This is a genomic window from Pseudarthrobacter sp. NS4, assembly GCF_024758005.1.
Lineage (GTDB): Bacteria > Actinomycetota > Actinomycetes > Actinomycetales > Micrococcaceae > Arthrobacter.
On record NZ_CP103288.1, the window covers coordinates 2,965,504 to 3,077,402 of the forward strand.

The 111,899-nt window shown below is 63.8% G+C and carries 117 protein-coding genes and 1 tRNA gene (2 of these 118 only partly in view); 43 read left to right on the forward strand and 75 right to left on the reverse strand.

What is annotated here, in order from left to right; translation table 11 throughout:
- The 3 genes from NXY83_RS13955 to NXY83_RS13965 all read left to right on the forward strand — a co-directional run.
- On the forward strand, window positions 1–285 hold the 3' end of the coding sequence (locus NXY83_RS13955) for an IS110 family transposase (RefSeq protein ID WP_258802807.1). The gene continues 984 nt to the left of window position 1, outside the view; only the last 285 of its 1,269 coding nucleotides appear in the window; the start codon falls outside the window, past its left edge; it ends in the stop codon at window positions 283–285.
- Window positions 286–541: 256 nt separating this feature from the next.
- The gene (locus NXY83_RS13960; RefSeq protein ID WP_258802808.1) at window positions 542–1,012 is read left to right on the forward strand and encodes a sensor histidine kinase; all 471 of its coding nucleotides are present in this window, start codon (window positions 542–544) and stop codon (window positions 1,010–1,012) included.
- Window positions 1,013–1,327: 315 nt separating this feature from the next.
- On the forward strand, window positions 1,328–1,747 hold the full coding sequence (locus tag NXY83_RS13965; RefSeq protein ID WP_258802809.1) for a hypothetical protein: 420 nt from the start codon (window positions 1,328–1,330) through the stop codon (window positions 1,745–1,747).
- A 203-nt stretch (window positions 1,748–1,950) separates the two neighbouring features.
- On the opposite strand, the gene NXY83_RS13970 is transcribed toward NXY83_RS13965, so the two are convergent.
- Both NXY83_RS13970 and NXY83_RS13975 read right to left on the reverse strand, forming a co-directional pair.
- Window positions 1,951–2,778 (reverse strand): hypothetical protein, encoded by an 828-nt coding sequence (locus tag NXY83_RS13970; protein WP_258802810.1) that lies wholly within the window; start codon window positions 2,776–2,778, stop codon window positions 1,951–1,953.
- 33 nt (window positions 2,779–2,811) lie between these two features.
- On the reverse strand, window positions 2,812–3,792 hold the full coding sequence (locus NXY83_RS13975; RefSeq protein WP_258802811.1) for a hypothetical protein: 981 nt from the start codon (window positions 3,790–3,792) through the stop codon (window positions 2,812–2,814).
- A gap of 110 nt (window positions 3,793–3,902) precedes the next feature.
- Here NXY83_RS13975 and NXY83_RS13980 point away from each other — a divergent pair, with 110 nt between their 5' ends.
- Window positions 3,903–4,067, forward strand: a complete 165-nt coding sequence (locus NXY83_RS13980; protein ID WP_258802812.1) for a hypothetical protein — start codon at window positions 3,903–3,905, stop codon at window positions 4,065–4,067.
- Window positions 4,068–4,346: 279 nt separating this feature from the next.
- Here the strand turns inward: NXY83_RS13980 and NXY83_RS13985 are convergent.
- The 4 genes from NXY83_RS13985 to galU form a co-directional block, all read right to left on the reverse strand.
- Window positions 4,347–4,419 (reverse strand) — tRNA-Ala (locus NXY83_RS13985).
- A gap of 155 nt (window positions 4,420–4,574) precedes the next feature.
- A complete protein-coding gene (locus tag NXY83_RS13990; protein WP_258802813.1) occupies window positions 4,575–5,513 on the reverse strand; it encodes a hypothetical protein in 939 nt (312 codons plus the stop codon).
- A gap of 81 nt (window positions 5,514–5,594) precedes the next feature.
- Window positions 5,595–6,215: a GNAT family N-acetyltransferase gene (locus NXY83_RS13995; RefSeq protein ID WP_258802814.1), complete on the reverse strand. Its 621-nt coding sequence runs from the start codon at window positions 6,213–6,215 to the stop codon at window positions 5,595–5,597.
- 5 nt (window positions 6,216–6,220) lie between these two features.
- Window positions 6,221–7,126: a UTP--glucose-1-phosphate uridylyltransferase GalU gene (galU, locus tag NXY83_RS14000; RefSeq protein WP_258802815.1), complete on the reverse strand. Its 906-nt coding sequence runs from the start codon at window positions 7,124–7,126 to the stop codon at window positions 6,221–6,223.
- 110 nt (window positions 7,127–7,236) lie between these two features.
- Between galU and NXY83_RS14005 the strand changes: the two genes are divergently transcribed.
- From NXY83_RS14005 to NXY83_RS14015, 3 genes are all read left to right on the forward strand, one after another.
- Complete coding sequence (locus NXY83_RS14005; protein ID WP_258802816.1) at window positions 7,237–7,857, forward strand: 5-formyltetrahydrofolate cyclo-ligase; 621 nt, start codon at window positions 7,237–7,239, stop codon at window positions 7,855–7,857.
- A 116-nt stretch (window positions 7,858–7,973) separates the two neighbouring features.
- Window positions 7,974–8,255 carry an FmdB family zinc ribbon protein gene (locus tag NXY83_RS14010; RefSeq protein WP_258802817.1) on the forward strand — a complete coding sequence of 94 codons (282 nt, stop codon included), beginning with the start codon at window positions 7,974–7,976 and terminating at the stop codon, window positions 8,253–8,255.
- A gap of 209 nt (window positions 8,256–8,464) precedes the next feature.
- Window positions 8,465–9,100, forward strand: coding sequence for an RcpC/CpaB family pilus assembly protein (locus tag NXY83_RS14015; RefSeq protein WP_258802818.1), 636 nt, complete (start codon window positions 8,465–8,467; stop codon window positions 9,098–9,100).
- Window positions 9,101–9,136: 36 nt separating this feature from the next.
- Here NXY83_RS14015 and NXY83_RS14020 read toward each other — a convergent pair whose 3' ends face one another.
- The 7 genes from NXY83_RS14020 to NXY83_RS14050 form a co-directional block, all read right to left on the reverse strand.
- Window positions 9,137–13,336 (reverse strand): DUF4011 domain-containing protein, encoded by a 4,200-nt coding sequence (locus tag NXY83_RS14020; RefSeq protein ID WP_258802819.1) that lies wholly within the window; start codon window positions 13,334–13,336, stop codon window positions 9,137–9,139.
- A gap of 129 nt (window positions 13,337–13,465) precedes the next feature.
- Window positions 13,466–15,055, reverse strand: a complete 1,590-nt coding sequence (gene guaA / locus NXY83_RS14025) for a glutamine-hydrolyzing GMP synthase (protein WP_258802820.1) — start codon at window positions 15,053–15,055, stop codon at window positions 13,466–13,468.
- A gap of 77 nt (window positions 15,056–15,132) precedes the next feature.
- The gene (locus tag NXY83_RS14030) at window positions 15,133–15,636 is read right to left on the reverse strand and encodes a DUF3817 domain-containing protein (protein WP_258802821.1); all 504 of its coding nucleotides are present in this window, start codon (window positions 15,634–15,636) and stop codon (window positions 15,133–15,135) included.
- A complete protein-coding gene (locus NXY83_RS14035; RefSeq protein WP_258802822.1) occupies window positions 15,633–16,466 on the reverse strand; it encodes an SURF1 family protein in 834 nt (277 codons plus the stop codon). The genes NXY83_RS14030 and NXY83_RS14035 overlap by 4 nt, the downstream gene beginning before the upstream one ends.
- 80 nt (window positions 16,467–16,546) lie before the next feature.
- Window positions 16,547–17,035: a PTS sugar transporter subunit IIA gene (locus NXY83_RS14040; RefSeq protein WP_258802823.1), complete on the reverse strand. Its 489-nt coding sequence runs from the start codon at window positions 17,033–17,035 to the stop codon at window positions 16,547–16,549.
- 39 nt (window positions 17,036–17,074) lie between these two features.
- Window positions 17,075–18,811, reverse strand: coding sequence for a glycerol-3-phosphate dehydrogenase/oxidase (locus NXY83_RS14045; RefSeq protein ID WP_258802824.1), 1,737 nt, complete (start codon window positions 18,809–18,811; stop codon window positions 17,075–17,077).
- Window positions 18,812–18,920: 109 nt separating this feature from the next.
- Window positions 18,921–20,057, reverse strand: a complete 1,137-nt coding sequence (locus NXY83_RS14050; RefSeq protein WP_258802825.1) for a GuaB3 family IMP dehydrogenase-related protein — start codon at window positions 20,055–20,057, stop codon at window positions 18,921–18,923.
- A gap of 50 nt (window positions 20,058–20,107) precedes the next feature.
- Here NXY83_RS14050 and NXY83_RS14055 point away from each other — a divergent pair, with 50 nt between their 5' ends.
- Window positions 20,108–20,719: a hypothetical protein gene (locus tag NXY83_RS14055; protein WP_258802826.1), complete on the forward strand. Its 612-nt coding sequence runs from the start codon at window positions 20,108–20,110 to the stop codon at window positions 20,717–20,719.
- A gap of 81 nt (window positions 20,720–20,800) precedes the next feature.
- Here the strand turns inward: NXY83_RS14055 and NXY83_RS14060 are convergent, their stop codons facing one another.
- From NXY83_RS14060 to NXY83_RS14100, 9 genes are all read right to left on the reverse strand, one after another.
- Window positions 20,801–22,660: an ABC transporter ATP-binding protein gene (locus tag NXY83_RS14060; protein WP_258802827.1), complete on the reverse strand. Its 1,860-nt coding sequence runs from the start codon at window positions 22,658–22,660 to the stop codon at window positions 20,801–20,803.
- 38 nt (window positions 22,661–22,698) lie between these two features.
- A complete protein-coding gene (locus NXY83_RS14065; RefSeq protein ID WP_258802829.1) occupies window positions 22,699–23,106 on the reverse strand; it encodes a hypothetical protein in 408 nt (135 codons plus the stop codon).
- 100 nt (window positions 23,107–23,206) lie between these two features.
- Window positions 23,207–23,563, reverse strand: coding sequence for a hypothetical protein (locus NXY83_RS14070; RefSeq protein ID WP_258802830.1), 357 nt, complete (start codon window positions 23,561–23,563; stop codon window positions 23,207–23,209).
- An 84-nt stretch (window positions 23,564–23,647) separates the two neighbouring features.
- Window positions 23,648–23,893 carry a hypothetical protein gene (locus NXY83_RS14075; RefSeq protein ID WP_258802831.1) on the reverse strand — a complete coding sequence of 82 codons (246 nt, stop codon included), beginning with the start codon at window positions 23,891–23,893 and terminating at the stop codon, window positions 23,648–23,650.
- Window positions 23,853–24,089, reverse strand: coding sequence for a hypothetical protein (locus NXY83_RS14080; protein ID WP_258802832.1), 237 nt, complete (start codon window positions 24,087–24,089; stop codon window positions 23,853–23,855). The genes NXY83_RS14075 and NXY83_RS14080 overlap by 41 nt, the downstream gene beginning before the upstream one ends.
- 418 nt (window positions 24,090–24,507) lie before the next feature.
- Window positions 24,508–26,019: an IMP dehydrogenase gene (guaB, locus tag NXY83_RS14085; RefSeq protein WP_258802833.1), complete on the reverse strand. Its 1,512-nt coding sequence runs from the start codon at window positions 26,017–26,019 to the stop codon at window positions 24,508–24,510.
- A gap of 265 nt (window positions 26,020–26,284) precedes the next feature.
- Window positions 26,285–28,354 carry an acyltransferase family protein gene (locus NXY83_RS14090; protein WP_258802834.1) on the reverse strand — a complete coding sequence of 690 codons (2,070 nt, stop codon included), beginning with the start codon at window positions 28,352–28,354 and terminating at the stop codon, window positions 26,285–26,287.
- 11 nt (window positions 28,355–28,365) lie between these two features.
- Entirely contained in the window at window positions 28,366–30,303 is a 1,938-nt protein-coding gene (locus NXY83_RS14095) for an acyltransferase family protein (RefSeq protein WP_425327185.1), read from the reverse strand.
- Window positions 30,304–30,655: 352 nt separating this feature from the next.
- Window positions 30,656–32,179, reverse strand: a complete 1,524-nt coding sequence (locus NXY83_RS14100; protein WP_258802836.1) for an ATP-dependent DNA ligase — start codon at window positions 32,177–32,179, stop codon at window positions 30,656–30,658.
- Between the two features lie 89 nt (window positions 32,180–32,268).
- On the opposite strand from NXY83_RS14100, the gene NXY83_RS14105 reads away from it, so the two are divergent.
- A complete protein-coding gene (locus NXY83_RS14105; RefSeq protein WP_258802837.1) occupies window positions 32,269–32,871 on the forward strand; it encodes a dihydrofolate reductase family protein in 603 nt (200 codons plus the stop codon).
- A 127-nt stretch (window positions 32,872–32,998) separates the two neighbouring features.
- Here the strand turns inward: NXY83_RS14105 and groL are convergent, their stop codons facing one another.
- On the reverse strand, window positions 32,999–34,609 hold the full coding sequence (gene groL, locus NXY83_RS14110) for a chaperonin GroEL (RefSeq protein ID WP_258802838.1): 1,611 nt from the start codon (window positions 34,607–34,609) through the stop codon (window positions 32,999–33,001).
- Between the two features lie 77 nt (window positions 34,610–34,686).
- Window positions 34,687–34,980 (reverse strand): co-chaperone GroES, encoded by a 294-nt coding sequence (gene groES / locus NXY83_RS14115; RefSeq protein WP_003805290.1) that lies wholly within the window; start codon window positions 34,978–34,980, stop codon window positions 34,687–34,689.
- Window positions 34,981–35,205: 225 nt separating this feature from the next.
- On the opposite strand from groES, the gene NXY83_RS14120 reads away from it, so the two are divergent.
- Window positions 35,206–36,138 (forward strand): DMT family transporter, encoded by a 933-nt coding sequence (locus NXY83_RS14120; protein ID WP_258806233.1) that lies wholly within the window; start codon window positions 35,206–35,208, stop codon window positions 36,136–36,138.
- Here the strand turns inward: NXY83_RS14120 and NXY83_RS14125 are convergent.
- Window positions 36,063–36,443 carry a hypothetical protein gene (locus tag NXY83_RS14125; protein WP_258802839.1) on the reverse strand — a complete coding sequence of 127 codons (381 nt, stop codon included), beginning with the start codon at window positions 36,441–36,443 and terminating at the stop codon, window positions 36,063–36,065. The two genes, NXY83_RS14120 and NXY83_RS14125, sit on opposite strands and share 76 nt — an antisense overlap.
- 53 nt (window positions 36,444–36,496) lie before the next feature.
- Between NXY83_RS14125 and NXY83_RS14130 the strand changes: the two genes are divergently transcribed.
- The gene (locus NXY83_RS14130; RefSeq protein ID WP_258802840.1) at window positions 36,497–37,738 is read left to right on the forward strand and encodes a class I SAM-dependent methyltransferase; all 1,242 of its coding nucleotides are present in this window, start codon (window positions 36,497–36,499) and stop codon (window positions 37,736–37,738) included.
- Window positions 37,739–37,756: 18 nt separating this feature from the next.
- Here the strand turns inward: NXY83_RS14130 and NXY83_RS14135 are convergent, their stop codons facing one another.
- Window positions 37,757–38,554 (reverse strand): shikimate 5-dehydrogenase, encoded by a 798-nt coding sequence (locus NXY83_RS14135; RefSeq protein ID WP_258806236.1) that lies wholly within the window; start codon window positions 38,552–38,554, stop codon window positions 37,757–37,759.
- Window positions 38,555–38,664: 110 nt separating this feature from the next.
- Window positions 38,665–40,098 carry a glycoside hydrolase family 3 N-terminal domain-containing protein gene (locus tag NXY83_RS14140; protein WP_309484142.1) on the reverse strand — a complete coding sequence of 478 codons (1,434 nt, stop codon included), beginning with the start codon at window positions 40,096–40,098 and terminating at the stop codon, window positions 38,665–38,667.
- A 386-nt stretch (window positions 40,099–40,484) separates the two neighbouring features.
- Here NXY83_RS14140 and NXY83_RS14145 point away from each other — a divergent pair, with 386 nt between their 5' ends.
- Window positions 40,485–41,636 (forward strand): glutamate--cysteine ligase, encoded by a 1,152-nt coding sequence (locus NXY83_RS14145; protein ID WP_258802842.1) that lies wholly within the window; start codon window positions 40,485–40,487, stop codon window positions 41,634–41,636.
- Window positions 41,637–41,657: 21 nt separating this feature from the next.
- Here the strand turns inward: NXY83_RS14145 and tsaD are convergent, their stop codons facing one another.
- From tsaD to NXY83_RS14175, 6 genes are all read right to left on the reverse strand, one after another.
- Window positions 41,658–42,788 carry a tRNA (adenosine(37)-N6)-threonylcarbamoyltransferase complex transferase subunit TsaD gene (tsaD, locus tag NXY83_RS14150; protein WP_258802843.1) on the reverse strand — a complete coding sequence of 377 codons (1,131 nt, stop codon included), beginning with the start codon at window positions 42,786–42,788 and terminating at the stop codon, window positions 41,658–41,660.
- Window positions 42,785–43,240 (reverse strand): ribosomal protein S18-alanine N-acetyltransferase, encoded by a 456-nt coding sequence (gene rimI, locus NXY83_RS14155; RefSeq protein ID WP_258806237.1) that lies wholly within the window; start codon window positions 43,238–43,240, stop codon window positions 42,785–42,787. The genes tsaD and rimI overlap by 4 nt, the downstream gene beginning before the upstream one ends.
- Window positions 43,241–43,284: 44 nt before the next feature.
- The gene (tsaB, locus tag NXY83_RS14160) at window positions 43,285–43,956 is read right to left on the reverse strand and encodes a tRNA (adenosine(37)-N6)-threonylcarbamoyltransferase complex dimerization subunit type 1 TsaB (RefSeq protein WP_258802844.1); all 672 of its coding nucleotides are present in this window, start codon (window positions 43,954–43,956) and stop codon (window positions 43,285–43,287) included.
- Window positions 43,956–44,579: a tRNA (adenosine(37)-N6)-threonylcarbamoyltransferase complex ATPase subunit type 1 TsaE gene (gene tsaE / locus NXY83_RS14165; protein ID WP_258802845.1), complete on the reverse strand. Its 624-nt coding sequence runs from the start codon at window positions 44,577–44,579 to the stop codon at window positions 43,956–43,958. Before tsaE ends, tsaB begins: the two co-directional genes overlap by 1 nt.
- Entirely contained in the window at window positions 44,576–45,796 is a 1,221-nt protein-coding gene (alr, locus tag NXY83_RS14170; RefSeq protein ID WP_258802846.1) for an alanine racemase, read from the reverse strand. The genes tsaE and alr overlap by 4 nt, the downstream gene beginning before the upstream one ends.
- Window positions 45,797–45,914: 118 nt before the next feature.
- Entirely contained in the window at window positions 45,915–47,006 is a 1,092-nt protein-coding gene (locus NXY83_RS14175; protein ID WP_258802847.1) for a carbohydrate kinase family protein, read from the reverse strand.
- A 70-nt stretch (window positions 47,007–47,076) separates the two neighbouring features.
- Between NXY83_RS14175 and NXY83_RS14180 the strand changes: the two genes are divergently transcribed.
- The 5 genes from NXY83_RS14180 to NXY83_RS14200 all read left to right on the forward strand — a co-directional run bounded on the left by NXY83_RS14180 (window position 47,077) and on the right by NXY83_RS14200 (window position 53,983).
- Window positions 47,077–48,483 carry a 6-phospho-beta-glucosidase gene (locus NXY83_RS14180; protein WP_258802848.1) on the forward strand — a complete coding sequence of 469 codons (1,407 nt, stop codon included), beginning with the start codon at window positions 47,077–47,079 and terminating at the stop codon, window positions 48,481–48,483.
- A gap of 96 nt (window positions 48,484–48,579) precedes the next feature.
- Window positions 48,580–49,845, forward strand: coding sequence for a D-inositol-3-phosphate glycosyltransferase (gene mshA / locus NXY83_RS14185; RefSeq protein ID WP_258802849.1), 1,266 nt, complete (start codon window positions 48,580–48,582; stop codon window positions 49,843–49,845).
- Window positions 49,846–49,924: 79 nt separating this feature from the next.
- Window positions 49,925–51,601, forward strand: a complete 1,677-nt coding sequence (locus NXY83_RS14190; RefSeq protein WP_258802850.1) for a formate--tetrahydrofolate ligase — start codon at window positions 49,925–49,927, stop codon at window positions 51,599–51,601.
- A gap of 151 nt (window positions 51,602–51,752) precedes the next feature.
- A complete protein-coding gene (locus NXY83_RS14195; protein WP_258802851.1) occupies window positions 51,753–52,712 on the forward strand; it encodes an endonuclease domain-containing protein in 960 nt (319 codons plus the stop codon).
- 92 nt (window positions 52,713–52,804) lie between these two features.
- Window positions 52,805–53,983 carry an IS30 family transposase gene (locus tag NXY83_RS14200; RefSeq protein WP_258802853.1) on the forward strand — a complete coding sequence of 393 codons (1,179 nt, stop codon included), beginning with the start codon at window positions 52,805–52,807 and terminating at the stop codon, window positions 53,981–53,983.
- A gap of 34 nt (window positions 53,984–54,017) precedes the next feature.
- On the opposite strand, the gene NXY83_RS14205 is transcribed toward NXY83_RS14200, so the two are convergent.
- Window positions 54,018–54,533 carry a DUF2306 domain-containing protein gene (locus NXY83_RS14205; protein ID WP_258802854.1) on the reverse strand — a complete coding sequence of 172 codons (516 nt, stop codon included), beginning with the start codon at window positions 54,531–54,533 and terminating at the stop codon, window positions 54,018–54,020.
- A 92-nt stretch (window positions 54,534–54,625) separates the two neighbouring features.
- On the opposite strand from NXY83_RS14205, the gene NXY83_RS14210 reads away from it, so the two are divergent.
- Window positions 54,626–55,264: a MerR family transcriptional regulator gene (locus NXY83_RS14210; RefSeq protein ID WP_258802855.1), complete on the forward strand. Its 639-nt coding sequence runs from the start codon at window positions 54,626–54,628 to the stop codon at window positions 55,262–55,264.
- Between the two features lie 102 nt (window positions 55,265–55,366).
- Here NXY83_RS14210 and NXY83_RS14215 read toward each other — a convergent pair whose 3' ends face one another.
- From NXY83_RS14215 to glmS, 8 genes are all read right to left on the reverse strand, one after another.
- Entirely contained in the window at window positions 55,367–56,452 is a 1,086-nt protein-coding gene (locus NXY83_RS14215; protein ID WP_258802856.1) for an inositol-3-phosphate synthase, read from the reverse strand.
- Window positions 56,453–56,613: 161 nt separating this feature from the next.
- Complete coding sequence (gene mgrA, locus NXY83_RS14220; protein ID WP_258802857.1) at window positions 56,614–57,654, reverse strand: L-glyceraldehyde 3-phosphate reductase; 1,041 nt, start codon at window positions 57,652–57,654, stop codon at window positions 56,614–56,616.
- Between the two features lie 101 nt (window positions 57,655–57,755).
- Complete coding sequence (gene treZ, locus NXY83_RS14225) at window positions 57,756–59,525, reverse strand: malto-oligosyltrehalose trehalohydrolase (RefSeq protein ID WP_258802858.1); 1,770 nt, start codon at window positions 59,523–59,525, stop codon at window positions 57,756–57,758.
- A complete protein-coding gene (treY, locus tag NXY83_RS14230) occupies window positions 59,522–61,852 on the reverse strand; it encodes a malto-oligosyltrehalose synthase (protein WP_258802859.1) in 2,331 nt (776 codons plus the stop codon). Before treY ends, treZ begins: the two co-directional genes overlap by 4 nt.
- Window positions 61,849–64,104 carry a glycogen debranching protein GlgX gene (gene glgX / locus NXY83_RS14235; RefSeq protein ID WP_258802860.1) on the reverse strand — a complete coding sequence of 752 codons (2,256 nt, stop codon included), beginning with the start codon at window positions 64,102–64,104 and terminating at the stop codon, window positions 61,849–61,851. The genes treY and glgX overlap by 4 nt, the downstream gene beginning before the upstream one ends.
- A 68-nt stretch (window positions 64,105–64,172) precedes the next feature.
- Complete coding sequence (locus NXY83_RS14240) at window positions 64,173–65,768, reverse strand: NAD(P)H-hydrate dehydratase (RefSeq protein ID WP_258802861.1); 1,596 nt, start codon at window positions 65,766–65,768, stop codon at window positions 64,173–64,175.
- A gap of 33 nt (window positions 65,769–65,801) precedes the next feature.
- Window positions 65,802–66,149 carry a holo-ACP synthase gene (locus NXY83_RS14245; protein ID WP_258802862.1) on the reverse strand — a complete coding sequence of 116 codons (348 nt, stop codon included), beginning with the start codon at window positions 66,147–66,149 and terminating at the stop codon, window positions 65,802–65,804.
- A 4-nt stretch (window positions 66,150–66,153) separates the two neighbouring features.
- A complete protein-coding gene (gene glmS / locus NXY83_RS14250; RefSeq protein WP_258802863.1) occupies window positions 66,154–68,046 on the reverse strand; it encodes a glutamine--fructose-6-phosphate transaminase (isomerizing) in 1,893 nt (630 codons plus the stop codon).
- 108 nt (window positions 68,047–68,154) lie between these two features.
- Between glmS and coaA the strand changes: the two genes are divergently transcribed.
- The 4 genes from coaA to mscL are packed head-to-tail and all read left to right on the forward strand — an operon-like array spanning window position 68,155 to window position 72,281.
- Window positions 68,155–69,150 (forward strand): type I pantothenate kinase, encoded by a 996-nt coding sequence (coaA, locus tag NXY83_RS14255; protein ID WP_258802864.1) that lies wholly within the window; start codon window positions 68,155–68,157, stop codon window positions 69,148–69,150.
- A gap of 38 nt (window positions 69,151–69,188) precedes the next feature.
- Window positions 69,189–70,022 carry a M15 family metallopeptidase gene (locus NXY83_RS14260; RefSeq protein ID WP_258802865.1) on the forward strand — a complete coding sequence of 278 codons (834 nt, stop codon included), beginning with the start codon at window positions 69,189–69,191 and terminating at the stop codon, window positions 70,020–70,022.
- A 26-nt stretch (window positions 70,023–70,048) separates the two neighbouring features.
- Window positions 70,049–71,821: a hypothetical protein gene (locus NXY83_RS14265; protein WP_258802866.1), complete on the forward strand. Its 1,773-nt coding sequence runs from the start codon at window positions 70,049–70,051 to the stop codon at window positions 71,819–71,821.
- A gap of 55 nt (window positions 71,822–71,876) precedes the next feature.
- Window positions 71,877–72,281, forward strand: coding sequence for a large conductance mechanosensitive channel protein MscL (gene mscL / locus NXY83_RS14270; RefSeq protein ID WP_258802867.1), 405 nt, complete (start codon window positions 71,877–71,879; stop codon window positions 72,279–72,281).
- Between the two features lie 63 nt (window positions 72,282–72,344).
- Here the strand turns inward: mscL and glmM are convergent, their stop codons facing one another.
- The 3 genes from glmM to rplM all read right to left on the reverse strand — a co-directional run bounded on the left by glmM (window position 72,345) and on the right by rplM (window position 74,871).
- Window positions 72,345–73,706 carry a phosphoglucosamine mutase gene (glmM, locus tag NXY83_RS14275; protein ID WP_258802868.1) on the reverse strand — a complete coding sequence of 454 codons (1,362 nt, stop codon included), beginning with the start codon at window positions 73,704–73,706 and terminating at the stop codon, window positions 72,345–72,347.
- A gap of 176 nt (window positions 73,707–73,882) precedes the next feature.
- Window positions 73,883–74,389, reverse strand: coding sequence for a 30S ribosomal protein S9 (rpsI, locus tag NXY83_RS14280; protein ID WP_050684362.1), 507 nt, complete (start codon window positions 74,387–74,389; stop codon window positions 73,883–73,885).
- Between the two features lie 38 nt (window positions 74,390–74,427).
- Entirely contained in the window at window positions 74,428–74,871 is a 444-nt protein-coding gene (gene rplM, locus NXY83_RS14285) for a 50S ribosomal protein L13 (RefSeq protein ID WP_015937805.1), read from the reverse strand.
- A 305-nt stretch (window positions 74,872–75,176) separates the two neighbouring features.
- Between rplM and NXY83_RS14290 the strand changes: the two genes are divergently transcribed.
- The 18 genes from NXY83_RS14290 (at window position 75,177) to NXY83_RS14375 (ending at window position 90,930) form a co-directional block, all read left to right on the forward strand.
- Entirely contained in the window at window positions 75,177–75,833 is a 657-nt protein-coding gene (locus NXY83_RS14290; RefSeq protein ID WP_258806239.1) for a prepilin peptidase, read from the forward strand.
- A gap of 279 nt (window positions 75,834–76,112) precedes the next feature.
- Window positions 76,113–76,310 (forward strand): Flp family type IVb pilin, encoded by a 198-nt coding sequence (locus NXY83_RS14295; RefSeq protein WP_258802869.1) that lies wholly within the window; start codon window positions 76,113–76,115, stop codon window positions 76,308–76,310.
- Between the two features lie 132 nt (window positions 76,311–76,442).
- Window positions 76,443–76,793: a TadE/TadG family type IV pilus assembly protein gene (locus NXY83_RS14300; RefSeq protein ID WP_258806241.1), complete on the forward strand. Its 351-nt coding sequence runs from the start codon at window positions 76,443–76,445 to the stop codon at window positions 76,791–76,793.
- Complete coding sequence (locus NXY83_RS14305; RefSeq protein WP_258802870.1) at window positions 76,781–77,839, forward strand: TadE/TadG family type IV pilus assembly protein; 1,059 nt, start codon at window positions 76,781–76,783, stop codon at window positions 77,837–77,839. Before NXY83_RS14300 ends, NXY83_RS14305 begins: the two co-directional genes overlap by 13 nt.
- A gap of 52 nt (window positions 77,840–77,891) precedes the next feature.
- The gene (gene cpaB, locus NXY83_RS14310) at window positions 77,892–78,674 is read left to right on the forward strand and encodes a Flp pilus assembly protein CpaB (RefSeq protein ID WP_258802871.1); all 783 of its coding nucleotides are present in this window, start codon (window positions 77,892–77,894) and stop codon (window positions 78,672–78,674) included.
- Window positions 78,674–79,873: an AAA family ATPase gene (locus tag NXY83_RS14315; protein WP_258802872.1), complete on the forward strand. Its 1,200-nt coding sequence runs from the start codon at window positions 78,674–78,676 to the stop codon at window positions 79,871–79,873. The genes cpaB (NXY83_RS14310) and NXY83_RS14315 overlap by 1 nt, the downstream gene beginning before the upstream one ends.
- Window positions 79,870–81,318: a CpaF family protein gene (locus NXY83_RS14320; protein WP_258802873.1), complete on the forward strand. Its 1,449-nt coding sequence runs from the start codon at window positions 79,870–79,872 to the stop codon at window positions 81,316–81,318. The genes NXY83_RS14315 and NXY83_RS14320 overlap by 4 nt, the downstream gene beginning before the upstream one ends.
- Window position 81,319: 1 nt before the next feature.
- Window positions 81,320–82,261 carry a type II secretion system F family protein gene (locus NXY83_RS14325; RefSeq protein WP_258802874.1) on the forward strand — a complete coding sequence of 314 codons (942 nt, stop codon included), beginning with the start codon at window positions 81,320–81,322 and terminating at the stop codon, window positions 82,259–82,261.
- Between the two features lie 10 nt (window positions 82,262–82,271).
- Complete coding sequence (locus tag NXY83_RS14330; RefSeq protein WP_258802875.1) at window positions 82,272–83,150, forward strand: type II secretion system F family protein; 879 nt, start codon at window positions 82,272–82,274, stop codon at window positions 83,148–83,150.
- Window positions 83,151–83,404: 254 nt separating this feature from the next.
- The gene (locus tag NXY83_RS14335) at window positions 83,405–83,626 is read left to right on the forward strand and encodes a Flp family type IVb pilin (protein WP_258802876.1); all 222 of its coding nucleotides are present in this window, start codon (window positions 83,405–83,407) and stop codon (window positions 83,624–83,626) included.
- Between the two features lie 108 nt (window positions 83,627–83,734).
- Window positions 83,735–84,109 carry a TadE family protein gene (locus NXY83_RS14340; RefSeq protein WP_258802877.1) on the forward strand — a complete coding sequence of 125 codons (375 nt, stop codon included), beginning with the start codon at window positions 83,735–83,737 and terminating at the stop codon, window positions 84,107–84,109.
- The gene (locus NXY83_RS14345) at window positions 84,106–85,128 is read left to right on the forward strand and encodes a Tad domain-containing protein (RefSeq protein WP_309484082.1); all 1,023 of its coding nucleotides are present in this window, start codon (window positions 84,106–84,108) and stop codon (window positions 85,126–85,128) included. The genes NXY83_RS14340 and NXY83_RS14345 overlap by 4 nt, the downstream gene beginning before the upstream one ends.
- Before the next feature lie 24 nt (window positions 85,129–85,152).
- Window positions 85,153–85,890: a Flp pilus assembly protein CpaB gene (gene cpaB, locus NXY83_RS14350; protein WP_258802880.1), complete on the forward strand. Its 738-nt coding sequence runs from the start codon at window positions 85,153–85,155 to the stop codon at window positions 85,888–85,890.
- Entirely contained in the window at window positions 85,887–87,086 is a 1,200-nt protein-coding gene (locus tag NXY83_RS14355; RefSeq protein ID WP_258802881.1) for an AAA family ATPase, read from the forward strand. Before cpaB (NXY83_RS14350) ends, NXY83_RS14355 begins: the two co-directional genes overlap by 4 nt.
- A complete protein-coding gene (locus tag NXY83_RS14360) occupies window positions 87,083–88,555 on the forward strand; it encodes a CpaF family protein (RefSeq protein WP_258802882.1) in 1,473 nt (490 codons plus the stop codon). The genes NXY83_RS14355 and NXY83_RS14360 overlap by 4 nt, the downstream gene beginning before the upstream one ends.
- 9 nt (window positions 88,556–88,564) lie before the next feature.
- Complete coding sequence (locus NXY83_RS14365) at window positions 88,565–89,494, forward strand: type II secretion system F family protein (protein WP_258802883.1); 930 nt, start codon at window positions 88,565–88,567, stop codon at window positions 89,492–89,494.
- Between the two features lie 2 nt (window positions 89,495–89,496).
- Window positions 89,497–90,381: a type II secretion system F family protein gene (locus tag NXY83_RS14370; protein ID WP_258802884.1), complete on the forward strand. Its 885-nt coding sequence runs from the start codon at window positions 89,497–89,499 to the stop codon at window positions 90,379–90,381.
- Window positions 90,382–90,477: 96 nt separating this feature from the next.
- Entirely contained in the window at window positions 90,478–90,930 is a 453-nt protein-coding gene (locus NXY83_RS14375) for an Hpt domain-containing protein (RefSeq protein ID WP_258802885.1), read from the forward strand.
- Window positions 90,931–90,935: 5 nt separating this feature from the next.
- Here NXY83_RS14375 and NXY83_RS14380 read toward each other — a convergent pair whose 3' ends face one another.
- Window positions 90,936–91,727: a response regulator transcription factor gene (locus NXY83_RS14380; protein WP_258802886.1), complete on the reverse strand. Its 792-nt coding sequence runs from the start codon at window positions 91,725–91,727 to the stop codon at window positions 90,936–90,938.
- A gap of 255 nt (window positions 91,728–91,982) precedes the next feature.
- On the opposite strand from NXY83_RS14380, the gene NXY83_RS14385 reads away from it, so the two are divergent.
- On the forward strand, window positions 91,983–93,650 hold the full coding sequence (locus tag NXY83_RS14385; RefSeq protein ID WP_258802887.1) for a sensor histidine kinase: 1,668 nt from the start codon (window positions 91,983–91,985) through the stop codon (window positions 93,648–93,650).
- Here NXY83_RS14385 and NXY83_RS14390 read toward each other — a convergent pair.
- From NXY83_RS14390 to NXY83_RS14425, 8 genes are all read right to left on the reverse strand, one after another.
- The gene (locus NXY83_RS14390; RefSeq protein WP_258802888.1) at window positions 93,647–94,540 is read right to left on the reverse strand and encodes a tRNA pseudouridine synthase A; all 894 of its coding nucleotides are present in this window, start codon (window positions 94,538–94,540) and stop codon (window positions 93,647–93,649) included. The genes NXY83_RS14385 and NXY83_RS14390 overlap by 4 nt on opposite strands.
- 32 nt (window positions 94,541–94,572) lie before the next feature.
- Window positions 94,573–95,148 (reverse strand): 50S ribosomal protein L17, encoded by a 576-nt coding sequence (rplQ, locus tag NXY83_RS14395; RefSeq protein ID WP_258802889.1) that lies wholly within the window; start codon window positions 95,146–95,148, stop codon window positions 94,573–94,575.
- Window positions 95,149–95,216: 68 nt separating this feature from the next.
- A complete protein-coding gene (locus NXY83_RS14400; RefSeq protein ID WP_013601812.1) occupies window positions 95,217–96,227 on the reverse strand; it encodes a DNA-directed RNA polymerase subunit alpha in 1,011 nt (336 codons plus the stop codon).
- 130 nt (window positions 96,228–96,357) lie between these two features.
- The gene (rpsK, locus tag NXY83_RS14405) at window positions 96,358–96,759 is read right to left on the reverse strand and encodes a 30S ribosomal protein S11 (RefSeq protein ID WP_018769149.1); all 402 of its coding nucleotides are present in this window, start codon (window positions 96,757–96,759) and stop codon (window positions 96,358–96,360) included.
- Between the two features lie 54 nt (window positions 96,760–96,813).
- The gene (gene rpsM / locus NXY83_RS14410) at window positions 96,814–97,188 is read right to left on the reverse strand and encodes a 30S ribosomal protein S13 (protein ID WP_003803743.1); all 375 of its coding nucleotides are present in this window, start codon (window positions 97,186–97,188) and stop codon (window positions 96,814–96,816) included.
- A gap of 174 nt (window positions 97,189–97,362) precedes the next feature.
- On the reverse strand, window positions 97,363–97,476 hold the full coding sequence (rpmJ, locus tag NXY83_RS14415) for a 50S ribosomal protein L36 (RefSeq protein ID WP_009358722.1): 114 nt from the start codon (window positions 97,474–97,476) through the stop codon (window positions 97,363–97,365).
- 72 nt (window positions 97,477–97,548) lie between these two features.
- Entirely contained in the window at window positions 97,549–97,770 is a 222-nt protein-coding gene (infA, locus tag NXY83_RS14420) for a translation initiation factor IF-1 (protein WP_009358723.1), read from the reverse strand.
- A 167-nt stretch (window positions 97,771–97,937) separates the two neighbouring features.
- Complete coding sequence (locus tag NXY83_RS14425; protein ID WP_258802891.1) at window positions 97,938–98,906, reverse strand: P1 family peptidase; 969 nt, start codon at window positions 98,904–98,906, stop codon at window positions 97,938–97,940.
- 109 nt (window positions 98,907–99,015) lie between these two features.
- Here NXY83_RS14425 and NXY83_RS14430 point away from each other — a divergent pair, with 109 nt between their 5' ends.
- Entirely contained in the window at window positions 99,016–99,507 is a 492-nt protein-coding gene (locus NXY83_RS14430; protein WP_258802892.1) for a DUF2975 domain-containing protein, read from the forward strand.
- Entirely contained in the window at window positions 99,507–99,752 is a 246-nt protein-coding gene (locus NXY83_RS14435; RefSeq protein WP_258802893.1) for a helix-turn-helix domain-containing protein, read from the forward strand. Before NXY83_RS14430 ends, NXY83_RS14435 begins: the two co-directional genes overlap by 1 nt.
- 54 nt (window positions 99,753–99,806) lie before the next feature.
- Here the strand turns inward: NXY83_RS14435 and map are convergent, their stop codons facing one another.
- From map to rplD, 21 genes are all read right to left on the reverse strand, one after another.
- A complete protein-coding gene (gene map / locus NXY83_RS14440) occupies window positions 99,807–100,634 on the reverse strand; it encodes a type I methionyl aminopeptidase (protein ID WP_258802895.1) in 828 nt (275 codons plus the stop codon).
- 72 nt (window positions 100,635–100,706) lie between these two features.
- Window positions 100,707–101,276 (reverse strand): adenylate kinase, encoded by a 570-nt coding sequence (locus tag NXY83_RS14445; protein WP_258802896.1) that lies wholly within the window; start codon window positions 101,274–101,276, stop codon window positions 100,707–100,709.
- A 5-nt stretch (window positions 101,277–101,281) separates the two neighbouring features.
- On the reverse strand, window positions 101,282–102,592 hold the full coding sequence (gene secY, locus NXY83_RS14450) for a preprotein translocase subunit SecY (RefSeq protein ID WP_258802897.1): 1,311 nt from the start codon (window positions 102,590–102,592) through the stop codon (window positions 101,282–101,284).
- 215 nt (window positions 102,593–102,807) lie between these two features.
- On the reverse strand, window positions 102,808–103,293 hold the full coding sequence (gene rplO, locus NXY83_RS14455; RefSeq protein WP_258802898.1) for a 50S ribosomal protein L15: 486 nt from the start codon (window positions 103,291–103,293) through the stop codon (window positions 102,808–102,810).
- Window positions 103,294–103,500 carry a 50S ribosomal protein L30 gene (gene rpmD, locus NXY83_RS14460; protein WP_078027228.1) on the reverse strand — a complete coding sequence of 69 codons (207 nt, stop codon included), beginning with the start codon at window positions 103,498–103,500 and terminating at the stop codon, window positions 103,294–103,296.
- 2 nt (window positions 103,501–103,502) lie between these two features.
- Window positions 103,503–104,231, reverse strand: a complete 729-nt coding sequence (rpsE, locus tag NXY83_RS14465) for a 30S ribosomal protein S5 (RefSeq protein WP_258802899.1) — start codon at window positions 104,229–104,231, stop codon at window positions 103,503–103,505.
- Complete coding sequence (rplR, locus tag NXY83_RS14470) at window positions 104,228–104,611, reverse strand: 50S ribosomal protein L18 (RefSeq protein ID WP_079596676.1); 384 nt, start codon at window positions 104,609–104,611, stop codon at window positions 104,228–104,230. The genes rpsE and rplR overlap by 4 nt, the downstream gene beginning before the upstream one ends.
- A gap of 2 nt (window positions 104,612–104,613) precedes the next feature.
- Window positions 104,614–105,150 (reverse strand): 50S ribosomal protein L6, encoded by a 537-nt coding sequence (rplF, locus tag NXY83_RS14475; protein WP_258802900.1) that lies wholly within the window; start codon window positions 105,148–105,150, stop codon window positions 104,614–104,616.
- Between the two features lie 18 nt (window positions 105,151–105,168).
- Window positions 105,169–105,567 (reverse strand): 30S ribosomal protein S8, encoded by a 399-nt coding sequence (gene rpsH / locus NXY83_RS14480; RefSeq protein WP_079596674.1) that lies wholly within the window; start codon window positions 105,565–105,567, stop codon window positions 105,169–105,171.
- A gap of 88 nt (window positions 105,568–105,655) precedes the next feature.
- The gene (rplE, locus tag NXY83_RS14485; protein WP_050054317.1) at window positions 105,656–106,237 is read right to left on the reverse strand and encodes a 50S ribosomal protein L5; all 582 of its coding nucleotides are present in this window, start codon (window positions 106,235–106,237) and stop codon (window positions 105,656–105,658) included.
- Window positions 106,237–106,599, reverse strand: a complete 363-nt coding sequence (gene rplX, locus NXY83_RS14490; protein WP_013601824.1) for a 50S ribosomal protein L24 — start codon at window positions 106,597–106,599, stop codon at window positions 106,237–106,239. The genes rplE and rplX overlap by 1 nt, the downstream gene beginning before the upstream one ends.
- Window positions 106,600–106,602: 3 nt before the next feature.
- Window positions 106,603–106,971 (reverse strand): 50S ribosomal protein L14, encoded by a 369-nt coding sequence (rplN, locus tag NXY83_RS14495; protein ID WP_009358299.1) that lies wholly within the window; start codon window positions 106,969–106,971, stop codon window positions 106,603–106,605.
- A gap of 583 nt (window positions 106,972–107,554) precedes the next feature.
- Window positions 107,555–107,860 (reverse strand): 30S ribosomal protein S17, encoded by a 306-nt coding sequence (gene rpsQ / locus NXY83_RS14500; RefSeq protein ID WP_013601827.1) that lies wholly within the window; start codon window positions 107,858–107,860, stop codon window positions 107,555–107,557.
- The gene (gene rpmC / locus NXY83_RS20915; protein ID WP_309484083.1) at window positions 107,857–108,186 is read right to left on the reverse strand and encodes a 50S ribosomal protein L29; all 330 of its coding nucleotides are present in this window, start codon (window positions 108,184–108,186) and stop codon (window positions 107,857–107,859) included. The genes rpsQ and rpmC overlap by 4 nt, the downstream gene beginning before the upstream one ends.
- 2 nt (window positions 108,187–108,188) lie before the next feature.
- The gene (gene rplP, locus NXY83_RS14510; RefSeq protein ID WP_013601829.1) at window positions 108,189–108,605 is read right to left on the reverse strand and encodes a 50S ribosomal protein L16; all 417 of its coding nucleotides are present in this window, start codon (window positions 108,603–108,605) and stop codon (window positions 108,189–108,191) included.
- Complete coding sequence (gene rpsC, locus NXY83_RS14515; protein WP_258802901.1) at window positions 108,606–109,439, reverse strand: 30S ribosomal protein S3; 834 nt, start codon at window positions 109,437–109,439, stop codon at window positions 108,606–108,608.
- The gene (rplV, locus tag NXY83_RS14520; protein ID WP_009358304.1) at window positions 109,440–109,805 is read right to left on the reverse strand and encodes a 50S ribosomal protein L22; all 366 of its coding nucleotides are present in this window, start codon (window positions 109,803–109,805) and stop codon (window positions 109,440–109,442) included.
- Window positions 109,806–109,843: 38 nt separating this feature from the next.
- On the reverse strand, window positions 109,844–110,125 hold the full coding sequence (rpsS, locus tag NXY83_RS14525; RefSeq protein WP_018773666.1) for a 30S ribosomal protein S19: 282 nt from the start codon (window positions 110,123–110,125) through the stop codon (window positions 109,844–109,846).
- Window positions 110,126–110,137: 12 nt separating this feature from the next.
- Window positions 110,138–110,977, reverse strand: coding sequence for a 50S ribosomal protein L2 (gene rplB, locus NXY83_RS14530; protein ID WP_009358305.1), 840 nt, complete (start codon window positions 110,975–110,977; stop codon window positions 110,138–110,140).
- A 29-nt stretch (window positions 110,978–111,006) separates the two neighbouring features.
- Entirely contained in the window at window positions 111,007–111,312 is a 306-nt protein-coding gene (gene rplW / locus NXY83_RS14535) for a 50S ribosomal protein L23 (RefSeq protein ID WP_009358306.1), read from the reverse strand.
- Window positions 111,309–111,899 carry the 3' portion of a 50S ribosomal protein L4 gene (gene rplD / locus NXY83_RS14540; protein ID WP_258802903.1) on the reverse strand. The gene runs 30 nt beyond the window's last position, so the window shows 591 of its 621 coding nt (coding positions 31–621); the start codon falls outside the window, past its right edge; it ends in the stop codon at window positions 111,309–111,311. Before rplD ends, rplW begins: the two co-directional genes overlap by 4 nt.

The window sequence follows — 111,899 nt, forward strand, 5'->3', positions numbered from 1 at the left end:
CGGGTCCTGGGAGAGGCAGCCGTCGTGGCCGGAAAGACAGATACGTTCCTGGGCGAACGCTACCGAAGGATCGCCCGGCGACGAGGCAGGAAACGCGCCATAGTCGCCATCGGACGTTCCATCCTCGTCATCGTCTGGCACCTGCTGCAGGATCCCAATGTACGTTTCCGCGACCTCGGCGCCGATCACTTCAGCCGCCACACCAACCCCGATACCAGCAAACGCAACCACGTCCGCCAACTCGAAGCCCTCGGCTACACCGTCACCCTGACCCGGGCAGCCTAAGTTCCAATCTTCAGGACTCGCCGACGGCTCTACTTTGCCCCGGACACCCACACCCGCGCCAACCACAGGCGCCGCATCTCATTTTCGGACTAGCAAGCCTTTGATGAATCCTGCCCAAACCCTGCATCAGAGCTATGGCAAAGCACCCAATTCCTTGATGGTGACAGCGCACTATTAACCCAACAACACGTCAACGGCAACCAACCCCTGATCGGCGCCGAGGCGACACAGAATTGCAGCGGAAGCAGGAACGGCCATGACTCAAGCACCAGCCCTGGATGAAGTGTCCGTCACCCGCGGCATCATCACCGATTACCGCCCCCTGGACTTCCACACCCTCGGCGTCGCCGGCTGCATCGACCGGCTAACCGTACCCCTGCGCCGTCAGGGAACAGTCATCCGCTGGGAAACACCACACCATGGCATCGAAATAACGGCCGCCTCCGCAGCACTGCTCTACCACGCGGCCCAGGAAGCACTCAGCAACGCCTTCAAACACGCACAGCCCACCGAAATCACCATCCGGCTCACGGCCGTCTACCACGGTATCCGCCTGACCGTGACGGATAACGGCAGGGGCTTTGACGTTAATGCCACCGGCGACCGGACTCGCGGGTTAGGGCTCCGCCTGATGTCCATCGCCGTCCACGAAGCCGGCGGCACTATCGTCATCGACTCCACACCCGGCAACGGCGTGCGCCTCACCATCACCCTGCCGCTGGACTAGCCATGGCTTTAGGCAGACCTGTCATCGGCTAACAGGTCAGGCGACTGCATGCGGCCGCAGGGTGAGCCCCAGAAAGATTCGCGGGTAAGACTCAATCAGTTGAACCACGATGCCGGCGGCACCCTAGATGCTGAGCTTGTGGCACTTGTAGCTTGGTAGAGTCAAGCGCACAGTGGGTCGAGCTGCGAACGACTTTCAGGGGGAGAATTGGGGCTTGGCAATTGGCTGCAGAATGCCATAGGTGGAAAGGCCTCCCAGCCGCCGCCTCCATGGGATCCAGCCCCCGACCAGTCGGCATTCACGATCCGGGTCTCGATGCAGATCGACCCCTGCATGGAGATTGCCGGCACGACGACCTTCGCTAAGGATGCGGCCGCCGCCCTCGTTGACCGAAAGGGCCTCGCTGAGCGCGGCTACTACGAGGGCCAGGCGCAGCTGCAGCGGGATCCGGAGAATCCTGTCGATCCGCAGGCTGTAGCTGTTCTGGTGGATGGCGAGAAAGTCGGCTGCCTTCAGTCCTATGCTGCCAAGGACGCCGCGTTGCCGGCCGGTGCCAGCGAATCGGTGCCCTACCAGCTCCACGTCCTACGCGAACAGAAGTTGCTGGCCAAGGCATACGTCTGGCTGGGCGCCGGCGAGCCAGAATGGTCCCACACACGGGAGAACCCGCCGGCCCATGGTGGACGGCGTCCACTACCTAGAGCTGGTGGAGCCCATCAAGCAGCTGAAGCGTGAGGGCAAGCTCAAAGAAGTCCTCGTCCTCTGCTACAAGGCCATCAAGGCCGCTGAAAGGGATGCCGGCCACCGGGAACCCGCGCCCCTGGTACACGGAGCAGGCCGCCATTCCGTCGCTCCAGTCGGCTGAAGCTCAATAATGGCGCTGTCGTCTAGAGTTCCAAGGGCTGGCGTACCAGACAGGACATGGATGGCCAGATGCTTCACTCCCGGACGTTTTCCTCAAGGTAGCCAGCCACCCATGCTTGTAGCCGTTCGATACTCCAGGTAGGTGTGGCGACGAGGAGCACCTCACGGTCTTCGCGGATAACCCTGGTGATGCCGTCTTCCTCTTTGAGTGCCTTGACCATGCGGGCCACCACCCGGCTGTACTCGTGGACGATGTCCTCCCGCAAGGACACCTCGAGCTCGCGGCCGCGGAGCTCGTCATCGCCCAGGTCTTCAACCTCAACGATCGGTTCGTCCTCGCCGTCCATGTCCTCATTAGCGCCGTTCAGTCGCTCGATGACCGCCGCGGCCGTGCGAGCCAACTTGTCGTCAACGGAGGGCACCCGCCCGGTGACCTGACCGCGCGCAGTCCCGGGAACCATGTCGGCCAGCGCGACTTCCTCACTGTCATTGGCTAGCACCGGGTGGTTCTGCCACATATACGACTTGATCCGGTGGTGCCCTACACGCCAGCGGGCCCGCGGGGCGCCCCGCTCCACAACGCGACAGAGGTATGAAATCACCGCATCGACCATAGCCACTGACTCCGGCGACAGCGTCGGCTCCGTGCCGATGCCGTAGCGGAGCCACGACGGTGCATCAGACTCTGGCAGAGTGGCGCCTGCCTCCTGCTCAGTGAGCACTGACTTTACCCAGCGCCAGAGCGGTACGAGGCTGTCCACGGTCTCATCGAGGGTAACGGCGTCCCCGCCGTGCTCAGACAGGAGCTCTGTGAGTTCTTCCAGCGCCCGCGGCCGCTCGTCGAGAAACTCCTGCAGCGCTGCTGCCGCCTCGCGCTTAGCCATCTTCCCGTAACGCGTCATCGGAAATGGATACCGTTCCCGGCCGCGCCGGCCTCAGTCACGGACATTTTCCTCAAGATAGCCGGCGACCCATGCTTGTAGCCGTTCGATACTCCAGCTCGCCGTGGCGACAAGAAGCACTTCACGGTCCTCCCGGATCACGCGGCTGATGCCGTCTTCCCATTTGAGAGCTTTGACCATGCGGTCTACTACCGGGCTGTGCTCATGGCCGATGTCCTCCCGCAACGACACCTCAAGCTCCCGGCCGCGGAGCGTGTCCTCACCAAGGTCTGCAACCTCAACGAGAGGCTCGTCCTCGCGAATGCCACTGCCGGTCCGCACCCGGCTGTGTTCGTGGCCGATGTCTTCCCGCAGCGACACCTCAAGCTCCCGGCCGCGGATCTCATCGTCGCCCAGGTCTTCGACCTCGACGAGCGGCTCATCCTCCGGGCTGTCGCCTCGGTTCAACTGCTCGATGAGCGCGCGAGCGTAATCGGCGATCTCATCGTCCGGGGACTCTCTGGCCCCTCGGAGGGCATCGACGGACGCTACGACGGGCAGTCGCGGCAGGAACATATGCCCCTCCGCCGTGCCCCTGACCATGACCGGGTGGTTCCTAAATCTGTAGTTTTTGGCGTGGTGACGGGCAATTTCCCACCGCGCCTGGGGCGCACGCTCCTGCACCACTGCCGCAAGGTAGGACACCAGCCCGTCCAGCAGGAACAGCGACTCCAGGGACAAGGTCGTCTCACCCTCGTACATGTACCGCTCCCAGGACGGCCACACGTCCCGCGGCACGGATCCAGGAGCCGTGGCGCCAGGGGCGTCCGCGCCGGCAAGGCGGGAGAGGATCCACCGCCACAAAGGAATAAAGCTCTCGATGGACCCATCCAGTAGCGCGTCCGGGTCCTGGCCGTCGGCCAACAAAGCCTCCCGCAGCCGCTGCAGTGCCGGCCCCCGCTCACCCAGGAACTCCTGGAACGCCTCCTCAGACTTTGCCTTCGTCATGTCGATGTAATGGACGAATCGTTTCATGGCATCCCCCTTGTGTACGGCCACAGCATACCGACGTGCCGAGTGGTCACCTAGGAATACTGAAAAAGCTCTTCGGGTCGTCGACGCCCAGGAGATCGTGGTGGAAGACGATGTCCTTCGGTGTCGTCCAGGCGCGGACCGGGTACTCCGATCTGTCGATGTCCTTCCAGACCGGGATCTACATGAGTGCCGTGTGGGTCTTGGCCGCGGCCTTTTTTCTTTACCGCAATCCGGAACACGTCGATCCCGTCGAAACGCCGTCGCCCGAGGCATGACCACGACGATTCAGCGTAGCCACCACAGCTGATCAGCACGACGTACAGACATCCGTCTGGTCCTGTATCCGCGGCCTCGAGCCGTGCGAACACTCGGAATGGTGGCCCTGGAGGAACCATCGGGTCCATCTCCTCCGGTAACGGACGCCAACGCCCCGGCTCGGATATTCATCGTCCACGGCGCAGGAGCACACTACACGGTTGTCCATTCCCGGACTGTGGCGGTCCTGTTCGTGGACACCCGCCCCGTGGATGCCACGCCAAAAGCCTTGAATTTTGTGGAGCTAAGGGGATTCGAACCCCTGACCTCTTCGATGCGAACGAAGCGCTCTACCAACTGAGCTATAGCCCCGGAACTGGCCGCCCCTTCTTCTCTAAGGTGCGGGACCGGTGACCCTAGGCTACAAATTTTCCCGGGCCAATGCCAACCGGCGCGCTCGAGGAGAACCGGCACACGCTGGTGCCTCCCGGCGTCGTGCAGCACCTGCGCCCAGGGGCGCCCTGTTCCTAGGCGCGGCGGCGCTGCAGGACGTCATCGAGGTTACTCAGGGCGCTCTGCGCCTTGGTGAGCTCCTGCGCCTCTCCTGCAGCCGGAGCGGCGGACGGAACACCTGCAGCGCCCTGCCTCAGAGACGGCTTTCCCACGGCCTTCGGGGCCGCCGGCAGCTCAAGCGGTTCCGGCTCCGGGCGTTCGGCCTTTGCAGCCTCCACGTACACCGGCTTGGGAACCTCTACCGGCTCCCAGGGAGTGCCGGACGTAGTTCCCGACGCCACTGCTGCCGCACTGGTATCGCCGGCGGCCACGGCTACGGCCAGTGCTGCCTCCCTAAGTTCCTGGGCTGTCAGCTGCTTGACCTTCGGCTTGTGCGCCTCCGCGTCAAAAAGCGGGCTTTCCCGGCGGGCCGGCGCAGCTTCAGGCTTGGGCGGGATGTTCTCAGCGGCATCAGGCCGCGGTGCGGGTGCACTCATTGCCGAACGGAAGGCGGCATCGACTTTCGCCTTGCGGTCCCTGACAGCCAACCAGCGCAGGATGGCAACAGATCCTGCCGTCAGTACAGCACAGGCCAGCGGGAGGGCAGGAGAGCCGAGGCCGAAGATCAGCAACACCGCGGAAACGAAAGCTGTCACGAGGGACAGGAAACCGAGGAGCGCCAGGGCGGTGCGGCCGTATCGGATCCGGAACCCACCCGCAGGTGCCGGGCCTGCAGTCTTGGCAGCGGGTCCGGCACTCTTCCTGGTGTCCATGGCTTTCTCCTGCTGGGCGGCGACATTTAGTACCAAACCGATTGGTGGCTCCGGTTTTTCATCGGCTGGGGCTTCTGCCAGAAAATCACCGGCGGGCTGGAACTGGTGCCGGCGGTTCCGGAGGACGTAGGGGGCGACCCACACAATCCAGAGCACAACGGCAACCACAAGGATCACTGAGCTGCTAAGGGGGAAGTCCACACTCAAAACCGTATGAGCATCCCGTGGTATGCCGCAGCATTACCTTCGGTGTGTCGCGGCCCGGCTCGCAAATGAGTGGATTTATGACGGGCGGGAGGCCAGCCAGCGTGGCAGCAGCCCCTCGGGAACTTCCTCGGACGTGAGGGCGAACGAACGGTGATCAGCCCATTCGCCGTTGATATGCAGGTAACGGGGACGGTATCCCTCGTCCCGGAATCCCAGCTTCTCCACCACGCGCAGGCTGGGCCCGTTTTCCGGCCGGATATTGATTTCCATCCGGTGCAGGCCCAGTGTTTGGAAACAATGGTCAGTTACGAGTGCCACGGCCGTGGGGGCGATTCCGCGCCCGGCGCGTGCCTGGTCAACCCAGTAACCCAGTGTTGCCATCATGGCCGAGCCCCAGACGATGGATGAGACGGTCAGCTGGCCGATGATTGCCGGATTCCTTCGGCCGGGAACCCGCTCGGTGATGACGAACGGCAGAGCAGTCGCCTGGGCCGCCTGTATGTTCAGGGAACGCACCATATGCCGGTAGTCCGGCAGGCCTCCGTGCGGGTCCGGGTTGGACGCCTCCCACGGCGCCAGCCACTGGCGGTTGCGGGCGCGGACTTCCGTCCATTCTTTTTTGTCCCGGTATCGGATGGGCCGCAGGACCAGGTCGCCGCATTCCAGGGTCACGGGCCAGATGGGGCCAAGGCGCATGCGTGCTACTTGGACAGGCCGTCGGTGAAGCCCGGCAGCCATTCCCGCAAACCGGGCCCAAGATCGTCGCTGTCTATGGCCAGCTGGATGCACGCCTTGAGGTAGCTGAGCTTGTCGCCCGTGTCGTAGCGGCGCCCGCGGAATACCACGCCATAGACTCCGTGGCCGTCCCCGTCACCGGTGGCCAGTTCCTGCAGGGCGTCGGTGAGCTGGATCTCGCCGCCACGCCCTGGACCAGTGCCCTCGAGGACTCCGAAGACGGCGGGGTGCAGCACGTAGCGGCCGATGATGGCCAGGTTGGAGGGTGCTTCATCCGCGGTGGGCTTCTCCACCAGCCGATTAATGCGCACGTACCCTTCGCCGTCGATCTCCTGGATATCAGCGCAGCCATAGGCACTGATCTCTGATGGTTCCACTTCGATAAGGGCCACGACGGAACCCCCCGTTTTGGCCTGCACGTCAATCATGGTGCTGAGCAGTTCGTCGCGCGCATCGATGAGGTCGTCACCGAGCAGGACCGCGAAGGCTTCATCGCCTACGTGCTGCTTGGCCCGGAGCACCGCGTGTCCCAGGCCGTTGGGGTCCCCCTGGCGCACGTAGTGGATATCGCCCAGGTTGCTTGCTGCCTGGATGGACGCCAGCTTCTCGGTGTCACCCTTGTCCGAAAGCGTGGACTCCAGCGCGGGAACCCGGTCGAAGTGGTCTTCCAGTGCCCGCTTGTTCCGTCCCGTAATCATCAGGACATCGTTCAACCCCACGTGGACGGCTTCCTCAACCACGTATTGGATGGCAGGCTTGTCCACCACGGGAAGCATTTCCTTGGGCATAGCCTTGGTGGCGGGAAGGAACCTGGTGCCCAGCCCGGCAGCGGGGATGACAGCTTTGCGGACTCGCGGGTTACTGGTACTCACCGGACTAATCTAACGTCAGCGTCAAGCATTCAGTAACAAAGGACCGGCTGCGGCTTGCCCGGGGGCCGGCACGTAAACCGCCGAACGGCGGGCAAGGGAGGACATACACAATGATTGAGAAGCAGAACGCCGCCAAGGACGGCATCCGTACAGCGCACCGGCAGCGGAGGGCTGTACGGAGCCCCGGAGAGCTGGAAGCCGCAGGTGCCGCTCTTGCCATCCACGGTGCCGCCTGGGCGGAATCCATGTCCGGTGGAGAACCGGCCATGTTCTGCGTCTACCTGGGCATCGGCGTGGAGCCGCCCACCCTCCCCCTCATCACCGCCCTCTACAACCACGGCCACAGGGTCCTGCTCCCCGTCTGCGAGCCGGGCAGGGAACTGAGTTGGGTCTTCTGGAGTCCGGACGTCAGCTTCGAGCGCAGCAGGTACGCGCCCATCCTTGAACCGTCCGGGCCCCGCCATGGACCCGATGTGGCGGGGGAAGCCACGGCGCTCTTCATCCCGGCAACAGCCGTGGACCTCAGCGGCAACAGGGTAGGCCAGGGCGGCGGCTACTATGACAAATTCCTGGGACATCTTGCGACTGCCGGGAAGGAGATTCCGCTCGCCGCTGTTATCTACGACGATGAACTGCTGCCCGCAGGGCAGATCCCTGCCGAGGAGTTCGACCGCCCCGTCCCCGCCATCCTGGCGCCGTCAGGGTTGCGGTCGCTGGTCGGCACCGTTTGAACCCGGGTGATGGGGGCGCTGGGGAATGATAGAATTGGCACTCAGGCCCTGCGACTGCTAATGGACTACCATGTGGCAGCACGGGACCTCTCGTTTGCCCAAGAGGAGGAGCACCAGTGCCAACATATGCTTACGCCTGCAAGGATTGCGGCCATGCCTTCGATATCGTCCAGTCCTTTTCGGACAGCTCATTGACGTCGTGCCCTGAATGCGAGGGCACCCTGCGCAAGAAGTTCAACAGCGTGGGCGTCGTGTTCAAGGGATCCGGCTTCTACCGCACCGACTCCCGCGATGCCAAGGGCAGTACAGTCTCCGCAACTCCCCCGGCGCCAGCTTCGACGGCACCGGCTCCCGCTGCTGCACCGGTGGCCTCCGTTCCGGCGGCAGCTGCCAGCTGATTCCGGCTCCCGTTATTTCAACGGCCCCGCGACCTGTTGTTCGGACGTTGTCCACATAGGCGCGGGGCCGCTGTCGTGTGCGTCTTTTGTGCCCTTAGCGTGGGGTTATGCCTGCACACCCGAACCGCGTCCGCCGGAAAACCCGTGGGTTCCTTCACCTTAACCGGCGGCCGGGTCCTTCTAGCCGTTCCGGCACCAGCCGTCCGGCTGTGCGGTTAACCGGGTGGCTCAGCCGTAACCGGCGCCTTGCAGTCGCGCTGCTTCTCTGTGCCGCGGCGGCACTCACTGTGCACCAACTCACCCCGGCGCCGGTTTACACCGTGACCGCCCTGGCCGCTTCCCGGGATCTGCCTGCCGGCTCAGCCTTGGCGGCGGCCGACCTTGCCCATGTTCAGGTGCCGCCGGGCATGCTGGCAGACGGGTTCCTCCGCGAAGAAGGCGCGGCCGCCGGAAAGCAGCTGGCAGCCCCGTTGCGCAAGGGCCAGTTGCTGACGGACGCCCAGCTGCTGGGCCCCGGCCTGCTGACCGGCAGCCCTCCTGGTTCAGCAGCCGTTCCCGTAAGGATGGCCGATGCGTCCTCGATCCAGCTGGTTTCCCCGGGGCAGCTGGTCAACGTCGTGCTGACGGCAGGCAACGGCTTCGACCAGCAGGAACCGTCAGAGGTCCTGGCATCAGGAGTCCCCGTGCTGTGGACGTCCACGAAGGGAAGCCAGGGCGGGCAGTGGCTCGGAACCCACGAGACGGACGGGCTGATCGTGGTGGCCGCGGACGCTCAACAGGCAGCCCGGCTGGCCGGGGCGTCAACCCAGGGGAAGCTGTTCTTTGTCCTGGTAGGACCATCCTGACCCGCGGTGATCCCGGCAGTGGGCCGTAACTTACTGTTAGCCCCAGTGGGGCGGTTTCTGTTCCTTCAGCCAGGCATCGTGGTCATCGTCGCGGTCGCCCCAGGCACGGGGATCGTCCTCGGACGCTGTCTTCGGCAGGAGGCCCCCGGTTCCACCCTCGGCCACACCGGCAGAGGGTACAACCGGAGCAGCGGGGGTGTCCGTGGATGACGGTGCGCTGTTATCGGCGGCGCTGTTCTTCTCTTCTTCGGTGGCCACGTGGCCCACCTCCTTGCTGTCCAGTCCGGCCTGCATGGACTCAACACCATGATGCCCGGCATGTGCTTCGGTGATTCCACCAGCGCGGCGCCCGGAAACCGGTCCGGGGGAATGCGTTGCGTAGGAAATCGAGGCAGGCTGTGCGGCGTCAATATCATTCAGCGCCTGATCGACGTCGTCGTCAAGGAAGCCGGCGGACGTGGCCGCCCGCGCCGGAAGCCCCATCTTTTCCAGCCCCAGGTACGCCGCAATCCGGTCAGCGCAGGCTGAGGGATCCGTGAACACCTCGATGGTCCACAGCGGCATATACCGCCAGCCCAGGCGTTCCAGCAGTTGCGGCCGCAACCGGCTCCGCTCCCGGACACTCATGGTGCGGTACTGTCCGGTGCCGTCCGACTCGATAGCCACCGGCCACGGCAGGTCGGCGTCATCCTGGCCCATGGTGCTGAGCGGATCTGCGGCTGCCACCACGTCAATGGCGCCATCGTACTGGTGCCACACCCGTGCTCCGCGTGCACGCAGGCGGTCACCCAGGTCTGCCACCAACGGATCGGCGCCCAGTGCCTGCTCGCTGGCGGCAGCACGCGAGGCGGGAGTGCCCAGATCGGTATTACCCGATATTTCCCTGTCCAGGAGCGCATACAGGTCCACGGCTCCATGCGTCAGCCGGGTTTGGTCCAGGTCCTCCGGCCGGAAGCACGTCAGCACGTGCATGGAGCGCCTGGCACGGGTCATGGCCAGGGCAAACTTTTCCCGGCCTCCATCGGCCGAGAGAGGCCCGAAGTTGTGCAGGGCACGCCCGTGGGGGGTGCGGCCGAAACCGGGCGAGAAAATGACATGGTCGCGCACCAGGCCCTGGGCGCGTTCCAGGTCAACCACCCGGAAGGATTCGGGCCCGGCCCCGAAGAAACTGGCGAGGCCCGGATAGTTGGGCAGCTGGAGCCGGATGGACTCGCCGATCCGGGCAGCGTGCCGCAGGCTGGCTGTCACCACGGCCAAGGAAGTACGGGGGCGAAGGCGTGCGTGCTCGAAGACCAGCTCCACCACCCGGTTGACCTCGGCCACCACGGATTCCACGCCTTCGTGGTCGGCACTGGGCAGCCCCGTTCCGTCCGGGAGGTACTCCACCAACAGTGACCGGTCCAGACCGGTGGCAGACTGTCCCTCCGGCAGCCGGCGGAGGCTGCCGTCGTAAAAGTTCTTGCTCAGTTGCAGGACCAGGTCCTCGTCCACCGCCCGGTACACAAAGTTCAGCCGCCATACCGGCAGCACAGACGACAGTGCGTTGAAGGCGCTCTCTACGCGCTGGTGCGCCGATTCCCCCGGCGCCAGGCGCTCCACGCCGACAGTGAAGGTACGGGGACTGGCAATCCGGGAGTCCCCGAAGGCGATGACCTGGCGGGCCCGCGCGATGGACGGCAGTACGGCCTGGAGCGAGGTGGCTTCTGCATCGAGGATGATCACGGCGTCGAAGTGCTGTCCCGCCGGGAGCAGCCCGGTCATCAGGTAGGGGCTCACGGACCAGACCGGAACCAGGGTGCCGATCAGGTCAGGTGCCTGCGCAGTCAGCGAGGAAAGGGAGACCCTGCCGTCCTTGAGCAGGCTGCGGAGGAGGTCAGCCTGCCGTGGCTGGTCCGTGATGGCGGTCCGCCACCGCTCCGCAAGGTCCCAGCGCAGCCGGGCTGCGCCGCTGGCAATGTGGGCGTTGTCGGCCAGCCGGTACTCGGCTTCCAGTTGCCGGAGGGCGTCGCCGTCGGACATCGCGAGGTAGTCGTCGCCGCTGATCATGGCTTCGAGCGCAGACTGCCACCAGGCCAGTTCCAGCTCGGCGGCGACGGAGCCCGCAGGGACTTCCCGTTCCGCAAGATCGGCCAGGAGCTCCCCCAGCCCGTGCTCGCGCATGTTCTCCACCAGAAGCGTGCGCTCCGGGAGGGTCTTGAGCGTGTCTGTGTCCGCCACCAGCCGCTCGAGGCGTTCCATGAGGTCCTCGTACCGGACCCTGGACAGTGAACCGCCGGCTTCGGTGTGCTTCAAGGCCTCGCCCAGCTGGGCGAGCTCGCGGTCCAGTTCCCGGTACAGGGCGTTCATCTCGCCGAGCCCCGAGGGGACGGCAGGATGCCGTTGGGTGGTGGCATAGCCGGCCCAGTGGGCCCGCTGTTCCTGCACCAGGACGAGGGAGCTGTGCAGGTCGGCGATGTGGACTCCGGGCCGGACGTACTCCTTGGCCACCCTGCGCAGGCGGGACCGCTGCATGGAGGCCATCTCGATGCCGCGTTCCCGCCGCCAGGCGGAGGGAGCGGTGGCGGAGATGAGGTCCGTCACCGGCCGGTCGAAGATATCCGGCGTGAATTTGTCCAGGCTGCCGCGCACTGCCACCAACAGCTCAAGCTGCTCGCCCCACTCGGCGAAGGATTCGCCCAGCCGGATCTCCGCGTGCTCGGCCACTGCCTTCATGCGGTCCCGCAGGACCGGCAGGCTCTTCTCCACAGACCGGACCAGTTCCTGGGCTTCCTCGGTTTCCTTGCGGGTGAGGAGCCGGGCGCCGTGCCACGGGCTGGTGGTGGAGGCCTTGCTGAAGCTGCCCAGCTCAGCCGCCCGGCGGAGCCTGCCGGCAAGCTCGTCGCGGTCACGGATGCTGTCCAGGACGCTTCTCTTCAGCCTCACGGTGGTGGCCGGGGCGGGATGGATGGACGTGAGCTCGGCAAGCGACTGCATGGCCTGGTAGGGCGAGCAACCCCAGCGCTGGCGGACGTTGTGCAGCGACGCTACATGGTCCATCAGGGCATGGCGGTGTTCCGTCAGGGTGTTGTGGAGGTTGCCAAGCTGCGGTTCCAGCGACTTTTCGTTGCGGACGATGGCCCTGACCAGCTGTGCCTTCAGCTGCTGGGCCGTGACGTTCCCGGACAGCTGGAACAGGATGGAGTCGAGGCCAAGGGACTCCAGCTGGCCGGACACCTCGTTGAGGCTGGCGCGCCGGTCCCCCACCACCAGGACGGTCTTGCCGGCATCCACCAGGGCACCGATGGTGTTGATCGCCGTCTGGGTCTGTCCCGTCCCGGGCGGGCTGCTCACCACGAGGGAATCGCCGGCGCGGGCGGCGTCAATGACGTACTGCTGGTCCAAGTCCGCGTCCAGCAGGAGGAGTTCATCCCTGGGGTGCCTGCTGTCCAGGGGCGGGAAACGGGAAGGGTCCGGCTCCTCGACATCCACTACTTCGCCCCCGGCGGCGGTGGCCAGCGCGGAGATGAGGGGGTTGCTGTCATTGATCCAGGGGTCGTCGAGGTTTCCCGACAGGTCAGCGAAGGTGGAAACAAGCAGGTTATGCTGCGTTTCGGCACCATGTATGGGCCGTATCAGCGTGCCCAGGCGGTCCAGGACGGGCTGCGGATCGTAACGGGCCGTGCTGTAGGCAAGACGGGTTACGGCGTTGACGTCGAAAACGATTCCGTGAATGTTTTTCAGGTGCCGCACCAGTGCCGGGTTGATATGGGCCTGTTCCGTCAGTTGGAGTTCGTAGTCGTCCTCCCCCGGGCGGACAGTCAGGGAAATGGCGGTGAGCATCACCGGCGCGGAGACGCGCTGCGGCTTGCCTCCGACGGCGGATGTCCACACGACGGTGCCGGCGGAAAGGTAGCCGGCGTCAATGCCGCGGTCATTGGCGAGCTCGAAAATCTTGGACCTGATGTTGCGCGAAGCCCTGGCAGCCACAACATATTGCTGCCGGTCCCGGATCAGCGTGGACAAGCGGGTCTTCCGTCCGGCCATGAGCTGCGCCAGGCCCGACGGGTGGGCGTGGGTCAGGTCGATGGAACCTTCGGGGGTCTTGGTGAAGCGCAGCATCGTGTCTGCCCCGGTAACGGGTTTAAGCCCGGAGAGCCATTTGCGAAGCTCTTCCGAGCCTTCCGGGTGGCCTTGACCAACTGACACTACTGCCTTCTTTTCTGCGTTTGCACGTGACGCCCTGGACCATACCGGCATAGATTCGAGCGTAGCCGCTTCGGTGCCCGGACTGAGAGACCGCAACACTGGAGCGCCTAAATTGCGGAGGATTTCACCCGGGAACAGCAGTGGCCGGCCTCCTTTGACGGAGGCCGGCCACTCAGGATGCTATTCCCACTCGATGGTTCCCGGCGGCTTGCTGGTGACATCCAGCACCACGCGGTTGACGCCTTCCACCTCGTTGGTGATCCGGTTCGAGATCCGGGCCAGGAGCTCGTATGGGAGGCGTGACCAGTCAGCCGTCATGGCATCCTCGGAGGAGACCGGACGCAGGACGATGGGGTGGCCGTAGGTGCGGCCGTCGCCCATCACACCGACGCTGCGGACGTCAGCCAGCAGGACTACGGGCATCTGCCACACCTCGTTGTCCAGCCCGGCGGCAGTGAGCTCGGCGCGCGCGATGGCGTCTGCCTTGCGCAGCAGGTCCAGGCGCTCCTTAGTGACTTCGCCGACGATCCGGATGCCGAGGCCGGGGCCGGGGAACGGCTGGCGCCCCACGATTTCCTGAGGCAGTCCAAGCTGGGCCCCGACGGCGCGGACCTCGTCCTTGAACAGGGCACGCAACGGTTCCACGAGTTCAAACTGGAGGTCCTCGGGAAGTCCGCCCACGTTGTGGTGGCTCTTGATGTTCGCCGCACCTTCGCCGCCGCCGGATTCGACAACGTCCGGGTACAGCGTTCCCTGGACCAGGAACTTGATCTTCTCGCCGTGGGCGGCGGCCTCGGCGATGATGGCCAGTTCCGCTTCCTCGAAGGCGCGGATGAATTCACGGCCGATGATTTTGCGTTTGGTTTCCGGATCGCTGACGCCGGCAAGGGCGGACAGGAAGCGATCCTGCTCGTTCGCGACGTAGAGCTTCACGCCGGTAGCAGCGACAAAGTCGCGCTCCACCTGCTCCGCTTCACCTTCGCGCAGCAGGCCGTGGTCAACGAACACGCATGTGAGCTGCTCGCCCACGGCGCGCTGGACAAGGGCGGCAGCGACGGCGGAATCCACGCCGCCGGAGAGGCCGCAGATCACCCGGGCATCGCCGATCTGCTTGCGGATGCGCTCCACCTGCTCTTCGAGGATGTTGCCGGTGGTCCAGTTGGGTTCGATCCTGGCGCCCTTGAAGAGGAAGTTCTCCAGGACCTGCTGGCCGTAGGCGGAGTGCTTGACCTCGGGGTGCCACTGCACGCCGAACAGGCCTTTTTCCTCATTGGCGAAGGCAGCCACTTCGGCGCCGGCCGTCGTCGCAAGAACCTCAAAGCCGTCCGGCGCCTCGTGGACGGAGTCACCGTGGCTCATCCAGGTCTTCTGGTGCTGGGGCATGCCCTCGAGGACGGAACGGCCCTCGCCGAGGATGGTGGTTTCGGTGGAGCCGTACTCCCGCAGCCCGGTCTTGTCCACCTTGCCGCCGAGGGCATTGGCCATCGCCTGGAAGCCGTAGCAGATCCCAAAGACGGGAACACCGGCTTCGAAGAGGTCGGCACCGACGCTCGGGGCGCCGTCCGCGTAAACACTGGACGGGCCGCCGGAAAGGATGATGGCGGCGGGGTTCCTGGCCAGGAGCTGCTCGGTGGAGTAGGTATGCGGAACCACTTCCGAATACACATTCGCTTCCCGGACGCGGCGGGCAATCAGCTGCGCGTACTGGGCACCGTAGTCAACAACCAGCACCGGCTTCTGGGAAGTCTGGGATGCAGTGGGAGTAGTCACCGTAATAGCCTACTTTGCGCCGTTGCACCGGCGCACCTTGAGAAGCCTCGCTGTGACGGAGCGAACTCAGGACGGGGTCAGTACCGCTGCGGCGCCTGCGGGTTGGCTGCGAGCTCGGCCTCCACCTCGGCGTGGAACTTCTTCTCCACGATGAAGGAAAGGAACGGGACGACCCCGCCCAGCGCCAGCAGGATCAGCTTGAGGAACGGCCAGCGCATGAGCGCCCACAACCGGAAGTTGGAGATCAGGTACACCACGTACATCCAGCCGTGCACGATGAGGACCGTCACGGACAGGTTGACTCCGCCGAGGACGCCCCGCGGTTCAGCGTCGGCAAAACCGAAGCCGAAGGGCTGGCCGGTGACCGCGTTGGTGCCGCCCGCGAACAGGTACTGACCGAAGCCGTACCGGGCAATCAGTTCAGCGCACAGCAGCAGCAACATGGCGCCAGTGAGGTAGGCCAGTACCTTGTAGAACTTCAGTGCTGAGCGGATCTGGGCCTCGGTGCCGCCGAAGCGGCGCTTCTTGCCGGCCGTCTTGCCGGTGGCCTGCGCGGGAGTGGCCGGTTTCGGATCAATCATGGCTGTACCTTTTGCTGGTTCTGTTCAGGAGTAGTGGCATCGTCATCTTCGTCGAGGCTGTCCTCGAGGTCCCGGTGGTAGTCGTCCTTGACCAGCCGCCACCAGATGAAGAGGGCAAAGCCGGCGAAAACCACCCATTCAAGGGAGTAGAAGAGGTTGAGCCAGTTGATCTGCTGTGCGGGGGGCTGCGGGCCGATGCCCAGCGGAAGCAACCCGCCCGGCACCGCGGCGGCGCTGACGTCCACTCCCCCAGCCATCTCGGCGGTGGCCGCCACGAAACCCGGGTAACTGCTGACCTCCCAGTAGTTGATCAGCTCCGCCACGGAGACGGCGGTGGCCTCCCCCGGCGCGGGCGCCCTGCCTGGGAGCGGGGCCTCTGACGGCAGGAGCCGCCCGGTCAGTTCGATAAGGCCCGACGGCGGTGCTGCCGCGTCACCGGGCTCGGCCACCCAGCCGCGGGCCACGGGGATCCAGGTCTGGGGCGAGGAGGCGACCCCACTCAGTGCCGGAGCCCCGTTGACGGCGAAGGCGGAGACAACCCAGTAGCCGGTCTTTCCGTCGTGCAGCCGCCCGGGGACCAGGACCTGCTTGGCCGGGTCATAGGTCCCTTGGGCACTGACCATCTGGTCGGCGTCGGTACCGTGGAAGAATTCGCCCGGCTGAAGGGTTTCCGTCAGCGGCTGGACCTGCTCGGTGGTGGGGTTGACCGGTACCTCGGGAGAGGTGGAACGCCCGAACTGCCACTGGCTGAGCAGCACAAAGACCCCGGAAATGGCAATCGCGAAGACGAAGCCTGCGATCCATCGGGGTTTAAGGGCTGTTTTCCACACGTCTTAACCGTACTTCGTACTTCTGTAGAACAACTAAACGCCGGCCCTGCACCTTGCCTTGGGCTCGACGGGGCACCGGCTTAGTGATCGAAGAACACCAGGCTGGAATTGATGAGTTCGGAGATGACCTCGGCGTCGTAGGCACGCCGCAGCGATTCGCGGAAGGACTCCTTGGACAGTGACCGGGCGAGGGTTGCCAGGACTTCAAGGTGGTCGGAAAAGGAGCTGGCCGGGGTGGCAATCAACAGGATGACGGTGGCCGGTCCGTCCGCCGCACCGAAGTCCAGCGCGTGGCCGTACTTGGCGATGCCCACCGCGATGGACGTCCGGGTCACGAACTCGCTGCGGGCGTGCGGCAGGCCGATCCCGCCCGGCAAACCCGTCGCCAGCTGGTGCTCCCTCGCATTGACGTGCTTGAGGAACCCTTCAAGGTCCGAGACACGCCCGGCGGCGAACAGCCGTTCTGCCAGTTGGGTGGCGGCATCGGTCTTGTCCGATGCCTCCAGTTCCAGGATCACCATCCCGGGGGTGGTGAGTTCAGCATCATACGGGTCGAGCGGTTCCGCCAAGGCGTATCCCTTCAGTCAGCAGCGCTGGCCATCCGCCCCTCAGCGCAAGGGCACGATGTCTTCCACGCCCAGGCGGGCGGCGTCTGCGGATTCGTCGTCCGGCTGTTGCTGGCTAAGGCGTTCCGCTTCCACGCGTGCAATGTAATGCCGGACCTCATTTTCACGCTGCGCGTCGCTCCAGCCAAGGACGTCACCCATCAGTTTAGCGACAACGGGAACCGCGGATACACCGCGGTCCCAGGCCTCAATGGAAATCCGGGTCCTCCTGGTCAGGACGTCATGGACGTGCCGGGCGCCCTCATGGGAAGCGGCATAGACGGCTTCGGCCTGGAGATAGTCGTCCGCGCCCGGAATCGGCTCTGCCAGGGTCGGATCCTGTTCGATGATGGCCAGCAGCTCGGGGGTCATTGCCCCATACCGGTTGAGCAGGTGTTCGATCCGGGCCACATGCACACCGGATTCCTCGGCGGTGCGGTTCCGCCGGTTCCAGGCGGCCTTGAACCCGCTGGCCCCGAGCAGCGGGATGGTTTCGGTGCAGCTGGGCGGCACCCGCTCGTCCATGGACCGGGTTGCTTCATCCACGGCGTCCTTGGCCATCACCCGGTAAGTGGTCCATTTTCCACCTGCCACCACCACGAGGCCGGGGACGGGGTGTGCCACCACATGCTCGCGGGACAACTTGGCGGTGGAGTCGTTTTCGCCGGCGAGCAGGGGCCGGAGTCCGGCGTATACGCCCTCCACGTCTTCCCTGGTCAGGGGGCGTTTGAGTACCTGGTTGACGTGCTCAAGGATGTAGTCGATGTCCTTGCTGGAGGCAGCGGGGTGGGCTTTGTCCAGGCTCCAGTCGGTGTCAGTGGTTCCAATGATCCAGTGCCGGCCCCACGGGATAACGAACAGCACCGACTTTTCGGTGCGCAGTATCAGCCCAACAGTTGACTGGAACCGGTCCCGCGGCACCACCAGGTGGATGCCCTTGGAAGCACGGACCTTCAGCTGGCCGCGTTCTGTGACCATTGCCTGGGTTTCATCGGTCCAGACCCCGGTGGCGTTGATAACCTGCTTGGCGCGGATTTTGAACTGGGTCCCGTCCTCATGGTTAGCCACCCTGGCCCCCACCACCCGTTCACCCTCGCGCAGGAAGTCCACCACTGCCATCTGGTTCACAGCATGGGCACCGTAGTAGGCGGCCGTCCTGACGAGGTTGGCAACGTACTTCGCGTCGTCCACCTGGCCGTCGTAGTACCGGATGGATCCCACGAAGGCATCGTTCTTCAGGCTTGGGGCGGCCCGCAGGGTGCCCCGCTTGGTCAGATGCTTATGGAAGGGCACGCCCCGGCTATGGCCGCTGGAGACGGACAGGATGTCGTACAGCGCAATGCCTGCGCCTACGTACGGCCGCTCGATGAAGGGCTTGGTGAGCGGATAGAGGAACGGCACCGGACGGGCCAGGTGGGGCGCCAGCTCGGAGAGCAGCAGTCCCCGTTCCTGCAGGGCTTCCTTGACCAGCCCGAAATCGAGCATTTCAAGGTAGCGCAGGCCGCCGTGGATGAGCTTGGAGGACCGGGAGGAGGTGCCGGCTGCCCAGTCGTTCGCTTCAACAATCCCCACGTTCAGCCCGCGGGTGACCGCGTCCAGGGCTGCTCCGGTACCCACGATTCCGCCACCGACGATCAGGATGTCCAGTTCCTGGCCGGGTTCCGATGTGGCCCGCAGCCGCTGGATGGATGCTTCCCTGGCTGCCGGGCCAAGGGCCCCGTTTGCAGGAACAGTCTTCATTGAACCCTCCAGTGCCTCTAGTGCCGGTAGTAAAACCACACTACTTGCTTGGAGCATGCTTGGGCAGGCTGGCCAGGGGAGGATGCTGCCCCTGACCAGCCGAGGGGCATCACTTCCCTGAGTAAGGGGATACGACGACGTCGACCCGCTGGAATTCCTTCAGGTCCGAATAGCCGGTGGTCGCCATCGAGCGGCGCAGGGCCCCGATGAGGTTGGACGTCCCGTTGGTGTGGTGGCCGGGGCCGAAGAGAACTTCCTCCAGCGGGCCGACGGTGCCGACGTTGGCCCGGTCGCCGCGCGGGAGTTCCAGGTGGTGGGCTTCCTGGCCCCAGTGCCAGCCCTTGCCGGGCGCCTCCTCGGCGCGCGCCAGCGCGCTGCCCAGCATGACGGCGTCGGCGCCCATCGCGATCGCCTTCACCATGTCGCCTGAGCTGCCCATGCCGCCGTCGGCGATCACGTGCACGTACCGGCCGCCGGACTCGTCCATGTAGTCGCGACGGGCGGCTGCGACATCGGAAATCGCGGACGCCATGGGCGAGTGGATGCCCAGGGCGCGTCGGGTGGTGGTGGTGGCGCCGCCGCCGAAGCCGACCAGCACGCCGGCGGCGCCGGTGCGCATGAGGTGCAGCGCCGGCGTGTATCCCGCTGCGCCGCCAACAATCACCGGAACATCCAGCTCATAGATGAACTGTTTGAGGTTCAGCGGCGCGTGGTCCTTGGACACGTGCTCGGCTGACACTGTGGTGCCGCGGATGACAAAGATGTCGACGCCGGCGGCGAGGACCGTCTTGTAGTGCTCCTGGGTGCGCTGCGGGGTGAGGGAACCGGCAACGGTGACGCCCGCTTGGCGCATCTCGGCGAGCCGGGACGTGATCAGGTCGGGCTGGATGGGGGCCTTGTACAGTTCCTGCATGCGGCCGGTGACGGAGGGGCTGTTGGTCTCATCCTCCAGCGCACCGATTTCATCGAGGATGGGCTGAGGGTCCTCGTACCGGGTCCAGAGCCCTTCGAGGTCCAGCACACCCAGGCCGCCGAGCTTGCCCAAGGCGATGGCTGTTGCCGGCGACATGGCGGAGTCCATGGGGGCGGCGATGACCGGCATGCTGAACTGGTAGGCATCGATCTGCCAGGAGACGGAGACGTCCTTGGGGTCGCGGGTACGACGGTTAGGGACGATTGCAATGTCATCCAGGGAGTAGGCACGACGCCCACGCTTGCCACGGCCGATCTCGATCTCGTAAGTCACTGCTCTAGGTTATCCCAGCCGCTGCGGTGTCCTTCGCTTACAGTGGCCGGATGGGCAGTCGGTGGATCTTTGACGGGCACATCGCCGGAATCGGAACGTCCTCGGGGCTCCGCACCGTGGTGGGAGTCTGGCAGGACTCCCCCTTCGGATCCTTCGCGGACGTTATGCTCCAACAGCCTTCCGGACACCGGCTGCTGCTGGCGCCCACCCAGGAAGCTGCCGACTTTATCGCCTCGACCTACAGGTTCGATGAGGTCCAGGTCTTGCACGTGTCAGCGGCGCTGGATGCCCAACAGCTCACCGTGGATGCCGGTCCCCTGGCGATCCGGGCCGGAGTGGGCGCCAGGACTCTCCTGGGCAGTGCACTGCGGGCAGTGCCGCGGCGTTTGGCCGTCCATCCGCGCTGGCTTGGCGCCGTCAGCCCGTTGGCGGCACTGACCGCCCCGGGCGCCCGCACGTTCGGCACTGCCGGCAATGGAAGGCTGGAGTACTACGGGTTGAGCGACCTGCACCACGTCACCTCCGCCGTCGTAACCTGGCAAGGGGCCGACGCCGGGACCCTGTCCCCCATCCTGCCCCCAGTGACGTTTGGGTTCAGCAGCGTCCCTCCGCGTCCCAGCCTCGCCCGCGTCCGCACTATGGTTCTTGAGGGGCGGCCCTGACAGGGACAAGTCCCCATCGCGACGAACGGCACCATGGCATACGTTTTTCCACTGGCCGGGACGGAAAAACCAGGGCTGAGCTCAGAGCCCCTCGGCTTCCTCCACGGTGAGCTGGGACTCGAACATCCGGAAGTAGCGGCCGCGGAGTGCCACAAGCTCACGGTGCGTGCCCTGCTCCACGATCCGGCCCTCCTCCAGCATGTACACGACGTCGGCCTTCTCAATGGTTGCGAGCCGGTGGCTGATGGCGATGATGGTGCTGCTGCGGTCGGCGAAGAGGCGGGTGAAAATGCGGTGCTCAGCCAGGGCGTCAATGGCTGAGGTTGGTTCGTCCATCACCATGAACGAGGCGTCGCGGTAGAAGTTCCGGGCCATGGCAAGCCGCTGCCACTGGCCGCCGGAGAGCCCGCTGCCCTTGCGGCCGCGGGGATCCTCCATCCAGTTGCTGACGTGATTGTCCAACCCATTCGGCAGTTTGTTGATGAAGTCCAGGGCCTCGGCATCTGCGGCGGCCCTTCGGATGCGTGCGTCGTCCCTCGGTGAATCGACGTCGCCGAAGTAGATGTTCTCGGCAGCTGTGGCGAATTCGTACTTGAGGAACTCCTGGCTCAGGACCGCGAGGTGCTTGTGCCAGGAGGTCACGTCGACGGCGGCAAGATCCACGCCGTCGAGCATTACCTGCCCTGAGTCCGGGCGGTAAAGGCCTGCCATGATCCTGATCAGCGTGGATTTGCCGGCACCGTTCTCCCCCACGATGGCGATGTGCTGGCCTTCGCGGATTGTCATGCTGATCCCACGGATCACCTCGATGTCACTGCCCGTGTAGGTAAAACGGACGTCCTTCACCTCCACCACCTTTGGCGCGCCCAGCAGCGGAGGTGCGTGCCCGGCATGCACCGGCAGGGCCATAAACAGCTCGTAGTCCTTGAGGTTCGCCAGGTCCTCGTCGATGGAACTCAGCGATGACACCAGGTTGTTCGCGGTGGACAAGGCGCGGCTGACTATCTGCTGGACATAGAGGAACTGTCCCACCGGCTGCGCCCGGGCAATGATCTGCCCCACCACCCAGATCAGCGAAACCACCTCTGCACCGTACTGAAGGGCGTCCGCCGCCAGCTGTTTGGGAATGTACCGCCGCTGGTAATCAAGACGGCGGCGCTCGTCAGTGTCGCGCAGCCGGGACCGGAGATCCATCAGGAAGCCCACGATTCCGTAGAGCCGCATCTCGGCGATGTGCTGCGGCCTGAGCAGGTTGGTTTCGATCATCCTCCTTTGGCGCCGGGAGTCCACCTGGGTGTTCCAGTGCGCAATCTGCTCACGGGACAGCCTGAACTGCAGGTAGACGCTGGGCACGATGGCCACCAGGACGATCACCGCGATCCACCAGCTGACCAGCAGCAGAGCGCCCACGGCCAGGATCACCGAAACGAGCTGGGTGAAGATCGCCGCGATGCGGTCCAGCACACGGGCATAGGAATCGGAGAACCGTTTGGCGCGGTCATAGAGGTCCACGGTCTCCTTGTCGTCATAACGCCAGAACTCCAGGGCGAGGAACCGTTCATACATCTGGTCCCCCACTATGGCGCCCACCTTGAAGCTCATCAGCTGCTGGATGTACCGGTCCAGGCTGTTGAATGCGCCCCAGAAAAGGCCGAGGGCGGCGGTGATGATGACGTAGACGATGGCCTGCTGCCCGGCTCCGGCGTCCCCTGAGTAGGCAGCAGCCAGCGCGGTGGTGGTGAGGGCCGCGAAGTAAGTGGTGACCAGAGGAAGCACGGCCGAGATCAGCGAGCCGAGCACCTTCATGACCACCGCGCCCGGGGACGCACGGAAGCTGACCCGCAGGACCTGGGCCACAGCGCGGGCGTAGGGCCGGAGGGCCAGGCGGCGCTGAGGTTCCCTTTTAGGGCTTAGCTCAGCCGGATGGCGTGGTGCGGGCATGCTTCAGCCTAATACCCGCAGCCCAGAGGGCAGCGGGGTCAGTATTCCTCACCGTACTCATACTCGGGGAAATCAAAACAGCCACTGTAGCCGGCGATCCTGAGCGATTCCGGGGCTTCCTGGAAAGCAACCATGAGATGGGTGCCATCCTCATGCAGAAGTCCGAGCGACCGGTCCCCGTCCAGGGTTTTGTCCTCTGATACTTTCCACCCTGCCCGGCTGTCCATTGCAGCAGCCACTTCATCGAGGAAGGCATCGCGGTCCACTCCGGGCATCAGGTCTGCCACGGCGTCGCCCACCCATTTTTTCCGGTCTCCGTCGCAACTCATGAGGCTTGAAGTGTCGTGCGCGAACGTCGACAGGATTGCGTCGGCCGGCAGCAGTGCCAAGATTTCCTGCTCTGCCGACATAACGCTGGATTTGGCTGATTCGAGCCTGAGGTCCATGTCTTTTCCGTTTCCCGTCTGCCCGCATGAGGCCGCCATCGCAGTAAATGCTATTGCCCCGGCTATCCGCCAGGTTGTTGTCCATCGCCGGCCGCCAGCCTTACCTGCCAAGGATTTCCCCGCGGATGTCTTCGAGGGGCTTTTCGTTTCTGGGGTCCGTGGTTGCGATGAGGGTGTGGTTGTCGATGCTGTAGAACTGTCTCCATCGGTAGCCCCCTGGCGGCTCGTATACGTGCTTTTCAAAGGCCGGCTCCTTCATTGGGTAGTTCTCCCCAACAACCCCGTTCGCTTCGGCGGTCAGCAGGATATCTGGGTAGGTGTAGCTGGAATAGGCGGTGTGGGGATCGGGCACCCAGCCGGGAGGCATTGCAGCGCCCGACAGAGCGATGAGTTTGTCAAAGTGGGCTCCCTCAAGCTCCGCCCCTGTGAGGTTCCGCGCCCCCCAGCTGTGGCCCACACCGACTGATTGGGCACCCGCCGGCCGCTCAAGGTCCACGGCGTCCTGGAAGGCCTGAAGGACGGGGGCTGAGCCGGCTACAAACTAATCGCTCTTGGCCTCCACCAGGAATGCCTCATAAGGGTCACCATCCGGAAACTCCGAACCCTTGAACACGAACGCCGCAGTTCCGCCCGATTCGTCCGAGGTTACCAAGCGCCTGGCCAACTCCTGAAGGCCGCAGCCATAAAACGACGCCTCGTTGGTGGTAGTACCGGGAACATAGGTGATCACGGAAGTCGTGTTCCTGTCATAGGTGCCGATTAGCTCCACGATGGACTGCGATATCATTCTCGTTCAGCCATTCGATCCGGTACTGGGCGTTGGTCCGGTTCGCTTCAGTCCGGACATCGAACGGTATGCCGTTGGCGTTTCCCGCCACGCCGGGGTGGTCTTCGAGGAAGTGCTGCTGGGATCCCGCCAGGCCCAGCCACCAGGTTCGGACTTCGGCTGCGGACTTGCCCTGGATGTCCTCCGGTCTGGGCACCTGCGTTCGAACCCGCCCGCGCAAGCCGGCCGCAACGGAACCACCGGATCCGGAACTTGCTGTTTCCTGTTCATCTGCCTGCCTCAGCAGTTCGTCGGCAGCCTGCTTCAGGAACAGGCTGCCGCTCCCAGGGACCGGCTGTGATCCGCGCTCCAGTCCTGACGGAACCGCTCGGCGTCCGGGCCGGGCCAGGAAGTGCCAGCTATGCGGACATCGAATGTTTGTCGCTGCCCATCCAGCCTTAGACCTGCAGAACGCAGTGTGGACGCGAGTTGCCTCAGTCCGCCAACATCGGCGCCGGGAAAATTGCCAGCCACGTCGCCCCCAAGCCCGCCAGTTCATTTATCCATCAAATGTACTTTATAGGCGAAAAAGCCGGGATGGGCAGAAGTGCCCATCCCGGCCGACTGCTTGCGTCTTAGCGGGATCCGTAGTTCGGCGCCTCGACTGTCATCTGGATGTCGTGCGGGTGCGATTCCTTGAGCCCGGCCGGGGTGATCCGGACGAACTTGCCACGGGCCTTCAGCTCGGGGATGGTGGGGGCACCTGTGTAGAACATCGTTTGCCTCAGGCCGCCCACCAGCTGGTAAGCCACGGACGCCAGCGGTCCGCGGTACGCCACCCGGCCCTCGATGCCTTCGGGGATCAGCTTGTCATCACCGGAGACGTCGGCCTGGAAGTAACGGTCCTTGGAGTAGGACGTGTTCTTGCCGCGGGACTGCATGGCACCGAGTGACCCCATGCCGCGGTAGGACTTGAACTGCTTGCCGTTGACGAAGATCAGCTCGCCCGGTGACTCATCGCAGCCTGCCAGCAGGGAGCCGAGCATGACCGTGTCGGCGCCGGCAACCAGGGCCTTGCCGATGTCACCCGAGTACTGCAGCCCGCCGTCGGCGATCAGCGGCACGCCGGCCGGGATGGCCGCTTTGGCCGATTCATAGATCGCGGTGATCTGCGGGACGCCCACACCGGCCACCACGCGCGTGGTGCAGATGGAGCCGGGACCGACACCCACCTTGATGCCGTCGGCGCCGGCGTCGATCAGCGCCTGGGCACCTTCCCGTGTGGCTGCCTGGCCGCCGATGATGTCCACGTGCGCGGCCACCGGGTCCGACTTGAGCCGGCGGATCATGTCCAGCACACCCTGGGAGTGGCCGTTGGCGGTGTCCACGAACAGGGCGTCAACGCCGGCGTCCACAAGTGCCATGGCCCGCTCCCAACCATCCCCGAAGAAGCCGATCGCAGCGCCGACACGGAGCCGGCCCTCGTCATCCTTCGTGGCCAGCGGGTACTGCTCGGCCTTGGTGAAGTCCTTGGTGGTGATCAGGCCCTTAAGCCGGCCCTGCTCATCGACGAGGGGAAGCTTTTCGATCTTGTTGGTGGCCAGCTTGTGCGAGGCTTCCTCGCGGCTGATGCCCACGTGACCGGTGACCAGCGGCATCTTGGTCATCACGTCGCTGACCAGCCGCAGCGGGAAGTCGGACTCCGGGACGAAGCGGGTGTCGCGGTTGGTGACGATACCGAGGAGGCGGTTGTCCTCATCCACCACCGGCAGGCCGGAAACCCGGTACTGGGCACACAGGTTGTCCAACTCAAGCAGCGTTGCTTCGGGACGGATGGTCAGCGGGTTGGTGATCATGCCCGATTCGCTGCGCTTGACGCGGTCCACCTGGTCAGCCTGGTCGGCAATGGACAGGTTGCGGTGCACCACGCCCAAGCCGCCCTGGCGGGCCATTGCGATGGCCATCCGGGACTCGGTCACGGTATCCATCGCGGCGGAAAGCAGCGGGGTCTGCACGGTGATCCGCTTGGAAATCCGCGAGGAAGTATCAGCTTCGGACGGGATCACTTCCGTGTGTCCCGGCAGCAGCAGGACGTCGTCGTATGTCAGGCCGATGAAGCCAAAGGGGTTGTGTTCGGGCTCGGTCATGATTGCGCCTCTTACCTTGGTTGCTGGGGCGGGCAGGGGTTGCAGCCGATGACCAGCCCGTCATTACGGAACTGGCCTGTGCAGATGATCGTCAGGGACCGCCAGGTCAGGCGGCGGCTCCGGGTGCAGAAAGTGTTGAGTAAATATTAGAACCTCTGCGCCGATCCCCCTATTCCAAGCCTGCAATGTGAGCAACCGCACGCTCGCTATGCCCGTAAGTTCCGCCGGGGAACCCTGGGGCATGGGCCCACCACCCGCCGGAGGGTCAGCTCCAGCCGGTGGCGGCCAGCAGCCGTTGTTCGAACATGGGGATCATGCTCTCCACATAGGTCCTTGTCAGGTGGTTGTCGTCCTTGTAGACGTAAACGTTTCCCACCACGGCCGGGCAGACTCCGCGGGCACAAATAAAATCGCTCAGGTCCATCAGGTGCAGGCCTTCAAGTTTGCCCCGGTAGCTTTCCAGCGGCGAGGGCTCTACGAGCGACTCGTCCAGGGACGGGTTGCACTCCGGAGCGTGGGCACCGTTCCGCTGGACGCACTCGGGCATGTTGAACGTGAAGCGAGGGTTATCCCGGATGCCCACGATCTCGATTCCCGCCTCGGCGAACGGCCGGACGCCTTCCAGGTAGCCGGGCACCTCAGTTTCGAAGGGGGCATCTTCAAGGGTCAGCGAGGCCACGGTGAAGACGGCATCAGGCCGGTGCTCCAGGACATATGCGGCGCTGGCCCGGTTGTAGGCATTGCATTCGGCGTTCCTTGTCTCCGACTCGGCCCCAAACCGGCATGCCGGCATCAGCAAGGTGACCAGTTCCCATCCCCGGGCCTCCGCGATGGGTGCCAGCGCGCCCAGGTATTGCTGGGAATGGGAATCACCCAGCACCACGATCCGTTTGGTGGCCCCCTCTTCGGGAACTTCCTGCCGGCACCCTTCCAGGATGGGGTCAGCCGTGGCGTTTGCTCCGGTGCAGGGTGCGTGGATGCCGGCCCAGTCGCTGTCCAGCGCTGAGGGTCCTGGAATGAACTTCGCCTGCGGCGCGGGCGCCCCTGCGTTCTCGGGGCTGAGGGCCGCGGCCCCCGGCGTAAGTTCGCGCGGCTGCGCCGCCGTCGCTGCTTCCTCGGCGGTGAGCGTGGTCTGCCAGAGCGCCACGGGCCCGGCCAGGAGGGCGCCACAGGCAACAACGACGACGGCGGTGCGCCAGGCCCGCAACTTGGGCCAGTGCCAGTCGCGCAGCGGCTTTTCGACGAAGCGCGTGGTGAGGACCGCAAGCACGATGGAGGCGCCGACGATTCCCAGGCCCTCGACAAGATTGGGCGCGTCAACACCTGTGGCGGCGAGCGCCAGCACCAGGACGGGCCAGTGCCACAGGTACAGCGCGTATGAGTTGTCCCCGAGGGCCACAGCAGCCTTGCTGCCCAGGAAGCGGTCCACCCCAAACCGGCTGCCGGTTTGTCCCGCCACGATGATTGCCGCCGCTGCCAGGGTTGGCCATAGCGCCACGAAGCCGGGGAATGACCGGTCCACCGTCAGCAGCAGGCCGCAGGAGATCATCGCAGCCAGGCCTGCCCACCCCAGAACCACGCGCAGGGCGCGGGCGGGTTTGAGGTACGGCAGTGCAAGGGCGAGCAGGGATCCGAGGGCGAACTCCCAGAGCCTCGCCCGGGTATCGAAGTAGGCGTACGCCTGGTTTGTGGCGGTCTGCTCCACGGAGTACGCCAGGGAGACGGCGAAGACAGCACCGAAGACCAGGGTCAGCAGCACCCGGTAGGTCAATCCTGTGAAGGCGTGAATACGGTGTAACAGGGCCAGCAGGGCCGCGCAGCCGGCGAAGATCACGGGCCACAGGATGAAAACCTGGCCCTGGATGGAGAGCGACCAGAAATGCTGGAGCGGGCTTGCTCCGGCATGGTCCTGGGCGTAGTAATCCACCGCCGTGTTGGCGAGCAGCCAGTTCTGGCCGTAGAGCAGCGACGCCCAAGCCTGGTCGAGCACCTGCGGCCATCGGCTTTGCGGGAGGATCAGCCAGGTGCCCGCCAGGACGCCAAGGATGACCACGACGGCGGCCGGCAGCAACCGCTTGAACAGGTGCAGCCAATGCCCCAGGAGGCCGAAGGGCCGCCCCGCTTCGACTTTGCGGACAAAGGACAGGGTGAGCAGGAAGGCGGAAATCAACAGGAAGATGTCGACTCCACCCGAAACCCGGCCCAACCAGACGTGGTAGGCGACCACCATCAGCACTGCCAATGCACGGAGCCCCTGGACTTCAGGGCGAAAGGTCGACTTACGGATGTTGGTGCCCACTTCCTTGGCTGTATTGATGGGAGCGTCTGTTGTCATCGGTGCAGGCCTCAGACCTCCCACCCCAATGCCGCAAGAAGCTCCCGCTCGAAGAACGGACTCAGAGTCATGAGGTAAGAGCGGGTGAGATGGTTTTCGTCCTTGTAGGCGATCACGTTACCGATAATGGCGGGGCAGGCGCCATCCACGCAGAAATAAGGAGTGAGGTCAAGGAAGCGTGTATTGGGGATTTGGTCAGCTACCTCATCGGTGGCCGGAACAGGGCTGAAGTTATCCGCCACGCTGGCGCTGCAAACCTCCGGATCCTGCGGATTCTCCTCGAGGCAGACCGGTACGTGTTGGGGCATCCGCGGGGTATCCCGCACTCCCAACACAGCGATGCCGGCATCATTGAGCTTCCGCACCTCCCTGATCCAGGACTGATCGAGCACATCGGGAACGTCGGGATCAGCATCCGTCCTGGTGCTGGTGGTGATAACGAGATCGGGCTTCAGGTCCAGCACTTGTTGCATTGTTTGCCTGTTGAATTCCAGGCACTCCTCGGTGATTCCGGGCCCCAACTCATCCGTCAGTGGGCAAAATCCCTTGGTGATGGATGTGACAAGCCAGCGGTGCTTCTCCGCCATCATCAGGACGGGCGTATTCAGCACATAGGCATGGGAACTCCCCAAAACGACAATATGTTTGTCGCCGTCCTCGACGGAGTTGGTGCAGATGCTCGCGTTTTCGCCCAGTCCGATACATGGCTCCGGGAAAACAGGCCATTCCTCGGCGATGACTTCCAGTTTAGGTACCGGAGGGGCCTTTGGATCGGGGGTGAAAACGTATCCGTCGCTCACAGCGAGCGCACCCGGGTAACGGGGATCGTCCAACCCTATTGTCGCTATCGAATTGGCCTGCAGGATCTGGGTCCGCCACAGAGCCAGGGGCGCCGCACCAACGGCAACGGCCAGGACAACAGCCAGTACTGCACGGCGCCTCCTGGCTTCCGGCCACTTCCATTCGCGCCATGGGCTCTCGATCAGGCGTGTGGTGAGGTACGCGAGAATAAGGGACGCCGCAATGATCACTGTTCCTGAGAGCCAGCCTGCTTGCTCTTTGCCGCTCCAGGCCAAACCGATCACCAGGAGGGGCCAGTGCCACAGGTACAAGGCGTATGAGATCCCGCCCAGCTTCACCATGGGTGTGGAACTGAGAACCCGGTCCACGCCGGCAGCGCTTTGCGTCTGGCCAGCCGCAATGATCAGCGCCGCCGCGAGCGTGGGCCAGAGCGCGGCGAGGCCGGGAAACGCCGCCTGCACATCCAGCAGGATCCCGCACGCGAGCATCGCAACGAGCCCTGCCCAACCCATGAGAACACGGGTCAGGCGGGAAAGCCGGAGGCCGGGAAGGATGAGCGCAACCAGCGTGCCCAGCGCGAACTCCCAAAGCCGGGCGCCGGTGTCGAAATATGCCTGGACCTGGTCGGTTGCCGTGAAATAGATCGAATAGGCAAGCGAGCCAATAAAGATCGTGAAGAAGACGTAGGCGAGCAAGGGCCGGTACGAAAGCCGGAAACGGTGCGCTGTCCATGCTGCCAGCACAAATATGAGCGGCCACAGGATGAACACCTGTCCCTGGATGGATAAGGACCAGAAGTGCTGCAGGGGGCTGGCAAGACTGTGGTCGTTGGCGTAATAGTCCACGGCCTGCTTCTGCAGTAAGCGGTTTTCCGAATAAAACAGGGAAGCCCAGCCGTGCTGGATGATCTCCAACCAACGGGTGCGCGGAAGAAACAGGTACGAGGCGGCCAGGGTTGCCACAATGACCGTCACAGCGGCGGGAAGCAGCCGCCGGAACAGGTGCAGCCAATGCTTCAGCAGGGCCAGGGGCTCCCGCCGCTCGTGGCGTCCGACGAACTGCAGGGTCATCAGGAATGCTGAAATCAGGAGGAATACGTCAACGCCTCCCGAGACGCGGCCGAACCAGACGTGGTAGGTCACCACCATGAGAACGGCGAGGGACCGCAACCCTTCGATTTCGGGGCGGTACGCAGTTTTCCGGGACACATGCTGGCGATGATCGGCACGCCCCTGCACCCCCGCGGTCCATAGTATAGACACAGATAACCCTTCGGATCGCGTAACGAACCATCGAGTTTACCCGATTGCATTGACAATCTTCGGTCATTGAGGTCCCGCTGAGTATCCGCCGCTTGCCAAATGGGGATCTTCCGGGCGGGTGTGTAGCAGACGTCACAGACCCCGGCCCCGGTGGATACCCGCCATTTCGCACCTGGCCCCGTTCCGGATACCGCCCGCCCAGCCGCCCGCCGTCGTCGTCGCCGTTCACTGTGAACAGCTACGGACGCAACAGCGCGCGCAGCGTCTGGATAATGTCGGCCTCCGCAGCCGTCTTGTCGTCACGGTAACGCTTGACGCGGGCGAACCGGAGGGCGATTCCGCCCGGATAGCGCGAAGATTGCTGCACACCATCGATCGCGATCTCCACTACGATGACCGGCTCCACCCAGACGGTATTTGAAGTGCGCCGCACTTCGAGCTCCTGGAACGTCTTGGTCTGCCACCGCAGCAGCGCATCCGTGAGGCCCTTGAATGTCTTGCCGACCATCACGTAGCCGCCGGCTTCCCCGAACTCCCCTGCCGGGTCGAGGGCTCCGAGGTGCAGGTTCGACAACAACCCGGTACGCCGTCCTGATCCCCACTCGCAGGCGAGGACCACCAGGTCGTAGGTGAGCACGGGCTTCACCTTGATCCAGTTGGAACCACGCCGGCCGGCTGCGTAGGCCGATCCGACCGCCTTCACCATGACGCCCTCGTGGCCTGCGGCGAGCGCATCATGCGACACTTTCCCGGCTACTGCCGCGTCCGCCGTGATCTCCCCAGGGATCCGGTGCCCCGGGGCGATGCGCTCGAGCACGCCGATGCGCGTTGACAGCGGCTCATCGAGCAGGTCGCGCCCGTCGACGTGCAGTACGTCGAAAAACCAGGGATGCAGCACCGTGGTGCGCGCTGCATCCGCCCCGAAACGCGACATCGTCTCCTGGAACGGCCGCGGGGCACCGTCCTCGTTGAGGGCGAGGGTCTCGCCGTCGAGGATCACATCGCGCACCGGCAGCGCGCGCACCACGTCCACCACCTCGGGCAGCCGGTGGGTCACCTCGGCCAGGGTGCGTGTGAAAATGCGCACCTCTTCGCCGGCCCGATGCACCTGGATCCGTGCGCCGTCGAGCTTGTATTCCACGGATGCTTCCCCCGTAACTTCCAGCGCGGCGGCGGCGCTGGGCGCGGTTGCGGCGAGCATGGGCTGCACGGGGCGCCCGACGACAAGGCCGACGGCGTCAAGCTGGGCCGCCGTTCCCGTCATCGCCAGCAGGGCGGTTTCGCCGAGATCGCCGGAGAGCATGGCTGCGCGGCGTACGGAGTCGGCGGGCCGGTCGGCGGCACGGGCGACGGCATCCGTGAGTACTCCCCCAAGCGCACCGGTACGCAGTTCGCCGAGCAGCACGCCGGCGATGAAGGCCTGCTCGCGCTCGGTGGCTGCCCCCGTAAGCGTCCGGAGGGTCCCCGCGCGCTCCGCAGCCGATCCCGCGCCTGAGGTGACGAGCAGCCGGTCCAGGGCAGCGTCGAAGTCGGCGACAGTAAGACTCGGCTCAGCGGCAGGCTCCCCCATGGCCGCTGACATGCCACGCCAGCCGATCCCTACCCGGCCCTGCCGCGGTTTGGCTGTGAGCAGGCCGACGGCGGTCGCAATCTCCGCGGGCTCGAGCCGGCACAGCAGGTCCGCGAGTGTATTGACCTTCGCGAGCCGGGAACGCGTGGACGCGACGGCATCCGTAGTTTTCACGAGCTCGTCGAGCAGCATGGCACCAGTGTGCCACGCGCACTGCCGCCAGGGCATGGAGCCGGCCGACAACGCTGGACAGCGACGGAACGCACTTCCACACTGGACGCATGGGAATCATCGTCGCCAACCTGTTCATCACCCTCGACGGTGTCTACCAGGGGCCCGGCGGCCACGAAGAGGACACCGAGGGCGGCTTCACCTTAGGCGGTTGGCAGATGCCGGTATCCGACGACGAGGCTGAGGCGGCCATCGAGGCCGAAATCAGCCTCATCGACGCCCTGCTTCTCGGACGGAAGACCTACGACATCTTCGCGGCCTACTGGCCCCACCAGTCCGGCGACATCGGCGGCACGCTCAACCGGGTTCCGAAGTTCGTTGTTTCCAGTTCCCTGACTGCGCCGGCCTGGGCGGACACGACGCTCCTGCCGGATGCCACGGCCGCCGGCGGGCTCCGGGAGGAGTACAACCAGGTGCACATGTTCGGCAGCGGCGTCCTCATCCGTTCACTGCTCGCGGCAGACGTCCTGGACCGCCTGCACCTCTGGCTCTATCCGGTCACCCTCGGGCAGGGCAAGCGCCTGTTCGACGCCGGCACCATCCCCGCCTCCTTCCGCCTCGCCGAGCCGGCGCGCACCTTTCCGAAGGGAGCAGTGTCGCTGGTCTACGAGCGTGCGGGCGACGTGGAGACGCAGGACATGCCCGGCACTTAACGCGGGAACCGCAGGCACAAAAAACCGGCCCAGCGGATGCTGGGCCGGTCCTTTGTGACTACAGGGCTGGGCCCACGCCGGCGAGGGACCCGAGTCGAGCGAAGCGAGACTTGGGAGCCGGTGGGGCTTAGTGGCTGTGGCCTGCGTGCTCGTCTTCCTCGGCAGGCTTCTCCACGACCAGGGTCTCGGTGGTGAGAACCAGGGCAGCGATGGAGGCTGCGTTGCGGAGGGCTGCACGGGTGACCTTGACGGGGTCGATGACGCCGGCGGCGATCAGGTCCTCGTACTCGCCCGACTTGGCGTTGAAGCCGTTGTTGGTTTCGAGCTCGGCAACCTTTGCGGTGATGACGTACCCGTCGAAACCGGCGTTCTGGGCGATCCAGCGCAGCGGCTGGACCAGCGCGCGGCGGACAATGCCCACAGCAGCGGCGGCGTCGCCTTCAAGTGCCTTGACCGCAGGGTCCTCGTCCAGGGCCTTGAGGGCGTGGATGAGGGCGGAGCCGCCACCGGCCACGATGCCTTCTTCGAGGGCTGCACGCGTGGAGGACACGGCGTCCTCGATGCGGTGCTTCTTTTCCTTCAGCTCAACCTCGGTGGCTGCACCGACCTTGATGACGCCGATGCCGCCGGCCAGCTTGGCCAGGCGTTCCTGGAGCTTTTCGCGGTCCCAGTCGGAGTCGGTGCGGGTCAGCTCGGCGCGGAGTTGGGCAACGCGTGCTGCCACGTCTTCAGCCGAACCGGCACCGTCCACAATGGTGGTGTTGTCCTTGGTGACGGTGATGCGGCGGGCGGTACCCAGCACCTCGAGGCCAACGGTTTCCAGGCTCAGGCCCAGTTCCGGGGAAACAACCTGCGCACCGGTGAGGGTGGCGATGTCCTGCAGCATGGCCTTGCGGCGGTCGCCGAAGCCCGGAGCCTTGACGGCAACAACGTTCAGGGTGCCGCGGATGCGGTTGACGATCAGCGTGGAAAGCGCCTCGCCTTCCAAGTCTTCGGCGATGATGAAGAGCGGCTTGGAGCTCTGCAGCGCCTTTTCCAGCAGCGGGAGGAATTCCTGGATGTTGGAGATCTTGCCCTGGTTGATCAGGATGAGGGCGTCTTCGAGGACTGCTTCCTGGCGCTCTGCGTCGGTGACGAAGTACGGGGACAGGTAGCCCTTGTCGAACTGCATGCCCTCGGTGAGGACCAGTTCGGTCTGCGTCGTGGAGGACTCCTCGATGGTGATCACGCCATCCTTGCCCACCTTGCCGAAGGCCTCGGCGAGGAGCTCACCGATTTCGTCGCTCTGGGCGGAGATGGCGGCCACGTTGGCCACCTGGGTGCCTTCAACGGGGCGGGCATTCTCCAGCAGGCGGGCGGCGACGGCTTCAACGGAAACCTCGATGCCGCGCTTGATCTGGCCGGGAGCGGCACCTGCCGCCACGTTGCGCAGGCCTTCCTTGACCAGTGCCTGGGCCAGAACCGTTGCGGTGGTGGTGCCGTCGCCGGCAACGTCGTTGGTCTTGGTGGCCACTTCCTTGGCCAGCTGGGCACCAAGGTTCTCGTACGGGTCGTCCAGCTCAACTTCGCGGGCGATGGTGACGCCGTCGTTCGTGATGGTGGGAGCGCCCCACTTCTTGTCCAGGACGACGTTGCGGCCGCGGGGGCCGAGCGTCACCTTGACGGTGTTGGCGAGCTTATCGATGCCGGCTTCAAGAGACCGGCGGGCAGCGTCGTTAAACGCAAGCTGCTTTGCCATGGTTTTGTCCTTTCAAGACAGAACCCCGCGCAGCTGAACAGCAGAATGCATGACCAGCGGCGCGGGGATCCGGAGAGTTACTTTACGACGATCGCCAGGACGTCGCGGGCAGACAGTACGAGGTACTCGGTGCCGCCGGTCTTGACTTCGGTTCCGCCGTACTTGGAGTAGATAACGACGTCGCCGACGGCTACATCGACAGGAACGCGGTTGCCGTCCTCAAAGCGGCCGGGGCCTACTGCAACAACTTCGCCTTCCTGGGGCTTCTCCTGTGCGGAGTCCGGGATCACCAGGCCGGAAGCCGTGGTCTGCTCGGCTTCGAGCGGGCGGACAACAATACGATCCTCAAGAGGCTTAATAGAGACCGACACTCGGACCTCTCCTTTTCGTCAGCAAATTCGTGGACTGGAAAGCTTTCCGCCCTGGCTGGCAAACCGTCGTCGCGGTGCCGGCAGCAGCCTGGCTGGCAGCTCTTCATGTGTTAGCACCCTCCTAGGGAGAGTGCTAATGAAGACTCTATGTGCGGGTTAGCACTCGGTCAAGGCGAGTGCCAGCGTTTCGTCATCCGCGTACACCACGGCGTGTACATTGAAGCGGTGCGAGCTGCCGTCTACCTGATCCTTGCAAACCTTTTCTGGGCCGGAAACTTCGTGGTGGGCCAAGCCGCGATGCAGACCATGGAACCGTTGCAGCTGACTTTTTGGCGCTGGGCACTGGCCGCCGTGCCGCTGCTCCTCCTGGCGCAGGCCGTGGACCGGCCGGACTGGCGGGCTGTGCTGCGCCGCTGGCCGGTATTGCTGCTTCTGAGCGTGCTGGGCATGAGCGGCTACACCCTGCTGCTGTACAGCGCGCTGCAGCACACCTCGGCCCTGAACGCCTCCCTGGTGACGGCAGCAAACCCGGCCCTGATCATGGTGCTTGCCGTGGTCCTGCTCCGGGACAGGCCGCGGCCGGTGAGCTGGCTGGGCATCGGCCTGGGGCTGGCAGGCGTCCTGCTGGTGCTGACCGGAGGCGACGTGGAGCGCCTGCTGACCTTCTCCATCAACACCGGCGAACTGCTGATCCTGGCAGCCATCACGGTCTGGGGCCTGTACACAATCATTGCAAGGCGGCTGGCCCTGCCAGCGATCACCGCAACGGCCGTGCAGGTGGCCATGGCGGCGGTAGTCCTGGGGCCTGCCGCTGCAGTAACGGGTGCCGGGTTGCCGTCCACCCCTGCCGAAGGCTGGTCATTGGCGTTCATTGCCCTGTTCCCGTCGCTGGGCTCCTACCTGCTGTGGAACCTGGCACTGAAAAGGACCACGGCGGCCAACGCCGGCAACTACCTGAATTTGATCGCCGTCTTTACCGCCATCATCACGGTGCTGCTGGGCCAGCCCATCACCGTGGCGCAGGTGCTGGGCGGGATCCTGGTGATATCCGGCGTCCTGCTGACCAGCGCGGGCCAGCAGCCTCAGCGTCCCAGGTCGTCGAAGGCCACGTCCTCGCCGCCCTCGGACTCCCGCGCCCCCTGGTTCCTGCCGCGGTAAAGCAGCACGGCCGCGCCAAGGGCCGCCAGCAGGGAGGCGACCAGGAACACGATGCTCCCAATCCGTGCGCCGGCATACAACCCACGGATGTCGCGGGCTTCCTGCGTGTCGTCCTGGACACTGTTGCCGCCCACTGAATAGACGGTCGCGTTGAAGGTGTCCAGGAAGAAGATGATCACCAGCAGCGCGATGCACACCACTGCCACTACGGAAGCCGTGATGAGCGCCGAACGGGCGTATCTGGCGGGGCCCCGGTCCGTGGGTTGCTGGTCTCCGGACTGCTGGGGGCCTGCGCTCTCTTCCATGGTTTCCACCCTATCGGCATCCCGCGGGGTGCTCCTCCACTAGGCTGGAACGCATGCCTCAAGCTCCCCAGGACCAGATCGCGCCGTTGCTCACCCCTGAAGGCTGGGAGCTGCTGGCGTCCCTGGGGCCCTATCAGGAGGACGCATCATTCGAGCTCAATTCGTCTCTCCGGAAAGCCGGGCATTCCCCCGAGCTGGTGTCTGCCGTCCTCACCCAGTCCAGGCTCCGCACCAGGGCGGAAGGGAAGTTCGGTGAGTTTGCCCGCAGCATGCTGTTTACCCAGGCAGGCCTGGAACAGGCCACCCGCCTGAGTGTGGCCGCACGGCATGCGCAGCGGTTTGCGGAAGCAGGAATCAGCCACGTGGCGGACCTGGGCTGCGGGCTGGGCGCCGACTCGCTTGCCCTGGCTTCCCTGGACATGACCGTCACCGCGGTGGAGGTGGATGAAACCACTGCCGCCTGTGCCACGGTAAACCTCATCCCGTTCCCGAACGCCACGGTGGTCCACGCGGATGCCACTGCGGTTCCGCTGGACGGTATCGACGGCGTGTGGCTGGACCCCGCCCGCCGGGTCACGTCCACATCCGGCACCAAGCGCATCTGGGACCCCGAAGCTTTTTCGCCGCCGCTCTCGTTTGTGGAAGGCCTTGCAGCGCAGGGCCGGGCAGTCGGAGTGAAGATGGGGCCGGGCATGCCGCATGACTCCGTGCCGCCGGACTGCGAAGCGCAATGGGTTTCGGTGGCCGGGGACGTCACCGAGGTGGCGCTGTGGTTCAACGCGGTGCGGCGGCCGGGAGTCCGCCGCTCGGCCCTGGTGCAGGGTGCCGGCGGCGCCGCCGAGGTGACCAGCGCCGAGGACTTCGGGGCCGGGCCGGCAGCACCGGTTGGTCCGGTGGAAGGTTACCTGTATGAACCCGACGGCGCCGTCATCCGCGCGGGACTGGTCGCCGACGTCGCGCTTCAGCTCGGTGGCCACCTGGTGGACGAGCACATCGCCTACATCTGCGCCCCCGCCCTGGTGGATACCCCGTTCGCGCGGGCATACAAGGTGCTGGAGGTTATGCCCTACAACGTCAAGGCGCTCAAGGCGTGGGTGAAGGCGGAAGGCGTCACGGTGCTGGACATCAAGAAACGCGGCACGGCCGTCTTGCCGGAGGAGCTCCGGAAGCAACTGCTGCAAAGCGGCAGGAGCGCCGCGAAGAAGGGCGGCAGGACAGCCACCCTGGTCCTGACCCGCATTGGTGAGGACCGGGTGGCCATCGTCGTGGAACCCGTCACTCCCGGGTCCGCCTGAGCGTGACTGCTGCGGGCATTACTGCGCCCGCATGAACTCCTCCGCCGCACGCACCTGCTCAGTGCTGGGCCGCACGCCGGTGTAGAGCACAAACTGCTCCAGCGCCTGGATGGTGGCAACTTCCGCTCCGGTGATCACGGGCTTTCCCGCAGCGCGGGCAGCCCTGATCAGCGGGGTCTCGGCAGGCAGGGCCACTACGTCGAAGACGAGCCGGGCGGCGTCAATGGCCTCAGGCGGGAAAGACACAGTGTCCGCTTCCGGCCCGCCGGCCATACCAAGGGGCGTGACGTTGATGATCAGGTCAGCCGTCCCGCCGTCGAGCGCCGCACGCCAACCGAACCCGTACTGGTCTGCCAGCGCCCGCCCCGTCGCTTCATTCCGCGTGATCACCGTGACGTCGGTGAAACCGGCATCCCGGAGCGCGGCCACAGTAGCCTTGGCCATGCCGCCTGCGCCCTGGACCAGGACGGAGTAGCTGGTGGGCACCGAGTTGGTGGCGAGCAGCTGTTCGATGGCTGTGTAATCGGTGTTGTACGCCTTGAGGCGGCCGCCGGTGTTCACGATGGTGTTCACGGAATCGATGGCCTTGGCGGAGGGATCCATCTCATCCACGAGGGCAATGACGTCCTCTTTGTAGGGCATGGAGATGGCGCAACCCCGGATGCCCAGGCCGCGGACTCCGGCGATGGCCTGCTCCAGGTTGGTGGGCGCGAACGCCTTGTAGATCCAGTTGAGCTCCAACTGCCCGTACAGGTGGTTGTGGAACCTGGTCCCGTTGTTGCTGGGACGGGCCGAGAGCGAGATGCAGAGGGTCATGTCTTTATTGAGGATGGGCACCTGACCATTAAACGCGTTCCCACCCAACTGGGTAGCAGTAAGTGTCGTTTTGAGCCGCCAAAACGACACTTACTGCTACTTGGTTGGGTTTACGGGCAGCCGGTTCCGGCCGGAAAACTTCCGACGGCGGCAGGCAGTTTCCCGGCCGCCGTCGCCTTCCCCGCCAGCACGGCGGCCAGCGCGTCGAAGGCGGCATCGCTCCGGCCATAGAGCGCAAGCCTGACAGGTGCCGGAGAATCCCGCAGCGGCCAGGGTGCGTCCAGTGCCACCGCAATATCCCCTCCAGCGGGGCGCGCCCCGAACCCGATGAGGTTCACCAGCGGCCCGGAACCCAGTGTGAGTCCGGCGCGGGCAGCCGCCGCCTCGAACCGTTCCCGGTCCCCCGGTCCTCCCCCCGTTACGCGCACTGCTCCCGGCACCATAGGTCCCGTGCAGGGCCCGGACACAACCGTGACGGCCGAGGCCGATACGCGGGCGGAGACCGGAGCGCCGCTGCCTGCCGGGGTTCCGGCTGCGGAAGCGCGCCGGCCCTGCCAAAGCATCATGGTGGCCACCCGCCGGGCGGCCTCGTCCAGCCGTTCGGCAGGCAGGCTTCCGGACTGCACTGCCCCGACAATGGCGGCATGTGCCTGGGCCACGTCCACCGGCATCAGCAGCAGGTCAGCGCCGGCAGCCAGCGCCATGACGGCGGCGGTGCCACCAGGGTACTGCTTGGCCACCGCGCCCATATTCAGTGCATCCGTCACCGCCACGCCGTTGAACCCAAGCCCGCGCAAGGCGGCGTAGGTGTGGGCGGAGAGCGACGCCGGGACACCGGGTTCCAGCGCGGTCACGGCGATGTGCCCCGTCATCACCATGGGCATACCGGCATCGATGGCCGCCTGGAACGGCTTCCAATCCCTGCCGCGGAGTTCCTCAATGGCGGCCGGCTGTAACGGCAGGCTGATGTGGGAATCGGCGGTGACCGAACCATGTCCCGGGAAATGCTTGACTGCCGGGAGGACTCCTGCGGCGAGCATGCCGCGGGAGAAAGCCACCCCGTGCACGGCAACGGCGGCAGGGTCAGCGGACATGGACCGCGCCCCGATGGTGGGATCCATCGGCCCGATGGTGACGTCGGTGTCCGGCGCGAAATCGACGTTGAACCCCAGCGGCACCAGCTCTCCGGCCAGGCCCTGCCCTGCTTCCCGGGTCAGCGTTTCGTTGCCCGCCGCACCGTAGCTCATGGGCGCGGGCCACTCGGTCAGCGGGGCGCCCAGCCGGGCCACCAGGCCACCCTCCTGGTCTACAGCGACCATTCCCGGCCAAGGGTCTCCGTCCGCAAGGGTGGCCTGCGCCAGCCGGTGGTTGATGGCGGCCATCCCGGCAAGGTCCAGCTTCCCCTGCGGATCTTTGGGAACGTTGTCACCCATGATGATGGAGCCCGCAAGGTGGAGCCGTTCGATGGCGGCGGCGTGGGCTTCCACCTCCCTGCCCCTGAAAAACGGCAGCAGCACCTGCCCGGCTTTTTCCTCGGTTGTCATGCCGGCCACAGCCGCGGCGGCGGCGTCCTGGTCCCGCTGCTCCGGACCCCAGCCCAGGGGCCGGGAACCCGGATCGGGTGAGGGGGAAGGGGAGGCGGGCGCCGGCGTCGTACGCGGTATTTTGATGGGTGACGGGGTGGCGGAAGGTGCCGCTGTGGCGGCGGGCGGCGAGGGCCGGGGGGCTGGAACGGCGGTGCAGGAGGCCAGTGCCACGGCGGATACCGCCGCGAGGAGGGGGAAGATTCTGTGTGGACTGTCACGCAGGTGTTGGAACGGGGCCATTAATACGATGCTACCCCTGCACTAGACTTGAACCACCCGTTCCCCTGCCGGCAGCAGCCCGTGAGCGGCGTCAGCCAGCGGCAAACCGGACAGTAAGGAAACGCGTGAAGATTGACTTCGCTTCATCGAGGCAATCAACCCTTGGTGTTGAATGGGAGCTCGCGCTGGTCGATGGCAGCACCGGGGAGCTCGCTTCCGTAGCCAATCAGGTGCTGCGCGGTGTCGCGTCCCGCCATCCTGAGTTGAACGAGGACGACGAACACCCGCATATCAAGCAGGAACTGCTGCTGAATACGGTGGAGCTGGTCACGGGTATCTGTGAAACTGCCGCCGACGCCAAGGAGGACCTGAGCCGGTCCCTCGCCGCGGTCCGGGAGATCACGGATCCGATGGGTGTGGAACTGTTCTGCGCCGGCAGCCACCCGTTCAGCCCGCCGCAGCTGCAGCCGGTGACGGACAAGGCCCGCTACGCCAAGCTGATCGACCGCACGCAGTGGTGGGGACGGCAGATGGTGATTTACGGCGTGCATGTGCACGTGGGGCTGGACCGCCGCGAGAAAGCCCTCCCGGTGCTTGACGGGCTGGTTAATTACTTCCCGCATTTCCAGGCCCTTTCCGCGTCCAGCCCGTTCTGGGGCGGCGAGGACACAGGCTACGCGTCGCAGCGGGCCCTCATGTTCCAGCAGCTGCCCACAGCCGGCCTGCCGTTCCAGTTCCGGTCCTGGGAGGAATACGAGTCCTACGTCCAGGACATGTTTACCACCGGAGTAATCGACACACTCTCCGAAATCCGCTGGGACATCCGGCCGGTCCCGAACCTGGGCACCATTGAGATGCGAATCTGCGACGGCCTCGCCACGTTGGAGGAAGTCGGCGCAATCGCCGCGCTCACCCAATGCCTCGTGGACGAGTTTTCCACCACCCTGGACAACGGCGGCAGCATTCCCACCATGCCGCCTTGGCACATCCAGGAGAACAAGTGGCGGGCTGCGCGCTACGGCATGGACGCCATCATCATCCTTGACGCCGCGGGCAAGGAACAGCTGGTCACCGACCACCTGCTGGATACCCTGAACCGGCTGGAACCGGTTGCGGCCAAGCTGCGTTGTGCCGACGAACTCGCCGACGTGGAGAAGATTATCCGCCGCGGCGCGGGGTACCAGCGCCAGCGGCGGGTTGCCGCCGAGCACGGCGGAGACCTCCAGGCCGTGGTGCTGGACCTCGTCAAGCAGATGCGGAACGGCCCCACCGCCTGATTCTTCCCCCGTTGCCCCCGGTCAGGCGGGCAGCGACACCGAGGTGACCGGCATGGACGAGTCCGGGGCGAAACTGATTCCGCTCGGCTTCACCCCTGCCATTACCAGCTGCGCACCCAGCGCCGCCACCATGGCACCGTTGTCCGTGCACAGGTCCAGCGGAGGCACGTGGAGCCGTATTCCGGCCGAGGCACAGCGCTGGCCGGTCAGCTCGCGCAGGCGCGAGTTTGCCGCCACCCCGCCGCCCAGCAGGACGTCCTTGATGCCGTGCTCCCGGCAGGCAAGAACGGCTTTGGACGAGATGATGTCCACCACGGCTTCCTGGAATGCTGCGGCGATATCTGCCACCGGTATGTCCTGGCCACGGGCTTCGAACTGCTCCACGCACCGGGCGACGGCTGTCTTCAGCCCGCTGAAGGACCAGTCGTAGCGGTGCTTGCCGGGCTCTTCGGCGGTTCCCATGTACTTGGGCTGGCTGAGGCCCCGGGGGAAGCGAATGGACTTCGGGTTGCCGGTACGGGCCACTTTGTCGATGGCGGGCCCGCCCGGGTAGCCCAGTCCCAGGATGCGGGCCACCTTGTCGTAGGCCTCCCCCGCGGCGTCGTCGATGGTGGAGCCCAGCAGCACCACGTCGTCGGTGATGCTGTTGATCTTCAGGATTTCGGTATGGCCGCCGGACACCAGCAGGGCGCCCAGGTTTTCGGGCAGCTGCGGAGCTTTCAGCGGGCCGCCGCGGCGCTGTCCGTCTTTGTGCTGCCCGTCGTTCCGCTGCCCGTCCAGGAGTCCCACGCCCACGTGCGCCACCAGGTGGTTGATGGCGTACAGCGGCTTGCCGGTGGCCACGGCCAGGGCCTTCGCGGCACAGACGCCTACCATCAGCGCCCCGGCGAGTCCGGGGCCGGAGGTGACGGCGATGGCGTCCACCTCGTCCAGCCTGACTCCGGCGTCGGACAATGCCTGTTCCAGGGTGGGGACAAAGGCGTCAAGGTGCGCCCTGGAGGCAATTTCCGGGATGACACCGCCGAAGCGGACGTGTTCGTCCATCGATGAGGACACAGTGTTGGTCAGGAGCGTGGTCCCCCGGACGATGCCCACGCCGGTTTCATCGCAGGACGATTCGATGCCCAGGACCAGTGGCCGGGTCTGGTTCATGGCTGGCCTCCTTCTGTTTCATCATCGCCGGTGAGCTGGAGCCTCATAATCAGGGCATCGACGCCGTCGCGGTAGTACCGCGGGCGGACATGGATCTGCTCGAACCCGAAGCGGAGGTACAGCCGCTGCGCCCGGGGGTTGTCCGCGCGCACTTCCAGGAGGACGTCCGCGGCGTTCCGGCGGCGGGCCTCGTCGATGAGGTTGGTCAGCAGGGTGCTGCCAATGCCCATGCCCTCATAACCAGGAACGACGGCGATCGTCTGCACGTCCGCGATCGGTTCGATGCACATGAGGCCCGCGTATCCCACAATGCCGTCCGTGCTTTCCGCCACCAGATAGCGCCGGGTTTCCGGCTGGGCCAGCTCGTCGAAAAACATGTCCAGGGGCCAGGCGTCAACGGGGAAAAGCCTTTGCTCAAGGGCGTTGACGGCCGGGACGTCGTCCACGGTCATGTCCCGTACGGAGATGCCTGCCGTGCGGGGATCAGGAGTGGTGCTCACAGTGCCCTCTTCCTCGGTCCGGGGACCTGCGCATCGGATTCGCGCAGGTACAGCGGCGTGGAGTCAAGAAGGCCGTTGCCGGAGGCCAGCCGGGCCAGTGCGAACTGGCCCAGGTACAGCGCATCAGGCTGTTCGTGGGCAAACTCCGGGTCGGCCCGGAGCATGTCAGCGTAGAGTCCGGCCCCGGCCCCAAAGGCGGGAAGGACCGGCAGGTCCGCCGCCGAGCCGACGTGGGGACCGTCCTCGAGCCGGGGCAGCTGGCCCTCGGCCAGACTGTAGCGGGCCCAGTAAACCTCCTTGCGGCGGGCGTCCGTCACCACAAGGAAATCGGGGACAGCTGCAGTGGATTCGGCCACTTCCAGGGCTACCGCGTCCAGGCTCATCAGGCCGTGCAGCGGCTTGCCCCAGACAAACGCGAGGGTACGCGCCGTCGCAATGCCGGACCGCAGGCCGGTGAAGGGACCCGGACCGACGCCGACCACCAGGGCGTCGATGTCCTGTCCGGTGACGCCGGCGGCGGCAAGCATGTCCGCGATCCCTGGTGCCAGCACTTCCGCGTGGCTTCGGGTGTCCTCGGTGGAGAAGGCGGCGACCACGCCCTCGAGGGCATCATCCGATACGAGTGCGGCGCTGGCGACAGCCGAGGTATCAATGGCAAGGATCAGCATCAGTCTTTCCCTTCCGCGCTGCGCAGCTCTGAGGCGCCCAGCTCCGGGGCAACCGGCCACCGCGGACCATACCCGCGCATGACGATGGTGCGGGGCTCGTCAGTGTCCTCGTTGTCGAAGTCAAGGCTCCCTGCAGGCCCGCTGCCGGGGTCGGGGGTGGAACCAGGTCCTGCGGCACTGAGTCCGATGGCACGGTGCAGGTCGATTTCGAGCCTGCTTTCGCTCAGGTGCTCCACCCGGTCATGCCCCCATTCAACTACCGTCACCGAGGAGTCCAGGGTGTTTTCCAGGTCAATGTCGTCGATCTCGGCGGCTGAGCCGAGGCGGTAGGCGTCCACATGCACCAGGTCCGGGCCGCCGGGGCGGGGACCGTCCCGCAGGTTGGGATGGATGCGGACCAGGACGAAGGTGGGCGAAATGATCCCGGCGCGGACCCCCAGCCCCTCCCCCAGCCCCTGCGTAAAGGTGGTTTTTCCGGCGCCCAGTTCGCCGGAGAGCACCAGCAGGTCCCCCGCCTCCAGCACCCCGGCGAGGCCGACGGCGAGCGCATGGGTCTGGTCCGCCGTCGTCGCGGTGAAGGTCTTTTCCCAGTTCGGCAGGGCCGCCGGTTCGAAGGCGTTCACGCGGCCCCCTCCCCGTGCAGCCCGGCAGCGGTGTCCTGTTCATTGATGAAGCGGCGGGGCACCCGCGGGCTGATCCGCGTCACGATCTCGTAGTTGATGGTCCCGGCGGCGCGCGCCCAGTCGTCGGCGGTGGGGCCGCCGTCGTCTCCGTTCCCGAACAGTTCAGCCTCGGCGCCCAGCAGTCCGGCTCCGGCCGCGCCCGTTTGACCGAGGTCGATCACCATCTGGTCCATGGCGATCCGTCCAACCACCGGGTACGTCCTGCCGGCCACCCGGACGGGGCCTCCGGTGGCAATGCGCGGCACGCCGTCGGCATAGCCCATGGGGATGAGGGCCAGGGTGCTGCGGCCGCTCGTATGGTAGCGGAGGCCGTAGGAGACGCCCTGCCCGTCCGGCACCTCCTTGCACTGGGACACCAGGGTCCGGAGCGTCATGGCGGGGCGGAGCCCGAGTTCCGCGGAGGTTTGTCCTTCGAAGGGCGAGAGTCCGTAAATGCCCAGGCCCGCGCGGACCAGGTCAAAGTGTGTGTCCGGCCGGGAGAGCGTTGCCGGGGTGTTGGCCAGGTGCCGTACTTCCGGGTCCACTCCGGCGTCTTCGGCAACGGCCAGCGCTTCCCGGAACACCGCCAGCTGCTGGTCGGTTTCGGGCCGTTCCGGCTCATCGGCAACGGCAAGGTGGGAAAAGATACCCACGACGCGCAGCAGCCCCTGGTCCTGGTATTCCATCGCCTCGCCCACCAGTGAGTCCCAGGTATCGGGGGTGGCCCCGTTTCGTCCCAGGCCCGTGTCCACTTTCAGGTGGATGCGCGCGGGGCGCTCCTGTTCCCGGGCTGCCGCCACGATGCGCTCAAGTTCCCACCCCGAACATCCAATGTCGACGCCGGCGGCCACCGCGGCGCCAAAGTTGCTGTCCACGGTGTGCAGCCATGCCAGCAGCGGCGCGTCAATGCCGGCAGCCCGCAGGGCCAGGGCCTCCGAGATGTGGGCCACGCCAAGCCAGGAGGCGCCTCCTTGGATCGCCGCCCGCGCCACTTGAACCGCACCATGCCCGTACGCATCGGCCTTGACGACGGCCATGACTTTCGCCGGGGATGCGGCGGCGGCGAGGCGGCGGACGTTGTGCCGGATGGCGCCGAGGTCGATCACGGCGGACCGCTCGTGGCGGGGGTCCTGTCCAGGGGCAGCGCTGAATTCACCGGTTGTTGCGGGGTAAGTCACCTTAGTGATTCTAGTGCGGGCACTTCGGGCCGAATAATCACGCCGGCGGGGGCTCCATTCCGGAACCGGCGGCAGCCGCGGGCGCCCCCGGAGGATGCTCCAGCCCAGGGAGTGGCCCTCAGGCGTCCGAAAGGTGGGCGATGGTGGCTGCAGCCCTGCGCTGCGCGGCGAGCGGGACGTCCTGGATGATCTCAGCGAGGAAGCCAAAACGCCGAAGCCACTGGCTCATCTGCCGTTCGGGCCGGGCGTTGGCGCGCTTCCACCAGTCGGCGATATCACCCCAGCCGGGCGCAGCGAGCGAGCCGCCCACCTCCTGTACCGCCAGCGAGGCGCACAGGTTGGCGAAGCGCAGCCTGTTTCCCAGCGGCCAGCCGGCCAGGCTTCCGACAATGAACGCGGCGTCGAAACAGTCACCGGCGCCGGTGGGGTCGAAAGCCTTCACTGGAAGGGACGGCACCCACTCCTCCTCCCCCGTCTCCGAATCCACCGCCATGGCGCCCTGGGGGCCGAGTGTCACCACTGCCACGGGAACGCGGTCCGCCAGCGCGTACAGGGCAGTCCAGGGATCGTCCTTTCCGGTAAAGGCCATGGCCTCACGCTGGTTGGGCAGGAACGCATGGAAGTACTGCAGGTTCTCCAGCCGGACCGGCGCCCATTCCCCCGTGGGGTCCCACCCGACGTCACCGAACAGCTTGACCCCCGCCTGGTGGGCCGCCTTCGCCCACGGTTCCACCTCCACCCCCACTTCTGCGATCCCCGCGAGCGCCGGAGGAGGGGTGCCGATCAACTCCGAGGATGTGACCGGAGGGGCGTGGCCATGGGTCACCAAGGACCGGTCCTTGTCCACGCACAGGGAGACGGTTACCGGTGAATGCCAGCCTGGCACCCGCCGGGACAGGCTGAGGTCCACGTGTTCCTGGCTGGAGAGGATCTTCCAGTTGAAGTCGCCGTAGCCGTCATCGCCGAATGCGGCGGCCAGGCCTGTCTTGAGTCCCAGGCGGGCCGCCGCGATGGCCTGGTTGGCCACCCCGCCGGGGCAGCTGCCCATTCCGTCGCTCCAGATTTCGGTGCCGGGTTCCGGGCTATGGGGAAGGCCGGTGAAGATGATGTCCTGGAATACCGTCCCGGCCAGGAGGAGATCCAGCCCGGGTTCGCTGAACGGGCGGACAGCAGCCAGGGGGTCGAAGGGGCGGGCTGGGATCGCGTCCATGTCCGGCACGATACGCCGTGCCGGTGACATCCGGTAGGGGACGCCCCGTGCCGGGCCTAGACTGCTGGTTATGCGGCTTCTGATTGCCGGCGGCGGAGGTTTCCGGGTGCCGCTCATCTACCGGGCACTGGCCTCGGGCCGCTTTGCCGGGCTGGCCACCGAACTGGTGCTGTTCGACGTCGACGCTTCCCGCCTTGCCGCCGTCACCGCCGTTTTGCACAGTATGCCCGACGCCCCGGGCGCCCGCCTTCCGGTCCGCTCCACCACCAGCCTTCCGGAAGCCCTCGCCGGGGCCGACATGGTGTTTGCAGCCATCCGGCCCGGCGGAACGGCCGGACGGGTTGCGGATGAACGGGTGGCCCAGGACCTCGGGGTGCTGGGGCAGGAAACCACCGGAGCCGGCGGCATCTCCTACGCCCTGCGGACCATCCCGCACATGCTGGAACTGGCCCGGCTGATGAAGGAACATTGCCCGGAGGCGTGGCTGATCAACTTCACCAACCCTGCCGGCATGGTCACCGAGGCGCTGCTTCCCCTCCTGGGCCGCCGCGTCATCGGGATCTGCGACTCGGCGGGCGGGCTGGTACAGCGGGCTGCCCGTGCGGCCGGGGCGGCGCTGCCCGATGGACGGCTCGACGCCGTGGGCTACTACGGGCTGAACCACCTGGGCTGGCTGTACAAACTGGAGTCCGGCGGCCGGGACGTGCTTCCGGACCTGCTCGCAGACCCCGGCGCCCTGCAGTCGTTCGAAGAGGGCAGGCTGTTTCCGCAGCCGTTCCTTGCCAGGCTGGGGGCGCTTCCGAACGAGTACCTGTACTACTACTACCGGGGCGAGGAAGCACGGCTGGCAATGCGGGCCATGGCCAGCACCCGCGGGGAGACCATCCATGTCCAGCAGCAGGAGCTGTATCCACGGCTGGCCGCTGCCGGGGATAATGCCTTCCGGCTCTGGGAGGAGGCGCGGCGTTCCCGCGAGGAGGGCTACCTGGCCGAAGCACGCGCCGACGGCGGGCAGCGCGACGAGGACGACCTCGCCGGCGGCGGCTATGAACGGGTGGCACTGGCCGCCATGAGCGCACTCTCGGGAGCCGGGGAGACGCAGCTGATCCTGAACACCTGCAACTCCCTGCCCTCCGAAACCATGCCGGCCACTGCTGAAGCAGCCGCTTCCCAGGCCGCCATTCCCGGCCTGCCGGCGGACGCCGTCGTCGAACTTCCCTGCGCCGTCACCCCCGACGGCGCGCATCCGCTGCCCCAGCAGGAACCACCGGAACCACGGCTTGGGCTGCTTCGCCGGGTCAAGGACGTGGAACGGCTCACGGTCCGGGCCGCGGCAAACGGTGACCGGGATGCGGCCCTGGCAGCGTTCGCCCTGCATCCCCTGGTGGATTCGGTGGATCTGGCGGCGGAACTCCTGGCTGGCTACGAGCGGGCCTTCCCCGGGCTGCAGCAGCTGTGGCGCGGGGCCGGGAGTTAACACACATCGGCGGGCGTGAGGGAAGGAGTAGTGTTTTTATCGAATGCGCACTGAACCGGCGCCCATCAGACGTGCCGGTGCCCGGAAGGAGGTCCCGTGGCATTGATCCGCAGGGTCGCTTTGCTCTCCCTCCACACCTCCCCCATGGAGCAGCCGGGGTCCGGTGACGCGGGCGGGATGAACGTCTACATCCGCGAACTGGCCTCCGCCCTGGCCGAAGCCGGGGTGGAAGTGGAGATCTTCACGCGCGCCACCTCGGCCGGCCAACCCGCCGTCGAACACCCTGATCCCGGTGTCTGCGTGCACAACGTCCTCGCCGGCCCGCCGAACAAGATCCCCAAAGAAGAACTTCCCGGCCTGCTGCACAGCATGGTGGCCGAGATTGAACAGATCCGCCGGCGGCAGCCGCACGGCCGGTACGACGTCATCCATTCCCACTATTGGGTGTCGGGCATTGCAGGCCTGGAGCTGTCCGAACTGTGGGGCGTGCCGCTGGTCCACACCATGCACACCATGGCCAAGGTCAAGAACCTGCTGCTGGAATCGGGCGAGCAGCCCGAGCCGCGGCGGCGTGAGCTCGGCGAGCACCGCATCGTTGACGGTGCTGCCCGGCTGATCGCCAATACGAGTTCCGAGGCGGCCGAACTGGTGTCGCATTACGGGGCCACGTACGACCGGATTGATATCGCGCCTCCAGGTGTGGACCTCAGTACCTTCACGCCGGCCTTCCGGAGCAGGGCCAGGGCCGAGCGCGGCATTGACCAGGATACTTTCCACCTGATGTTCGCCGGCCGCATCCAGCGGTTGAAGGGCCCCCAGATCCTGGTCAAAGCTGCCGCGCTCCTCCGGAGCCGGCGGCCCGACATCAACCTGCGGCTCACCATCCTGGGCTCCCTGAGCGGGAACAAGGAGTTCAACCTGCGGCGGCTGATTGCCGAGGCGGGCATGGACGACGTCGTCACGCAGCTTCCGCCGGTCAAGGCACCGGAACTCGCGGCCTGGTTCCGGGCGGCAGACGTTGTGGTGATGCCGTCCTTCAGTGAATCCTTTGGCCTGGTGGCACTTGAGGCGCAGGCCTGCGGCACCCCGGTGGTGGCCACCCGGGTGGGCGGGCTCTCGCGTGCCGTCTTCCACGGGCGGACCGGGCTGCTGGTGGACGGTCATCACGCCGCCGATTGGGCGGAAGCGCTGGAGGCCCTCTACGACGATCCCGCCACCCGCGAGGACATGGGGCGCGCAGCCGCCATCCGGGCCCAGAACTCCGGCTGGGCCCGCACTGCCGCCATCACGCTCGAAAGCTACCACGCCGCCGTCGACCGCCATGTGGGGCCGCAGCTCGTGCCGGTGGTTCCCTCTTACTGATTTTTCCGGTGCTGTTGCTGCGGGGCTGTTAGCTTAGGGGCAGGTGCTCCGGCACCAGCCCTTCCAGGAAAGGACAAAGATGTCTGTTTTCCCTACCGACCTTGAAATTGCCCGCGCGGCCCAGATCCGGCCCATCGGGGAGATCGCTGCCGCTGCGGGCATCAATGCCGATGCCGTTGAGCAGTACGGGCGGTACAAGGCGAAGATCGACCCCGCACGGTTGGACGCTCCGCCGCCTGCCGGGAAGGTGGTGCTGGTCTCGGCCGTGTCCCCCACGCCTGCAGGCGAAGGGAAGTCCACCACCACGGTTGGCCTTGCCGACTCATTGGCCCGCGCCGGGCACAAGGTGATGATCGCGCTGCGGGAGCCCTCGCTGGGCCCGGTCCTGGGCATGAAGGGCGGCGCCACCGGAGGCGGCTACTCGCAGGTGCTGCCAATGGACGAAATCAACCTGCACTTCACCGGCGACTTCCATGCCATCACCTCAGCCAACAACGCCCTGATGGCTCTCGTGGACAACCACATCTATCAGGGCAACAAGCTTAATATCGATCCCCGCCGCATGACGTTCAAGCGCGTCCTGGACATGAATGACAGGGCCCTGCGCGAGATGGTCATCGGGCTCGGCGGACCCACCCAGGGAATTCCCCGCCAGGACGGTTTCGACATCACCGTGGCGTCCGAGATCATGGCGGTCTTCTGCCTGGCCACGGACCTTGCCGACCTCCGCTACCGGCTGGGCCGCATCAGCTTCGGGTACACGTTCGAGCGCACGCCGGTGACTGTTGCCGACCTTGGTGTCCAGGGCGCCCTGGCCCTTCTCCTGAAGGAAGCCATCAAGCCGAATCTGGTGCAGAGCATTGCGGGCACACCCGCGCTGGTCCATGGTGGCCCGTTCGCCAACATCGCCCACGGCTGCAACTCGCTGGTTGCCACCCAGACCGCCCGGCGGCTGGCGGACATCGTGGTGACCGAAGCCGGTTTCGGCGCCGATCTGGGTGCGGAAAAGTTCATGGACATCAAAGCCCGGGTTGGTGGCCTGGCGCCTTCCGCTGTTGTGGTGGTGGCAACGGTGCGTGCGCTGAAGATGCAGGGCGGAATGGCCAAGGACCAGCTGACGCGACCGGACCAGGCGGCGCTCGAGGCAGGGGTGGCAAACCTGCGCAGGCATGTACGCAACGTGGAGAAGTTCGGGGTCACGCCGGTGGTGGCCATCAATCGTTTCTCCTCCGACTCCCAGGAGGAGCTCGACTGGCTGCTGGCGTGGTGCGCCGCCGAGGGTGTCGCGGCCGCCGTAGCGGATGTGTGGGGGCGCGGAGGAGGCGGCGACGGCGGAGATGAGCTTGCGGCCCTGGTTGCGAAGGTGGTGGCCGGGCCCAATAACTTCCGGCACCTTTATCCGCTGGAGTTGTCTGTGGAGGACAAGATCCGGACCATTGTGCAGGAGATTTACGGGGCGGACGGGGTGGACTTCTCGGTACCGGCACTGAAGCGGCTGGCCGATATCGAGCGGAACGGCTGGGGCGGGCTGCCGGTGTGCATGGCCAAAACCCAGTATTCCTTTACGGACGACGCCTCACGGCTGGGCGCGCCCAAGGGCTTCACCATCCACGTGCGCGACCTGCTGCCCAAGACCGGAGCAGGATTCATCGTGGCACTCACCGGGGCGGTCATGACCATGCCCGGCCTCCCTGCCATGCCGGCCGCCCTCCGGATGGACGTGGACGACGCCGGCAACCCGATCGGCCTCACCTAACCCCAGACGCTCTCTCACCTTTCACGGTCATTTCCCCAACCCTCTTTCACCTTCCGCAGGATCCCGCGCGACGCTCTCTCACGTCCCTCGCAACTTGACAGTCTGTGGATAACTTCTGCGGCGCCCGCACGTTTTGGGCCACAATCCCAGCATGTACATGCGCCAAGTTCTACCTCCGCCACTGGCCGAAGCACCCTTCACACTTAATGCAGCACTGGCTTCAGGCGTCTCGAGTACCAGGCTGCGAAGAACTGACGTGATTCATGTGAGCCGAGGGCTCTACCGGCCGTCGGATTGGAGCTTTGAGTTGGAAGCCGCAGCGCGTGCACTGTCCCTGGCATCACCGGGAGCCTGGATCTCCCATGTCACTGCGGCCCGGCTGCACGGCCAACTACTGCCACCTTGGCTGTCAGACTCGACCGAACTGCATCTCAGCAAACCCCGGAAGCTGCCCCCTGTACGCCGCAAAGGTGTGGTCGGCCATACGGTTATCGCCCGGGAAGAGGAAATTGAATCGTATGACGGCATTCGCATCAGTACGCGATCACGGACGTGGCTCGATTTGGCGCGTCACCTGTCCCTCGTCGATCTGGTGTGCATGGGCGATCAAATCATCCGCCTTCCAAGACCTGCGTACGAAGTCAGGTCAGAACCGTTCGACACTTTGGAGGGACTCTGTACTTTAGTGGCGCAGCATCCGAACCTCCAAGGCGTTGTCCGTGCCCGGGAGGCCCTCGAGCTATTGCGCGTTGGGGCCGACTCAGCGCCCGAAACTATCCTCCGCCTTGCTATGGCCGATGCAAACCTGCCGGAACCCGACCTTCAGATTGCCCTGCGACCGCAAGACACCACATCACCAACCGCCGACCTTGGCTACCGTCACCGGCGCCTGGCGGTTCAGTACGACGGCGAACATCACCTTCTTGACGCGCAGTCCTTGAGTGACAGGCGGCGGGACAAGGCCTTTGAATTGGCGGGCTGGACGGTTCTGGTACTCACAAAGGACGATTTGGCGGACGGATTCGAACGGGCCATCAACAAAATAAAGCTCCACCTGCGCCATGCGTGGACGGATCATTCGCATGCAGCCGGTTTTACCGGTACCAAATGAGCGCCCCTAGTGTGAAAACCTGCAGGAACTGAAAGGGGATGGTCGGCGGGTTCAAGGGGTCATTGCAACACCTGAGTGATTGGGGTGTTGTTATGGGCTTTGGTCGGCCTGAGATCTTGCGTGAGGTGGCTCGGGTTTTCTGGGAGGCGAGGTCTTCTGGAGCATCTGATGAGTTGGCGGCGGAGGCGGCCGGTCTTTCCCCGTCAGCGGCCCGGGTGATCGTCCGTCAGCATGGTGGGGTGAATCCTGCAATTAGGCCTGCCTGCCGACGGTTCTTGTCCTTCCATGAACGCGAGCTGATTGCCGTGTGGCGGGCCGCCGGATGCGGGATACGTGAGATCGGCCGGCGTTTGGGCCGGAGCCCGTCCACGATCAGCAGGGAACTGGGCCGGAACATCCGCAATGAAGGCAAGCGCCCCTACCTGGCGTCCTCGGCGCAGAACCGGGCGCAGAAGCTGGCACGCAGGCCTAAGACCCGGAAGCTGGCCGTTAATGAGGCCCTGGCACTCTACGTTGCCGGGATGTTGACGGCCCGGGAACGGTTGTCCCCGGAGCAAATCAGTGCCCGGCTGCGGATCGATTTCCCCGATGATGAGAGCATGCGCATCAGCCCCGAGACGATCTATCAGTGCATCTATATCCAGGGCCGCGGCGGGCTGAAGGCCGAGCTTGCCGCTGCCCTGCGGACGGGCCGGGCCGTGCGCCAACCGAACCGGCGGGCCGGGAACCGAAAGCCCCGGGTCCCGAAGGAACTGCTGATCAGCGAACGCCCCGCGGAGGCCGAAGACCGGGCTGTGCCCGGGCACTGGGAGGGCGATCTGATCATCGGTACCCCCGGCACCGGGGCGATCGGAACACTCGTGGAACGCAGCAGCCGCTTCGTGATGCTCCTGCACTTGCCCAACGGACACACCGGCGAGCAGGTACTGGCCGCCATCCAGGAAACCTTGCCTACGCTCCCGGCTCAGCTGCGCCGGACCCTCACCTGGGACCAGGGCGCGGAGATGGTCGGCATTCACGAACGCGTCAAGGTAGCCACCGGAGCGGACGTTTACTTCTGCGACCCTCACTCACCCTGGCAGCGCGGCACGAACGAGAACACCAACGGACTCCTGCGCCAGTACTTCCCCAAAGGCATGGACCTCAGCACCGTCACCCCCGAGGACCTCGACTACGCCGCCGCGGGCCTCAACGGTCGCCTACGCAAAACCCTCGGCTGGAAAACCCCCGCCCAAGCCCTCCAAGAAATACTGGAAGAATCAGCAGCATAGAACGTGTTGCAACCACCACTTGAATCCGCCGTCCTCAAATCCGCAGAAAGTGAGAGCGCGTCCGAGTCCCTGCGCCCTGCCGTGCAGCCGATCGTCCGCCACGTTTGAGCGAAACGAAAATTACGGCGACGGCGAGCACCACCAAGCCGGTAACAAAGGCGGCAGTTGCCGGATCCTGCGCCAGGAGCTGTGGGATTGCCCGTCCCGGCACAACGGTCGCAAAAATGAACGCCACGGCAATGCCAATGTAGCTGCCGACCATGTTTCCCACATGGGATGGGATGTTGCGGCGGATCGCACTATATAGACCCAAGGTCACTGTCACGATAGTGAACGCAGATAGGCCATGCAGCCAGGTGAAGTGCCCGGCCGTCACAATCCAGAAACTGCTGAAGCAGACGTAGTACATCGCTGCCACCCACAAGTACCCCATCATGCGGTGGATACGGTCGCGACGCCGGCGAAGGATTTGGACCGGGCCGATGGCAAGGGCGAACAGGGCTGCAATCACGTGGCTGACAAGCAGTGCATTCCAGTGCTCCATGCTCATAGGATAGTGCTGCTATCCAATGCTGTATATCAAGATAGCGGGCAAGGGATCCACTATCCAGTTGATTCAGCCCAGGCAGGAGGACGGCAGCCATGCAGCTCAAGGACCTGAGTGAACTGTCGGGGGTCACGGCGGCCAGCGTCAAGTTCTACTTGCGTGAAGGCCTGCTGCCGGCCGGCGAAGCCGTTCATGCGACCCGTGCAGAGTACTCCCTCAGACACGTGGAGCGTCTCGGGCTGATCCAGGCACTCCGGCGCATCGTCGGACTGAACATCCAAGAGATCCGGGGCCTCCTCCGGATGGCGGACGACGGCGCCCCGCGACTGGCGCTCCTGGCGGCGGTTCAGCGCGTGGTGCTGAAGCTGGACGCGGCACGCACCGGCGGCGAGGCCGGAACCGGGGCGAGTGACGCCGTCGTGCATCTCCGAAACTGGCCGGACTACCCCAGCGATGCCAGAAACGCACTTAACGCGCATTTGGAGCTGATGCACAGCCTCGGCATTGAGGTGACCGATGAGGTCCTGGACACTTACAGCAAGGCGATGGACGACGTCGCACGATTCGACATCGCCGCCACCACCACTCCGGAAAGCGTAGACGAACTCATCCTCACGGCGGCCATCGGTATGCATATGCACAGCCAACTGCTGCTGAGGCTGCTGGCCCTCGCGCAAGCAAGCCATGCCATCCGACGCTACGCCGGCGACACTTCAGGCGCGGCAGCACCCTAATAGTGAGAGAGCGTCACAGGAAAAGACGCAGGACGTGAGAGAGGGTATTAACGGGAAACGCTCCCCCACCCGAAGGTGAGGGAGCGTATGCAAGAGGAGAGGTCAGCGCTCCAGGTCTCCGCGGATGAAGGCCTCGACCTTTTCGCGGGCGAGGTCGTCGTTGAACTGCTCCGGCGGCGACTTCATGAAGTAGCTCGAGGCGGACAGCAGCGGGCCCCCGATGCCACGGTCCAAGCCGATCTTCGCGGCGCGGATGGCATCGATGATTACGCCTGCGGAGTTGGGCGAGTCCCAGACTTCCAGCTTGTATTCGAGCGAAACCGGGGCGTCACCGAAGTTGCGGCCCTCGAGGCGGACGAAGGCCCACTTGCGGTCATCAAGCCACTGGACGTAGTCGGAGGGCCCGATGTGGACGTCCTTGGCCGCCATCTCGGCCTCAACGTTGGAGGTCACGGCCTGGGTCTTGGAGATCTTCTTCGACTCCAGCCGGTCGCGCTCCAGCATGTTCTTGAAGTCCATGTTGCCGCCGACGTTCAGCTGGTACGTACGGTCCAGCGTGACGCCGCGGTCTTCGAAGAGCTTTGCCATCACGCGGTGCGTGATGGTGGCGCCGATCTGGCTCTTGATGTCGTCGCCCACGATCGGAACGCCGGCGGCGGTGAACTTGTCGGCCCATTCCTTGGTTCCGGCGATAAAGACGGGCAGGGCGTTGACGAAAGCCACGCCGGCGTCGATGGCGCACTGGGCGTAGAACTCGGCTGCTTCCTGCGAACCGACGGGGAGGTAGCAAACCATGACGTCAACGTTGGCGTCTTTCAGGGCCTGAACCACGTTAACGGGTTCTTCGGTGGACTGCTCGATGGTCTCGAGGTAGTACTTGCCCAGGCCGTCCAGGGTGTGGCCGCGCTGGACAGTGATGCCGGTGGGCGGGACCTCGGCGATTTTGATGGTGTTGTTTTCGCTGGCCAGGATGGCGTCGGCCAGGTCGTGGCCGACCTTCTTGCCGTCAACGTCGAACGCGGCGACGAATTCGACGTCACCCACGTGGTACTGGCCGAACTCAACGTGCATCAGGCCTGGGATCGTGGCCTTGGGATCTGCGTTCTTGTAGTACTGAACGCCCTGGACCAGCGATGCGGCGCAGTTGCCTACGCCGACGATTGCAACACGGATCGGATGTGAAGACACGGAACTCCTTTAAAGACAAAACGTCAGCCGGCCGGGGTGCGTCGGGGAAGGGTGCGACGGCGGTCGGCTTGTACGGCGCCGCGCGGCGCCTTTTCATAGTACCCAACAGAGCGGGACCGGGCTTTGTTCCCCCGATCCCGCTCCGTAACGATTTCCGGGCGTCAGACAGGCAGCTTCCACAGGTTGATGTCCGATTCCACGGCGAAATCGTCGATAGCTGCCAGTTCCTCGGACGTGAAGCCCAGGTTGTTGATGGCTGACAGGGTGTCCTCCAGCTGGCGGACGCTTGAGGCACCTACCAGGGCGGACGTGACCGGTGAGCCCTTCGGCTGGTCGCGCAGGATCCATGCGATGGCCATCTGGGCAAGGGACTGCCCCCGGCCCTCGGCGATGGCGTGCAGCCCGCGGATGCGGTCCAGCTTCTCGTCCGTAATGGAGTCCTCGGACAGGAACCTGGCCTTGGCGGCACGCGAATCGGCGGGGATGCCGTTGAGGTAGCGGTCCGTGAGCATGCCCTGCGCCAGCGGCGAGAAGGCGATGGAGCCGGCGCCCACCTGGTCCAGGGCCTCGTACAGGTTCGGCGACCCGTTCTCCGTCCACCGGTTGAGCATCGAGTAGCTGGGCTGGTGGATCAGCAGCGGCGTTCCCAGTTCCTTCAGGATCCGGGCCGCTTCAATGGTCTGCTCCGGCGTGTAGGAGGAGATGCCTGCATAGAGTGCCTTGCCGGACCGCACCGCGTAATCCAGGGCACCCATGGTTTCTTCCATCGGGGTTTCCGGGTCCGGGCGGTGGCTGTAGAAGATGTCCACGTAGTCCAGGCCCATCCGCTGCAAGGACTGGTCCAGGCTGGAAATCAGGTACTTGCGGGAGCCCCACTCACCGTAGGGGCCGGGCCACATGTAGTAGCCGGCCTTGGTGGAGATGACGAGTTCGTCCCGGTAGGGCTTGAAGTCGTCCTGCAGGTGCCGGCCGAAGTTGGTTTCAGCCGAGCCGTCCGGCGGCCCGTAGTTGTTGGCGAGGTCGAAGTGGTTGACGCCCAGGTCGAAGGCGCGGCGCAGAATGGCGCGCTGTTCGTCGAAGCGCTTGTCGTCGCCGAAGTTGTGCCACAGGCCCAGGGAGATAGCCGGAAGTTTCAGCCCGCTGCGGCCAACGCGGCGGTACGGCATGGATTCGTAGCGGTCCTCCGCTGCAAAATAAGTCATGCGTTACATCCTGCCAGCTGTGACCGGCGCTACACGCCCGCCGGAGACAGTTACGCCGCGGGCTGACATCATCAGCCCGCGGCGCAACTGCTCGGAAGACCTCAGGACTTGAGGATCGCTGCGCTCCACGGCGCGAGGGCAAGGGCCTCACCCTCCAGGCCGCTCCCCTCGTCCGTTGAAAGGAGGACAGCCCCGCGGACGTCGTCGAGCCGGATCTTCGCATCGGAGAAGTTCATCAGCACCTCCACCGTCCCGCGGCGGAACCTCAGCCAGCGTTCGTCGTCGTCGAACGCCACCTCGGTGTCCTCGAAGCCAAGTCCGGCCACTTCAGCGTGCTCACGGCGCAGCGCTGTCAGCGACCGGTATAGGTCCAGCAACCGGGCATGGTCGCCGCTGGAGGCTTCGTCCCAGTTCAGCCTGGACCTGTGGAAGGTCTCCGGGTCCTGCGGATCCGGGACGACGGCAGGATCCCAGCCCATGCGTTCGAACTCCCTGATCCTGCCTTCGGCGGTGGCTTTGCCGAGCTCAGGTTCCGGATGCGATGTGAAGAACTGCCAGGGAGTGCTTGCCGCGAATTCCTCACCCATGAACAGCATGGGCGTGAACGGTGAGGTGAGCGTGAGCACCGCGGCCAGGGCGAGCTGGTTGTGCGACAGTGACTGCGAGAGCCTGTCGCCCGTGGCCCGGTTGCCGATCTGGTCGTGGTTCTGGTTGCAGACCACCAGTGCCGCGGGGTGTACCAGAGATGTGTTGATGGGCCGCCCATGGCGGCGTCCACGGAAGCTGGAGTAGGTGCCGTCATGCAGGAACCCGTCCTTCAGGACCTTGGCCAGGACGGCCAGGGACTGGAAGTCCTCGTAGTACCCGGTGGTTTCGCCGCTGACATTGACGTGGACGGCGTGGTGGTAGTCGTCGCTCCACTGTCCGGCCAGCCCGTAGCCGTTGACGTCGCGCGGGTACAGCAGGCGCGGATTGTTCAGGTCCGACTCGGCGATGAGCGTTTTGGGCAGCCCGGTTTCGGCGGAAATCGCGTCGCCCAGTGCGCCAAAGTCCTCGAGGATGTGCACGGCGCGCTCGTCCACCAGGGCGTGCACCGCGTCCAGGCGGAGCCCGTCCACGTGATAGTCCCGCAGCCACAACGCGGCGTTGTCCAGGATGTACTCACGCACCACGTCGGAGCCCGGCCCGTCCAGGTTGACCGAGTCGCCCCACGTGTTGGCGTCACCCTGTTTCAGGTATGGACCAAACTTGGGCAGGTAATTGCCGCTGGGTCCAAGGTGGTTGTAGACAACGTCCTGGATCACGCCGACACCTGCCGCGTGGGCAGCATCGACGAACCGCTGGTAGGCAGCCGGTCCGCCGTAGCCTTCGTGCACGGCGTACCACTGGACGCCGTCGTAACCCCAGTTGTGTGTGCCGTTGAACCCGTTGACGGGCAGCAGTTCAACGAAGTCGACGCCGAGGTCCGCCAGGTAGCCCAGCTTTTCCGCCGCAGCGTCCAGGGTTCCTTCCGGGGTGAAGGTGCCGATGTGGAGTTCATAAATGACTGAACCCTTCAGCTCCTTGCCGCTCCAGCCGGAGTCCTGCCAGGAATGGCTGGCAGGATCAAACGTCCTGGACAACTCATGGACGCCGGACGGGAGCCGCCGGGACCGGGGGTCGGGCACCGGGGTGGTGTCGCCGTCGAGCAGGTAGCCGTAGTCCACCTCGCCGTCGGCGGGAGCATCGGGCGCGGACCACCACCCTTCGGTTCCCGGTGCCGTCTCCTTTTTCAGCATGGGGTACTGCCTGCCGTTCGCCAGCAGGATCACGGATGTGGCGTCCGGGGCCCAAACGTCGAAGCGTTCAGGTCCAACGTTGACCAGGGTCATGCTTTTTCTCCATCCACCGGTACCAGCAAAGCCACCGGGTAGGTACCCAGGGCGTCCGCCACCGAAACGGTGCCGGGTCCGTAGCCGGCCCCGGTCAGCTCATCACGCATGGCGGTGGAAAGTTCGACGGCGGTGTCCCGCCATCCGCCGCCCGCTTCCAGTCCTGCCGGGAGTCGGGTAGCAAGTGTCAGCGCGCCGGGGGACGCGTCCGAGGCGCCTCGGTGGAACGCCAAAACGTGGTGGGCCGCCGCGCCGGAAGCTGTCACCGGGCTGTAGCCCTGGAACAATTCCGGCCGGTCCCGGCGGAGGCGGAGCGCCCGGGTGGTGACCAGCAGCTTGCTGGCCTCCGTCCCTGCTCGCGGCAACGTGCCGCCATCGATCCTTGCCAGCTCTTCCCGGCGGAGTGCGAAGTCGACGGGACGCCGGTTGTCAGGATCGGTGAGGGACCGTTCCCAGAATTCGCTGCCCTGGTAGACGTCGGGAACGCCCGGCATGGTCAGTTGGACCAGCTTCGCGGACAGCGAGTTGGAGGCGGAGTAGGCATCAATCCGTGCCACGAACTCCTCTACCACCTTGGTGACGCGGTCGTCGTCGAAGACTGCGTCCACGGCAGCCTTGACTGAGGACTCGAAGTCCTCATCCGGCTGCGTCCAGGTGGTGGAGTTTCCGGCTTCACGGGCCGCCTTTTCCGCGTACCCCTGCAGGCGTTCCCGGCTGGCGGGCCAGGCCCCAATGATGGCCTGCCAGAGCAGGTTTTCATACGGTCCGTCCGGAATCGGCGCCAGTTGCCGCAGCGTGTCCAGGGCAGTGGTCCACTCCTGCGCCAGCTCGGCGATCACGGAAATCCGGGCCCGGGCATCCTCGCTGCGCTTGGTGTCATGGGTGGACATCGTGGTCATGGAGAGCGGCAACTCCTCCTGCCGCCGCCGCATCCGGTAGTGGAATTCCTCCGCTGACACTGAGAACTCGGTGGGTTCGGCTCCCACCTCGGTCAGGGTGCCCAGCCGGGTGTAGCGGTAGAACGCGGTGTCCTCCACACCCTTGGCCATGACCATGCCGGAGGTCTGCTGGAACCTGACGGCAATCGCGTTTGAGGGGTCAAGGAGCAGCGGCAGCAGCGTGCCCACTGCCACCGCGAGGTCCGGCCGGTGTTCCGCGGCGGACTCGCACGCTTCCTTCAGGATTTCGGCACCGGTAGGCAGGTATGTCCGGTAGACCGGGAAGGCGGCAATGATTTCCGCAATGCCGTCAGCGGCCTGTTCAACCGAAAGGCCGTAGGATTCCGGTACCAGGCGGGCCAGGCGCAGCACTTCGGACCGCAGGATGCCATCGGCAATCATGCGCTTGGTGCCGCGGATCATTTCTGCATAGTCGGCCGGGCTGTCAGCTCCGCGGAGCTTGGCGTCCAGGGCGTCCAGTACCTGCTCCCCGGCGGGGTCAATGAACACCCGGTCCACGTCCGCCAGGGCGTCGTAGCCGGTGGTCCCTTCGCAGGCGAACTCGCCGGGCAACACTTCGCCCGGTTCGAGGATCTTTTCCACCAGGACGTAGGCACCGCCGGTGAGGTCCTTCAGCCAGCGCAGGTAGCCGGCAGGGTCAGCCAGCCCGTCCGGGTGGTCAATCCGGAGCCCGTCCACCAGTCCCTCACGGAACCAGCGGCCAACCTCGGCATGGGCTTCCTCGAAGACCTGCGGATTTTCCACCCGGATGCCCGCCAGCGTGGTGACGGCGAAGAAGCGCCGGTAGTTGAGCTCAGCGTCGGCGCGGCGCCAGTCCATCAGCTCGTAGTGCTGGCGGCTGTGGACCTCCTGCGGGCTGTCCCCCTCGGCAAAGCTTCCGGGAGCGAGCGGAAGGCGGTGGTCGTAGTAGCGGAGTTCGCCGTCCTTGATTTCCAGCTTGTCCAGGTCCGCGTCGGAGCCCAGCATGGGGAGCCGGATTTTGCCGCCGCCCAGGTCCCAGTCGACGTCGAAGGCCTCGGCGTAGGGCGAGCCCTGCCCGTCCTTCAGCAGGGACCACCACCACGGGTTTTGCGGCGGTGAGGCAACGCCGACGTGGTTGGGAACGATGTCCACCAGGACGCCCATGCCGTGTTCGCGGGCAGCCTTGGACAGGGCCAGCAGCCCCTCCGGGCCGCCGCGCTCGGGATCGACTGCGGAGGGGTCGGTCACGTCGTAGCCGTGGTCCGAGCCCTGCTCCGCGGTCAGGATGGGCGACAGGTAGACCCAGTCAACACCGAGCGTCTTGAGGTACGGGACCTGCTCGGCAGCATCAAAGAGCGTGAAGCCGCGGCGGATCTGCAGCCGGTAGGTGGATGCCGGTACTCTCACTTGCCCGCAGCCTTCCGCGCCCCGATCTTCGTGGTCTTGCCCGGCTCGGCCACCATGGGAGTGGTGAGGGATTCGGTCTCGCTGGTGGAAGTCTGCGTCAGCGCCGCCAGGGATGCAGCTACCGAGTGGTCCGGCTCCACTTCCTCCACGGTGTGGGCGCGCAGGACTACCAAAGACTTCGCTTCCACCGGCAGCGGCTGCCCGGCTGAGACCGGCTCCGTGTCGGCGTTCTGCCCGGCGGTGTCGATGATGACATCCCACGCCGGAGCATACTCGTCCGCCGGCAGGGTGAACTTCACGGTTTCATCGTGGGCGTTGAAGAACAGCAGGAAGCTCACGTCGGTAATCCTCCGCCCGCGGGTGTCCTTGCCCTGGATGCCGTCTCCGTTGAGGAAGACGCCAACGGACCGCCCAAATCCGCTGTCCCAGGCTTCCGGTTTCATGGTTTCGCCGCTCGGGTCCAGCCATACGATGTCCGGCAGGCGTTCGCCTTCGCCCCTCAGTACGGGGCGTCCATCGAAGAACCGGCTGCGGCGGAACGTCGGGTGCTTGGCGCGGAGCGCGTTGACGGCTGCGGTGAACTCGACCAGCGGCTGGTCGACGCTGTCCCAGTTGATCCAGGTCAGTTCCGAGTCCTGGCAGTACCCGTTGTTGTTGCCCTGCTGGGTGCGTCCCAGCTCATCGCCGTGCAGGAGCATCGGCACGCCTTGGGACAGGAGCAGCGAGGCGATGAAGTTCCGCTGCTGGCGGGCCCGCAAACCAAGGACCTCGGGGTCATCCGTGGGACCCTCCACGCCGCAGTTCCAGGACCGGTTGTGGGATTCGCCGTCGTTGTTGCCCTCGCCGTTGGCCTCGTTGTGCTTCTCGTTGTAGGACACGAGGTCCGAGAGGGTGAAGCCGTCATGCGCGGTGACGAAGTTGATCGATGCCACGGGCCGGCGGCCGGAATGCTCGTACAAGTCGGCCGAACCCGTGATGCGCGAGGCGAATTCGCCCAGTGTGGACGGTTCACCACGCCAGAAGTCACGAACGGTGTCGCGGAACTTGCCGTTCCACTCGGTCCACTGCGGCGGGAAGTTGCCCACCTGGTAGCCGCCGGGACCAACGTCCCACGGCTCGGCAATGAGCTTGACCTGGGAGACCACCGGGTCCTGCTGGATGAGTTCGAAGAAGGTTGACAGCTTGTCCACGTCATAGAACTCACGGGCCAGGGTGGAGGCGAGGTCAAAGCGGAAGCCGTCCACGTGCATCTCGGTGACCCAGTAGCGCAGGGAGTCCATCAGCAGCTGCAGCGAGTGCGGGTGCCGGACATTGAGGGAGTTGCCGGTGCCGGTGTAGTCCATGTAGTGCTTCTCGTCGCCCTCCATCAACCGGTAGTAGGCGGCGTTGTCGATTCCCTTGAAGGACAGCGTGGGGCCGAGGTGGTTGCCTTCCGCGGTGTGGTTGTACACCACGTCCAGGATGACCTCGATGCCGGCCTTGTGCAGGGACCGCACCATGGCCTTGAAGTCCTGGACCTGCTGGCCGGTGTCCCCGGTGGAGCTGTAGGTGTTCTGCGGAGCGAAGAAGCCGATGGTGTTGTAGCCCCAGTAGTTGTTCAGGCCCTTGTCCTGCAGGGTGCCGTCATTGACAAACTGGTGCACGGGCATCAGTTCGATGGCGGTGACGCCGAGCTTCTGCAGGTGCGAGATGACGGCGGGGTGCGCCACGCCGGCGTAGGTTCCGCGCTGCTCTTCGGGGATTTCCGGGTGCAGCTGGGTGAGGCCCTTGACGTGTGCTTCATAAATGACGGACTGGTGGTAGGGAATCCGCAGGTTCTGGTCGCCGTCCCAGTCGAAGAACGGGTTGATCACCACGCCCATCATCATGTGGCTGGCGGAGTCCTCGTTGTTGATGGAGTCCTCTTCACCCAGGTTGTAGGTGAACAGTGATGGGTCCCAGTCCACCTGGCCGTGGACGGCCTTGGCGTAAGGGTCCAGCAGGAGCTTGTTGGGGTTGAAGCGATTGCCGGAGGCAGGATCGTAGGAGCCATGGACGCGGTAGCCGTACTTCTGGCCGGGCTGGATCTGCGGGATGTAGCAGTGCCACACGTAGCCGTCCACCTCGTCCAGCGTGATGCGGGTTTCCTTGCCGTCGTCGTCGAAGAGGCACAGTTCAACTTTTTCTGCTCGTTCGCTGAACAGGGCGAAGTTGGTGCCGGTTCCGTTGTAGGTGGCGCCAAGGGGATAAGCCGATCCGGGCCAGACTTCCATAATGCTCCTCATTGTTAATCGGCAGCAGAGGGCATCAGGACGCCCCTACTGCCGCTGCGAACTAATGCCTACCGTAATGGTTGGCTGTGACTATTACGTTTCCGGGCTCCAGAGTTACTAAGCGTGCTTACTTTACCCCAAGTTTCAGGTAAGGCGTTGGCGACCCCGCCCGCGGTTACCGGCCCGCCGAGGGAAGCATCGGACGCTGCCCGCCCGGCTTTGCCGTGCAGGGCGGCTCCCAGGGCGGCGATGGCAGCCCAGAGGCCGTCGTCGTCAATGTCCAGGGAACGGAAGCGTCCGACGTCGGAATTCGCCTGTGCGAGCAGCGCACCGATGACGCCGGCCAGGACATCGCCGCTGCCCGCAGTGGCGAGCCACGACGTGCCATCCGCCTGGCTGTAGGTGTCACCGGAAGGCGCGGCGACCAGTGTGGAAGCGCCCTTGAGCAGGACGGTGGCCCCGGTCCGGGAAGCTGCACTGCGGGCGGCGTCCAGCGTGCAGGCTTCCACCGCTGCCCGGTCCTCCCGGCCACCCAGCCGTTGCAGAAGCGAGGCGAGTTCACCGGCGTGCGGCGTCAGGACTACGTGCGGGGCCAGTTCGCTGGGGAGGCCCGGCAGGGCACCGGCATCCGCCACCGTTGGCAGGCCGGATTCGACGGCGTCCCGTGCCCGCGCAAGCTGTTCGTGGTCTTCGGGCCCCATCCCCGAGCCCACCAACCAGGCCTGCACCCGGTTGTCAGCAACGGAGCCGGTGCTGCACACCACTTCCGGGCACGATTGCCGCACCAGGTCTGCCACCTCAGGAGGGCCGAGGTACCGGATCATGCCCACTCCGGCCGCCAAAGCGCCGCGGCAGGCCAGGACGGCAGCGCCCGGGTATTGGACCGAGCCCGCCACCACGCCCAGAACCCCGCGGGAATATTTGTGCGCGCGGCGTTCGGGGTACGGCAGGAGCACTGCGAGATCTTGATCCTCCAGCCGGCGCAGCAAGGGACGCGGAAGATGTTCTTCGATGCCGATGGCCACCACGTGAACCCTGCCGGCATGGTCGGCGCCGGGATCCGCCAGCAGGCCGCTCTTGGCAGCCCCGAAGGTGACGGTCAGGTCAGCGGACAGCACGGGCTGGGCGGCCTCACCGGTATCGGCATCCACGCCGCTGGGCAGGTCGCAGGCCACCACAAGCCCCTGCACGGCGGCCGAGGCGCGGGCCTGGGTGATGGCATCAACCAGCGCGGCGACACTCCCCCGGAGTCCGCCCTTGGCGCCGGTCCCCAGGACAGCATCAATAACGACGTCGGCGCACGCGGCTTCGGCCGCCAGCCCGCCGGCTGCCGCTTCGGTGAGTTCCTCCGCACGGCCGCCGGCGCGCTCAAAGGCAGCCAGCGCCGCGGGATGCCCGGCACCGGAGGTGAGGACCGCGGTCGTCCGCATTCCTCGGGCGGCGAGGAACGCGGCGGCGTACAGCCCGTCACCGCCGTTGTTGCCTTTGCCGGCAAGCACCACGAGGCGGGCGCCGTAGATGCGGCGGCCGCGGGTGCGCAGCTCGGAAATGACGGCGTTTGCCAGGCCGTGGGCGGCCCGCTGCATCAGGGCACCGCCGAGCCCGGCAGCCAGGAGCGGTTCCTCGGCTGCCCGGACCTGCGTTCCGGTGAAGGCGCTGATCATCTGGTCAGGTCCATGGCCGGGCTCCGGGCCGGGTCAGCCCTCGGCCAGGACCGTGGCGGTGGCGATGCCGCCGTCGTGGCTGATCGAGAGGTGCCAGCGCTTGACGCCCTTGGCCTCGGCGACTGCCAGCACGGTGCCCTTGACCTGGACGGTGGGCCCGTTGTGGTCGAGGCCGATCCAGCAGTCCTGCCAGTTCATGCCGGCGGGCGCGCCGAGGACCTTGGCCACAGCCTCCTTCGCAGCGAACCGCGCGGCGAGGGACCGGGTGTTCAGTTCCCGTTCAGCGGGAACGAACAGCCGGTCCCGGAGGCCCGGGGTGCGCTCAAGCTGGCGGCCGAACCGCTCGATGTCTACTACGTCTACGCCTATGCCCAGGATCATGGCACTACTCTACGGTGACGCTCTTGGCGAGGTTGCGTGGCTGGTCCACGTCGTAGCCCTTTGCGGCGGCGAGTTCGGCGGCGAAGATCTGCAGCGGGACGGTGGTCAGCAGCGGCATCAGCAGGGTGGGGGTTTCGGGGACGTAGAAGACGTGCTCGGCGTAGGCCTTGACGGCTTCGTCGCCTTCCTCGGCGATGACCAGGGTGCGGGCGCCGCGGGCGCGGACTTCCTGGATGTTGGAGACCACCTTGGCGTGCAGGGAGTCCCTCCCGCGCGGGGACGGGACCACCACGAACACCGGCTGGCCCTCATCGATCAGCGCGATCGGGCCGTGCTTGAGCTCACCGGCGGCGAAGCCCTCGGCGTGGATGTACGCGATTTCCTTCAGCTTCAGTGCACCCTCCAGGGCCACCGGGTAGCCCACGTGCCGGCCCAGGAACAGCACCGATGTTTCGTTGGCCATGCTCCGGGCGAGCTCGCGCAGCGGGCCGGCGTTGTCCAGGATTTTCTGGATCTTCGCCGGGATCTTGTTCAGGTCCGCCAGGACGTCCTTGATCTGGCCGGAGAAGATGTTCCCGCGCAGCTGCGCCAGGTACATCCCCAGCAGGTACGCCGCGGTGATCTGGGCCAGGAACGCCTTGGTGGAGGCCACCGCGATTTCCGGCCCGGCATGGGTGTAGAGCACGGCGTCGGATTCACGCGGGATGGTCGAGCCGTTGGTGTTGCAGATCGAGATGGTCTTCGCGCCCTGCTCCCTCGCGTACCGGACAGCCATCAGGGTGTCCATCGTTTCCCCGGACTGGCTGATGGACACCACCAGGGTGTTCGCGTCCAGGATCGGGTCACGGTAACGGAACTCGTGCGCGAGTTCGACCTCGGTGGGGATCCGGCACCAGTTCTCGATCGCATACTTCGCCACCGTCCCGGCGTACGCGGCGGTGCCGCAGGCCAGCACGATGATCTTGTTGACCTGCTTCAACAGCTCCGGATCGATCCGGATCTCGTCAAGGGTCAGCTTGCCGTTGATGTCCGAACGGCCCAGCAGGGTCTGCGCCACGGCGTCGGGCTGGTCATGGATTTCCTTTTCCATGAACGAGCTGAAACCACCCTTCTCCGCCGAGGCCGGGTCCCAGTCCACATGGTATTCCTTGCCCTCGGCCGGGTTGCCGAAGAAATCGGTGATCTCCACCGTCTCCGCGGTGATCGTCACGATCTGGTCCTGGCCCAGCTCCACCGCCCGGCGGGTGTAGTCGATGAACCCGGACACGTCAGAGCCCAGGAAGTTCTCCCCCTCGCCCAGGCCCACCACCAGCGGAGAGTTCCGGCGCGCGGCGACGACGACGTCGGGCTGGTCGGCATGGACGGCCAGCAGCGTGAAAGCGCCCTCCAGGCGCTGGCAGGCCAGTTCCATCGCCCGGGTCAGGCCGCCCTCGGAGGTGTCCCCGCCGAGTTTGTTCCGGAAAATATCCCCCAGCAGCGCAGCAGCCACCTCGGTGTCCGTCTCGGACAGGAACTCCACGCCCTTATCCAGCAGCTCAAGCTTCAGCTCGGCAAAGTTTTCGATGATGCCGTTATGGATCACCGCGAGCCTGCCCTCATCAGCCAGATGCGGGTGCGCGTTCCGGTCCGTCGGCCCGCCATGGGTCGCCCACCGGGTATGGCCGATACCCGTCACCGTCTCCGGCAACGGCCGGGCCTCCAGCTCGGCAATCAGATTGCTCAGCTTCCCGGACTTCTTCCGCGACTCGATCGAGCCTTCCCACACCACCGCGACCCCGGCGGAGTCATAACCCCGGTACTCCAGCCGGCGCAGCCCCTCCAGCACAACATCCAAAGCACTGTGACCGGCTTTTACCCCGTCAACCCGACGGCCCACATAACCCACGATTCCACACATAGGCTCAAGACTATCGGTTGGAAGCCGCCAGCCCGAACTCGCGTTGATGTCTGCGCGGGCCCTGCATGTTGCTGAACCCGCCGCGCGCCCGACGGCCTGCATTTCGCTATGTGCCGGGGGCGGGGCAGAATCACTAACGTGACTTTGCAACGCAATGAGGCGAATGGAGAGGGTGTCTCCCCGTTCGTCGAGCTGGACCGGCAGACCTGGTCCCGGCTCGCAGATGAGATGGAACAGCCTCTTAACGAAGAGGACATCATCCGTCTGCGCGGCCTCGGGGATCCCCTCGACATGAAGGAGATCCGCGAGGTCTACCTCCCGCTCTCCAGGCTCCTGCACCTTTACGTCGAAGCCGCCGGACAGCTGCATGCCGCGACCACCACGTTCCTTGGCGAGCACACCCAGCGCACCCCGTTTGTGATCGGTGTGGCCGGTTCGGTGGCGGTTGGCAAGTCCACCATTGCGCGTGTGCTCCGCGAGATGCTGCGCCGTTGGCCCGGAACGCCGAATGTGGAGCTCATCACCACGGACGGGTTCCTCTATCCCCTGGCGGAGCTCAAGCGCCGCCAGCTGCTGGACCGTAAGGGTTTCCCGGAATCGTACGACCGCCGTGCGCTCCTCCGGTTTGTGAGCGAGATCAAGAGCGGCGCGGAGGAGGTGCGCGCACCCTGGTACTCGCACGTCACGTACGACATTGTTCCGGGCAAGGAAGTAGTGGTGCGCCGGCCTGATGTCCTGATCGTGGAGGGCCTGAACGTCCTTGCTCCCGCCCGTCCGCGCCACGACGGCCGGCAGGGCCTGGCGCTGAGTGACTTCTTCGACTTCTCCATCTATGTGGACGCCAAGACCTCCTACATCGAGGAATGGTACGTGGACCGGTTCCGCAAGCTGCGCAGTACGGCGTTCGCGCAGCCGGAGTCCTACTTCCACCGCTACGCCACACTGTCCGACGACGAGGCGGAGAGCACCGCCCGGGACATCTGGAAGCGGATCAACGAGCCCAATCTGGAAGAGAACGTCCTGCCCACCCGGGGCCGCGCGCAGCTGGTGCTCACCAAGGACGCGGACCACTCCATCCGCCGCATGTTGCTCCGGAAGGTGTAGCACAGGTGTGCCACGACTGCTTAGCTGAACCGGGTCCCATGGTTTCCAGCCGCCGCAGCTTCTCCCGCTTCCTCGCTGTGGGCGCCGGGCTGACTGTCGTGACGGCATGCACGCCGGAGACACCTGCGGCGGTGTCGCCGTCGTCGGCCTCTCCTGCCGCGTCCTCCTCCCCTGCCGTCACCGCTTCGGCAACCCCGACGCCGGAACCCGCCACTGCGCCCCCGGCACCTCCGGAGCCGGCGCCGTCGCCCTCTGCCGCGCTGCCGCGGCAGTTCTCCCTGACGGACCCTTCGAGCCCGTGGCTCATCGTCAACAAGCACCGGCCGCTGGTCCCGGCAACCTACGTGCCGGCCGACCTGGTGGTTCCCGCCGTCGCGATGACCGTGTCCGGGGAGGCTGCGCTGTTGAACAGCACGACGGCGGCCGCGGTGGAGGCGATGTTCGCGGCTGCCGCGCGGGACGGCGTAGCGATGGTGCTGGCCAGCGGCTACCGCTCATATGACACCCAGGTGGCCACCTACAACGGCTACGTCGCCGCCAGGGGCCAGGCCGACGCCGACACGGCCAGCGCCCGCCCTGGCTACTCAGAGCACCAGACCGGGTGGGCGTTCGACATCGCTGACGGCGGGGGCGTGTGCGGTTTCCAGCCGTGCTTCGCCGACCAGCCCGCTGCCGTATGGGCGAAGGCCAACGGGCACAGGTTCGGCTTCGTGGTGCGTTACCCGTGGATGTTCCACCCCATCACGGGGTACTACTACGAGCCGTGGCACCTGCGGTACATCGGGGTGGAGGCCGCCACGGACATGGCGAACCGCGGCATTTTCACGCTTGAGGAGTACTTTGGCGTGGAGGCAGCGCCGGGGTATCCCTGAGGCTGTACATTGGCCGGATGGGGGACATGGAAGAAACCGATGCACAGGGCGCCACCGACAGCATCATTGCACGCATCAGCGATTTAGCCCGGAAAGACCAGACGCAGCGTCAGGACGCTGACGAAAAGCGGGTCCTCGCGCTGAACAAGGCGTTGGCCTTCTTGCGGGAGCTCAGCCCGCGTACGCTTCAGGCGCTGGACAGGGAATTTGCCAGGCCTGACAGCATCGCAACGTCCGGTGTCTTCAATACGGGTTTCCATGGCGGGCCCGGGGTCGCGCAGTTCATCAGAAGTTATTGTTCTCCTTCCAGCGGTCTTCCACTGGCTCCCCATTCAGCCGCGGCAGTGGACGTAAGGCTCAACGACGTGTTGCTGTTCCGCGACATTTTGCTGGCACACGGTGAAACCATGTTTTTCCAATGCCTCACCCGGGTGAAGGACATCCTGGGTTTCGGTATGGAAGACAGCCTGGCACGGGAAGGCGCACGCAAGTACGGTGCGCGTGGAGTCGTTCTGCTGCTGAACACTGCTCATTCGCTGGCAAAGCTTCAACTCCAGAAAACATCGGCCCACGTTACGGCGAGCATGGGTTACGCGGGCATCGATGCCTGGGCAGACGCCAAAGACGACTGCCACTTCATGACTGCGGAGTTTGCAAAATGGATCCTTCAGCGGGGGCCCAGTCCGAGGGACATTTCCGGATTGGTTACCAAGGGCCGCTTGGACAGATTCGGCATCTCGCCGTCGGACGTGGAACCTGAGCTGCTGCTGGCGGAACTATCCAAGATGGACACAGATGCCGGAGCATCCGCCCTGGCCAGTTGGAGCGGCCTCCCGCAGGGTTCGGGGCGGGCCGACCGCCGGAGCAGCCTCGCGGATCTTAGCGACCGCGGAGAGCGGAGCTTCGATGTTCAAGGCGTAGCCGGTGTGAAGACGTCGGGCGACGCCTTTGAGGCACACATCTGGCGGCGTCAGTCCAAGCTACGGGCGCGGCAGTTGAAGAGCTTGTGCTGGCTTATGGGCTCGTTCGGTGTCCCGGCCTTCGCCTTGTGGCTCTCTTGGCCTATGGTTCAGCAGCTGCTGGCGAGGTCTTCCCTTGATGCCTCGACAGGCGCAGTCACATTCCTCTTGGTAGAACTCCTCGGAGGTACCCTTCTCGCCATGGGCGCGGTGACCTTGATCGACATGCGTACCAGCGGGTTCTTCGCGCTGGCGCGCGCGATGAGCAGAATGACGGTGTTGCAGGGCAAACGCACGCCGGAGTTTCTTGCCGCTCTTCGTAAACTTCGTCCGGGCATGTTCCACGGCGTACGCTCCGGTGGTGTGCCCAGGTATTTCTCTATGTGTTTCAACACGGAGGGGGCTCTCCTGGTTTCTGGCGGCCGGGTGCCGGATATTGCCGCTGCCTTCCCTTGGGATTCGATTCGTGCCTTAGATCCAGAAGGTGCACCTATGGCGGGAATGAAGAACAGTGACACCAGCCAGGGGGTCGTGCTGCGGGTTGACCATCAAGGCGATGAGGTAAGACTTGCGTTCCCGCTCGAACGGGCAAAGGTGGCCTGGACAACGCGAAGGTATCTGGAAAAAAAGCCGCTTGACGGTGCCGTGGGGATAATTCAAGGATTGCGGTCGCTTAGCCTGGCGGGGGTTGCCTTGTCTTTCAGTGACTGGTCGCGGCAGCAGGCTCAGCTTGCGGCCGAGCAGCTACGTATACGTCGCGGGCAGGTTTATCGGGGTCTGGCAGCCGCGGCACTTATCTGTCTTGCCGGGCCGTTGATCCTGGTGTTGTTCCTGCGGTAGATCCTGGCGCACGCGTGTCATAGCCACTTGTCGCCTTTGCGTTAGCGTGGTTGTCATGCTGACTGGATTCAAGAATTTCATTATGAAGGGCAACGTTGTTGACCTTGCCGTCGCCGTTGTGATCGGCACCGCTTTCGGGTCCGTGGTGACGGCGCTGGTGAACAAGGTACTGATGCCCTTCATTGCAGGGCTGGTGGGCTCCCCCAACTTCGACAGCTTCGCCAAGGTGGACCTGAACGGCAACGCCATCGAGTTCGGCGTCCTGCTGACAGCCATCGTCAATTTCCTGCTGATTTCCGCTGCCATCTACTTCATCGTGGTGATGCCCATGAACCACATGATTGAAAGCCGCAACCGCAGGCTGGGGATCAACCAGGGCGTCAAGGAAGAGTCTGCTGAGGACCCGCAGATCGCGCTGCTGACCGAGATCCGTGACGCGTTGAAGAGCCGCTCTTCCTGAGCCCCGTTTTAAGCGACAGGGGCCCGCTTCCTTTCGGAAGCGGGCCCCTTCGCTTAATGCCGGTTACTCGCTGACCAGCTCCAAGGCTAGTTCTGTCCGGACTACCTGGGAGAGGTGTTCGGCGATGGACTGGGCAGTCTGTTCGTCGGCGGCCTCGACCATCACACGCACAACGGGCTCAGTGCCGGAAGGCCGGAGCAGCACGCGGCCGGTATCGCCCAGCGCTGCTTCCGCTGCCGCCACCGCCTGGGCCAGGACCTCGTTGCTCTTCACTCCGGCGCGGTCCACACCCTTGACGTTGATGAGTACCTGCGGAAGCTTGGTCATGACCGTGGCCAGTTCCTTGAGTGGCTTTCCGGTCAGGGCAATCCGGGCCGCGAGCTGCAGACCGGTCAGCACGCCGTCACCGGTGGTGGCGTGGTCGGCGAAGATCACGTGGCCGGACTGTTCGCCACCCAGGTTGAACCCGCCGTCGCGCATTTCCTCGAGGACGTAACGGTCCCCCACTGCCGTTTCACGGATGCTGATGCCGGCCTGGCGGAGCGCGATCTTCAGGCCGAGGTTACTCATGACGGTAGCCACCAGGACGTCATCCTTGAGCTTGCCCGACTCTTTAAGGGCGACGGCGAGGATGGCCATGATCTGGTCGCCGTCCACCTCGTTGCCCTCGTGGTCCACAGCGAGGCAGCGGTCCGCGTCGCCGTCGTGGGCGATCCCTAGGTTGGCGCCGTACTTCAGCACAGCATCCTTGAGGGGGCCCAGGTGGGTGGAGCCGACGCCGTCGTTGATGTTGTGGCCGTCCGGGTCGGCGCCGATGACGATGACGTCCGCGCCGGCGTCCTTGAAGACCTGGGGCGAGCAGCCGCTCGCGGCTCCGTGGGCGCAGTCGAGGACGACTTTAAGCCCGTCCAGGCGGTGCGGAAGGGTCTGGAGGAGGTGGACGATGTAGCGGTCCTCGGCATCCGAGAAGCGCTGGATGCGGCCGACGTCTGCTCCAACGGGACGCACGGCTTCCCTGGTCATCTGTGCCTCGATGGCGTCTTCCACCTCGTCGGGGAGCTTCTGGCCGCCGCGGGCGAAGAACTTGATGCCGTTGTCCGGTGCGGGGTTGTGGGAGGCGGAGATCATGACGCCGAAGTCCGCATCCAGGTCTGCAACCAGATAGGCCGCGGCCGGCGTGGGGAGCACGCCGGCGTCATAGACGTCCACGCCTGAGCTGGACAGCCCCGCCTCCACCGCTGCGGCAATGAACTCGCCGCTGGCACGCGGATCACGGGCCACCACGGCGCGCGGCCTGCTGCCGTTTGAGTTGCGGTCGTGGCCGAGCACGACGGCGGCCGCCTGGGCCAGCTGCATGGCCAGCTCTGCTGTCAGCAAGCCATTGGCCAGCCCCCGGACACCATCAGTTCCAAATAATCTAGACACCGGTCAAGTCTAGAGGATGGGGGTGGTTGGGCTTGAAACGGCTGGCCAGTACGTCGTCCGAGGGCTCTGGGGCGGCAAAGGCTCAAGTTCCAGCGCCCCGTCCCTCCCGGTAAATCATTGCTTAACGACAAAAGCCCGCCCCGCCAATGGCGGGACGGGCTCCTGTGCAAGCGGGATTAGCGCTTGGAGTACTGCTGAGCCTTACGGGCCTTCTTGAGGCCGGCCTTCTTACGCTCGATGACGCGGGCGTCGCGAGACAGGTAACCGGCCTTCTTCAGCGTGGCGCGGTTGTTCTCGACGTCGATCTCGTTCAATGAACGGGCGATGCCGAGGCGCAGGGCACCGGCCTGGCCGGAGATGCCGCCCCCGTGGATGCGGGCGATGACGTCGTAGGCGCCTTCGAGATCCAGGATCTTGAAGGGCTCGTTGACGTCCTGCTGGTGCAGCTTGTTCGGGAAGTAGTTGTCCAGCGCGCGGCCGTTGATGGTCCACTTGCCGGAGCCGGGAACAACGCGGACGCGGGCAACGGCTTCCTTGCGGCGGCCAACAGCTGCGCCGGCAACGGTCAGGGCCGGACGCTCCTTCTTCGGCGCAGCGGCGTCAGCAGCTGAGCTTTCAGAGGTGTAGCTGGTCAGGGTTTCCTCAGCCTCAACGGCTTCGGTGGTCTCTTCGTTCTGAGCCACGGTTCTCCTTGTATAGATAAGTTGTTTGGTGGCCAGGACTACTGGGCGACCTGGGTGATTTCGAAAGTCTTGGGCTGCTGGGCGGCGTGCGGGTGCTCAGCACCGCGGTACACCTTCAGCTTGCCCAGCTGCTGTGCAGCGAGGGAGTTCTTGGGGAGCATGCCCTTGATGGCCTTCTCAACGGCGCGGACCGGGTTGGATTCCAGCAGTTCCGCGTAGTTGACGGAGGTCAGGCCGCCCGGGTAGCCGGAGTGGCGGTATGCGCGCTTCTGCTCCAGCTTGGCGCCGGTGAGGGCAACCTTTTCAGCGTTGATGATGATGACGAAGTCGCCCATGTCCATGTGGGATGCAAAGGTGGCCTTGTGCTTGCCGCGCAGCAGGATTGCGGTCTGGCTCGCGAGACGACCAAGGACAACGTCTGTGGCGTCAATGACGTGCCACTGGCGGTTGATATCGCCGGGCTTCGGGGTGTACGTACGCACGGTGTTTGCCTCGTTCTTATTCTGGCGTTCTTGTTTAGGAGCCACTCAGGGGTGGGCACCTACTATCTGCGCGCTACCGGAACAGAGGTGAGGGCTCTATGTAACCAGTCATCCTGTGGTTCCGAATGTGCACGTTGAGTAGTTATCCTGCAACCGGATTCTCAAGCGGGCACGCACCATCGGAATAGGACACGCACAACGACTACCAAGATTAGCGCGTTAAGGGGTTCAGGGTCAAAATGGGGTAGCCGGAGGCTGCTTTAGCACCTGCGGCCTGACGGACGCAGGGGGTCGCGGTGTTTGCAATGGGTTATGACGGTTACGCAGGGTGGCTCCTGGTCCTTGGCGCCGGCGTCCTGGGATTGATCCTCTCCCCTGCCGCCGAGCTCCTCATCGCCAAGCATCTTCCCAGGCTGGGCGGGCTTCCCACCCTTCCCGTCAGGATCACGACGGCGGCGCTCACCGGCCTGACGTGCGCCACCTTTAGTTGGCGGTTTGGAATGGGCCTTGCCCTGCCGGCTTTTATCTTTCTGGCCGTGCTGGGCGTCCAGCTCGCCCGGATCGATGTCGCACTGCATTTGCTCCCCAACCCGCTCGTACTAATCCTGTTCGCAGGTGGATTTTCGCTCTTTTTGGTGCCCGGGCTATTGAATAAGCAGGCTGATGACCTGCTGCGTGCCGTGCTTGGGGCCGTCATTTTGTTTGCCGGCTACCTTATTTTGGGACTTATTTCCCCCGGGGGCATCGGCATGGGCGACGTGAAGCTTGCGGCGCCCGTCGGCCTTTACCTCGGGTACTTAGGCTGGAGCCAGCTGCTCTACGGCGGCCTCCTGGGCTTCATCCTGAACGGCGCAGTCACAGTGCTGGTCCTCAGCCGAAAAGGCCGGAATAAAGCATCAGAAGTGGCCCACGGCCCCTCGATGCTCGCCGCTCTTGCCGGGGCCAGCCTCTTCATCTTGTAGCAATCTGCGGCAGGACGTGCCATTTACTTCCTGCTCAAACGTGCCGTCCATCCAAGTAGTCGACCCGTGTACTCAGTTACCTTTCTGAGTACCACACCTTCCTTTCGAGTACGTACTTTTAGTGCCCTTTGAAAAAGTAGAGTACCACTACGCATTGTTGCCCCTGTCCCCCGAATGACAATCTCTCCTTAGCGAAGTCCAGCCGCTAAGGAATTATGGGGGCAGCTGGAAATTCGTTGAAATCAAATAAACCCATTTCACCGAATTAAGGAAATTACAATGACTTCTCTCTTGGTCTCAATGACTGCTTTCATCGCCGGCGTCAAGGATCGCCTCAACCGTGAGGAAAAGGGCGCAACGATGGTTGAGTACGGCCTGATGGTCGCATTGATCGCCATCATTGTCATCGCCGGCCTGATCGTCCTCGGGCCTGCCATCCGTGACATGTTTATCGGCATCCGGGCAAACCTGCCGTAACCATATCTGAGCTCCGGTGGTTCTGGCGGCCTCTTGCAGGGCCGCCAGAACCCTCGCTTTTATCCCAGTTCCAAGGTCCAGGAGTAGATCTTGAAAGTAAGCAAGAACGAACGCGGAGCAGTCGCGGTAGAGATGGCAATTGTCCTCCCCGTTCTGCTGTTGATCCTTATTGGCACCATGGAGTTTGGCAGGGTTTTCAACGTTCAAAATTCGCTAACTCAAGCGGCCCGTGAGGGTGCACGCGAAGCCGCCATCCATTACAACCGAAGCACGCTAGATGTGGAAGGAACTGCCCTGGCATCTGCTCCGTCGCTCGCTGGCCTCGGTGTAAGCGTGACCCATAATGCTGGGAGTTGCGCTCCCGACGCTGACGTTCAGGTAACGACAAGGGTGACGTTGCCTTCCATGACCGGATTCCTGGACACAGGCGGCCTCTTTCCCATGACTTTGACTGGCGTAGGAGTAATGAGATGCGGTGGCTGAAGAAGACATCAAAGACCGCTGCATCAGAAACCGTCAAGTGCAAGGAGCAGGAGCAGGGCGCTGCGGCTGTACTCGTTGCACTTTCCATGGTGGTACTTCTTGGTTTTTCTGCCCTGGCCGTTGATGTAGGCGCGATGTATGCCGAGAAGGCGCAGCTGCAGAACGGCGCCGATGCCACCGCGCTGGCCATCGCCGGCGACTGCGCCAAGGGTGGGAACTGTGCCACTGCAATGACGGCTGAGTCTAATCGGCTAGCGGACGACAACGCGAATGACGGCTCGAGTGGCGTTTTTTCCGTTACACAACCAACTGCCACAAGTGTTCGGGTAGAAACTAATGCTCAGGCAGTGGGTTCTACAGCAGACAGTTTTGGCCTCTATTTCGCTCGCGTTATGGGCATCGATACGGCAATAATCCATGCCCGGGCCGAAGCTAGCTGGGGTGCACCCTCTGCAGCGACCACGCTTCCTTGGACCATCAGCCAATGTGTTTTTGAGAAGTACTTGTCACCGAGCCAGCTCGCGGAGTTGAACTCAACTGGCAGTTTCACTGGTGATCCCATGGCGACACACATCTTGCTTCGATATGACGAAAACACGCCTGATTTCCCAGGTTGCCCTCCGCAGAACGGATATGCACCAGGAGGTTTTGGGTGGCTTGACTTGGATTCAGGTTGCAGCGCAAACATCAACATCGCGAACAGCGAGATTGGGAATGAACCCGGCCTCAACTTCCCGAGCGCCTGTGATGGGATCATCGCCACGATCAAAGACGAACCTATTCTTCTGCCGATCTTTGACACCGCAACGGGTACAGGGCAGCACGCAACCTACGGCCTGGTCGGATTCATCGCTTTTCAAGTGACGGGGTACAAGTTCGGCGGTGGTCCTAACGTTACAAGTCTGGACCCCGCAGCCCCCTCATGCACCGGCAATTGCCGAGGCATCCAGGGCTTCTTCACCCGCTATGTCTCCCTCGAAGAGGGCCTTTCGACCAGCGGTGGAGCACCAAACTACGGAGCATCCACAGTTTGGCTCTCGGAGTAGCCGCCGGCTCTCCCCTCGCAAGTCAACACGAAAAGTTGAAGGAGCTATAAAAGTGAAATCACGCCTACTGGGAGGCATCGCAGCACTGCTGTTGGCAGTAATAGGGACTGTGCTGTTGGTCGTATATGTGCAGGGTGCGGACAACAGAGCCGCACAAGGCCTTGAACCCATCAACGTATTGGTCGTCAAGGAGGCAGTTCCTGCCGGCACGAAAGCCGAGGATCTGAATAACTTTGTACAGATCGAAGCTGTCCCGCAAGCCGCCGTTCCCGAGGGCGCTTTGGAGCGATTGAATGAGCAGAACGGCAAAATAACATCAGTAGACCTGGAGCCTGGTGAGCAACTCCTAGCATCCAGGTTGGTCGATCCACGCGAACTGGTACCGGGTACTGTCCCGGTGCCTGAGGGTCTCGAAGAAGTTACCTTCCTCTTGGCGCCGGAAAGAATTCTGGGTGGCAGGCTCGAGGCTGGTGACACGGTGACTGTTTATACATCCTTCAAATCTGAGGAAGACATGCCGGCGGATGCTCCCGTTCCGGCCGAAGTGAAGGGATGGAAGCAGTCCACTGGTTTGCTGTTCCACGACGTGCTCGTAACGGCTGTTCAAAAGGCAGCTCCGGAAACAAAGCAGACAGCGGGAAACGACGGTTCCGGTAGTACTGACAGTGGCATCGAAATGCCGAACGGCTCCGCGTTCGTCACTGTGGCCAGGACTGACGCTGACGCAGCCAAGATGGTCTTTGGAGCCGAGTTCGGCACCATTTGGCTTGCCAAGCAGTCTGGCACAAGCACCAAGAGTGATCCGCCGGTTACCACCTTTGGAGGGTTGTACTAATGAGTCGTTTCGTAGCCGTCACGGCAGTTCGTGATTTCGAAGGCCGCATAAGGCAAGCCGTCGCAGGTGCCCTACACGGCGAACTGCAAACGCTTTCGCCCGAGGTCATGTCCGGAGGGCCTGACCACGTATTGCAGCAGCTGCATGGCGCCCCGCCAGAGGTACTGATACTTGGGCCGGGGGTCGGTCCGGCTGACGCGCTGAAATTGGCCACGGTGTTCGACCTCCAGTACCCAGAGGTAAGCCTTCTTTTGGTAGCTGACCCTAGTCCCGATCTTGTTCTTCAAGCTATGCACGCCGGCATCCGTGACGTGGTAACACCTGAAATCGTGGTGAATGACCTCCGGATACTGCTTGAGAGAGCCTGCCTGGCGGCCGCCAGCAGGCGGCGTGGAATGGCACCAGCTCAGGATTCGGGTCAGGAACGCGGTCGCGTTATTGCCGTAATGTCACCGAAGGGTGGCGTCGGCAAGACCACGGTAGCCACGAACCTGGCCATTGGGCTGGGAAAAGTTGCCCCGATGAGCGTCGTCATAGTCGATCTGGACCTTCAGTTCGGAGATGTGGCGTCGGGGCTGCTCCTGGAACCCGAACATTCGATCACGGACGCCGTGCATGGAACAGCAGCCCAGGACTCTATGGTCCTTAAAGCGTTCCTGACAGTACATTCCGCTGGAATTTACGCTCTTTGCGCTCCTAGGACTCCGGCGGAGTCGGATTACATTACCGCAGACCACGTCACAAGGCTGATCAACCAGCTGGCGAGCGAGTTCAAATATGTAGTCGTGGATACTGCTCCCGGCTTGGGCGAACACGTTCTGGCAACACTCGAGTTGGCTACTGATGGCGTGTGGGTCTGTGGCATGGATGTTCCCAGCGTGCGGGGCCTTCGCAAGTGCTTTGGGGTGCTCAAGGAGCTGCAACTCCTCCCACAGGGCAGGCACACTGTTCTAAATTTCGCCGATCGGAAAAGCGGTTTGTCGGTGCAAGATGTGGAGGCAACCATTGGCGTCCCTGTGGACACGATTGTTCCACGTTCCCGGACCCTTCCCTTCTCGACAAACCGGGGAGTTCCGGTGCTTCAGGCCTCTTCAAGGGACAGTGCCTCCAAAGGCCTCAAGAAACTCGTTGATCGATTCGATCCAGCTTGGGTCGCTTCGAGCCAGAACAAACTGCACCGACGGGTGGTGGTGTCATGAAGCTTTCAGATCGTCTTAGCCGTTCGCAAGCAGACGGCACCGAGGCAGGAGTGGTTACGGCAGCTGTATCTCCAAACCCGGTGGAAGCCGCTTTGTCCCCGCAGCTCAGCCCTACACGTCCAGCTTCGTTGGGAGGTCTGCCAGTTGTTCAACCAATTGATGCCTTGGCCGGCCTGAAACAACGCGCGGCTCTGGCCCTTTTCGAGCGGATGGGCTCCCGGTCTGCTGACGCCTCGTCATCCGAGGAAGAATTACGGTCCCTGGCTGTGGAAGAGCTGTCGACGGTCATCGATCAGGAACAAGTTCCGCTCTCACCTGAAGAAAGACGCCGACTCATCCGTGAGATCGCGGACGAAGTCATGGGCTACGGCCCACTACAGCGACTCCTTGAGGACCCGTCGGTCACGGAAATCATGGTCAATCGATTCGACCAAATTTACATTGAGAGGCACGGCCATCTCACGATGACCGGGTACCAATTCAGTTCTGATGACCATCTTCGGAAGGTTATCGAACGAATTGTTTCCCGCGTAGGCCGGCGGATCGACGAATCCTCGCCCCTCGTGGATGCCAGGCTGGAAGACGGCTCTCGCGTGAACGCCATAATTCCTCCCTTGGCCGTTAATGGCCCCTCGTTGACTATCCGAAAGTTCAGCAAAGTACCGCTGACAGTTCAGAATCTGATCGAGTGGGGCTCCGTTACTCCGGAGATGGCTGAGCTGTTGAGTGCCTGCGTCCAAGCCCGCCTCAACATCATCGTGTCGGGTGGAACGGGCACCGGCAAAACAACCCTGCTCAATGTGCTGTCTTCCTTCATTCCGGCTGACGACAGGATTGTCACTATTGAAGACGCCGTGGAACTACAACTCCAGCAGGACCACGTGGTGCGGTTGGAAAGCCGCCCCCCGAACATTGAGGGGCGGGGAGCAATCAGCATTAGGGATCTGGTCCGAAACTCGCTCCGCATGAGGCCTGACCGGATCATCGTTGGTGAAGTCCGTGGCGGGGAATCCTTAGACATGCTGCAAGCCATGAACACGGGCCACGACGGGTCATTGTCCACGGTTCACGCGAACTCTCCGCGCGATGCCATCGCAAGGTTGGAGACTTTGGTTTTGATGGCAGGAATGGACCTGCCGCTTCGTGCCATAAGGGAACAGGTGGCGTCGGCCGTCGACCTCATCGTCCAGGTAACAAGGCTTCGAGACGGCAGCAGGCGCGTGACGCATGTGACGGAAGTGCAGGGGATGGAAGGCGAAATAGTCACCTTGCAGGACGCATTCCTGTTTGATTACTCAGCAGGACTGGATGCACAAGGGCGTTTCCTGGGGAGGCCTGTAGCAACAGGCATCCGTCCACGTTTCTTGGACCGCTTTGCTGATGTGGGTATCAGCCTATCGCCAGCTGTCTTCGCTTCGCCCGCTGGCGCGGTTGGGAGAAGATGATATGGATTCTTCGGCCGTATTGATTGGGGCTGTCGTCAGCTGTTTCGGCGCACTGCTTCTGATTTTCGTGGTGGTACTCAAGCCGCGGTATGGAGGCATCCCATTAAACAGAAGGCGTCCCGAATCTGGCTCCGGTGGTTCCAGCATCAGTAGGGTCTCCAGTACCGCGGTCAATGCCATGGATACCGTGATTGGCGACTCGGGAGGGCCCTTCAACGCGACACTTCTATACAACGCAGGGGTGAAATTGGCTCCAGCGGACTTCACGGTGCTGGTCACCGCAGCGGCGTTGGTGACTGGGCTTATCGTTGCCCTCCTTACCAATGTTTTCCTTGGACTAGTGCTGGCAATTGCGGTCCCGTTCCTAGCCAGGATGTACCTGTCGGTTCTCACGGACAAGCGTCGCGGAAAGTTTGACTCACAGCTCATCGATACGATCCAGATGCTTATCGGTGGTCTGCGTGTTGGGCACAGCGTCATGCGATCCATCGAAGCAGCAGCCCAAGAGGCTGATGCTCCGACGTCAGAAGAACTTGCACGCATTGTCAACGAGACCAGAATCGGTAAGGATCCTCGCTTGGCCATCGACGAGGCCGCCACCCGTATGAGAAGCGAAGACTTCCGCTGGATAGGGCAGGCCATACAGATAAACAGAGAAGTGGGCGGTGACCTGGCAGAGGTGCTGGAAGAAGTAGCAGGGACAATCCGGGAACGAAGCGAGATCAAGGGGCATGTTAGGTCGCTAAGCGCTGAAGGCAAGATGTCCGCCTACATTTTGATGGCTCTGCCAGTGGGCGTTGCATTTTTCATCAGCTTGATGAATCCCGGATACATGCGCGTCTTCTTCACCCATCCAGTAGGCATCATCATGCTGGTAGCTAGTGTTCTGATGTTTGTCATAGGTGGCTTTTGGATGAGCCGCACAGTGAAGATTAAGTTTTAGGGGAAGTCACATGTCTCCAATAACCTGGCTCATCATTGCCGCAATAGTGCTACCACTTTCTTATTTCTCGTGGGTACTTGTGACGCTCGATCGACGGGGCGCTCTGGCAGTCCAGAGCAACTTGAACCAAGGATTCAGCGCTGGAGGAACCTCTGACGCTCAGCGGAGTAACATGCTGCTGGGCGTGTCTAAACGGCTGACGCCTAAAGGCTATGAAGCCAAGCTGGACCGGTGGCTTGCATTGGCCGGGCGGCCTCAGTCAATGCCCCTCACCAAGCTCGTCGTCTCAAAACCGCTTCTTGCATTCGGCGGGGCACTCTTTGGCCTGCTCCTTATCAGTAAGTCTCCAACAGCACCCATGTACGGGTTGGCTTTGTTTACCACCGTGCTCCTGTATTTTGTCCCTGATCTCCTGATTTACAACAAGGGCATCAAACGTCAGGAGGCTATTGAACTTGAGCTTCCCAATACCTTGGACCAAATGTTGATTTCCGTGGAGGCGGGGCTCGGCTTTGAATCTGCCATGGCGAGAGCCGGCGAATACGGGGGCGGTCCACTGGCTGAGGAGTTGACGCGAACGCTTCAGGACATCCAAGTGGGTCGGCCAAGGCAGGAGGCATATGATGCGCTAGCTGCCCGTTCGTCCGTCCAAGAGTTGCGGAGTTTCGTGCGGGCCGTCGTCCAGGCCGACAAATACGGCATTGGCATCGCCAAAGTACTCCGCGCACAAGCAAAACAGGCGCGCGTCAAGCGACGCCAGCGGGCTGAAGAAAAAGCAATGAAGCTGCCAGTAAAAGTGCTTTTCCCGTTGCTGCTATTCATTTTTCCTGTGCTCTTCATCGTGCTCCTCGGACCTGCTGTTATCAGCATCATTGAAACCTTCAGCTAAGTAGCGTAGCTCCCCAACCGCGCCGTGAGGCGCCCAAGTACCGGACCCCCTCGGCACCCAGAACCGAGGGGGTCCGTTTGCGTGTCCACAGACCGCCAAACCCAGCGTTATCGCAGGACAGGCGCAGGAAAGGCGCAGGTGAAAAAGCCTTTCCGCAGGATGCTGCAAGATCCGGATATCGCCCTCGATTTGGTTGCTAACTTCGTATCAGAGCTGGTGATGGACCAGCCCCCCAACTCGCTCAGGAGTACAAAATGCTTTCTCTCATCGCTACCCTCCAGACCCTCGGCTTCAACCTGAAGAACCGCCTCCGCGAAGAAAAGGGCGCCACTGCCGTTGAATACGGCATCATGGTTGGCCTCATTTCGGTCGTCATCATCGCCGCCGTCATCATGCTTGGCGGCCAGCTGGATGCACTCTTCGACAGCATCACCGGTAAGCTGCCCGCAGCTCCCGCCGCTCCCGCCGCCACGTAGTTCACAGCTCGAAGCTCAGAGCGTTTCTCTCATAGGTTGGGGTGGTGGAGCCATAGGTTCCGCCACCCACCTTTGTCACTGGCCACTACTAGAAAGAGGCGGCGCCACATGCCGGAAGGATCCGAGCGCGGCGCTGCCGCCGTTGAGTTCGCCATTGTCCTGCCGGTCCTATTGGCGTTGCTACTGGGAATCATGGAGTTTGGCAGGGCCTTCAACACCCAGCTTTCCCTGACAAGTGCTGCCCGGGAAGGCGTACGGGTCATGGCAATCTCCAGCGACCAGGCCGCTGCCAAGGCTGCGACCAAGAACGCTGCCGTTTCTCTCAACCCCGCCCTCGTCGATTCAAATATCTCCTTTTCCCAAGCATCATGCGCACCCACCCAGCAAATGACCGTAACGATCCAATACACGCTTAGCACCATCACTGGCTTTGCAGGCCCGTTTGCGTTGACCGGAAAGGGCGTGATGCTGTGCGGCGGATGACATACCCGAAGGGCCGCCAGGACAGCGAGCGCGGCGGAGTCGCAGTGATCGTGGCGCTGCTCATGGTTGTATTGCTCGCCTTCACCGCGTTGACCGTTGACGTGGGTGTGCTCTATTCAGAACGGGCCCAGCTGCAGAACGGTGCCGATGCCTCGGCATTAGCGGTCGCACAGAAATGTGCCAGCAGTCTTGCTGATCCCCAGTGTTCTTCCAGCTCTCCCCTGGCTTCGAGCTTGGCCAACCAGAATGCCCTGGATGGCATGAGCAACGTACAGTCAATTTCCCTGGACACGACGGCCAGGAAAGTCAGGGTGCAGACATCGGCCCGGGAGACGGGAGCGGCAGCCAATTCAGTGTCCCTGTACTTCGCGCAAGCACTCGGCATCACCAGCGCCGAGGTGGGCGCCAGCTCGTCCGCGGTTTGGGGCAGTCCCGTCAAGGGACCCGCACCGTTCCCCATAACTGTTTCCATCTGCCAAGTCCGCGACAGGGCAGGGGTTATGCAACTACTGCAGCTGCATGGGAAAAACACCAACGCCGACTGCAACTACGGACCGTCAGGCGCCGCTGTGGAAGGCGGATTCGGGGGCCTCAAACAGGGGGCAGGACAGTGCGGGGCGTTCATTGACATCGCAACGTCCAGTGCGGGCGGAGAAACTGGTAACAATGCGCCACCGAATTGCGAAGCCACGCTTAACGGCTGGGCCGCAGACATGAACGCCGGCAAAGACGTGATCCTCCTGCTGCCGATTTTCAATTCCGTCACGGGAACAGGATCCGGCGCTGTCTACGGACTAACAACCTTCGCCGCGTTTAAGGTCGCGGGATGGAAAGTTGGCAGTTCAGGGCTTCCCTACACATTCCGCAACCGATCACCCGACGTCCCCTCCGGCCTTGAATGCCGGGAGCCGTGCCGCGGCATCATCGGCACGTTCGTGAAGTACGTTTCTTTGATGGATGGTTACACTCTGGGCCCTGTCAATACTGATGGTGCCACCATAGTGCGTATGACAAACTAGTAAAGCCCGACCACAGGAGAGTCAGTGAAATCTCGCTTATTGGCAGGAACCGCTGCTGTCCTGCTCGGAATCATCGGGATGGTCCTGGTTTTCTCTTACGCCCAGGGCGCTGACCGCAGGGCGCAGGAAGGGCTGAAGCCGGTCGACGTGTTGGTCGTTCAAGAAGCAGTACCCGCCGGCACTCCCGTGGAGGCGCTGGCCAAATCCCTTGCCCTCAAGCCGGTCCCTGCCAACGCAGTACCGGGCAGTGCCTTGAAAAATCTTGATGCCGCTGCCGGGAAAGTCACCGGTGCTGACCTGGTTCCCGGCGAGCAACTCGTAGCCGAACGGCTCTTGGACCCCGCGGAACTGCAAACCCCGGGTTCCGTCCCGGTACCCGAGGGGCTCCAGGAAGTGTCCGTGGCATTGGATCCCCAGCGCACCGTGGGTGCGCGGCTTGTTGCAGGGGACACCGTTGGCATGTTCATCTCCTTCCCCGCAGGTCCATCAGAGACCAATGCACCCCCGGAAACCACGCAGTTCGTCTTCCACCGCCTCCTGATCTCTGGCATCCAACAGACAGCCGCGCCGGCGCAGGAGGAGACCGCCGGTACACCGGCCCTCCCTACGGGGACCATGATGGTCACTTTCGCAGTTGACGCTGCGACGGCGGCCCGCATTGTCTTCGCCGCAGAATTCGGCACTATCTGGCTGAGTAAAGAATCCGAGCAAGCCGCCCCGGGTGCAGCTGAGATCATCCGGAAGAACAGGATGTACAAGTGAGCCGGTTCGTCCTCATCACCCCCAATGGCGACTTCGACGCCCGGCTGAGACAGGCAGTGTCCGAAGGACTGCATGGAGCGGTACAGACGTTCGCAACCGACGTCGTCCCCTCTGAACCGCAGCACCTGTTCGAACAGATGAACCAGGAACAGCCTGAAGTGCTGATCCTGGGACCTGAAGTACCCATTGAGGACGCCCTCCGCCTCGCCACCGTCTTTGACGTCCGGTTTCCTGAAATCAGCGTCATTCTCGTCGCGGAAGCGGACCCCGATACCGTCTTGCACGCCATGCGCGCCGGTGTCAGGGATGTCCTCCATCCCGCCTCGGACCCCGCCCAGATCCGGGTGATCCTTGAACGCGGTTGCCAGGCTTTTGCCAGCCGCCAGCGGAACCACGAGGAACAGGCCGCGGACCCTACCCCCAAGGGACTGGTTATCGGCGTTTTTTCTCCAAAAGGCGGGGTGGGCAAGACCACCATAGCGACGAACATTGCCGTGGGGCTGGGCAAGATCGCACCGATGAGCGTAGTGCTTGTGGACCTGGATCTTCAATTCGGAGATGTGGCATCCGGTTTGGATCTGGACCCTGAACACACGGTGACCGATGCGGTTACCCCGTCTGCGAGCCAGGATTCGTTGGTGCTCAAGGCCTTCCTCACCGTCCACCCAGCCAGTATCTATGCCCTTTGTGCACCGAAGAATCCTGTCGAAGCCGATGAAATCAGCGTGGAGCAAGTGTCCCGGCTGCTGGAACAACTGGCCGGGGAATTCCAGTATGTGGTGATCGACACCGCTCCGGGCCTGACCGAGATGGTGCTCACCAGCCTGGAGCACTGCACGGACGCCGTCTGGGTAACGGGCATGGACGTGCCCGGCGTCCGCGGGCTGCGTTCAGGGTTGGATGTCCTGCGCCAACTCAACATTCTTCCGGCCTCCAGGCACGTGGTCCTCAATATGGCTGATGCCAAATCCGGGCTGTCCGTCCAGGACGTGGAAGCAACGGTCGGTGCGCCGGTGGATATCAGCATTCCGCGCTCAAAAGCTGTAGCCTACTCCACCAACCGTGGAGTTCCTCTCCTCCAGAGCTCCCGCCGTGACCCGGCCATCAAAGGATTCCAGCGCCTGGTGGAGCGGTTCAACCCGGTCTGGCGCCTCAAGGCGCAACGCCAGCAACACAGAAGGGTGGTAATACGATGAAGCTATCCGAACGCATCAGCATGGCTCAGGCAGCGCCGTCGGATACTGCCCCAAAGAAACCCCGTACTGCAACCGCCAGCCCGCCGCCGCCCCCTGAAGTCCCGGACCAGAAGGACAAGCGCGAGCCCTTGGGGCACCTGCCCAAGCAGCCCGCTGCGCCCAAAGCTAAGGCCGTGGATGCGCTCGCCGGGCTCAAACAGCGGGCGGCCACCTCCCTTTTTGAACGGATGGGGTCGCGTTTCAGCGATTCATCCGTAACCGAGGAGGATCTGCGCAAAGCTGCGCGGGATGAGCTGAGCCAGATTATCGACGGTGAACAGGTTCCGTTGTCGCCGGATGAGCGCACGCGCCTGGTTCGCGACGTCGCTGATGATGTTCTGGGCTATGGGCCGCTGCAGCGGCTCCTCGACGACCCTGACGTCACCGAAATCATGGTCAACAGAATGGACCGGATCTATGTGGAGCGGAAAGGCAAGCTAACGCTCACTGATTCGCAGTTCAGTTCCGAGGCGCATTTGCGCACGGTCATCGAACGCATTGTGTCAAAGGTAGGCCGCCGCATCGATGAATCGTCGCCGCTGGTCGACGCACGTTTGGAAGACGGTTCCCGTGTGAATGCCGTGATCCCGCCGCTGGCAGTGGGAGGATCCTCGTTAACCATCCGTAAGTTCAGCAAGGTTCCCTTGACTGTCAAGAACCTGATCGACTTTGGCACTCTGACGCCTGAGATGGCCGAGCTGCTGAACGCCTGTGTTAAGGCCAAGTTGAACATCATCGTGTCCGGCGGCACCGGAACGGGCAAGACTACCTTGCTCAACGTACTTTCCTCCTTCCTTCCGGACACGGACCGCATCGTTACCATCGAGGACGCCGTCGAGCTTCAGATCCAGCAGGACCATGTGGTCCGTCTCGAAAGCCGGCCGCCCAACACTGAAGGTAAAGGCGAAGTCACCATCCGTGAGCTGCTCCGTAACTCGCTTCGTATGCGTCCGGACCGAATTGTGGTGGGTGAGGTCCGCGGCGGGGAGTCCCTTGACATGCTCCAGGCGATGAATACCGGTCATGACGGGTCCCTCTCCACTGTTCACTCGAACTCGCCGAGGGATGCTGTTGCCCGATTGGAGACCCTCGTCCTCATGGCGGGCATGGACCTCCCGCTGCGTGCCATCCGGGAGCAAATTGCCTCTGCAGTCCACCTGATTGTGCAGATTTCACGGCTTCGGGACGGAACCCGCCGGATCACGCACGTGACCGAGGTGCAAGGCATGGAAGGGGATATCGTCACGCTGCAAGACGCCTTCGTGTTCGACTTCTCGGCTGGGGTGGACAGCCATGGAAAGTTCCTTGGAAAACCGGTCCCGACAGGAATCCGGCCCCGCTTCATCGACCGCTTCGAAGATATGGGGATTCATGTGTCCCCTGGCGTTTTTGGCTCTACCGGCGGGCAGCCCACGCCTGCCAGAGGCTAAGGGGTATGCGTGCTGATCCTCGGAATAGCCCTCATGTCGCTGGCTGTAATTGCCGTTGCCCTCGTGATCGTCGTTCAGTCCCAGCCAGCGGTGCGACGGGACCGTCGGCGTCCGTATGAGCAGGATTCGAAATCCCAGGTTTCGGTCTTCATCGGTTCGGCCGCAGCGGATCTGAACAAGTTTCTGGCCGCAAGGCAGGTCCGGCTTTACAACCCCGAAGCGCTCGAGCGGGCGGGGGTCCGGCTGAACCAGGCTGATTTCATGATCCTCGTGGCCGCCGGGTCCAGCGTTGCCGCCCTGGTCGGCCTGGTGGTCCAAGGACCTTTCCTCGCGGTCCTGTGTGCCTTGGCAATCCCGTTTGCCGCCCAGTTCTACCTGAAGCAGCGGGCGGCAAAACGGCGCAGCCAATTCGACGAGCAACTCGGTGATACCCTGCACCTCTTGACCGGCGGCCTTCGCGCCGGCCACAGCATCCTGCGCTCCATCGACGCCGCGGCCGCCGAATCTCCCAGCCCCACAGCGCAGGAGATGCGGCGCATCGTCACGGAAACAAGTCTGGGCCGTGACCTGCTGTCTGCTTTGAACGACACCGCTGAACGGATGCAAAGCGAAGATTTTGTGTGGATCGCCCAAGCCGTCCAGATTAACCGCGAAGTAGGCGGAAACCTTGCGGAGGTGCTGGACCAGGTCAACGAAACCATCCGGGAGCGCTCCGAAATCAAAGGCCACATCAAAGCCTTGGCCGCTGAGGGAAAATTTTCCGCTTACATACTGATGGCAATGCCTGTGGGCATCATCGCCCTGCTGATGGTCATCAGCCCTGGTTACATGGACGTCATGTTCACTGAAGTTCTGGGATGGATCCTCATAGGCGCGTCGGTTGTGTTTATGACCATCGGCGCCCTGTGGCTCCGCAAGATTGTGGACCTGAAGTTCTGATTATGAATATGCTCGTAATTATCTCCGGCCTCCTGGTGGCGCTGCCATCCGCCTACTTGCTCTGGTCGTTGTTGGGAAGCGACAAGAAAGCCGAGGAGGCTGTCCGTAACAACCTGGTCCGCGGCAAGGACCTGGATGTGGCCGAAGTCAGGGAGGAGGATGGCATTTTCCTCCGCATCGGCCGTCGGATCACTCCCGACGCCTATGTGCGGAAGCTTGACCAGATGCTCAGCCTTGCCGGCCGGCCCCCGTCCATCCCCCTGGGCCGGCTGCTGGCAGCAAAACCCGCTCTTGGGTTTGCCGGTGCGCTTTTCGGCCTGTTCCTCAGCACCGCGGGGTCCAATCCCGTGCTCAAGCTTCTCGGCGCCGTTGTTTTCCTGTTTGGTTACTTCATCCCGGATTTGCTCTTGTTGAGCAAGGCCCAGGAGCGGCAAAAAAAGATCCAGCTCGAACTGGCCAATACCTTGGACCAGATGCTGATTTCCGTTGAAGCTGGCCTCGGCTTTGAAGGAGCCATGGCCCGGGCCGGACAAAATGGAACCGGCCCACTGGCGGAAGAACTGGTGCGGACGCTGCAGGACATGCAGGTTGGCCGGAGCCGCCGCGAGTCCTATCTTGGGCTGGCCCAGCGGACCAGCGCGCCTGAGCTGCGGAGCTTCGTTCAGGCCGTGGTCCAGGCCGATGCCTACGGAATCGCCATCAGCCGGGTGCTGCGGGTGCAGGCTAAGGTCATGCGGGTTAAACGGCGCCAGCGGGCCGAAGAAAAAGCTATGAAGCTGCCTGTCATGGTGCTTTTCCCCCTGCTCTTCTTCATCTTTCCAGTGCTCTTCATAGCCATTCTCGGCCCCACTGTCATTCGTGCAATTGCGGCCTTTACCGGCCAGTAGTTGACATGCGGTCAAGTTTCGCAGGATGCCGCAAGGTTTCCACAAGATCGGCCCAAGTCAAGCCCTGCAGATCAGGTTAGGAAGTAGCCTTGAACAATGCACAGTCCAGATCCCGGCTCCAGCGACGAAAGCGCAGCTGCGGGCTCCGACCCTTCCGGGATCGTAACCGCCCTCTCACAGGAAGCAGCCGGGCACTTGCCTTTCGTTGATGCCGGCGTCCTCGACGAGCTGGAAGACGAGCTGGCCGGCTCGGGTCTCGCCCAGAGCTTCGCGCGCGACTACGCCGCCATGTGGGACCAGCGGTACACCCGCCTGGCAACCGCCGTGCACAGCCAGGACAGCGCCGCCGCCCTGGACGCTGCGATCAGTCTGAAGATCAGCTCCGCCATGGTGGGCGGTGTTCGGCTGTCCAAGCTGGCGGAGCTGCTGGAAACTTTGATCCGCCAGGGTGACTTCGGCAAGGGCAAAGTGCTGATGGAACGTGTCGCCGCAGACGGCGGCCAGACCATTTCCGAGCTCCAGGCAACGTACATCCTGAAGAACGGCTAGTACGGCTACCGCTCGGCCGGCCGGCTCGGAGCCAGCCGGTAACCCACGCCGCGCACGGTCTGCAGCCAACGCGGTGACACCTGGTCTTCCTTGAGCTTCCGCCGCAAATTCCCGATGTGGACCTCGACGGCACGCTCGTCCGCTTCACTGATGTAGGTGTCTTCGTCGTAGAACTCGCCGCGCACCGCCTTCACCAGGTCAGCGCGCGTGCTCACCGCACCGCCGCCGCGCAGCAGGACGTGGAGCAGGTCGAACTCGCTGCGGGTGAGCGCCAGCGGTTCACCCTGGACTTCCACGGTCCGCGTCCGGTGATTCAGAACCAGGCCATTGTGCTGCAGGACGGCGGAGTCGTGCTGCCGTGGAACGGCCGCGGCAGGAGCCGGAGGCCACACGGCCGTTGCCGGCTTCTGTCCACTGACCTCGTGGCGCGGCCGGCGCATCATCGCAGCAACCCGTGCCCGCAGTTCCCGGGGCCGGAAGGGCTTCGCGATGTAGTCATCAGCGCCGGCATTGAGGGCAGAAAGCAGGTCCGGTTCCTCGGTTCTGCCCGTCAGCATCACCACATAGGCATTACTGAAGTGACGGATTCTCCGAAGCACTTCAAACCCGTCAATATCCGGCAGGCCGATGTCCAGCGTCACCACATTGGCCTGCTTGCTGCGGACCGCTTCAACCCCGGCCCGCCCGTCAACTGCTGTATGGACCTCGAAGCCGGCCTGGCTCAAAACCCCTTCGAGGAGGTTTCGAACGTCGGCATCGTCTTCGATTACTACAGCTACACCAAGATCGTCGTCCATTACTATCCCTGAGCCAGGCGGATACGCCCCCCATCAGCCCAGCGCCAATGCCATATCCGCTCCAACTATTTATACGCTACAAGGAAGCCGGGCTGATGACACCCCGTTTCACCATTCGTTTCAGAAAGTCAATTATCATGACAAGACATGTGCATTATGGGCTGGGAAGGATGTGGACAACGATGACCTGCAGGAATTCGGCGGCACGTGCCGCCATTGCCCGGAACATAACTTGGTGGGGCCTGAGCGGCGTTTATGACTGAATCCCTGTTTCGGCGCGGACAACTGCGCTTCTTCCGGGGATTGGGGACCCGCTCGCAAGTGGCACTGTGCCAGCTGCCACTGACGCTGCTGGTGGCTGCATTGGCAGTGGCCACGCCGTTCGCTTGGCCTGAACTTTTGCAAGATCCGCTTTATGTGGGCGGTATCGTTCTGCATAGTGTCCTGTTCCTGGCCTGCTTTTTGGTCCCATGGGAGCGGCTGGCGCACCGCCCGTACCTGCTGATCCCGATCCTGGACTTCGCCGCGATCGGCCTGCTGCGCAATGGCGCCCTTCCTCTTCTCCCTGGCCTGGCCGTCCTGGCCGTGTTCCCGGTCATTTGGCTCTCCGCTTCCGGAATGCTGGCCCGCACCAGTTTGGTGCTCAGCTTCGCGGGCCCTTTTTTCATCATGCTTCCGTCCGTGGCAGCGAAAGTCCCCAACTTCACGGCGTCGGACATCACCACCGTGTTCCTCTTCCCCCTCATCACGCTCGCCGTATCCTTGGCGATCAGATTTGCGAGCGTTCATCTGCGCATGCAGCAGCGGGAGCTCGCGGAAAAGGACCGTGAACTCCGGAAGCTGCTGGGTGAAAGCCGGGAACGGGAAAAACTGCTCCAGACGGTACTGGACGCCACCGACGTCGGCATTGCCGCCGTCGACCGTTCCGGCCACTTCCTGGTGACCAACAACCGGCAACGGAGCTTCCGCCGGCAAACACAAGGTGACGACGCCGTTCCCGGCCAAGATCACCAGCTGATCTTCGGGCAGGACAGGCGAACTTTGCTGCCGCCCGAGAAGCGGCCCATCAGCAGGGCGATGGCCGGTGAATCCTTTGCCGACTATCTTGTGTGGACCGGCGAGGGCACGGAGCAGCGCGCCGTATCCACGGCCGCCCGGCCGCTGTTCAGTGAGGATGGCCAACTCACGGGTGCAGTAGTGGTGTATAACGACGTCACGGGCTGGGTGGAGGCGCTGGCGGCGAACCAGGAACTCGTTTCGAACGTCACGCACGAGTTCAAGACGCCGCTGAACTCCATTATCGGAAACATTGACCTGGTGCTTGACGATGTCACTGCACTGCCGCCGAAGGTTGCCCAGCGGCTATTGGTTGTCCAGCGGAACGCCGAGCGGATGCTGGCCCTTGTGGCTGATCTCTCTGCCTCGGCATCCATCGCATTGAACGTCCATCCCAAACGAACGGACCTCGCCAGCCTGGTGGAAACCAGTATTGATTCGGCGCAGGCCCAGGCCGAGCAAGCGAACATCCTGCTTACGGCGGACGTCCCATCTCCACTATGGGCCTACGCGGACCCGCTCCGGATAGGACAGGCGCTGGACAATTTGGTCTCGAACGCCATCAAGTACTCCCCCAACGGCGGGCGGGTCACCATCAGCGCCCGCAGCACCAGTGAATGGGTTCAGCTCAGCGTCAGCGACACCGGCATGGGGATCAGCAGCGAGGACACCGCCAGGGTCTTCAACCGGTTCTTCCGCTCCGAGTCCGCCCGTGAAGCGGCGATCGCAGGCGCAGGCCTGGGGCTGTCCATCACCAGGATGATCGTGGAGCGCCACGGCGGGAGCATCACTTGCGTGAGCGGCCAGGGGGAAGGCAGCACTTTCACCCTGACCCTGCCGGCCGAGGGGCCTCCGCCGTCCTTCTAGTACTGCCGCACTGCCCTTGTCAGCTCGGCGCGGGCCAGCAGCTCGTCGTCGGACGGGTAGGCCACTTCCTCGAGCACCAGGGGGTGCGGCGCGGCCAGGACGGATTTCGCGTCGCGCTTCTTCGCCAGCAACCGTTCATGCAGCCAGCCGGGTTCCACCACGCCCTCCCCCACGTACAGTGCGGAACCGATGAGGGCGCGCACCATGTTGTGGCAGAAGGCATCGGCCTGCACGGTGGCCACAATGACGCCGTCCTCCGCACGCGTGAACTCGAAGCGCTGCAGCTCGCGGATGGTGGTGGCCCCCTCCCGCGGCTTGCAGAAGGCGAGGAAGTTCTGGAGCCCCAGCAGGCGGGACGCGCCCTCGTTCAAGAGGGAAACGTCCAAGGCGTTCTTGTGCCACAGCGTGGAGTACCGGCCCAGCGGGTCCCACAGGGCGGGACCGTCGGCGATCCGGTAACTGTAGCGCCGCCAGAGGGCCGAGAAGCGCGCGTCAAAGCCTGGAGGGGCCAATGACACGCGGTGCACTTCGACGGCCCCGGTGAGGTCGCCAAGTATCCGGCTCAGGGCACCGCGGAGCCGCCGCAGCATGGCGACGGCGGGGTCGAGTTCGTGCCCGCGCGGGAGCCCCAGCCACTCGGCTTCGGTGAGGTCCAGGTGGACCACCTGCCCCCGGGCGTGCACACCGGCGTCGGTGCGGCCGGCCACGGTGACACGGATGGGCCGCCGGACGAGCAGTTGCAGTGCCTCTTCCAGCACGCCCTGCACCGTACGCAGGCCTGGCTGCAGGGCCCACCCGCTAAACGGACCGCCGTCGTACGACAAATCGAGCCGGACACGCAAAAACCCACCGCCCCCCAAAACGGGGGCCGCGGGTTTTTGGTCGTTCATAGACCTAAGTCTATGCGAAGCGGGTCAGCGAATTACTTCGCGTCCTTCTCCTCGGCAGCGGGTGCTTCGGCGGCTTCCTCAGCGGCCGGAGCCTCTTCGGTAGCAGCTTCTTCAGTCGCAGCTTCTTCAGCGGCGGGAGCTTCAGCAGCTTCGGTCTCGGCGACCTCAGCCTCGGGAGCTTCCTCGGCAGCCGGAGCAGCCTTGGCGGCAGCCTGGGTGGCCTCAGCGACTACAGCCTGCTTGGCGGAAACCGGCTCGAGGACCAGTTCGATGACAGCCATGGGAGCGTTGTCGCCCTTGCGGTTGCCGATCTTGGTGATGCGGGTGTAGCCGCCGTCGCGGTTCTCCACTGCCTGCGCAATGTCGGTGAACAGCTCGTGGACGACGCCCTTGTTGCTGATCAGGCCCAGGACGCGGCGGCGGGAAGCCAGGTCGCCGCGCTTGGCGAAGGTCACCAGGCGCTCTGCATACGGCTTCAGGCGCTTGGCCTTGGTCACCGTGGTGGTGATCCGCTTGTGCTCGAACAGGGATGCTGCCAGGTTCGCGAGCATGAGGCGCTCGTGAGCCGGGCCGCCTCCGAGGCGCGGACCCTTAGTGGGGGTAGGCATAATTGTTTCTCCTCATATGGAAGCCGTGGGCGGCACACCATGGTGCTGCCCGCCGGCCAAGGTCTGGTTTAGAGTTCGTCGTCGCCGAAGGCGGCGTCGTCCTCTTCGATTGCTGCGGCGCGTGCTGCGAGGTCAAAACCGGGAGGCGAGTCCTTGAGGGACAGGCCCAGTTCAACCAGCTTTGCCTTGACCTCGTCAATGGACTTTGCACCGAAGTTGCGGATGTCCATCAGGTCGGCCTCGGAGCGGGCAACGAGTTCACCCACGGTGTGGATGCCCTCACGCTTGAGGCAGTTGTAGGAACGGACCGTGAGGTCCAGATCCTCGATCGGCAGTGCCATGTCAGCTGCCAGGGCAGCGTCGGTGGGCGACGGGCCGATCTCGATACCTTCAGCTGCGGTGTTCAGCTCACGGGCCAGACCGAACAGTTCCACCAGGGTTGTGCCTGCGGAAGCGACGGCATCGCGCGGGGCGATGGCCTGCTTGGTCTCGACGTCGACAATCAGCTTGTCGAAGTCGGTGCGCTGCTCAACACGGGTTGCTTCCACGCGGAAAGTAACCTTCAGCACCGGCGAGTAGATGGAGTCGACCGGGATGCGGCCGATCTCTGCGTCGCCGGACTTGTTCTGAGCTGCCGAAACGTAGCCGCGGCCGCGCTCGATGGTCAGTTCGAGTTCGAACTTGCCCTTCGAGTTCAGCGTGGCGATGTGCAGATCCGGGTTGTGGAATTCGACGCCGGCCGGCGGAGCAATGTCCGCGGCGGTGACGACTCCGGGGCCCTGCTTGCGCAGGTAAGCGACAACCGGCTCGTCGTGCTCGGAGGAAACCGACAGGCTCTTGATGTTCAGGATGATCTCAGTGACATCTTCCTTGACACCCGGAACCGTGGTGAACTCGTGCAGCACGCCATCGATCCGGATGCTGGTTACGGCAGCACCGGGGATGGAGGAGAGCAGGGTACGGCGGAGGGAGTTTCCGAGGGTGTAGCCGAAGCCCGGTTCCAGCGGTTCAATGATGAAACGCGAACGGTTTTCGGAGACTACCTCTTCGGAGAGGGTGGGGCGCTGTGCAATGAGCACTTAGGTTTCCTTTCGGCGAGCATCCGCTATATGACGCAACACAGGTGGTGGAAATTCGGTCTGAAGACTTAACGCGCTGGGCTTGCCCGGACCATTGAAGGTCCGGGCAAGCTTTTGCGGCGGGAAAGCCTTAGACGCGGCGGCGCTTCGGCGGGCGGCAGCCGTTGTGCGCTGCGGGGGTGACGTCCTGGATGGAGCCAACCTCCAGGCCTGCAGCCTGCAGCGAACGGATTGCGGTCTCGCGTCCGGATCCCGGTCCCTTGACGAAAACGTCTACCTTGCGCATGCCGTGCTCCTGCGCACGCTTGGCAGCAGCTTCAGCAGCCATCTGGGCAGCGAACGGGGTGGACTTACGCGAGCCCTTGAAGCCGACCTCACCTGAGGAAGCCCAAGAGATAACAGCGCCGTTCGGATCCGTGATGGAAACGATGGTGTTGTTAAAAGTGCTCTTGATGTGCGCCTGGCCAAGCGCGATATTCTTCTTGTCCTTCTTACGCGGCTTGCGAACCGCGCCACGAGTCTTCGGGGGCATTTTTTCTCCTACAGAAAGTTATTGGGGAAAGCTCCGTTAATCCCGGACGGGATTTTAACGGGCCTTCTTCTTGCCGGCGACGGTACGCTTCGGGCCCTTGCGGGTACGTGCGTTGGTCTTCGTACGCTGACCGCGTACGGGCAGGCCCTTGCGGTGGCGCAGGCCTTCGTAGCTGCCGATTTCAACCTTGCGGCGGATATCTGCTGCTACTTCGCGGCGAAGGTCACCCTCAACCTTGTAGTTGCCTTCAATGTAGTCACGCAGCTCAACCAGCTGGGCATCAGTCAGGTCCTTGACGCGAACGTCAGCGCTGATGCCAGTGGCAGCCAGGGTTTCGTGTGCACGGGTCTTACCCACGCCGTAGATGTAAGTAAGCGCAATTTCCAGCCGCTTTTCGCGGGGAATGTCTACGCCAGCGAGACGAGCCATAGTGGCAGTACTCCTTGATAAACCGGAGGTCGTAGGCAGTACACCCGCACGTGCTGTGCGGCCCCAGCCTCCGACCGGGGGTTAGCTGCCCGGGCTCCATACGTCCCAGATCAGCTTGTGCTGCCTTTATTTACTTGCGTGGGTTAGCAACCCAGGATTTCCCGATGAGGGGAATTAGCCCTGGCGCTGCTTGTGGCGCGGGTTCTCGCAGATCACCATGACCCGGCCATTACGGCGGATCACTTTGCACTTTTCGCAGATCTGCTTGACGCTCGGCTTGACCTTCATGGCGTTCCTTTGCGTGTAACAGTTGGTCAACTGGAGCAGCGGTCAGCTCGCACTGAAGCGCCGCCCAGCAATTTACTTGTAGCGGTAGACGATACGACCACGGGTGAGGTCGTACGGGCTCAGCTCCACCACTACGCGGTCCTCTGGGAGGATTCGGATGTAGTGCTGGCGCATCTTTCCAGAGATGTGTGCCAGAACGATGTGCTTGTTGGTGAGCTCAACGCGAAACATCGCGTTAGGCAGCGCCTCGGTCACAACGCCTTCGATCTCAATGACCCCGTCCTTCTTGGCCATACCCTCCGCTAACTGTTGTTGCCGCAGCCCTGCCGGATTGCACCGGGCATGACCACGAACGTTTTTGTTGGATCGATTGTCAGCTCCAGGACCCAAAAGGGCGCGGCAGTCCAGACAACCAACAAACAACACTACTCTTTAATGCCGTAAAAGTTAAATCGGCAATACTAACCTACGACGGTGCCGTACGCACCATAGTCCCCCGCCGGAGTAGTCACGGCTTCGGCACTGCCCACACCGTCCAGGATGGCCAAACGTACGACGTCGGCTGCCGCACTTTGCAGCGTCACAAGGCTGATCTGCCGGGCCGTTTCATCGCTTCGGTTCAGTGCCTTCGCTCCGGTTGCAAGGCAAAAGACAGCATCCCCGTCGGCAAGGGTATGGGAAGGGTTGAGCGCCCGGGCAATCCCGGCATGCGCGGCTGATGCGGTCCGCTTACACTCGGCCACATCCAGCACAGCATCAGTAGCAACCACGACGAGCGTGGTGTTCAGCGGCTCGGGGCCCCGGTCATGAAATCTGTCGAAATCCGCGCCCTTGGTTTCGACCGGCTCAACGACCGGCGGACCAACAGGCAAACCCAAGGCGTTCACAACAGCCAGCGCCGCAACCACAACGCCGCCCTCAAGGGTGACGGACGCCGTACCCACGCCGCCCTTGTAGGTTCTGCCAAGAAGCGCTCCGGTGCCGGCACCCAAGTTGCCGCGTCCGACGTCGTGCCCTTCCTTTTCCGCCGCAGCCGCAGCGGCTGCCTGGTAGCCCATGTCCGGCGTCGGACGTGCGGAGAAGTCACCGCCGCGGCCCAGGTCGAAGATCGCCGCCGCCGGGACGATGGGCACCACTCCCCCGGGCACTGCAAAGCCCCTGCCGTTTTCCTCGCACCACCGCTGGGCACCGCCGGCAGAGGCAAGGCCGTACGCGCTGCCGCCGGTGAGCACTACGGCGTCCACCTTGCTGACGAGGCTGGTGGGATCCAGGGCATCGGTCTCGTGGGTCGCCGGCCCGCCGCCCTGAACATCGACGGAGCCAACCGTGCCCGGCGGCGGCAGGACCACCGTCACGCCGGTCAGCCAACCCGCGCCACTCTTCTGGACATGCCCTACCCGGACACCCGGTACATCAGTCAGAGAACCCATGGGCCCATTCTGCCCCGGCGGCCCATCACAAGCCGCCCCATTGGCGGGCCATTGTCAGACCTATTGATTTTCGATAGAATCGCATTGTTGATCGATAAAGGAGACCCAAATGGGAAAACTGTCCGTCCTCGCGCTGCGCATCGTCATTGCGCTGGTCCTCGCCGGTTCGTTGTTCGTGCAGGTGTGGATGGTGCCGCTGATCTCCATCGACCTTGAGGAAGCGGGCGCGCCCACTGGTCCGCGCATCGCGTTTCTGGCCATCGTGGTCCTGGGCATTGTCTGTATACAGGTCACTGCCGTATGCGTATGGCGGCTGCTGACCATGGTCCGACGGGGAACCGTCTTCTCCCACGGCGCCTTCAGGTATGTGGACGTGATTTTCGGCGCTATCGCGACAGCAGCGCTGCTCATGTTCGGGATCGCCGTGCTCCTGGCTCCGGGAGACGTCGCCCCCGGAATTGTCCTGCTGATCTGCGGCGCATCCCTCATGATTGCGGGCGTGGCGCTGATTGTGTTGGTGCTCCGCATGCTGCTGGCACAGGCCGTAGCCCGCGAGGCCGAAGCCAAGCACCTGCGCTCTGAACTCGACGAGGTGATCTGATGGCAATCATCGTCGATATCGATGTGGCGCTGGCCAAGCGCAAGATGCCTGTCGGGGTGCTCGCCGAGCGCGTTGGAATCACACCCGCGAACCTGGCCGTGCTCAAGAACGGGCGGGCAAAGGCAGTACGGTTCACTACCCTCGAGGCACTGTGCGAGGTGCTGGAGTGCCAGCCGGGCGACCTGCTGCGGTGGGAACCGGATGGCCAGGCTGACCCGTCCGGTGATGATCACCCAACTCAGTAGCAGCAGGTGTCGTTTTCAGGCCTGAAAACGACACCTGCTGCTACTTACATGCGTTTAGGGGATGGGCACGGGGGTGACGCCGAGCGGCACAAGGTGCTCCGCGCCGCCGTCGGGCGCGGACAACACCCAGATGCCCTTGTCATGGACCGCCACGGAATGCTCCCACTGGCAGGAACGCTTGCCGTCGGTGGTCACCACGGTCCAGTCGTCCTCCAGCACGGCCGTCTCAATGCCGCCGCGCACCAGCATCGGCTCAATCGCAAGGCACAGGCCGGGCTTGATCTTGGGCCCGCGGTGGCTGGTCCGGTAGTTCAGGACGTCCGGCGCCATATGCATCTCGGAACCGATGCCGTGCCCCACGTAGTCCTCCAGGATGCCCAGCGGTTTCCCGGGCACAGAAGAAACGTAATCATCGATGGCGGCGCCGACATCGCCCACATGGGTGCCGGTGGCCAGGGCTGCGATCCCCCGCCACATGGCAGCGCGGGTGACGTCAGAGAGCCGCTGGTCCTCGGGATCGGCGGTTCCAACAATCACGGTGCGGGCGGAGTCGGAGTGCCAGCCGTCAACAATGGCACCGCCGTCGATCGAGATGATGTCACCGTCCCGCAGGACACGGCCGCCCGGGATGCCGTGCACCACCTCGTCATTGACCGACGTGCAGATGGAGGCCGGGAACCCGTGGTATCCGAGGAAGTTGGACTTCGCGCCGGCTTCGTTCAGGACGGCGGCAAAAACGTCGTCGAGGTGCTTGGTGGTGACACCGGGTGCCGCGGCGGCAACAGCCGCGTCCAGGGCGCGGCCCAGGACCAGGCCTGCCTCGTGCATGGTGCGCATCTGGGCATTGTTCTTGTACTCAATGCGGGGCTGGCCAAAGGCCATGGGTGTGTTCCTTTCAAATGGCTGAGGCTCCTCCCGTGTACCGGGAGGAGCCTCGGAAAACCGCTGCCTGGATCAGGCTGCCTGTGCCGCCTTGATGGCCTGCATCACGCGATCGGTCACTTCGTCAATCGGGCCGATGCCGTCAACCTGGGTGAGGATGCCGCGCTCGGCATACTTTGCCACCACAGCTTCGGTCTGCTCGTGGTACAGGTCAAGGCGGTGGCGGATGACGGCTTCATTGTCGTCGCTCCGGCCCGTTTCCTTGGCCCGGCCGAGGAGGCGGTGCACCAGTTCCTCGTCGTCGGCAGTCAGCTGCAGGACGACGTCGAGCTTCTCCTCACCCTTGGCGAGGATCTCGTCCAGGTAATCCACCTGCGCGGTGGTGCGGGGGTAGCCGTCCAGCAGGAAGCCGCTTTCGACGTCGGCCTCGCTGAGCCGGTCGCGCACCATCTTGTTGGTCACGCTGTCCGGAACGAAATCGCCCGCATCCATGTACTTCTTGGCTTCAATGCCAAGCGGGGTCTCGCCCTTTACATTGGCGCGGAAGATGTCGCCGGTGGAGATCGCCACAACGCCGAGGCGCTCCGAGATCCGCTCCGCCTGCGTTCCTTTTCCGGAACCGGGAGGTCCAATAATCAGCATTCTCGTCATCGCAAAAGCCCTTCGTAGTGACGTTGTTGTAGCTGCGCATCAATTTGCTTGACGGTCTCCAGACCAACGCCCACCATGATGAGGATCGAGGTGCCACCGAACGGGAAGTTCTGGTTCGCGTTGATTAGTACCAGTGCCACCAGAGGGATCAGCGCCACGAAGCCAAGGTACAGGGCACCGGGCAGGGTGATCCGGGAGAGCACGTACTGCAGGTAGTCAGCGGTCGGCTTGCCGGCGCGGATACCTGGGATGAAGCCGCCGTACTTCTTCATGTTGTCCGACACTTCTTCAGGGTTGAAGGTGATCGAAACGTAGAAGTAGGTAAAGAACACGATCATGGCGAAGTACAGAACCATGTAGATCGGCTGGTCGCCGCGGACCAGGTTGTTGTTGATCCATTCGACCCACGGCTGGAGCTGCTCGCCCTGCCTGGGCTGGTTGAACTGTGAGATCAGGCCCGGCAGATACAGCATGGAGGAAGCGAAGATCACCGGGATAACGCCGGCCATGTTCACCTTGATGGGGATGTAGGTGCTGGTTCCGCCCACTGTGCGGCGGCCGATCATCCGTTTGGCGTACTGCACGGGCACACGCCGCTGCGACTGTTCGACGAAGACCACCAGTGCCACGGTCAGCAGGCCGATGGCCAGGACGGTGAAGAACGTTGCCGGTCCCTGCGAGCTCCAGATGGCGCCGAGGGAGGTGGGGAACGTCGCTGCGATGGAAGTGAAGATGAGCAGCGACATACCGTTGCCCACACCCTTCTCCGTAACAAGCTCGCCCATCCACATAATCAGGCCGGTGCCGGCCGTCAGCGTGATGATGAGCAGGATGGTGGTGATGACGCTGTTATCAGGAATGATCGGGAGCGCGCAGCCCGGCAGCAACTGGCCGGAGCGGGCCAGGGATACCAGGGTGGTGGCATTGAGCAGGCCCAGGGCAATGGTGAGGTACCGAGTGTACTGTGTCAGCTTTGACTGGCCCGAAGCACCCTCTTCGTACAGCTCCTGGAACCGGGGGATGACCACCCGGAGTAGCTGGACGATAATGCTCGCCGTAATGTAGGGCATGATGCCCAGGGCGAAGATGGACACCTGGAGCAACGCACCGCCGCTGAACAGGTTAACGAGCTCGTACAGCCCGCCTGCCGTCTGACCGTTCTGCAAGCATTGCTGGACATTCTGGTAGTCCACACCTGGCGAGGGAATGAAAGCACCCAAGCGGAAAATGGTGATGATTCCCAGCGTGAACAACAACTTGCGTCGCAGATCAGGCGTGCGAAAGGCCCGGCCAAATGCGCTAAGCAAGCGTCCTCCTGTGGTGTCAATGAGAGTGGTGTGATGGGGCTCAATAATCCCAACAACCGAGTCTAACGGTTGTATGCGCCATGCGAACAATCCGCAGCAGCGCGCATGCGCCCGATGGCGGGAAAAATACGGCGGGTGGATGTGAAAAACTCCCGGTGACCGGGGCCATGGCCCCGGTCACCGGGAGTTCAACAACAGGCTTTCGCCCACCGGCTCTAGAGAGCGGTGGTGCTTCCGCCTGCTGCAGCGATCTTTTCAGCGGCGCTGGCCGAGAATGCGTGGGCGGTGACGTCAACCTTGACGGTGATGTCGCCGGTGCCCAGCACCTTGACGGGCTGGTTCTTGCGAACGGCACCCTTTTCGACCAGGTTCTCCACGGTGACTGCGCCACCTTCCGGGAACAGCTCGTTGAGCTTGTCCAGGTTTACAACCTGGAACTCAACCCGGAACGGGTTCTTGAAGCCGCGCAGCTTCGGCAGGCGCATGTGCAGCGGCAGCTGGCCGCCGGCAAAGCCAGCCTTGATCTGGTAGCGGGCTGCAGTACCCTTTGTACCGCGACCGGCGGTCTTACCCTTGGAACCTTCACCACGACCAACACGGGTCTTAGCGGTTTTGGCACCCGGGGCGGGACGCAGGTGGTGAACCTTCAGGGCGTTCTGCTTGTCAGCAGACTGTCCATTGTCAGCAGTGTTCTCTGCCATTTACTTCGCCTCCTCTACCTTTACCAGGTGCGGAACCGTGTTGAGCATTCCAACCGTCACGGCGTCGGCGGTGCGGACAACGGTCTGTCCGATACGCTTCAGGCCGAGTGACCGCAGGGTGTCGCGCTGGTTCTGCTTGCCGCCAATGGCGGACTTGATCTGAGTGATCTCCAACTGGGCGTCGGAGGGAATCAGGTTCTTAGCCATAACTAGGCACCTGCCTTCGAATTCAGGAGAGCCTTCACCAGTGCCGGCGGAGCGATCTCGTCGAGGGGCAAGCCGCGGCGTGCTGCCACTGCTGCCGGCTCTTCGAGGCGCTTCAGGGCATCAACGGTCGCGTGAACGATGTTGATGGCGTTGGAGGAACCGAGCGACTTGGAGAGGATGTCGTGGATGCCCACGCACTCCAGTACTGCACGGACCGGGCCACCGGCGATAACACCGGTACCGGCGGAAGCCGGACGCAGCATTACGACGCCGGCAGCAGCCTCACCCTGAACGCGGTGCGGGATGGTGTTGCCAACGCGGGGAACGCGGAAGAAGGACTTCTTGGCCTCTTCAACGCCCTTCGCGATTGCGGCAGGAACTTCCTTAGCCTTGCCGTAGCCAACGCCGACCATGCCGTTACCGTCACCGACGACGACCAGGGCGGTGAAGCTGAAGCGACGACCACCCTTGACCACCTTGGAAACGCGGTTGATGGTGACGACGCGCTCTACGAACTGGCTCTTCTCGGCTTCACGGCCGCCGTCGCGGCCGCCACGGCCACCACGCTCGCCGCGGCCCTGGCCACGGTCGCCACGCTCGCCGCGACGAGCGCCGCCACGGCGGTCGTCAGCAGCGGCGGGGGCAGTGGTCTCAGTGGCCGGAGCAGCTACGGCTTCAGTCGCCTTCTGATCTGCAGACACAGTGTCCTTTTCCTTGTTTGCTTCCGTCACAGTGACAGCCCACCTTCACGTGCACCGTCAGCGACGGCGGCGATCCGGCCGTGGTACTTGTTACCACCGCGGTCGAAGACAACAGCTTCGATACCGGCAGCCTTCGCACGCTCGGCGACGAGCTCGCCAACGCGCTTGGCCTTGGCAGTCTTGTCACCGTCGAATGCACGAAGGTCGGCTTCCAGAGTGGACGCGCTCGCTACGGTCAGGCCCTTGGTGTCATCGACAACCTGGACGAATACGTGGCGTGCGGAACGGTTGACGACCAGACGAGGACGTACAGCCGTACCGGAGATGCGCTTACGGATACGAAGCTGGCGGCGGCTGCGCGAAGCAGACTTGCTCTTGTTCGTACGCTTCTTGTTAATTGAGATGGCCATGGTTACTTACCAGCCTTTCCGACCTTGCGGCGGATGACTTCGCCGGCGTAACGGATGCCCTTGCCCTTATAGGGGTCCGGCTTCCGCAGCTTGCGAATGTTGGCAGCAACCTCGCCGACCTGCTGCTTGTTGATACCTGAAACAGAGAGCTTGGTCGGGGTCTCAACTGCAAAGGTGATGCCTTCCGGTGCGGAGACGCTAACCGGGTGGCTGAAACCGAGAGCGAACTCAAGGTCAGATCCCTTAGCCTGAACGCGGTAACCGGTACCAACGATTTCAAGCTTCTTCTCGTAGCCCTTGGTAACGCCCTCGATCATGTTGGAGATCAGGGTGCGGGTCAGGCCGTGGAGAGAGCGGGATGCGCGCTCGTCGTTCGGGCGGGCGACAGTCAGGGTGTCTGCATCCAGGGTGACCTCGATCGGGCTGGCCACAGTGTGGTTCAGCTCGCCCTTGGTACCCTTGACGCTGACGACAGAGCCGTCAACCTTGACCTCAACGCCGGCAGGAACGGTGATGGGGAGACGTCCAATACGTGACATTATTCTCTTCCTTTCCCGTTACCAGACGTACGCGAGGACTTCGCCGCCCACGCCCTTCTTGCCGGCCTGCTTGTCAGTCAGGAGGCCGGAAGAGGTGGACAGGATTGCGACACCCAGGCCACCCAGCACGTGCGGCAGGTTGGTGGACTTTGCGTAAACACGCAGGCCCGGCTTGGAAATACGGCGAACGCCAGCGATGGAACGCTCGCGGTTCGGTCCGAACTTGAGCTCGATGGTCAGCTTCTTGCCAACCTCAGCGTCCTCTTCCTTCCAGCCGGCGATGAAGCCCTCGGCCTTAAGGATGTCGGCGACGCGTGCCTTGAGCTTGCTGTACGGCATGGACACGGTGTCGTGGTATGCCGAGTTTGCATTGCGCAGACGCGTGAGCATGTCTGCGACAGGATCTGTCATTGTCATGGTGGGCTCTTGCCCTTCCTCATAACGGTTTCCGCGGTTCCGCTTCCACAGATGGAAGCCGTACCGCCGGACCTTTTACGTAGTTAGATTAGTCTTCGGCCTTGAACGGGAAGCCAAGCGCCTTGAGCAGCGCGCGGCCTTCGTCATCGGTCTTTGCAGTGGTAACAACCGTGATATCCATACCGCGGGTGCGGTCGATCTTGTCCTGGTCGATTTCGTGGAACATAACCTGCTCGGTCAGACCGAAGGTGTAGTTGCCGTTGCCATCGAACTGCTTGCCGGACAGGCCGCGGAAGTCCCTGATACGGGGCAGTGCGAGCGTGACCAGGCGGTCCAGGAATTCCCACATGCGGTCGCCACGGAGCGTAGCGTGTGCACCGATGGGCATGCCTTCGCGCAGCTTGAACTGTGCGATCGACTTGCGGGCCTTGGTTACCTGCGGCTTCTGGCCGGTGATCTGGGTCAGATCGCGGACAGCTCCGTCGATCAGCTTGGAGTCCTTGGCGGCATCTCCAACACCCATGTTCACAACGACCTTCACGAGGCGGGGAACCTGGTTGACGTTTTCGTACTTGAATTCCTCAATGAGCGTGCTCTTGATGGATTCGGCGTACTTGGTCTTCAGACGAGGAACGATCTTCGTTGCCGGAGTCTCGAGAGTCTCAGTCATTAGATGTCCTTCCCTGAGCTCTTGGCCACGCGGATGCGGACTTCGCGCTGCTTACCGTTGCGTTCAACGGTTTCGGTGCGGAAGCCGACGCGGGTGGGCTTCTTGGTGGACGGGTCAACCAGGGCCACGTTGGAGATGTGGATCGGGGCTTCAACAACCTCGATGCCACCGGTCTTGGTGCCGCGCTGCGACTGACCGACCTTGGTGTGCTTGGTTACGCGGTTAATGCCTTCAACCAACACGCGGTTGGTGTCGGTGAACACGCGCAGGACCTTGCCCTGCTTGCCGCGGTCGCCGCCGCGCTCAGCCTTGGCGCCAGTGATGACCTGAACGAGGTCACCCTTCTTGATCTTTGCAGCCATGGACTAGAGCACCTCCGGAGCCAGAGAAACGATCTTCATGAACTTCTTGTCACGCAGTTCACGACCAACCGGTCCGAAGATACGGGTACCGCGGGGGTCACCGTCGCCCTTCAGGATCACAGCTGCGTTCTCGTCAAACTTGATGTAGGAACCATCCGCACGGCGGCGTTCCTTCTTGGTACGGACGATGACTGCCTTGACAACATCGCCCTTCTTTACGTTGCCGCCCGGAATTGCGTCCTTGACGGTGGCGACAATGACGTCACCGATGCCTGCGTAGCGACGGCCGGATCCACCGAGAACGCGAATGGTAAGGATTTCCTTAGCACCCGTGTTGTCGGCGACCTTGAGTCGCGACTCCTGCTGAATCACTATTTACTCCTTGCGTCGCGCCGGTTCTCAGACCGAAAATCTTCCTACGGAATGAGCCTTGCGGAACGGTTGATCGGGGTGTCTCTTGACCTGCCTGGATTTTGCCAGACCAGGCCTAAACGCCCGTGCCAACAGCAGTTGCTCCCATCCGGTCCGGGACTGGTCCCGGGCGCAAGGGGGCACTATGCCTTGGCACGCTTGTTTACGAGGTTGATGACGGCGCACGAAAGGCGCCATACAAACTCAATATCCTAGCACAGGTTGGGCCTGTCCCCATATCACCCGGCAGCGCTCGGCCGCAAGACGGACGACGTCGTCACGTACGGCAGCCTATTGGCCCACTTGGGCTGCCACTCCCCCGCCAGGCCGCGGCGGCGCCGTCGTACGCTCTCTCACTTAATGGGCGTTTTTCATCGACGCTCTCTCCCTCTCCGCAGGAAAAGTGAGAGAGCATCCTTCCAAAACCTGCGTTAAGTGAGAGAGCGTCCAGGCAGAAGCCGACGACGGCGTCGGGTGCGTTCCGCTGTTAACGAGGAAGCCCCCGCTCCCGGAGGGAGCAGGGGCCACAGCTAAGCAGCAGGTGCTACTTCGCCTTCTCGAGGATTTCCACGAGCCGCCAGTTCTTGGTGGCGGACAGCGGACGGGTCTCGGCGATGACAACAAGGTCGCCGATGCCGGCGGTGTTGTTCTCGTCGTGTGCCTTGACCTTGGAGGTACGGCGGATGACCTTGCCGTACAGGGCGTGCTTCACGCGGTCCTCAACCTGGACAACGATGGTCTTTTCCATCTTGTCCGAGACCACGTAGCCGCGACGCGTCTTGCGGTAACCGCGCTGCTCAGCCGTGGCTGCGGTAGCAGTTTCCGTCACGTTCTCGTCCTTTTCACTCACTTGGCATCCTCCTCGGTCTCAACCGTTTCAGCCGGCTCGGCCTTCTTGGTTGCTGCCTTCTTGGACTTCTTCTCTTCCTGGGCTTCCACAACCGGTGCGGCAACCTCGGCACGAATGCCCAGCTCGCGCTCACGGAGAACGGTGTAGATGCGTGCGATGTCCTTCTTTACCGCGCGCAGACGACCGTGGTTTTCCAGCTGTCCGGTGGCGGACTGGAAACGCAGGTTGAACAGCTCTTCCTTGGCCTTGCGGAGTTCTTCAACGAGACGCTCGTTGTCGAAACCGTCCAGCTGTGCGGGAGCCAGATCCTTGGATCCTACTGCCATTTCTATTCACCACCTTCGCGACGCAGAATGCGTGCCTTCAACGGGAGCTTGTGGATTGCCAGGCGCAGGGCCTCGCGTGCTACCGATTCTTCGACACCGGAGATCTCGAAGAGAACCCGGCCCGGCTTGACGTTTGCGACCCACCATTCCGGTGAACCCTTACCGGAACCCATGCGGGTTTCGGCCGGCTTCTTGGTCAGGGGACGGTCCGGGTAGATGTTGATCCAGACCTTACCGCCACGCTTGATGTGGCGGGTCATCGCGATACGTGCAGACTCGATCTGACGGTTGGTGACGTATGCCGGGCTCAGGGCCTGGATACCGTACTCACCGAAGGAGACCTTGGTGCCGCCCGTAGCAGCGCCGGAACGACCCGGGTGGTGCTGCTTACGGTGCTTGACTCGACGTGGGATAAGCATTTAAGCCTGTCCTCCTTCTACTGCTGCAGCAGGTGCAGCCTCAACTGCCGGTGCTTCGGCAGCAGGAGCTGCGTCAGCGGCCGGGCGGTCGTTGCGACGGCGGCGGTCACCACGGTCAGCGCCACCCGGACGGCCCGGACGCTCGCCGGCGCGGCCACGGGACGGGGCGGAAGCGGCCTGCTGGGCCAGTTCCTTGGCGGTGACGTCACCCTTGTAGATCCAGACCTTCACGCCGATGCGGCCGAAGGTGGTCTTGGCTTCGTAGAAACCGTAGTCGATGTTCGCGCGGAGGGTGTGCAGGGGCACACGGCCTTCGCGGTAGAACTCCGAGCGGGACATTTCAGCGCCACCCAGTCGACCGGAGCAGGCGATACGGATGCCCTTGGCACCTGCACGCTGCGCGGACTGCATGGCCTTCTTCATGGCGCGGCGGAATGCCACACGTGAAGTCAGCTGCTCTGCAACGCCCTGGGCAACAAGCTGGGCTTCCATCTCGGGGTTCTTGACCTCGAGGATGTTCAGCTGGACCTGCTTGCCGGTGAGCTTTTCGAGCTCGCCGCGGATGCGGTCTGCTTCTGCTCCACGGCGGCCGATGACGATGCCGGGACGGGCGGTGTGGATGTCCACGCGGACGCGGTCACGGGTGCGCTCGATCTCAACCTTTGCGATACCGGCGCGCTCCATGCCCGTGGACATGAGCTGGCGGATGCGGATGTCTTCGCGAACGAAGTCCTTGTACCGCTGGCCGGCCTTAGTGCTGTCAGCGAACCAGTGCGATACGTGATCGGTGGTGATGCCGAGTCGGAACCCGTGCGGGTTTACTTTCTGTCCCACTTAGCGAGCCTCCTCTTTCTCCGGGGTAGCGACTACCACGGTGATGTGGCTGGTGCGCTTCTTGATCTGAAATGCACGACCCTGGGCACGCGGCTGGAACCGCTTCATGGTCGGGCCTTCATCAACAAACGCTTCGCTGATGATGAGGTCGCCTTCGTCAAACGCCACGCCGTCGCGGTCCGCGAGGACCCGGGCGTTGGAGATTGCCGACTGTACTACCTTGAATACCGGCTCCGAAGCTGCCTGTGGGGCAAACTTCAGAATTGCCAGAGCCTCATTCGCTTGCAATCCACGAACAAGGTTGACGACGCGCCGGGCCTTCATAGGCGTTACGCGGATGTGGCGCGCAATTGCCTTGGCTTCCATTGCTTTCCTTCTCTCGTCTTTGACGTAAGTGCAGGCGCCTAGCGGCGCTTGCCCTTACGGTCGTCCTTGACATGGCCGCGGAATGTCCGCGTGGGAGCGAATTCGCCGAGCTTGTGCCCGACCATCGACTCAGTGACAAACACCGGGATGTGCTTGCGTCCGTCGTGTACGGCGATCGTGTGTCCGAGCATGTCGGGGACGATCATCGAACGGCGGGACCAGGTCTTGATGACGTTCTTGGTGCCCTTTTCGTTTTCCCTGGCTACCTTCACAAAGAGGTGCTGGTCAACGAAAGGACCTTTTTTCAGGCTGCGTGGCATGTGTCCAGGCTCCTATCGCTTGTTCTTGCCAGTACGACGGCGACGCACAATAAGCTTGTCGCTCTCTTTGTTGGGGCGGCGGGTGCGGCCTTCCCGCTGACCGTTCGGGTTGACGGGGTTACGTCCACCGGACGTCTTGCCCTCGCCACCACCGTGCGGGTGGTCAACCGGGTTCATGGCGACACCGCGGACGGTCGGGCGGACGCCCTTCCAGCGCATGCGGCCGGCCTTGCCCCAGTTGATGTTCGACTGCTCGGCGTTGCCCACCTCGCCGACGGTTGCGCGGCAGCGCACGTCAACGTTGCGGATTTCGCCGGAAGGCAGACGCAGCTGGGCGAAACGGCCTTCCTTGGCAACAAGCTGGATGGATGCGCCGGCGGAGCGGCCCATCTTGGCGCCGCCACCCGGACGCAGTTCAACTGCGTGGATAACGGTACCCACGGGGATGTTGCGCAGGGGCAGGTTGTTGCCAGGCTTGATGTCAGCGTTGGCACCTGCCTCTACGAAGTCACCCTGGGACAGCTTGTTCGGGGCGATGATGTAACGCTTGGTGCCATCAACGTAGTGCAGGAGGGCGATGCGAGCCGTACGGTTCGGATCGTACTCAATTTCAGCAACGCGGGCGTCAACGCCGTCCTTGTCGTGGCGACGGAAGTCGATCAGACGGTACTGGCGCTTGTGTCCGCCACCCTTGTGACGGGTGGTGATCTTACCGGTGTTGTTACGGCCGCCCTTTTTGGGCAGCGGGCGTACCAACGACTTTTCCGGCGTCGACCGCGTGATTTCGATGAAGTCCGCTACGCTCGAGCCGCGACGGCCCGGGGTAGTCGGCTTGTATTTACGGATTCCCATAATTTATTTCCTCGTTAAAGTGGTCTCCGCTACGAGAGCGGACCGCCGAAGATGTCGATGGTGCCTTCTTTGAGGGTGACAATCGCACGCTTGGTGTTCTTGCGGGTACCCCATCCGAATTTGGTGCGCTTACGCTTACCGGCACGGTTGATGGTGTTGATCGATTCGACCTTGACGGAGAAAATCTTCTCCACGGCCAGCTTGATCTCGGTCTTGTTCGACCGGGGGTCCACCAGGAAGGTGTACTTGCCCTCGTCGATCAGGCCGTAGCTCTTTTCCGACACGACGGGTGCAAGCACGACGTCGCGGGGATCCTTGATGGTGGCTGCACTCACTTGGCATCCTCCTCGTTCTTAGCTGCCTTAGCGGCAACGAATGCTTCGTAGGCAGCCTTGGTGAAGACGACGTCATCAGACACGAGAACGTCGTAGGTGTTCAGCTGGTCTGCGTACAGAACGTGAACACCGGCGAGGTTGCGCACGGACAGTGCAGCAACGTCGTTGTCGCGCTCGATGACGACCAGCAGGTTTTTGCGGTCGGAAACACCGCGAAGCGTTGCCAGTGCGCCCTTGGCGGAAGGCTGGGTGCCTTCGACCAGATCGGCGACAACGTGGATGCGTCCGTTGCGGGCCCGGTCAGACAGTGCGCCGCGCAGTGCAGCAGCAATCATCTTCTTGGGGGTGCGCTGGCTGTAGTCACGCGGGGTGGGACCGTGGACAACGCCACCGCCGGTCATGTGAGGAGCACGGATGGAACCCTGACGGGCGCGGCCGGTACCCTTCTGCTTGAACGGCTTGCGTCCTGCACCGGAAACTTCAGCGCGGGTCTTGGTCTTGTGGGTACCCTGGCGAGCAGCAGCGAGCTGGGCAACGACAACCTGGTGCAGCAGCGGCACGTTGGTCTGAACGTCGAAGATCTCTGC

Excerpts from the sequence above, each read along its gene's own strand:
- NXY83_RS13960 (WP_258802808.1), top strand. The coding sequence starts at position 542 with ATGACTCAAGCACCAGCCCTGGATGAAGTGTCCGTCACCCGCGGCATC.
- NXY83_RS13965 (WP_258802809.1), top strand. The coding sequence starts at position 1,328 with ATGCAGATCGACCCCTGCATGGAGATTGCCGGCACGACGACCTTCGCT.
- NXY83_RS13970 (WP_258802810.1), bottom strand. The coding sequence starts at position 2,778 with ATGACGCGTTACGGGAAGATGGCTAAGCGCGAGGCGGCAGCAGCGCTG.
- NXY83_RS13975 (WP_258802811.1), bottom strand. The coding sequence starts at position 3,792 with ATGAAACGATTCGTCCATTACATCGACATGACGAAGGCAAAGTCTGAG.
- NXY83_RS13980 (WP_258802812.1), top strand. The coding sequence starts at position 3,903 with ATGTCCTTCGGTGTCGTCCAGGCGCGGACCGGGTACTCCGATCTGTCG.
- NXY83_RS13995 (WP_258802814.1), bottom strand. The coding sequence starts at position 6,215 with ATGCGCCTTGGCCCCATCTGGCCCGTGACCCTGGAATGCGGCGACCTG.
- NXY83_RS14005 (WP_258802816.1), top strand. The coding sequence starts at position 7,237 with ATGATTGAGAAGCAGAACGCCGCCAAGGACGGCATCCGTACAGCGCAC.
- NXY83_RS14020 (WP_258802819.1), bottom strand. The coding sequence starts at position 13,336 with ATGCCGGTATGGTCCAGGGCGTCACGTGCAAACGCAGAAAAGAAGGCA.
- NXY83_RS14030 (WP_258802821.1), bottom strand. The coding sequence starts at position 15,636 with ATGATTGATCCGAAACCGGCCACTCCCGCGCAGGCCACCGGCAAGACG.
- NXY83_RS14045 (WP_258802824.1), bottom strand. The coding sequence starts at position 18,811 with ATGAAGACTGTTCCTGCAAACGGGGCCCTTGGCCCGGCAGCCAGGGAA.
- NXY83_RS14055 (WP_258802826.1), top strand. The coding sequence starts at position 20,108 with ATGGGCAGTCGGTGGATCTTTGACGGGCACATCGCCGGAATCGGAACG.
- NXY83_RS14060 (WP_258802827.1), bottom strand. The coding sequence starts at position 22,660 with ATGCCCGCACCACGCCATCCGGCTGAGCTAAGCCCTAAAAGGGAACCT.
- NXY83_RS14065 (WP_258802829.1), bottom strand. The coding sequence starts at position 23,106 with ATGGACCTCAGGCTCGAATCAGCCAAATCCAGCGTTATGTCGGCAGAG.
- NXY83_RS14075 (WP_258802831.1), bottom strand. The coding sequence starts at position 23,893 with ATGATATCGCAGTCCATCGTGGAGCTAATCGGCACCTATGACAGGAAC.
- guaB (WP_258802833.1), bottom strand. The coding sequence starts at position 26,019 with ATGACCGAGCCCGAACACAACCCCTTTGGCTTCATCGGCCTGACATAC.
- NXY83_RS14090 (WP_258802834.1), bottom strand. The coding sequence starts at position 28,354 with ATGACAACAGACGCTCCCATCAATACAGCCAAGGAAGTGGGCACCAAC.
- NXY83_RS14095 (WP_425327185.1), bottom strand. The coding sequence starts at position 30,303 with ATGGTGGTGACCTACCACGTCTGGTTCGGCCGCGTCTCGGGAGGCGTT.
- NXY83_RS14100 (WP_258802836.1), bottom strand. The coding sequence starts at position 32,179 with ATGCTGCTCGACGAGCTCGTGAAAACTACGGATGCCGTCGCGTCCACG.
- NXY83_RS14105 (WP_258802837.1), top strand. The coding sequence starts at position 32,269 with ATGGGAATCATCGTCGCCAACCTGTTCATCACCCTCGACGGTGTCTAC.
- groL (WP_258802838.1), bottom strand. The coding sequence starts at position 34,609 with ATGGCAAAGCAGCTTGCGTTTAACGACGCTGCCCGCCGGTCTCTTGAA.
- NXY83_RS14125 (WP_258802839.1), bottom strand. The coding sequence starts at position 36,443 with ATGGAAGAGAGCGCAGGCCCCCAGCAGTCCGGAGACCAGCAACCCACG.
- NXY83_RS14130 (WP_258802840.1), top strand. The coding sequence starts at position 36,497 with ATGCCTCAAGCTCCCCAGGACCAGATCGCGCCGTTGCTCACCCCTGAA.
- NXY83_RS14135 (WP_258806236.1), bottom strand. The coding sequence starts at position 38,554 with ATGACCCTCTGCATCTCGCTCTCGGCCCGTCCCAGCAACAACGGGACC.
- NXY83_RS14140 (WP_309484142.1), bottom strand. The coding sequence starts at position 40,098 with ATGACAACCGAGGAAAAAGCCGGGCAGGTGCTGCTGCCGTTTTTCAGG.
- tsaD (WP_258802843.1), bottom strand. The coding sequence starts at position 42,788 with ATGAACCAGACCCGGCCACTGGTCCTGGGCATCGAATCGTCCTGCGAT.
- rimI (WP_258806237.1), bottom strand. The coding sequence starts at position 43,240 with ATGACCGTGGACGACGTCCCGGCCGTCAACGCCCTTGAGCAAAGGCTT.
- tsaB (WP_258802844.1), bottom strand. The coding sequence starts at position 43,956 with ATGCTGATCCTTGCCATTGATACCTCGGCTGTCGCCAGCGCCGCACTC.
- NXY83_RS14175 (WP_258802847.1), bottom strand. The coding sequence starts at position 47,006 with ATGGACGCGATCCCAGCCCGCCCCTTCGACCCCCTGGCTGCTGTCCGC.
- NXY83_RS14180 (WP_258802848.1), top strand. The coding sequence starts at position 47,077 with ATGCGGCTTCTGATTGCCGGCGGCGGAGGTTTCCGGGTGCCGCTCATC.
- NXY83_RS14190 (WP_258802850.1), top strand. The coding sequence starts at position 49,925 with ATGTCTGTTTTCCCTACCGACCTTGAAATTGCCCGCGCGGCCCAGATC.
- NXY83_RS14195 (WP_258802851.1), top strand. The coding sequence starts at position 51,753 with ATGTACATGCGCCAAGTTCTACCTCCGCCACTGGCCGAAGCACCCTTC.
- NXY83_RS14200 (WP_258802853.1), top strand. The coding sequence starts at position 52,805 with ATGGGCTTTGGTCGGCCTGAGATCTTGCGTGAGGTGGCTCGGGTTTTC.
- NXY83_RS14205 (WP_258802854.1), bottom strand. The coding sequence starts at position 54,533 with ATGAGCATGGAGCACTGGAATGCACTGCTTGTCAGCCACGTGATTGCA.
- NXY83_RS14210 (WP_258802855.1), top strand. The coding sequence starts at position 54,626 with ATGCAGCTCAAGGACCTGAGTGAACTGTCGGGGGTCACGGCGGCCAGC.
- mgrA (WP_258802857.1), bottom strand. The coding sequence starts at position 57,654 with ATGACTTATTTTGCAGCGGAGGACCGCTACGAATCCATGCCGTACCGC.
- treZ (WP_258802858.1), bottom strand. The coding sequence starts at position 59,525 with ATGACCCTGGTCAACGTTGGACCTGAACGCTTCGACGTTTGGGCCCCG.
- glgX (WP_258802860.1), bottom strand. The coding sequence starts at position 64,104 with ATGGAAGTCTGGCCCGGATCGGCTTATCCCCTTGGCGCCACCTACAAC.
- NXY83_RS14240 (WP_258802861.1), bottom strand. The coding sequence starts at position 65,768 with ATGATCAGCGCCTTCACCGGAACGCAGGTCCGGGCAGCCGAGGAACCG.
- NXY83_RS14245 (WP_258802862.1), bottom strand. The coding sequence starts at position 66,149 with ATGATCCTGGGCATAGGCGTAGACGTAGTAGACATCGAGCGGTTCGGC.
- glmS (WP_258802863.1), bottom strand. The coding sequence starts at position 68,046 with ATGTGTGGAATCGTGGGTTATGTGGGCCGTCGGGTTGACGGGGTAAAA.
- coaA (WP_258802864.1), top strand. The coding sequence starts at position 68,155 with ATGTGCCGGGGGCGGGGCAGAATCACTAACGTGACTTTGCAACGCAAT.
- NXY83_RS14260 (WP_258802865.1), top strand. The coding sequence starts at position 69,189 with ATGGTTTCCAGCCGCCGCAGCTTCTCCCGCTTCCTCGCTGTGGGCGCC.
- NXY83_RS14265 (WP_258802866.1), top strand. The coding sequence starts at position 70,049 with ATGGAAGAAACCGATGCACAGGGCGCCACCGACAGCATCATTGCACGC.
- mscL (WP_258802867.1), top strand. The coding sequence starts at position 71,877 with ATGCTGACTGGATTCAAGAATTTCATTATGAAGGGCAACGTTGTTGAC.
- NXY83_RS14290 (WP_258806239.1), top strand. The coding sequence starts at position 75,177 with ATGGGTTATGACGGTTACGCAGGGTGGCTCCTGGTCCTTGGCGCCGGC.
- NXY83_RS14295 (WP_258802869.1), top strand. The coding sequence starts at position 76,113 with ATGACTTCTCTCTTGGTCTCAATGACTGCTTTCATCGCCGGCGTCAAG.
- NXY83_RS14300 (WP_258806241.1), top strand. The coding sequence starts at position 76,443 with ATGGCAATTGTCCTCCCCGTTCTGCTGTTGATCCTTATTGGCACCATG.
- NXY83_RS14305 (WP_258802870.1), top strand. The coding sequence starts at position 76,781 with ATGCGGTGGCTGAAGAAGACATCAAAGACCGCTGCATCAGAAACCGTC.
- NXY83_RS14315 (WP_258802872.1), top strand. The coding sequence starts at position 78,674 with ATGAGTCGTTTCGTAGCCGTCACGGCAGTTCGTGATTTCGAAGGCCGC.
- NXY83_RS14320 (WP_258802873.1), top strand. The coding sequence starts at position 79,870 with ATGAAGCTTTCAGATCGTCTTAGCCGTTCGCAAGCAGACGGCACCGAG.
- NXY83_RS14325 (WP_258802874.1), top strand. The coding sequence starts at position 81,320 with ATGGATTCTTCGGCCGTATTGATTGGGGCTGTCGTCAGCTGTTTCGGC.
- NXY83_RS14330 (WP_258802875.1), top strand. The coding sequence starts at position 82,272 with ATGTCTCCAATAACCTGGCTCATCATTGCCGCAATAGTGCTACCACTT.
- NXY83_RS14335 (WP_258802876.1), top strand. The coding sequence starts at position 83,405 with ATGCTTTCTCTCATCGCTACCCTCCAGACCCTCGGCTTCAACCTGAAG.
- NXY83_RS14340 (WP_258802877.1), top strand. The coding sequence starts at position 83,735 with ATGCCGGAAGGATCCGAGCGCGGCGCTGCCGCCGTTGAGTTCGCCATT.
- NXY83_RS14345 (WP_309484082.1), top strand. The coding sequence starts at position 84,106 with ATGACATACCCGAAGGGCCGCCAGGACAGCGAGCGCGGCGGAGTCGCA.
- NXY83_RS14360 (WP_258802882.1), top strand. The coding sequence starts at position 87,083 with ATGAAGCTATCCGAACGCATCAGCATGGCTCAGGCAGCGCCGTCGGAT.
- NXY83_RS14370 (WP_258802884.1), top strand. The coding sequence starts at position 89,497 with ATGAATATGCTCGTAATTATCTCCGGCCTCCTGGTGGCGCTGCCATCC.
- NXY83_RS14375 (WP_258802885.1), top strand. The coding sequence starts at position 90,478 with ATGCACAGTCCAGATCCCGGCTCCAGCGACGAAAGCGCAGCTGCGGGC.
- NXY83_RS14380 (WP_258802886.1), bottom strand. The coding sequence starts at position 91,727 with ATGGACGACGATCTTGGTGTAGCTGTAGTAATCGAAGACGATGCCGAC.
- NXY83_RS14385 (WP_258802887.1), top strand. The coding sequence starts at position 91,983 with ATGACTGAATCCCTGTTTCGGCGCGGACAACTGCGCTTCTTCCGGGGA.
- NXY83_RS14390 (WP_258802888.1), bottom strand. The coding sequence starts at position 94,540 with ATGAACGACCAAAAACCCGCGGCCCCCGTTTTGGGGGGCGGTGGGTTT.
- rplQ (WP_258802889.1), bottom strand. The coding sequence starts at position 95,148 with ATGCCTACCCCCACTAAGGGTCCGCGCCTCGGAGGCGGCCCGGCTCAC.
- rpsK (WP_018769149.1), bottom strand. The coding sequence starts at position 96,759 with ATGCCCCCGAAGACTCGTGGCGCGGTTCGCAAGCCGCGTAAGAAGGAC.
- rpsM (WP_003803743.1), bottom strand. The coding sequence starts at position 97,188 with ATGGCTCGTCTCGCTGGCGTAGACATTCCCCGCGAAAAGCGGCTGGAA.
- rpmJ (WP_009358722.1), bottom strand. The coding sequence starts at position 97,476 with ATGAAGGTCAAGCCGAGCGTCAAGCAGATCTGCGAAAAGTGCAAAGTG.
- infA (WP_009358723.1), bottom strand. The coding sequence starts at position 97,770 with ATGGCCAAGAAGGACGGGGTCATTGAGATCGAAGGCGTTGTGACCGAG.
- NXY83_RS14425 (WP_258802891.1), bottom strand. The coding sequence starts at position 98,906 with ATGGGTTCTCTGACTGATGTACCGGGTGTCCGGGTAGGGCATGTCCAG.
- NXY83_RS14430 (WP_258802892.1), top strand. The coding sequence starts at position 99,016 with ATGGGAAAACTGTCCGTCCTCGCGCTGCGCATCGTCATTGCGCTGGTC.
- NXY83_RS14435 (WP_258802893.1), top strand. The coding sequence starts at position 99,507 with ATGGCAATCATCGTCGATATCGATGTGGCGCTGGCCAAGCGCAAGATG.
- map (WP_258802895.1), bottom strand. The coding sequence starts at position 100,634 with ATGGCCTTTGGCCAGCCCCGCATTGAGTACAAGAACAATGCCCAGATG.
- NXY83_RS14445 (WP_258802896.1), bottom strand. The coding sequence starts at position 101,276 with ATGCTGATTATTGGACCTCCCGGTTCCGGAAAAGGAACGCAGGCGGAG.
- rplO (WP_258802898.1), bottom strand. The coding sequence starts at position 103,293 with ATGGCAGAGAACACTGCTGACAATGGACAGTCTGCTGACAAGCAGAAC.
- rpmD (WP_078027228.1), bottom strand. The coding sequence starts at position 103,500 with ATGGCTAAGAACCTGATTCCCTCCGACGCCCAGTTGGAGATCACTCAG.
- rplR (WP_079596676.1), bottom strand. The coding sequence starts at position 104,611 with ATGGCCATCTCAATTAACAAGAAGCGTACGAACAAGAGCAAGTCTGCT.
- rplF (WP_258802900.1), bottom strand. The coding sequence starts at position 105,150 with ATGTCACGTATTGGACGTCTCCCCATCACCGTTCCTGCCGGCGTTGAG.
- rpsH (WP_079596674.1), bottom strand. The coding sequence starts at position 105,567 with ATGACAATGACAGATCCTGTCGCAGACATGCTCACGCGTCTGCGCAAT.
- rplE (WP_050054317.1), bottom strand. The coding sequence starts at position 106,237 with ATGACTGAGACTCTCGAGACTCCGGCAACGAAGATCGTTCCTCGTCTG.
- rplX (WP_013601824.1), bottom strand. The coding sequence starts at position 106,599 with ATGGCTGCAAAGATCAAGAAGGGTGACCTCGTTCAGGTCATCACTGGC.
- rpmC (WP_309484083.1), bottom strand. The coding sequence starts at position 108,186 with ATGGCAGTAGGATCCAAGGATCTGGCTCCCGCACAGCTGGACGGTTTC.
- rplP (WP_013601829.1), bottom strand. The coding sequence starts at position 108,605 with ATGCTTATCCCACGTCGAGTCAAGCACCGTAAGCAGCACCACCCGGGT.
- rplV (WP_009358304.1), bottom strand. The coding sequence starts at position 109,805 with ATGGAAGCCAAGGCAATTGCGCGCCACATCCGCGTAACGCCTATGAAG.
- rpsS (WP_018773666.1), bottom strand. The coding sequence starts at position 110,125 with ATGCCACGCAGCCTGAAAAAAGGTCCTTTCGTTGACCAGCACCTCTTT.
- rplB (WP_009358305.1), bottom strand. The coding sequence starts at position 110,977 with ATGGGAATCCGTAAATACAAGCCGACTACCCCGGGCCGTCGCGGCTCG.